This is a genomic window from Enterobacter sp. 200527-13, assembly GCF_027924865.1.
GTDB classification, from domain to species: domain Bacteria; phylum Pseudomonadota; class Gammaproteobacteria; order Enterobacterales; family Enterobacteriaceae; genus Enterobacter; species Enterobacter ludwigii.
This window is the reverse complement of sequence record NZ_BSCM01000001.1, coordinates 1,719,866-1,833,158: the sequence shown is the minus strand read 5'-3', so window position 1 is coordinate 1,833,158 and position 113,293 is coordinate 1,719,866. Positions and strand designations below refer to the sequence as shown.

The window sequence follows — 113,293 nt, the reverse complement described above, 5'->3', positions numbered from 1 at the left end:
ACTACGTGGTTAAGTCCAGCGTGGGTCATATCCGCGATTTGCCGACCAGTGGCTCAGCCAGCAAAAAGAGCGCAGACTCTACCTCCACCAAAGGGGCTAAAAAGCCTAAAAAGGATGAACGTAGCGCGCTTGTCAACCGCATGGGTGTTAACCCATGGCACAACTGGGATGCACAATACGAAGTGCTGCCCGGGAAAGAAAAAGTCGTTAATGAGCTGAAGCAGCTTGCTGAAAAAGCAGACCACATCTATCTCGCAACCGACCTTGACCGCGAAGGGGAAGCCATTGCGTGGCACCTGCGGGAAGTTATCGGTGGTGATGACAAACGCTACAGCCGTGTAGTGTTTAACGAAATTACGAAGAATGCGATTCGTCAGGCGTTTGAAAAGCCGGGCGAACTGAACATTGACCGTGTAAACGCGCAGCAGGCACGTCGCTTTATGGACCGTGTTGTGGGCTACATGGTGTCTCCACTGCTGTGGAAAAAGATTGCCCGTGGTCTGTCCGCAGGCCGTGTGCAATCCGTTGCCGTGCGTCTTGTCGTTGAACGTGAACGCGAAATTAAAGCGTTTGTGCCAGAAGAGTTCTGGGAAGTCGACGCGAATGTCACCACGCCGGGCGGGGATGCTCTGCCGCTGCAGGTGAGCCATCAGAACGACAAGCCTTTCCGTCCTGAAAACCGTGACCAGACCATGGCCGCGGTGGCGCTGCTGGAAAAAGCACGCTATCAGGTTCTGGAGCGTGAAGATAAACCGACCAGCAGTAAGCCTGGCGCACCGTTTATTACTTCTACGCTGCAACAGGCCGCAAGCACGCGTCTGGGTTATGGTGTGAAGAAAACCATGATGATGGCCCAGCGCTTGTATGAAGCGGGTTACATCACCTACATGCGTACTGACTCGACTAACCTGAGTCAGGATGCGGTTAACATGGTGCGCGGCTATATCGGTGATAATTTCGGTAAGAAATACCTGCCGGAAAGCGCTAACCAGTACGCCAGCAAAGAGAACTCACAGGAAGCGCACGAAGCCATTCGTCCTTCTGACGTCTCTGTGTTAGCGGAATCCCTGAAGGATATGGAAGCCGACGCCCAGAAGCTGTACCAGCTTATCTGGCGCCAGTTCGTCGCGTGTCAAATGACACCCGCGCAGTATGATTCCACTACGCTTACCGTTGGTGCGGGTGATTTCCGTCTGAAAGCGCGTGGCCGTATCCTGCGTTTCGACGGCTGGACGAAGGTCATGCCTGCACTGCGAAAAGGCGACGAAGACCGAACGCTGCCCGCGGTGAACAAAGGGGATGAACTCTCTCTGGTTGACCTCGTGCCAGCTCAGCACTTTACCAAGCCGCCTGCGCGCTTTAGCGAAGCATCGCTGGTAAAAGAGCTGGAGAAACGCGGTATTGGTCGTCCGTCAACCTATGCGTCAATCATTTCGACCATTCAGGATCGTGGCTATGTGCGTGTTGAAAACCGCCGTTTCTACGCTGAAAAAATGGGTGAGATCGTAACCGACCGTCTGGAAGCCAACTTCCGCGAGTTAATGAACTACGACTTTACCGCACAGATGGAAGACAGCCTTGACCAGGTTGCCAGCCATCAGGCGGAATGGAAGAAAGTGCTCGACAGCTTCTTCAGCGACTTTACCAACCAGCTTGAAAAAGCGGAGAAAGATCCTGAAGAGGGCGGCATGCTGCCTAACCAGATGGTACTGACCAGCATAGATTGCCCAACCTGTGGCCGTAAGATGGGGATCCGTACTGCGACAACAGGTGTCTTCCTCGGTTGCTCAGGCTATGCGTTATCGCCGAAAGAGCGCTGCAAAACCACCATCAACCTGGTACCTGAGAACGAAGTTCTTAACGTGCTGGAAGGTGATGATGCAGAAACCAATGCCCTGCGTGCCAAACGTCGTTGTAAGAAATGTGGCACGGCGATGGACAGCTACCTGATCGATCCGAAACGTAAATTGCACGTCTGCGGGAATAACCCAACGTGTGATGGTTATGAGATCGAAGAGGGTGAGTTCCGCATCAAAGGCTATGACGGCCCTATCGTTGAGTGCGAGAAGTGTGGCTCGGAAATGCACCTGAAAATGGGGCGTTTCGGGAAATACATGGCGTGCACCAACGACGAGTGTAAGAACACCCGTAAGATTCTGCGTAACGGTGAAGTCGCGCCGCCGAAGGAAGATCCGGTTCCGCTGCCAGAATTGCCGTGTGAGAAGTCTGACGCCTATTTCGTGCTGCGTGACGGTGCTGCCGGGGTCTTCCTCGCGGCCAACACCTTCCCGAAATCGCGTGAAACCCGCGCGCCGCTGGTGGAAGAGCTGCATCGCTTCCGCGACCGTCTGCCTGAGAAACTGCGTTATCTGGCCGATGCGCCACAGCAGGATCCTGAAGGGAATAAAACGGTGGTACGTTTTAGCCGTAAAACAAAACAGCAGTACGTTGCGGCTGAGAAAGAGGGTAAAGCGACCGGCTGGTCCGCCTTCTTTGTCGACGGAAAATGGGTTGAAGGCAAGAAATAATCTTCCCTTACCGTAACTTACCTGTAAAAGGGCCGGACTTCCGGCCCTTTTTTATTACCTTGTTATTATTTTTTGTTCCGTACTATACAGTCAGGCTATAAATGATATAGTGGTTATAGTTAACCCTTTTCTTATTATCAAATCGTCTTAAGCGATTGACCGCGTGCGCTAAATCGGATGGTCTGGCATGAAATTACAGCAGCTTCGTTATATCGTTGAGGTGGTGAATCACAACCTCAACGTCTCTTCTACCGCTGAGGGGTTATATACCTCGCAACCGGGCATCAGCAAACAGGTTCGTATGCTGGAGGACGAATTAGGTATCCAGATTTTCGCTCGCAGCGGTAAGCACCTCACGCAGGTGACACCCGCCGGGCAGGAAATCATTCGTATTGCCCGGGAAGTCCTCTCCAAAGTTGACGCTATTAAGTCCGTGGCGGGTGAACATACCTGGCCGGATAAAGGCTCGCTTTATATTGCCACAACGCATACTCAGGCGCGTTATGCGCTGCCAGGCGTTATTAAGGGCTTTATAGAACGTTATCCGCGCGTCTCTTTGCATATGCATCAGGGCTCGCCCACGCAAATCGCTGAAGCGGTTTCAAAGGGCAACGCGGACTTTGCCATCGCGACAGAAGCGCTTCACCTGTATGACGATCTGGTTATGCTACCGTGCTACCACTGGAACCGTTCTATCGTAGTGACCCCGGATCATCCGCTGGCGGGGAAAGGGTCGGTGACTATTGAAGAGCTGGCGCAATATCCTTTAGTGACATACACCTTCGGCTTCACCGGACGTTCTGAGCTTGATACGGCCTTTAACCGGGCGGGATTAACGCCGCGCATTGTCTTTACCGCCACGGATGCTGATGTCATTAAAACCTATGTGCGGCTTGGCCTGGGCGTTGGGGTGATTGCCAGCATGGCCGTCGACCCGGTTTCAGATCCGGATTTGGTTCGTCTTGATGCGCACGATATTTTCAGCCACAGCACGACCAAAATTGGTTTCCGTCGCAGCACCTTCCTGCGCAGCTATATGTATGATTTTATTCAACGCTTTGCCCCGCATTTAACGCGTGACGTGGTCGATACGGCGGTTGCATTACGCTCAAATGAAGATATTGAAGAGATGTTTAAAGACATCAAACTTCCGGCAAAATAATCACTCCCGGTATCTTTCCCTCACGGAAAGATACCGAATTAACTCCTCAAAGCTAAATCATAATTATCATCATCTACATTTTCCCTGCCATATAATGTCATTACCCTTTTAATCTGTATGGTTTTAATGTCGTGAATTGGCGACAAAAGTAGAAACTAATTTACGGCTACGCAAATATTTCTTTTCAATTATTTATTTCTGGTCAAAAGATTGAATATTTCCCACCAATTGATGCGTAAATTCACTGGCTTTTCGGCTAAAGTTTCTTTAGGATTTATCTCAACAGATGATTAATTGTACCAATTGTTTGGTCCTAAATGATAAGCGATATCGATTGTATGAGGTTAGCAATGCCTTCAGGAAGTGAAGAACCGCAAAGGGATCCTGCGCTCAAGCGTAAAGCCTGGCTGGCGGTCTTTCTCGTCTCCGCCCTGTTTTGGGTAGTGGTTGCTCTCCTTGCCTGGAAATATTGGGGTTGAATATGGCAGTGACGGTACGTACAGAAACGGTAAAACAGATGTGTCAGCATCGTGACAGTGGTCACAAAGGACGCAAAGCACCTGCGACCGTTGTCCCCGCGTCCTGGAAACTGACGCCACAGCAGCAAGCCTTTATTGATGTGTTCGCAGAAGACGAACCCAAAAAACAATAATTTAGTTAATTGCGTAATGATGCAAATAGTCTGAATACAGACTCTGCACCTTTGTACTCTTTAATAAATACACATCAGCAATATAGAACTGAGGGCAAACCTCGGAGCCTTTTTAAAAATAATGCCTGGTGTACCCTATGATGAATAACATGATGTCTCATAAATACTGGTCATGGCTCGGCGTTTTTTCTGTGTCGATCCTGTTCTGGTCTCAGCTCATCTGGCTGGCCTTCCTGTAAATCCAAAACCTCGCTGCGGCGGGGTTTTTTGTTTTCGCACTTCACTGGACCATTCCTAAATTTATCAATTCGGGTTGTTATCAAAACGTTACGACATCTTTGTGTTATCTTTAATTACAGCCCTGATGATTGTCAGGACATCTCTGTAATTAAGGAGGAGCTTATGTCGTTAACCCTACGCGAAGCCAGTAAGGACACATTACAGGCAGAAAACAAAACCTGGCATTACTATAGCCTGCCACTGGCTGCCAGAACGCTTGGGGACATTTCGCGTTTACCCAAGTCCTTGAAAGTTTTGCTGGAAAACCTCTTACGCTGGCAGGATGGCGATTCCGTCACCCTCGAGGATATCCAGGCGCTGGCGGGGTGGCTGAAGAGTGCCCATGCCGACAGAGAAATAGCCTATCGCCCGGCGAGGGTCCTGATGCAGGACTTTACCGGTGTTCCCGCCGTGGTTGATTTAGCCGCCATGCGCGAAGCCGTTAAGCGCCTCGGTGGCGATACGGCAAAAGTGAATCCGCTTTCTCCCGTTGACCTCGTGATTGACCACTCCGTGACCGTTGACCACTTCGGTGATGATGATGCTTTTGGCGAAAACGTACGTCTGGAGATGGAACGTAACCACGAGCGCTATGTTTTCCTGAAATGGGGGCAACAGGCGTTCAGCCGCTTTAGCGTGGTTCCGCCTGGAACCGGTATTTGCCATCAGGTTAACCTCGAATATCTGGGCAAAGCCGTCTGGAGTGAATTGCAGGATAAAGAGTGGGTGGCTTATCCGGATACGCTGGTCGGGACGGATTCACATACCACCATGATTAACGGCCTCGGTGTGCTGGGGTGGGGCGTCGGGGGTATTGAAGCGGAAGCGGCTATGCTTGGTCAGCCGGTGTCGATGCTCATTCCTGATGTGGTGGGCTTCAAACTCACCGGTAAGCTGTCGGAAGGCATTACCGCCACCGACCTGGTGTTGACCGTCACCCAGATGCTGCGTAAGCATGGCGTGGTGGGTAAATTTGTTGAATTCTACGGTGACGGGCTGGATTCGCTGCCGCTGGCCGATCGCGCCACTATCGCCAATATGGCGCCGGAATATGGCGCGACCTGTGGCTTCTTCCCCATTGATGACGTCACGTTGGAATATATGCGCCTGAGTGGTCGCAGTGAAGAGCAGGTCGCGCTGGTCGAGGCCTACACTAAAGCGCAGGGGATGTGGCGAAACACGGGTGATGAGCCGGTATTTACCAGCACGCTTGAGCTGGATATGGGAAGCGTCGAGGCGAGCCTTGCCGGGCCAAAACGCCCGCAGGATCGGGTCGCGTTACCGGACGTGCCAAAAGCTTTTGCCGCCAGCAATGAACTGGAAGTCAATGTCGCGAAAAAAGATCACCGTCCAATAGACTATGTCCTGAACGGACATCAGTATCAACTTCCGGATGGCGCGGTGGTTATTGCCGCTATCACCTCCTGCACCAACACCTCGAACCCAAGCGTTTTGATGGCCGCGGGACTGTTGGCCAAAAAAGCCGTTGAGCTTGGACTGAAACCGCAGCCGTGGGTTAAGGCTTCGCTGGCCCCGGGCTCTAAAGTGGTTTCAGATTACCTGGCGCAGGCAAAACTCACCCCGTACCTTGACGAGCTGGGCTTTAACCTCGTGGGTTACGGATGTACTACCTGTATCGGTAACTCCGGTCCGCTGCCTGAGCCGATTGAAACGGCGATCAAGCAGGGCGATCTTACCGTGGGTGCGGTTCTTTCCGGTAACCGCAACTTTGAAGGGCGTATTCATCCGCTGGTGAAAACCAACTGGCTGGCCTCGCCGCCGCTGGTTGTGGCTTACGCGCTGGCGGGAAACATGAATATCAATCTCACGACAGACCCGATTGGTCACGATCGCAAGAACGAGCCTGTTTACCTGAAAGATATCTGGCCGTCTTCACGCGACATCGCGCGAGCCGTTGAAAAGGTCTCAACCGAAATGTTCCGCAAAGAGTATGCGGAAGTGTTTGAAGGCACACCGGAATGGAAAACAATTAACGTCGTGGGCTCGGATACCTATGACTGGCAGGATGATTCGACCTATATTCGTCTGTCACCGTTCTTCGATGACATGCTGGCTGAACCTGCTCCGCTTAAGGATATCCACGGGGCGCGTATTCTGGCGATGCTGGGCGATTCCGTTACCACGGACCACATCTCGCCGGCGGGCAGTATCAAAGCCGACAGTCCGGCAGGCCGCTATCTGCAAAGCCGTGGGGTGGAACGCCGGGACTTCAACTCCTACGGATCGCGTCGTGGTAACCACGAAGTGATGATGCGCGGGACGTTTGCCAACATCCGCATCCGCAACGAAATGGTTCCAGGCGTGGAAGGGGGCATGACGCGTCATTTACCTGGCACGGAAGTGGTTTCGATTTATGATGCCGCCGTCAAATACCAACAGGAAGGCACGCCGCTGGCGGTGATTGCCGGTAAAGAGTACGGTTCCGGCTCCAGTCGAGACTGGGCAGCGAAAGGTCCGCGCCTGCTTGGGGTACGCGTGGTCATTGCCGAATCTTTCGAGCGTATTCACCGTTCGAATCTTATCGGGATGGGGATCCTGCCGCTAGAGTTCCCGCAGGGCGTCACCCGTAAAACGCTGGGGCTGACCGGGGAAGAGCAGATTGATATTAGTGGTCTGCAAAACCTGCAGCCGGGTAAAACGGTTCCGGTGACGTTAACGCGAGCAGACGGTAAAACGGAAGTGCTTGAATGCCGGTGTCGCATTGATACGGCAACCGAGCTGACTTACTACCAGAACGATGGCATATTACATTACGTAATTCGTAAAATGCTGGATTGACGCACTCAGCCCGGCTCGCGATGGCGATGCCGGGCATCTCGCGATCACTCGCTCAGGAGGTGACCCATTTTGGCGGCTTTGGTATCAAGATAGTGGGCATTTTTCGGGTTACGGCCGACAATCAGCGGAACACGTTCGACGATATTGATCCCCGCTTCGGTCAGGATTTCCACCTTTTTCGGGTTATTGGTTAGCAGACGGACCTCATCAACCCCAAGAAGCTTGAACATATCGGCGCACAGGGTAAAGTCGCGCTCATCGGCGGCAAACCCGAGCTGGTGGTTCGCTTCAACCGTATCGTATCCCTGATCCTGCAGCGCGTAGGCGCGGATTTTATTCAGCAGGCCAATATTACGACCTTCCTGACGGTGATAAAGCAGCACCCCACGACCTTCTTCAGCGATGTGAGAAAGAGCTGCTTCAAGCTGGAAACCGCAATCACAGCGCAGGCTGAACAAGGCATCGCCAGTCAGACACTCCGAATGTACGCGAGAGAGTACCGGCGTCTGTCCTGAAATGTCACCGAACACCAGCGCGACATGATCCTGTCCGGTTGCCAGTTCTTCAAATCCCACCATCAGGAAATCGCCCCATGGGGTTGGCAGTTTGGCTTCTGCCACACGTTTAAGCTGCATGTGATTCTCCAGAGTAGGCTGACACGTTTCGTGCCTTTCGCCTGTTTGGCTTTCTGTATCTGTTCATTTTGCCACAAGCTCAGCACGTTCGCCTAATGGGCGCCATGCTATATGGACGTTAAACGCACGATCCGACATATCCACCCAACAGATGAATTTCAGTTATGATTGTGGTGCTTAGCGAAAAAGGAGAAGACATGCTTTCAATCGCCAGACGTACGGCAGCAGGTGCGGCCATTCTACTTATTATGCCGCTGGCCGTATGGGTCTCGGGCTGGATGTGGCAGCCGGGTCAGAACGCCACATGGCTGAAAACATTATACTGGATAACGGAGACGGTCACCCAGCCGTGGGGAATTATCACGCATGTGATCCTTTGCGCCTGGTTTCTGTGGTGTTTGCGCTTTCGTCTGCGTGCGGCGCTGATGCTCTTTGCGATACTCGGTGGGGCGATCCTCATCGGGCAGGGCGTGAAGTCCTGGGTTAAAGATCATGTCCAGGAGCCGCGTCCTTTTGTCGTCTGGCTGGAAAAAGCGCATCAAGTTCCGGTGGATGAGTTCTACAATTTAAAACGTAAAGATCGTGGTGCGCTGGTCAAAGAACAGCTTGCGGAACAGCAGGATATCCCGAAGTTCTTACGTAAACACTGGCAAAAAGAGACCGGGTTTGCTTTTCCTTCCGGCCATACCATGTTTGCCGCCAGTTGGGCGTTACTGGGAGTAGGGCTGCTTTGGCCACGGCGACGTACTGTCACGATCGCGATTTTACTGGTCTGGGCCACAGGGGTGATGGGCAGTCGTTTGCTGCTGGGGATGCACTGGCCGCGGGATTTGGTGGTGGCTACGCTGATCTCATGGCTGCTTGTGACGCTGGCAACATGGCTTGCTGAACGCATCTGCGGTCCGTTAACGCCACCGCCTGTCGAGGAAGAAGAGATCGCCGAAAGGGACCAAAGCGACGCCTGACGGTTGATATTCCGCGTTTTGCCCATAAATCCATGACTGGCGCGTCACTTTTTCCGTTTCGCGCCCGCCACTAAAATGGTAGTTTATAAGGCTGATTGCGGTGAGTTGAACACACTTTATTCGCTTGAACCACATAACGGGAAGTAATGTGAAATATTTACTCATTTTCTTACTGGTATTGGCGATTTTTGTCATTTCAGTCACATTGGGTGCACAAAACGATCAACAGGTGACGTTTAACTATCTGCTGGCGCAGGGCGAGTATCGTGTATCGAGCCTTCTGGCGGTTTTATTCGCCGCGGGCTTTGCGATTGGCTGGCTGGTATGCGGTCTTTTCTGGTTGAAAGTTCGTGTTTCACTTGCGCGCGCTGAACGTAAAATTAAACGACTCGAACATCAAATTGCGCCTGCGTCCGACATTCCGGAAAGCTCTGGTGTGCCGGTCGTCAAGGAATAATCGACTATGCTGGAGTTGTTGTTTCTGCTTTTGCCTGTAGCCGCAGCCTATGGCTGGTATATGGGCCGCAGAAGTGCGCAACAAACAAAACAGGATGAGGCTAACCGACTCTCCCGCGACTACGTTGCTGGGGTGAACTTCCTCCTGAGCAATCAACAGGACAAAGCAGTAGACCTGTTCCTCGATATGCTCAAAGAGGATACGGGCACCGTTGAAGCGCATCTCACCCTGGGAAACCTGTTCCGCTCGCGTGGCGAGGTTGACCGCGCCATTCGTATTCACCAGACCCTTATGGAAAGCGCCTCGTTGACCTACGATCAACGCCTGCTGGCGGTACAACAGCTGGGCCGTGATTACATGGCGGCGGGGCTGTACGACCGTGCAGAAGACATGTTCTCGCAGCTGGTAGATGAAACGGATTTCCGCGTCAGCGCCTTGCAGCAGCTGCTGCAGATTTATCAGGCCACCAGTGACTGGCAGAAAGCCATTGATACGGCCGAGCGTCTGGTGAAGCTGGGCAAAGATAAGCAGCGAGTTGAGATAGCCCACTTCTACTGTGAACTGGCCCTTCAGCAAATGGGCAACGACGACATGGACAAAGCCATGGCGTTGCTTAAAAAGGGTGCCGCCGCTGACCGTAACAGCGCACGTATCTCCATTATGATGGGGCGGGTATTTATGGCAAATGGCGACTATGCCAAAGCTGTAGAGAGCCTGTTGCGGGTTATTGACCAGGATAAAGAGCTTGTCAGTGAAACGCTCGACATGCTGCAAACCTGCTATCAACAACTGGATAAGCAGGATGAATGGGTGACGTTCCTGCGTCGTTGCGTGGAAGAGAACACCGGCGCGACTGCCGAACTGATGCTCTCGGACGTGGTTGAGCAGTATGAGGGCAGTGATACCGCGCAGGTCTATATTACGCGTCAGCTGCAGCGTCATCCGACCATGCGGGTATTCCATAAGCTGATGGACTACCACCTCAACGATGCAGAGGAAGGGCGCGCCAAAGAGAGCCTGATGGTACTGCGCGACATGGTAGGCGAGCAGGTACGAAGCAAACCGCGCTATCGTTGCCAGAAGTGTGGGTTTACGGCGTATACACTGTACTGGCACTGTCCTTCATGCCGGGCATGGTCCACCATCAAGCCAATCCGTGGCCTTGATGGGCAGTAATTTTTAAAAACGCTCTATTTTAGTTACAACATACTGATGGGTTTTCAGAACCCATCGAGTCCGTGCGGTTTGCCGGCCAGCCAGGAGAGCAAATCGATCCTGTCAATTTGCAGCGCTGGCAGGTAGAATGCTCGCCGTTTATCTGTTCCGCGCCGCTGCGCGCCCATAGACGAAAAGGGCTGGTCATGACGTCTGTTACTTCCTCCGCTTCCCGCGTAATTACTGATTCTCCTGTTGTTGTTGCGCTTGATTACAATAAACGTGACGCGGCACTGGCCTTTGTCGAGGGTATAGACCCTCGCGACTGCCGTCTGAAAGTTGGCAAAGAGATGTTCACGCTGTTTGGACCGCAAATCGTACGCGACCTGCAACAGCGCGGTTTTGACGTTTTCCTCGACCTTAAATTCCACGATATCCCGAATACTACCGCGCACGCCGTGGCTGCTGCTGCAGAACTGGGGGTATGGATGGTCAATGTGCATGCATCGGGTGGGGCAAGAATGATGACCGCGGCCCGCGAAGCGCTCCTGCCGTTCGGCAGCGACGCACCGTTGCTGATTGCCGTAACCGTACTGACCAGTATGGATGAGAGTGATTTACGCGAACTCGGCGTGACGTTGTCACCTGCTGAGCATGCAGAGCGTCTCGCGCGCCTGACGCAAAATTGCGGGCTTGATGGTGTCGTCTGTTCCGCGCAGGAAGCCGTGCGTTTCAAATCAGAACTAGGTCAGGCTTTCAAACTCGTTACCCCAGGTATCCGCCCGGCCGGCAGCGAGGCCGGCGATCAGCGTCGCATTATGACGCCTGAACAGGCGCTGGCGGCAGGGGTAGACTATATGGTCATTGGGCGTCCTGTGACGCAGTCTGCTAACCCGTCAGAGACGCTCAAGGCGATCAACGCATCACTGAAAAAGGGGGCATAATGACTGATTCAAACAGTCGTCTGGTCTACTCAACAGAAAGTGGGCGTATAGACGAACCAAAAGCGAAAGCCGAGCGCCCGAAGGGGGACGGTATTGTTCGTATCCAGCGTCAAACCAGTGGACGCAAAGGTAAGGGCGTATGCCTTATCTCCGGCATTGATCTTGACGACGCGGAACTGGTTAAGCTGGCCGCCGATCTGAAAAAGAAATGTGGCTGCGGTGGTGCAGTGAAAGACGGCATTATCGAAATCCAGGGCGATAAACGTGATTTAATTAAATCCCTGCTCGAAGCCAAAGGCATGAAAGTGAAACTGGCGGGCGGCTAAAATAGATGAGCCACGGCATTTGCCGTGGCTCTTTTTTTTACGTGCGTAAGTCAGACCTGAAATGCGTTCTAATATCGCAGTACCGGTGGAGGCTTATTTAATAATTATTTGCCGACCTGGTGACCGATAATACCACCGACAGCAGCGCCACCTAATGTACCCAGCGTACTACCATCTGTTAATACCGCACCGCCCAGAGCACCAGCACCGGCACCAATTGCGGTGTTGCGGTCACGTTTAGACCAGTTAGAGCAAGCGCTCAGGGACATTGCTACAGTGATTGCCAGAACAGCGGCGGCTAATTTTTTGCTGGTTAAGGTCATAATACTTTCTCCTGAATTATCGATTCACGGAAAGAGCTACGCTTTAAGTATAGACGAATTGAATACTTAAAAACTGTTTTCCGTGAAAGCTGGTCGCGCAGGCGTTACGTAATCACGCAGGTGATAGTCACTTCCTGTTATATCGCTAACATTAATTTTACGACTTTAAGGCGGGTTAAACAGGTAAAAACTCTTAAAGGAGGGTTAGGAATCATCTCAGACAGTAGGGACATAGGCGCCCGACATTCGGGCGCTTAAAGGACTCAGGGCGACTTTTTAATAATATTGACGATAAGACCGTCATCTTCCAGTTTAATACGATGCTCATCGCTCAAACGTTCGTCGGTAATTACGCGGCTAAAGCGAGAGACTGGCCCCATGGTATAAGGGTGAACGGCGCCAAATTTTGAGCTATCAGTCAGCACAATGGCCTCACACTCTTTTTCCAGCACCGCATTCACCACATCAGAACGCATCATATCGCGGCCGGTGAAGCCCGTTTCTGGCTGCCAGCCATCAATACCAATAAAGGCCTTACTGAAATGGACCTGCTGAACATACTGGCGGGTCAGGGGGCCAACCATGCTTTCGCTTTTTTTCTGGTAAATGCCGCCCAGCAGGATCACCTCGCAGCGGGTCTCTTTGAGCAGGTGCGCGATATAGCTACTGACCGTGATGATAGTAACGTCTTTCTGTTCGGCAAGCGTGCGCGCCAGTAAGGCATTGCTACTGCCGTTTTCGATAAACACCGTCTCGCCATTGTTAACTAAAGACGCGGCAAACTCCGCCAGCTCACGCTTCAGGGCGTAGTTGTTCATCATGCGCGTCTCAACGTCCTCGCTATCGAGCGGGACCGCATATCCATGCGCACGACGCAGGTAGCTCTGTTTCTCCAGCAGGTTAAGATCCTGGCGGATGGTGACTTCTGAAACGCCGGTGGTTTTAGCGAGATCGACTACGCTGACGCGTCCCAGGTCAATGACCATCTGCAAAATGATTTGTTGTCGGGAATTCATAGCATCCAATTAATAAAGCGAAACAGGTTCGGAAACAGCAGGATCAAACTTCCCACGGCGCTTTTGGCTGTCCGTTCTCAGGTGCGTTTTCAGCACCCTTTTGAGCAAGAAGTTCAGACTTCAGGATCTCCAGATTACGGATCGCCGAGTGATAATCGCCTGCCACCAGGATATCCAGCACGGTATCAATACGTTGTGCTACAGCTTGTGCATCAATAGTAGACATAATCTCACCCCAGGTGCGAAAAGGTAATATTTTCAATGATGCAGAAAATGGGATCAAAAGAGAAGGGAAAAAATGCAATAACTAAATCACATTAATGAAAGTGATAAATTTATTCCCCCACATGCTGCGGGCTTAATGAGTGGATTAGTCTAAAACTGCGCGCAAGGCGCTTTTTCTGTGAGGAATTAGACTATGACAGTTATCAACCAGCCTACCTGCACCCTGTTTACCGATACTGAACGTTTCACACAGTTGTCAGCCTACTACGAGGAAGAGCGGCACACCATCTGGATGATGCTGCGGGCGCAACCTCGTCCTTGTTTTAATCATGCGTTAATTGAGGAGATCATGAACCTCTCCTGGCTGGTTCGCCAGTCCGGATATCTGGTCGATTTTTGGGTAACCGGGTCACTGGTTCCTGAAATGTATAATGCGGGAGGCGATTTACAGTTCTTCGTAGAGTGCATTCAAAATGGACGGCGTGAAGCGTTACGCGCGTATGCACGTGCCTGCGTCGACTGTGTGCACGCAGCGTCGCGGGGGTTTGATACGGGCGCGGTCTCTCTGGCAATGGTTGAAGGCAGCGCGCTAGGCGGTGGGTTTGAGGCTGCGCTGGCACACCATTTTGTTCTCTCTCAGCGCGATGCCCGTCTGGGCTTCCCGGAAATTGCCTTCAACCTGTTCCCGGGCATGGGGGCATATTCGCTGGTCGCACGTCGGGCAGGGATGAAACTGGCGGAAGAACTCATCTACAAGGGGGAGTCGCATACGGCAGAATGGTACGAACAACATGGATTGGTCGATGTGCTGTTTGAGCCCGGGCAGAGCTACGTCTCCGTCAGAACCTTCATCGACACGCTGCGACCGAAGCTGAACGGGGTAAGGGCGATGTTGCGCGCCCGAACCCGGGTACTGCAACTGCCGCGCAGTGAACTGATGGATATCACGGAAGACTGGGTTGATGCGGCGTTCTGCCTCGAGCCAAAAGATATCGCCTATATGGAGCGTCTGGTGATGCTGCAAAACCGCCATCATGGGGCATTACGCAAAGCCAGTTAACGTTGTTTTCGCGACTGATATCGCTTTAGCCATCGCTCGAATGCGGCAGCGGGCATCGGCTTAGCGAAGAGAAAGCCCTGCCGTTCGTTGACGCCGTTCTTGGTCAGAAAGGCGTCTTCTTTCGCGCTCTCGACCCCTTCAGCGATGACCTGCAGGTTTAAGGCCTGTGCCACCGCGACGATGGCCCGCACCAGAGACTGGGAGATCGATTGTTTATGTATATCCCTGACGAAGGATTGATCGAGTTTAATGGCGTCGATAGGGAACCGCGCCAGCTGCGACAGAGACGAGTAGCCGGTGCCGAAATCATCAAGATGAATTTGCGCGCCAAGTTTGCTGAACTGCTGGATCACAGAGAGCGCCAGCTCTTCGTTTTCGATAAGGCAGCTTTCCGTGAGTTCAACGTCGATGGGGCAGTATTCAAAATCCAGATCCTTCAGCGCCTGCTTTAAATCGCTGAAAATGGTCTGGTCGGCCAGCTGACGTGCGGAGACGTTGACCGCCACGCGCAGGTTAATCCCCTTATCGCGCCATTTAGCCACCTGGCGCACCACATCAAGCATCACCCAGCGGCCCAGCGGGACAATCAATCCCGACTCCTCGGCATAAGAGATAAACTCCAGCGGAGGGATCAAACCGCGCTCCGGCGACTGCCAGCGCACCAGCGCTTCCAGACTTCGGATTTCACCCCGCCAGGTAATTTTAGGCTGGTAGTGAATCAGAAGCTGATCGTTATCCAGCGCTTTACGCAGGTTGGTATCCAGCCAGAGATATTCAAATACGCGCTGGTTCATCTCAGGTGAGAAGACGCAGAACTTGCCCCGGCCATTCTCTTTCGCCGTGTACATGGCGGTATCGGCATTACGGATGACGCTTTCCCTGTCGTTACCGTGCTGGGGGGCGAGAGCGATACCGAGCGAGCAACCGGTGTAAATTTCTATCAGGCCAATTCTGAACGGCTGGCGCAGACGGGTTAAGATCCGCGACGCCATGGCTTCCAGAGAGCCCTGAGAGGTATCTGTGGCCATGACAATAAACTCATCACCGCCAAGTCGCGCCAGCACCTGACCGTCATCCAGACAGCTCAGAATGGCCAGAGCGACAGCCTGCAATAGCTGGTCACCAAACATATGGCCGTAGGCATCGTTGACCTTTTTAAAGTTGTCCAGGTCGAGATACACCACGCCTACCTGCGTTTCACCGCGGCTGGCGATGGCATCAGAAATCAGTTCGTGGATCGCATTACGGTTTGGTAAACCGGTAATGGTGTCGGTATTGGCCAGCACGCGCAGACGCTCCTGGGCGCGGCGCTCCTCGGTAATGTCGGTGCCGGAACAGATAAGGAAAATTTCATTTTTGCCGCTGCCGCTATGAACAAACTTGTTTCTGAACAAAAACAGCCGTTGCCCTTTACGCGTTTTGATCCAGCGTTCGACCTCGTAGGAGCTGCCGTTGCGAAAAAAACCGGTGATATTGCGCTTTGAAGCTGCCGCTTCGCTCCGGCTCATAAACAGCTTGAACACGTTCTGGCCAATAACTTCTTGTTCTTTCAGACCGGTATATTCTTCACTCAGCCGGTTAAAACGCTGAATATTGCCGTTATGATCGAGAATAACGATGACGGAGTTGGCTTCAGAGACAACCTGTTCAGCAAAAGAGAGGCCCTGAGCCAGGTCACGAGCCACGGAGGGCGTATCGTTCCACGCTGACGCGGTGCCGGCCCATTCATTACGGGTTATTTTGCGCCCCACAAGATGAACCGGGACATCTTCGCCGTACAACGAGAGCGTCATGGAGATGCTGGAGGTAATGACGGTTAACTGGCGGATAAGTTCGGCTTGTTCATCATCCAGCGCCACCACCTCAGTCACATCGGCATTTTCGCTGGCGGCAAGGTGCAGAGCATTGCTGTCAGCTGTCATTCGCCACCAGGGGCTATGCGTACCCATGTAACGAAACAGCAAATTCTGCTCCAGATCGCCCATCATGTTTTCTCCCGCAGCTGCTCATTAGCGCACAAATCATTCATTTGCCGTCGACTTTTCCGTTGTGAAACAGCGGCAACCCCAAAATGAACGTCGTGTTTTTTCCCGGTTTTCTTATAAAAAACGCGTCTGGCGAAAAAGGATATTTATTGTATAAAAATTCACGTAACCGAATATAACGGCACTCTTTTACTGTAGATAATTATGGCAATTTTGGGCGGGAAGGCGCTGAAAATAGTACGAAAAAATAATGATTTTGCGGCGGGGGTTCAAAAGAAAAATTGTCGGCGCTTCCCGAAGGGAAACGGCCGACAATTTAAGCGGTTATCAGGCGACCGGTCGCGCGATAACGCTGCGGGTTTCCATGCGAACTTCAGCGATGTTTACGTCAATCACGTCTGTGACTTTGTAAACTGTTTCACCTTTGATTTGCACGGTACCATTCTCCTGGCTGCAGACCAGTTCGTCACGGACGGCATGCAGGAACGGGGCAGGGATAAAGGCGACGGCACCGTTATCCACCAGGCGAACGCGCATACCGCCCCGGCTGATATCAATGATTTCTGCGGCGAAGCGAGTATCTGTACCCGCTTTATCCTGCAGGTAGCGTGCGTACAGCCAGTCTCCCACGTCACGTTCCGCCATACGGTTCAGGCGACGTCGTTCGGCCATCTGCAGGGTGGTGTCATTTTGCGGACGCGCAATGGACTCACCCTTAATGATCGCCTTCAGCAGACGGTGGTTGACCATGTCGCCATACTTACGAATAGGTGACGTCCAGGTCGCGTAGGCTTCCAGGCCGAGGCCAAAGTGTGGACCCGGCTCGGTGCTGATTTCAGCAAAGGACTGGAAACGACGGATACGGCTGTCGAGGAAACCGGATGGCTGTGCATCCAGCTCGCGGCGCAGCTTACAGAAGCCCTGTAGCGTCAGCACTTCTTCAGGGTCAACGTGCACATCGTGGTTCTTCAGCAGGGCCGCCAGCGCTTCGGTATTGGCCGGATCAAAACCAGTGTGGACGTTGTAAATACCAAAGCCCAGCTTGTCACGCAGGACGCGAGCGGCACAAATGTTGGCAGAAATCATCGCTTCTTCAACAATGCGGTTCGCAATGCGACGCGGTTCAGCCACGATATTCAGCACTTCGCCTTTCTCACCCAGCACAAAGCGATAGTCCGGACGATCTTTAAAGACCAGCGCATGGGTTTTACGCCACTCGCCGCGGTTCAGACAAATGCGGTGCAGCAGGCGGATCTGTGCGGCAATCGCGTCTGATTCCGGTTTCCAGGTGCCGGTATTCTCAAGCCAGTCGGAAACATTGTCGTAGGCCAGCTTGGCTTTCGATTCGATGGTTGCGGCAAAAAATTCAATATCGTCTTCGATCGCGCCATCGGCGGCGATGGTCATGCGGCAGGCAAGGACCGGACGCACTTCATTTGGACGCAGTGAGCAGAGGTCATCTGACAGTTCGCGCGGCAACATGGGGATGTTGAAGCCCGGCAGGTAGTTAGTGAACGATCGGACTTTTGCCATATCGTCCAGCTTGCTGCCTTCAACGATCCAGGCGGTGGGATCGGCAATGGCGACGGTCAAATGCAATTTGCCATCAGCGCTCTCTTCCGCATACAGCGCATCATCCATATCTTCTGTGCTGGCGCTGTCGATAGTGACAAACTCCAGGGCAGTGAGGTCGCGACGCGTCAGGCCTTCGTCCTGCATTTCAGTCGCTACGCCGTCTGGCGCTTCTTTCTCAAGATTATGGCGTGCAAGCGTCACCCACCATGGCACGAAATGGTCGTCGCCAAAGGTGATGAACTGGGTCAGTTCAGCATAAAAGCCACGATCGCCTTTCAGAGGATGACGGCGCATTTCTGCTACGGCCCAGTCACCTTCTTTGAAATCATGCTCAACACCACGGGCGGCGCGGCAAGGAATGGCATCTTTCAGCAGGGGATGATCCGGCACGATAGAAAGACGATCGTCTTTTCGCTGGACCTTGCCCACGAAGCGGGTCAGGAACGGTTCGATCAGTTCTTCCGGCTCGGCGGACTCACGTTCCTTTTCGGTATGAATGACGGCCGTAATGCGGTCGCCATGCATCACTTTCTTCATCTGCGGTGGCGGAATGAAGTAGCTTTTCTGCGCATCAACTTCAAGGAAGCCAAAGCCCTTTTCCGTGGCTTTTACGACCCCTTCTGCACGCGGCGTCTGGGAATGCAGTTGCTGTTTAAGCTGCGCTAGCAGCGGGTTGTCCTGAAACATAATGTTCTATTTTCGTAGCCATTGAGCGGCTGACAGTTTTACGCGATTCTCACTGTCACAGCAAGCGGTCTTTGGGTAATTAGTATGGTTATTCCCCTTTGCCAAACGCGACTTTCAGGCGTTCAAGCCAGCCATCCATCGCGCTCCGGGTGAGCAGTTTTATCGCCCGTACCGCAGGCAGTCCTTGTTCAGTGAGCGGGGTGAACTGTGCGGCACTGAAGCGGTCCGGAGAACGCGTCAACAAGTCGATTGCCGCCGAAAGCGCCGGCGAATCAAGAGAAATATCATCATGGCTGTTTACCAGGATCTCACCCGTCAGGTCGAGCAGGATGGGCTCATGGCTGAGTACCGGCGTCAGCGCTTCAAGGGCGGGTTCGGCCTGCCAGCGGGAAAGCGATTCAAGCTGATGCGCGCTGGCATAACGCAGTTCAACGACAGGTAAAAGCGCCACCCAGGACTCAGGAGCAGCTGGCAGCGTGTGCGGCTGAATATGATGGCCGGGCAGCCAGCGTACAGGATGCCCCAGCAGGGCCTGAAAGACGGCCACCACGCGTGCCTGAAAACCGATAAAGCCGATAATCTGATTAATAAGCACCATGTCGTAGGTTGTCAGGCCCACCTCATCAAGCTGCTGCTGTGCTTTATCATCGATGACATCAGGTGAGCTGGCGAGCTGACGGGCGTACTGGGTGATTTGTGCCAGGCGGCGGTTACTTTCGCGTGAGGAGTCAGGGCCGGGAAGCGGGGCGAGGAGGGCGGCATAGTGGTTACACAACCGTTGGACGCCACAGGCCTGCGCGACCGTTAATGCAGTACTCAATCTGTCGTAGGCGCTGAGCGTATGCAGCCGGTTAACGGAGATTGAGAGCGGAAACAACAGGTGGCATAAGGTTCTGGCAGGGGTGAGCCAGCCAGTACAGGCGGCGACAATCTCGTCAGGCAGGGCTAAATCGAGCAAAAAACGATCGTCGACGTTAGCGGCTTCGGGCACCAGAGGCAGAACATCCGTCTGCGCGTGGTTTGACTGGGTTTCGTGGTACCAGTGGCCTTTGCCGGAAAAACGGCGTTGTTCCATGGGCGTTCCTTGATCTCAAAATGGCGATCAATATCCTGGCGTAAGGCAGATGTGGGGAAAAATATTGTTAGGTGATAACAAATAGCTGAACGGAATAACGAAGGGGTCGGGCGGAGGAAGGAAAACTCTCTTCCCGTGAGGGAAGAGAGTCACAGCTTATTTAATTTCCAGCTCGTTCATTGCAGCGATGTTGAAGCCGCCGTCAACGTGAACCACTTCGCCGGAGATACCCGCGGAAAGGTCAGAGCACAGGAACGCTGCAGAGTTACCCACATCTTCAATGGTAACGGTACGACGAATCGGAGTAACCGCTTCGCAGTGCGCCAGCATTTTACGGAAATCTTTGATACCGGAAGCTGCCAGGGTACGGATTGGACCCGCAGAGATAGCGTTCACACGCACACCTTCTGGACCCATCGCGTTCGCCATGTAGCGGACGTTTGCTTCCAGAGACGCTTTAGCCAGACCCATAACGTTGTAGTTAGGGATAGCACGTTCTGCGCCCAGATAGGACAGGGTCAGCAGAGCTGCGCCGGGGTTCAGCATCGCACGGCAAGATTTAGCCATTGCCACGAAGCTGTAGGAGCTGATGTCGTGAGCGATTTTGAAGCCATCACGGGTTACCGCGTTCACGTAGTCGCCGTCCAGCTGATCGCCAGGAGCGAAGCCGATGGAGTGAACGAAACCGTCGAATTTCGGCCATGCTTTTGCCAGTTCAGCAAACATGCCATCGATGCTTTCGTCTTGTGCAACGTCGCATTCCAGAACAAGGCTGGAACCCAGCTGCGCGGCAAACTCTTCTACACGGCCTTTCAGCTTGTCGTTCTGGTAGGTGAACGCCAGCTCAGCGCCTTCGCGATGCATAGCCTGTGCGATGCCGTATGCGATGGACAGTTTGCTGGCAACGCCAGTTACCAGAATGCGCTTACCGGAAAGAAAACCCATAGATTTAATCCTTATATTCATTGCTTATTTTTTGCCTTGTAAATCATAGCATTACAGGCAACATTTCAAAGTCATTCGAAATTAGCTCGAAATTATATCCCACTCAGTGCCCCTTGTGTCACGCTATTTCTCGCTCAAAGCCCGTGACGTATGTCATGGAAGGGGGTGAGCGAACGCGTTATCACGCTGTTTCACAGGCATCCGTCCATTATATCACTGCGCGACCGGTTCGCCTCATCCAACCAGAGGCGGGCGTTTTTGCGCAAAATGATCCGTTCAGTGGATTTTACGTATTACAATCCAGTTAGAGTCAAAACATGAAAGAAATCATTAACAAACACGTTATAGACTGGGTTGAAGATAATATTTTATCTCTGGAGCATATCGATCGGCTGGTCGTAAAAACGGGTTACAGCAGAAGGACGCTCGAAATCTGGTTTAAACACCAATACCACCAGTCGCTGGGTGAGTATATGCTCAGGAGACGAATGAGCTATGCCGCGTCTTTATTAAGGATGACGTCTCTGCCGGTCACCGAAATCGCTCACATTTTTCAGTATCATAGTGGACAGGGTTTTGCCCGCGCGTTTAAGAAATTGACCGGGAAAACACCGTCTCAATATCGAAGCGATGAAATATGGGACTTCCAGCGTTACCATCCTTCACTGTTATTAGAAGGGCTCCGTAAACGTGACGTGAAGATTTGTCGGCTGGCGCGGACGTTTTCCTATAACGATACCCTGACGGAATATGATCATATTTTTAATCCTGCGATACAGGATGTGACCAAAAGACTGAGAAAACTTTTGCTTGATCATCGTGGGGAGGTAAAAGAAATCGCCATCAGGGGACGGCGTCCAGAAGGCCTGGATAAAAGCCGGGAAAACATGGCTGAAGTCATAATTGATTATCTGTCACCGGATAATACGTCGCACCAAAAACAGGAATATCATTTTTCCGGTAAATATGCCGTTATGCGGTATGACGGTAGCTGGAGCGCCTACGGTAAGCTCAGCAAAAAGAACTATTTGTGGGTAATGTCATATCATCAATTCAGGCTGCGTAATGAAACCCATTTAATGACGTTCCATTCCTGCTCCGAAGATAAGGTCGTATTTGATATTTATATACCCATAGTCTGAGTCTGGCACCGTCTCGTAATTAAAACGAATCAGTCAGTACGGGCTCTCGTCTGTGAGCCCTGACGCTATATATTCCTCGCAAAACAGATGTTTTACAAATGGAGTTGTGAACGATGAAAGAAGAATTGTATCGATTCGATGATGATATCGACTCAATTGCCTATTCCGTCGCATTTAGCGAATGGCTCGGTATCGATAATCTGCAGGATTGTGCCCTGACAAGAATTTCGGAGGAGGACAGGGGGAATATGAGCGAAAGTTAGAGGAGTTTCGCCATTTCTTTCAATATGCTTCAGGGGAGGAGTATTTTTCACATTTTCTTTTACAGAATAAAACGCATCACTAAGTTTAACATATACGGATATATGGAATGCATGCATGAGGATTGCACAGTTATTAGTTAAGACGTTAATTGTCGGAACGGTTTCTTTTCCTTACGCGACGGTGTCGGCCATGACACCAGCGGAACATAGTCAGTATGACGCTCTGATTATCGAGGCGAGAAAAGGCAATACGGAACCAGCCTTGTCCTGGTTTTCAGGCCACCATCGGCTTGATGAGTCTCAGGTCGCCGACTGGATGCAAATCGCCCTGTGGGCCGGTAAAGATAATGAGGTTATCAACGTCTATTCACAATACAAACATCATACGTTACCGGCGAGGGCCTATTCAGCGCTGGCGATAGCCTATCGCAACAAGCAGGTAAGAGTGATCTCACTGGTGAGTAAAGCGCAGTAGGGAATATCCCGGTTCGGTACGACATCGACCGGGATAATCCACTTCAACAGACTGAGGTCGGTTAACTGAAGCATCTGAAAAGAGGGTGGCAAGCCTGACCGGTTTGCCCCTCGATGTTAAGCAGAGAATGGTGTAAATCGCTCTGCCGTTTCACGTCTTTTATTTATGCGGTATTAATGAACATGAATAACATTACGTTGGCTGAGAAAATGATCGTGCTGTCCGGTGCACTGCTGTTTGCACTGATGATCGCGGTGAACTCCTTTTTTGTTAATGATAATCCAGGTTTCAGGGTACCCATGACAACCTATTTGATCGTCATGATTGCGCTGTTTTTTCTGGATACCATTATCTTTATTTTTATCCAGATGCAGTATGCGTCTGACCGATCTCATTTATCCCTGTTAATCCTGAGCATGGCGTTCCTGAGCGGTCTCATCTATTTCATAGAAACCATTATCGTCATTCAGCTTCCTGAAGACGCCGGGTTAACCCATACGCTAAAAACTAACGATACGGCGGTATTTTATTTTTTCCGCCAGTTAAGTTTTATTTTTTTGCTGGGGCTTGCTGTATGGGTGGAGAAACTCACGGCACGGCGACGATTCACATTACGGAATAAGGTCTGGCTGGCGCTAATATCGTTAATCCCACTGGTTATGTTCCCGGTGCTGGCCCATGCTTTGAGCAGCTACAATCCAACCTGGACATTAACGATAGCCGCGTATCGCCCCGATCAGTATCATCCTGTCTGGGATGTTCGCTACGTTAACGCTCTGATAGTGCTCTGGTCGGCCTTAGCCTGCTACATGACTTACGTGACACGCTTTTCATCTGGCGTCTGGAACAGCATCATAGTGGTGTGCCTTTCTGCGATCACCTATAACTTTTTCCTGCTCTTACTCGATACGTATAACCTGTCGCTCTGGTATATCAGCCGGGCGGTAGAAGTGTTCAGTAAACTATTTGTTATCTGTACCTTACTGTTACATGTCTTCAGCTTGCTGAGATTTTTTGGCGATCGGGTTAACCGCGATCCCCTTACGCAGATCTTCAACCGCAAGTATTTTTTTGAGGCACTTCAGCGGCTCTGCATGCTCAGAACAGAAAAGGGCACCAGCATTATGATGCTTGATATCGATAACTTTAAGACCATTAATGACACCTGGGGACATCCTGTGGGGGACCGCGTCATTCTGGCGGTCGTGGATATTATTAAAGACAGTATTCGTGATAACGACGTCTTTGCCAGACTGGGAGGTGAAGAGTTTGGCCTGCTGTTGCCCGACACGGACAGGAGTATGGCCGTAGCCGCCGCAGAACGTATTCGCAAGAATGTTGAGCAACGCACCGGGCAGGGTAATCTGTACGCGGTGCCCCTGACGGTAACGTTAAGTATTGGCGTGTGCTCAGCCATTCATGAAAACGTCAACAGTAGCGATATCATTCGTGATGTGGATGAAGCACTGTATGAGGCCAAGCACGGTGGTAAAAACAGAACCGTGTGCAGACAGGCCGCAGGGTCGGTCTGATCCGGCGTTGCGCGCCTCCGCGGTGTGATTTACGCGCAAGAAAAAACGGGGTTATAACACAGGGATGTAAATATCAAAGTTAACGCGCTCATCGCTGCAGGCGTTAAAACGCATTAAATGAATGCCATCGCGCAACGTCAGGCGGTTCGTCACCATTGCCTTAACAAACGCAATTTTGTTATAGGCGCTATAACATTCCCAGCTGCCTTCAAAGGACATTTTTGCATATTTTCCGGTAAGTAAAAGTGTGTCTTTCTTTGTTGTTTTAGTGCTGTCTAAACAATATGAAATTAAGACTTCTACCAGATAGGAACGGCTTTTACCCAGACGTTCTGGTCGGCGCGGCACTATGGCAAGCTGTTGGATCCGATCGCGATTCTCTAGCAGGAGTTTTTTGATTTTTTTAGTGACATCGTACACCGCAGTATCAAAAAGATGATCGTGCTCTATAATCTCATGGGTATACGGAAAAATCTCATTGAGCTCACAGAGTGTTATTTTGGGTGTTTTAAGATCGTCTAATAAAAATGAGGGCTGAAGGATATCAAAATCCCACTCTTTTGCATTTCTGTATTCAGAAGGGGTGAGTCCCGACATCTTTTTAAAGGCTCTTGAAAACCCCTGGCTGCTTTGGTAGTGAAATAAATAAGCAATGTCCGTAACGGGAAGCGACGTCATTCTGAGCATGATGGCTGCAAGGCTCAGCCTTCTCCTTAGGATGTACTCACCTAAAGAGAGGTGATATTTCTCTTTAAACCATGTTTCCATGGTTCTTCTGCTATACCCGGTATCTTTAACCAATTGATCAATATGTAAAATAGAAAAATTATTTTCCTCTACCCAGGTGAGAATATATTTACTAATACTTTCTTTCATTCGATATCTACAGCGTGTGGCGTCATGACGTAATTAATAAATTGCCGGTGGGGCTTATGCCAAATACTTGCTTTATTGCGGTGGGATTCTGGCAATGACCTTAATTTCAAAATCAAAGCCCGCAAGCCAGTTTACCCCCACGGCCGTCCAGTTCGGATAAGGGGGGCGGGGGAACGCTAATTTTTTGGCTTCCATGATGGTTGAAAACTGATTTTCTGGATCGGTATGAAACGTCGTCACGTCGATCACATCATCAAACGTACATCCCGCGGCAGAAAGCGTAGCCTGGAGATTATCAAAAGCCAGTTGTACCTGAGCGCCGAAATCCGTTTCAGGTGTGCCGTCGCTGCGGCTTCCAACCTGGCCTGAGACAAATAACAGATCGCCAGAGCGAATGGCAGCAGAATAGCCATGTTCTTCATAGAGGGCATGACGATTAGCGGGAAATACAGGTTCACGTGGGTGCATGGCATTTCCTTTTCGATTGGGGGTATTGTTGAGATCACGCGGTCGTATTAACATACGCGGCGTATGTCAAAATCTAAACCACATACGCCACGTATGTCAAACGGAAAAACACAACGTAACCAAGGACGTCTTATGGCTGCAAAAAGCCGTGCCGAAACGGCCCAGGAAAATCGCGAAAAAATGATACAGGCAGGGCGCAAAGCTTTTGCCGAGAAAGGCTATGCCGCAGCCTCCATGGATGAACTGACCGCAAGCGTGGGGTTAACACGTGGAGCGCTATACCATAATTTCACTGACAAGAAAGGCTTGCTGGCTGCGGTGGTCGCCCAGATAGACAGCGAAATGGCACGAAAGGCGAAGGAAATTGCCGCCAGCGCCGAGAATGACTGGGAGCGACTACTGGCCGAAGGCGTCGCTTACATCAAAATGGCGCTCGATCCGGAAGTGCAGCGTATTGTACTGCGTGATGGTCCGGCTGTTCTGGGTGACCCGGCCCACTGGCCCAGCCAGAATAGCTGCCTGGAATCTACCCGTCAGACCATAGAAAAAATGATTGAACGCAAGGTCCTGAAAGACATGGATGCAAACGTCGCTGCACAGCTGTTAAATGGCGCTGCGCTCAATGCTGCACTGTTGATAGCCGCCAGTGACGATCCACAGAAGACGTTGCCACATGCGATTGAGGTGTTTGTCCTGCTTGCCAGCGGGTTACGCCATCAGTGAAAGGAAAGGGTTAACGCGCGCGAGCTGCTATTTAACCCTTAAAGGAACGGGTGTGCCGGGGGTATTTTTTGTCGGATAAGGGGCGCTAGAACGCCGCGAGGATTTCGCGCGTGGTGAGCGTTGTTAATCTGCCCCTTGCACCAACGCGCTAGCGATCTTTTCTCCACGCATCCGCGGTTAATGCTTCACCGAAATGGCCGGCAATCAATCGCTTAGTCAGTTCATGAAGCGGAGAGGCCATAACATCTGCGGTACTGCCACGTTCAACAACCTCACCCTGATGCATGACCATCACCTGGTCGCTGATATGTTTCATCATCCCCAGATGTTGGGTCACGTAGATATACGAGATACCCTGTTTTTCCTGTAATTCGAGCATCAGGTTAATTAACTGCGATCGCATCGACATATCCAGCGAGGCGAGCGCTTCGTCGGCGATGATCACTTTCGGGCGCAATATCAGCGCACGCGCGAGCCCAAGACGCTGTTTCTGGCCGGGGGCGAGCATGTGCGGGTAATAGCTCTCGTGATCGGGCAGCAGCCCAACCATCCGCAGGGTTTCAAAAACGCGTTTGCGTCGCGCTTCTGGCTCGAGATCGGTATTCAGACGCAGCGGAAAATCGAGGATTTGCGAAATACGCTGACGCGGGTTGAGCGATGTCGACGGATCCTGGAAGATCATACGGATACGCTGGCTGCGGAAAGAGTAATCGCCGAATTCCAGCGGATGGTCATCTATCAGCACTTCGCCGCCGGAAGGTTCAACCATGCCTGCCAGCATCTTCGCCAGCGTGGATTTACCGGAACCGTTCTCACCGATGATTGCCAGCGTCTGTTTTTCGCGCAGGGTAAAGCTGAGCGGCTTCACGGCTTCAACGGTCTGACGATGGAACAGTCCGGTACGGTAGCGAAAGGTCTTACTCAGGTTACGGACTTCCAGTAAGGTTTCGACCATTTCACTCTCTCTCCATGTTCAGCGGGAAATGACAGGCATATAGATGATTTTTAGCCCCTGTCAGACGTGGCGTCTCAATACATTTACGCTGCGCATACGGGCACCGCGGCCCCAGACGACAGCCAATCGGCAAGGACTCCAGCAGCGGGATAGCCCCGGGCAGGGTGTTCAGGCGACTCTTGTGCGGCATGGCGCTGCCAAAATCTGGAATGGCGCGGATCAGCGCCTGCGTATACGGATGATGCGGCGCGGTGATGAGGTCTTCACTCGGGGCGGTTTCGACCGTCTGCCCGCAGTACATCACATCAATCTTATCAGCCCATTTGCTGAGCATTTGCAGGTCGTGACTGATCAACAAAATGGTGGTGTTGTTGTTCTGGTTCAGACGCGTCAGCAGGCGGAAAATCTGCGCCTGCGTGGTCGGTTCCATCGCGTTGGTCGGTTCATCCGCAATCAGCAGACGCGGCTGATTGGCCAGCGCGATGGCAATCATCACTTTCTGACACTCACCGTCGGTCAGTTCGTACGGAAAACTGCGCATGGCATCTTTATGATCTTTGATCCCGACGCGGTGCAACAGCTCAATAGCACGACGCTTACGCCAGCCAAACCGTTGCCACCAGCGGCCTTTATAGGTCCACCCGGGAATGTTCTGCATCAGCTGTTTGCCCACGCGCTCGGACGGGTCAAGACAGGATTGCGGCTCCTGGAAAATCATTGATACGTTATGGCCGACCAGCTTGCGACGCTCGCGAGGAGAAAGGCGTTGCAGGTCGATATCATCAAAACGCATACGGTCAGCGGTGACGCGCCAGTTATCCTTCGCCACGCCACAGATGGCTTTGGCGATCAGGCTTTTCCCTGAACCGGATTCACCCACCAGCCCGCGAATTTCACCCTCAGCAAGGGTGATACTGATGCGATCGACGGCTTTCACCCAGCCTTCACCGGTTTTGAACTCGATGGTCAGGTTGCGAATATCAAGAAGCGGCATTATTGCACCCCCGCATTAATTGCACGGCGTATACCATCGCCCAGCAGGTTAACAAGCAGCACACTCACCATAATGGCTGCGCCCGGTAACATGACCGTCCACGGCGCAACGTAGATAAGCTCAAGCGCGTCACCGAGCATCGCGCCCCATTCAGGCGACGGCAGCTGCGCACCGAGATCGAGAAAGCCAAGCGCCGCGATGTCCAGAATCGCCATCGACAGGGCGCGGGTGATCTCCGTGACCAGCCCGGCAGCGATGTTCGGCAGTACGGCAAACCAGAGGATATTTAAGGTTGTCGCACCGTCCAGGCGAGCAGCGACGACATACTCTTTTTCCAGCTCGTCATGCACCATGCTGTATACCGAACGCACGATGCGGGGCAGGATCGCCAGCCAGACCGCGAACATGGCATGCGACAGGTGTGGCCCGACAAACGCCACCACAATGATGGCCAGCAGCAGGGACGGAATAGAGAGCAGGGTGTCGAGAATGTGGTTCAGTGCCGCCGAGCGCAGGCCATGCGTCGACCCGGCAAAGATGCCGAGCGCCAGACCGCAGATGGTGGCAGCAAACGTCACCACAAATGCACCGCCGACCGTCGGCGCCGCGCCGCTCAACAGGCGGCTCAATACGTCACGCCCGAGGTCGTCCGTACCGAGGAAGAAAGAGACCTCACCGTAGCGCGACCAGGATGGGGGCAGCAACTGATAGCCAAGGAACTGCTGATCAATACCATAGGGCGCAAACCAGGAGCCAAAAACGCAGAGCAACACCAGCCCGGCGAAGCCATAAAGGCCAATCATTGCCGTGGTGTCACCATAGAATTTACGCCACACGGTACGCAGCGCACCGGGCGTGCGCTTTTCACTGTATACGTTATCGTAGGGCATACCATTCCTTATGCTTCAACGGGTTGGCCATAGCACCCAAAATATCGGAAATCACGTTAACAATAATCACCAGAGAGCCAATCACCATGACGCCCGCCGAAATGGCGGCGTAGTCCTGCTGGCGGATAGCATTGATCAACCATCGTCCCAGCCCCGGCCAGCTGAAGACCATTTCGGTAATCATCGCCAGGGTGAGCATGGTGGAAAACTGGAGCCCCAGTCGCGGGATCACAGGCGGCAGGGCATTATGCAGCACATTACGGCGCAAGATAGTCAGGCGCGATAAGCCGCGCGTGGCGGCCGCTTTGACATAGTTCTGATCGAACACCTCGATGGTACTCAGGCGCATCAGGCGGATCACTTCGGTTGTCGGTGCCACCGCCAGCGTCAGTACCGGCAAGACCATATGGCGTACGGCGCTGACGATCATCTCATGTCGCCAGGCTGAATCAGACAGCCAGGCGTCAACGATAGCAAACCCGGTCACCGTTTTTACCGTATACAACAGGTCAAAACGGCCAGAAACCGGCAGCCAGCCCAGGTTGAGGGAGAAGAAAAGCGTCAGCAGCAGCGCCAGCCAGAAGATCGGGATCGAGAAGCCGAGCAGGGCGAGGGCGCTGATAAATTTATCCTGCCATTTGTTGCGATAAATCCCTGCCAGCATCCCTACCGGAATACCAACCATTAAGGCAAAACCGAACGCCAGAATGCACAGCTCCATTGTCGCCGGGAAAACCTCTTTCAGCTGCTCAGAGATGAGCTGCCCGTTGATGCTTGAAACACCGAAATCCCAGTGCAGCAGACCGTTAAACCAGAAGAGCCACGCATCCCACAGCGACGACCCCTGAAGCGGGGCGTGCGGGGTGAAATAGCTCAGACTGAAACCAACAAAGGTCAGGAAAAAGAGCGTCACCAACAGCAGCAGAAGGCGGCGCAAGGTAAAAATGATCATGGTTTTTTCACCTCTTGTTCTTTTTCGCGAGACACGCCGGCGAAGGAGGCGTTGCCGAACGGACTCAACACCAGGCCTTTAATATCATAGCGATAGGCCTGCAGGCGCAGGGACGAGGCCAGCGGCAGCACGGGCAGCTCTTCGGCAAGGATCTTCTGCGCTTCATCATAGGCGTCTATGCGTGACGCCAGCTGTTGGGACGCCAGCGCTTTTTGCAGCACGCCGTCAAATTCCCGGTTGCACCAGTGGGCGTAGTTGGTCTGGGAGTTAATCGCCGCACAGCTCAGCAACGGACGGAAGAAGCTGTCCGGGTCATTACTGTCGGTCGCCCAGCCTGTCAGGGTTAAATCATGGTTCATGTCCATCAGGCGCGCCTCCTGGAAACGACCCTCAACCGGCACGATGATCACTTTCACCCCCACCTGCGCCATATCTGCCTGCAACAGCTCGGCGGTCTTCAGCGGGCTTGGGTTCCAGGCCTGAGAACTGGTCGGTACCCAGAGTTGCAGCGTCAGGTTTTCTGCCCCCAGCGTTTTCAGCTGTTCACGCGCTTTTGCCGGGTTGTATTCCGTAATTTTAGCTTCACTGTCATAGGCCCACGAGGCTCGCGGCAAAATAGAGGCGGCGGTTTCTGCCGTACCGTAATAGATCGACTGCATCAGACGCTGGTTGTTAATGGCCAGCGCCAGCGCGTGGCGTACGGCAGGGTTGTTCAGTGGCGGCTTATCGGTATTAAACGCCAGATAGGCGATGTTCATGCCGGGGCGTAACGTCAGGCGCAAACGCGGATCGTCGCGCAAAATGGTGAGCTGGCTGGCAGCAGGCCACGCCAGCACGTCGCACTCCCCGGTCAGCAGTTTTGATAAACGCCCCGTCCCGCCAGAGCCAAGATCGACCACTACCTGTGGCATCAGCGGCGTGCCGCGCCAGAAATGCGCATGGCGCTGCAGGCGGATATATTGTCCGGAGCGATATTCGGCCAGCTGGAACGGACCGGTACCGACTGGCTGACGATCGATTAACTCCTGACGATCGATTTTGCTCAGGTTCGCGGCATATTCAGCAGACATAACGGACGCATAGTGGGTGGCCAGGTGCCAGAGGAAAGAGGCATCCGGGCGCTTCAGCGAAAACTCCACCGTGCGGTTATCCAGCTTGCGAACGCTTTTAACGGTATCGGCAAACTGCAGGCTGTCGAAGTAGGGGAAGTTACTGCCGTTAACGTTATGCCACGGGTGATTACGGTTAAAGATACGCTGGAACGTAAAGACCACGTCATCCGCGTTCAGTTTGCGCGTTGGGGTAAACCAAGGCGTGTGCTGAAATGCGACATCATCGCGCAGGTGGAAACGGTAGGTCGCACCGTTATCCAGGACTTCCCAGCTTTCAGCAAGCTCTGGCACCAGACGGTAGGTGTAGGGATCCACATCAAGCAGACGGTCATAGAGTTGCGCGGCAAGGGTATCCACAATCAGGCCGCTGCCCGCTTTTTGCGGGTTAAATGTATCAACCTGACCGCTTACGCAATAGACGAAGCCGCTGTCGCGAATATCAGGTTGCGTAGCGGGGTCGGGCGCAGCAAACGCCAGGCTGCTGAACAGACCAAGTGCAAAGAAGGACGATAAAACCAGACGCATAATTTTTAAGGTTTTTAGGTTCGATCTGCAAAGTGTATCGCACTTACGCCTGCTTCGTAAAAATGTCTGCGGGTAAGTGCTGATATTGTCAGCGCATTTGATGCTTTTTGAGCAATGCCCTTAATTGATGGTAGGTCAGACCCAGGAGTTCAGCCGCCCGTTTCTGGTTATATTTCGCCACCTTCAGGCTCTGCTCAAGCAGCTGTTGTTCCTGTTCATGCTGGAACTGCCGCAAATCCAGGGGAAGTGCAGGGGAAGCCCCGGACACGGGCGGGGCGGAAGCTGGCTGCGGGCTACGCTGAAAAGGATCAAGAATAATGTTATCCAGCTCGGTCTCACTGCTGCCGTGGCGATAGACAGAACGCTCCACGACGTTTTTTAACTCACGGATATTTCCCGGCCAGTGGTAAGCGAGGAGTGTCTCCTTTGCATACTCGCTGAACCCCGGAAAAAGCGGCAGGCCGAGCTCGCGACACATCTGAATCGCAAACTGCTCTGCCAGCAGCATGATGTCGCTTCTTCGCTCGCGCAGCGGCGGGAGCTGAACGACGTCAAAGGCCAGCCGGTCGAGCAGGTCGGCACGGAATTTATCCTCTGCCACCATTTGCGGGAGGTTGGCATTGGTCGCGCACACCAGACGCACGTTGACCTGCAACGGCTGGCTACCGCCGACACGCTCCAGCTCGCCATATTCAATCACGCGCAGCAGCTTTTCCTGTACCAGCATGGGCGCGGTGGCCAGTTCATCAAGAAACAGCGTGCCGCCGTCGGCGCGTTCAAAACGACCCGGATGGCGTTTTTGGGCACCGGTAAAAGCACCGGCTTCATGACCGAAAAGCTCCGTGTCGAGCAGATTTTCATTCAACGCCGCGCAGTTAAGAGAAATGAAGGGGCCATCCCAGCGTCCGGATAAATAATGTAGACGGTTAGCAATCAGTTCCTTACCCGTGCCGCGCTCACCGATAATAAGCACCGGCTTGTTGAGCGGCGCGAGACGGGAGACCTGTTCGAGGACTTCCAGAAAACTGTTGGCTTCGCCGAGTAAATTGTCTTTGTATCCAGCCATGATGAAATTAACCACTCCTTAGTGATATTCACCAGGTGAGCATAGTGTGCCGATGCTTGGAAATCAACCACATCAAGTAAAATCAACAAGATAAAAACTTGGCACGGTATTTGTATTAGTTATGTAGCAGGGCATCGCCCGATAACAGAACTATGAGGATCACATTATGGGTATTTTTTCTCGTTTCGCCGACATCGTGAACGCCAATATCAACTCACTGCTTGAGAAAGCGGAAGATCCGCAGAAGCTGGTGCGCCTGATGATTCAGGAAATGGAAGATACGCTGGTTGAAGTGCGTTCTACCTCCGCCCGTGCGCTGGCTGAGAAAAAACAGTTAACGCGCCGCATTGAGCAGGCGACCGCTCAGCTTAACGAATGGCAGGAAAAAGCAGAACTTGCGCTGCGTAAAGATAAAGAAGACCTGGCCCGTGCCGCGCTGATTGAAAAACAGAAGCTGGCAGACATGGTCGCGACGCTCGAGCATGAAGTCACACTGGTCGATGATACGCTTTCGCGTATGAAGAAAGAGATTGGTGAGCTTGAGAATAAACTGAACGAAACGCGTGCGCGTCAGCAGGCGCTGGCATTGCGCCACCAGGCGGCAAGCTCATCCCGCGATGTACGTCGCCAGCTGGATAGCGGTAAGCTGGATGAAGCAATGGCACGTTTTGAGTCGTTTGAACGCCGTATCGACCATATGGAAGCGGAAGCGGAAAGTCACAGCATTGGTAAACAGAAGTCACTGGATCAGCAGTTCGCTGACCTGAAAGCGGACGATGAAATCAGCGAGCAACTTGCTGCGCTGAAAGCCAAAATGAAGCAAGACAACCAATAATAATTTGTGCGGCACCTGAGTGTGCCGCCACGCATCGTAAGACAAGGAGTACACATGAGCGCGCTTTTTCTGGCTATTCCCCTGACCATTTTCGTGCTGTTTGTTCTGCCGATTTGGTTATGGCTGCACTACAGCAACCGTTCTTCACGTGGTGAACTTTCCCAGAGTGAACAACAGCGTCTCGTACAGCTGACCGAACAGGCGAATAAAATGCGCGAACGCATTCAGGCGCTGGAAGATATCCTCGATGCAGAACATCCAAACTGGAGGGACCGTTAATGGCCGGACTGAATCTGAACAAAAAATTGTGGCGCATTCCGCAGCAGGGAATGGTACGCGGCGTCTGTGCGGGACTGGCCCATTATCTTGATGTCCCGGTCAAACTGGTTCGCGTGGTAACGGTGCTGTCGATCTTCTTCGGTCTGGCGTTTATCACCCTGGTGGCGTACATCGTGCTGTCGTTTGTACTCGACCCGATGCCGGAAGGTGAACTGGCCGCAGAAGGCGCACCGACCAGCAACGATCTTCTCAACGCGGTTGACGATCAACTCGCCGCTGGGGAGAAGCGGTTACGTGAGATGGAGCGCTATGTCACGTCTGACACCTTCACGCTGAGAAGCCGTTTTCGTCAGCTTTAAGAGAGAATATACATGAAGCAAAACTGGCAACAGGCCGGTCAGAAGGTAAAACCCGGCCTGAAAATCGCAGGTAAACTGGTCCTGCTGACGGCATTACGTTTCGGCCCGGCAGGTGTGGCGGGTTGGGCGATAAAATCTGTTGCCCGCAAGCCGGTAAGAATGTTGCTGGCTGTGGCGCTCGAACCTCTGCTGCAAAAAGTGGCAAAACGGCTTTCACGCCGCTACTTTCCCCAATAATTCCTGCGTACGTTAGCCTTTCTCGTTTTCGGGGCAGGCTAGCGATACTTCTTCGCTTTCCCTTTCTTTCTTTGCGGCAGCTCACAATACTGCGTTGAGCTGCTTTGCAATTGCGTTTTTCTGCGTCCCGGTCCGTTGACAGATATTTTTCATGGGAGTAGATTGCGTTCCGTGGGACCGCTACCATGGAAAATAAAATGCAGGCTAAAATTAAAGAAATCATTAATCTTGTTTACGGGGAATCATTTTCCGATACCCATTTTTCGGTGTTGCTGGAAAAGATTGATAACGCGATTTCTGTTATTACAGATAAGCGTAAGGTGGGGTGGGATGAAAAAGATGTTGTCCTGATTACGTATGCCGATCAGTTTTCGGCAGAAGGGGAGAAAGCCCTGCCGGTTTTCACACGGTTTTATAATAAGTGGCTCTCTCACTCCTTTTCACATGTTCATCTTTTACCTTTTTACCCGTGGTCTTCTGACGACGGTTTTTCTGTTATTGATTACCACGAAGTTGCACCAGAAACAGGAACGTGGCAGGACATCGCCGAATTAAAACAATCAGCCAGTTTGATGTTTGATTTCGTCTGCAATCACATGTCGGCGCAAAGTCAATGGTTCGCGAATTACCTTAAGCAAATGCCGGGGTATAACGATTTCTTCATTTCTGTTGACCCTGAAACGGATCTGTCGGCCGTCACGCGACCGCGTGCTTTGCCCCTCCTCACGCCGTTTACGCTTCACGATGGCAGCGTACGCCACCTGTGGACCACCTTCAGCAGCGACCAGGTCGATCTCAATTTTGCCTCTCCTCAGGTTCTGATTGCGATGGTAGACGTGCTGCTGCACTACCTGACTGAAGGGGCGCGCTACATTCGTCTGGATGCTGTTGGGTTTATGTGGAAGATACCCGGAACGAGCTGTATCCATCTGGAACAAACCCACCAGCTTATCCAGCTTTTCCGTGCCATTACCGAGGCTGTCGCGCCGGGGACGGTGATTATCACAGAGACCAATGTCCCGCATAAAGACAACGTTGCCTACTTTGGTGACGGCAACAATGAAGCGCAGATGGTGTATCAGTTCTCCTTGCCGCCGCTTGTGCTGCATGCGGTACACCGTCAGGATGTCCGGGCGCTGTGTCAGTGGGCGTCTTCGTTGACGCTTCCTTCCACGAAAACCACCTGGTTTAACTTTTTGGCCTCGCATGACGGGATTGGCCTCAATCCGTTACGCGGAATTTTACCCGAGTCTGAGATCCTCTCGCTGGTAGAGAAACTTCAGGCCGAGGGGGCGTTGGTCAACTGGAAAAACAATCCGGATGGAACGCGAAGCCCGTATGAAATCAATGTCACTTATCTTGATGCGTTAAGCACAAGGGACTGCGATGACAATCACCGTATTGCCCGGTTTATTCTGGCTCATGCTGTACTCCTGAGTTTCCCCGGTGTGCCTGCCGTCTATATCCAAAGTATTCTTGGCTCGCGTAATGATTATGAGGGCGTGGAGCGCCTGGGATATAACCGTGCGATTAACCGCAAAAAATACCTCGCCGGTGCAATCGACAGTGAACTTGAGAACGAAAATAGCCTGCGGCAGAAAGTCTATTATAGATTGCGTGAATTAATCGCCCTGAGGCGTGCAGAAAAAGCATTCCACCCTGACAGTCAGGCTTGTTTTAGTACGGCAGGCGAGCATGTATTAAAAATAATGCGTATTGCGCAAAGTGGCGAAAAAGTTACCGCGTTATTTAATTTTAGCGATCGCGTTCAAACGCTTGAGTCGAATATTCCATCCGGCAGCGAATTGATCGCCGGGAAAGATATTACTGGTACGACTCTGACCCTTAATCCATGGCAGGTGTTGTGGATTAAAGAAAACTAAAAAAGGACCTTAAACATGAATATGCCCAAAATTGTGCTGATATCAGCACTGGTTTCGTGCGCCTTGTTGTCAGGCTGTAAGGATGACAAACCCTCTGCTGTCACCATTGAGTTTATGCACTCCTCAGTTGAACAGGAGCGTCAGGCGGTAATTACAAAACTGATTGAAAAATTCGAGAAAGAGAACCCGACGATTACGGTGAAACAGGTACCGGTAGAAGAGGATGCCTACAACACCAAAGTGATTACGTTGGCCCGCACCGGTGCGCTGCCTGAGGTCATTGAGGTCAGCCATGACTACGCAAAAGTCATGGATAAAGAGCAGCTGCTGGACCGGGATGCGATCAACGCCGCCATCAAAGCGGTGGGCGAAAACACCTTTTATGACGGAATTTTACGTGTCGTTCGCACGGAAGACGGCTCAGCCTGGACGGGGGTGCCAATCAGCGCCTGGCTGTCTGGCGTCTGGTATCACAAAGATGTGCTTGCTGCGGCGGGTATTGAGGAGCCGCATAACTGGGAACAGCTGCTGAAAGCCAGCCAACGCCTCAGCGATCCGGCTAAAAAACGCTATGGCATTGCGCTACCCACGGCAGAAAGCGTGATGACCGAGCAGGCGTTTTCTCAGTTTGCGCTTTCCGGTGGCGCGAACGTTTTTGACGCCAACGGGAAAATCAACATCGATACCCCGGAAATGGTGAACGCGCTGGCGTTCTATAAAGCACTGGCCGCGACCACCATGCCGGGCTCGAACGATGTCATGGAGATTAAAGATGCCTTTATGAATGGTTCGGCGCCGATGGCGGTGTATTCCACCTATATCCTGCCGGCGGTCTATAAAGACGGCAACCCAGCCAACCTGGGCTTTGTCGTTCCGACTGAAACGTCTTCAGCGGTCTACGGCATGGTCACATCGCTGACGATCACCTCCGGTCAAACAGAAGATGAAACCCAGGCTGCACAGAAGTTTGTCACCTGGATGGAGCAGGCACAGAACGCGTCTGACTGGGTGATGATGTCCCCGGGTGCCGCGCTGCCGGTGAACAAACTGGTCGTCGGCACGGACTCCTGGAAAGACAACGAGGTCATTAAAGCGTTTGGTCAACTTCCCTATGAGCTTATCGCCCAGTTCCCGAATGTGCAGGTATTTGGCGCCGTGGGCGACAAAAACTTTACCCGCATGGGTGATGTAACGGGGTCCGGCATCATCAGTTCCATGGTGCATAACGTCACAGTAGGTCAACAGGATCTCACTGCAACGTTAAGCAACAGCCAAAAGCGACTGACTGACCTGATTTCACAACGATAGGAGCGCTCTGCGGAAGGAAATTATGAAGACGTTGTTTTCTGGTCGTTCAGATATGCCTTTCGCCATGCTGCTGTTGGCCCCCAGCCTGATTTTGCTGGGGGGCCTGGTGGCCTGGCCGATGATTTCCAATATTGAAATCAGCTTTTTACGTTTGCCGCTTAACCCGCGCATTAGCGCCGTGTTTGTCGGGCTGGATAACTATGTTCGTATCCTCAGCGATGGCGCATTCTGGCACTCCCTGTGGATGACGTTCTGGTACACCGCCCTGGTGGTGATGGGCAGCACGGCGCTGGGGCTGGCCGTTGCCGTCTTTTTTAACCGGGAATTTCGCCTGCGGAAAACGGCGCGTTCACTGGTGATTTTGTCCTACGTCACACCATCCATCTCGCTGGTGTTTGCATGGAAATACATGTTCAACAACGGCTACGGCATTGTGAACTATCTGGGTGTCGATCTGTTGCACCTGTATGACCAGGCGCCGCTGTGGTTCGACAACCCGGGCAGCAGTTTTGTGCTGGTGGTGCTGTTCGCCATCTGGCGTTACTTCCCCTACGCGTTTATCTCGTTCCTCGCGATATTGCAGACCATTGATAAATCGCTGTACGAAGCCGCGGAAATGGATGGGGCAAATGCCTGGCAGCGTTTTCGTATCGTCACGCTGCCCGCCATTATGCCGGTGCTGGCCACGGTGATTACACTGCGAACCATCTGGATGTTCTATATGTTCGCTGATGTTTATCTCCTGACCACCAAGGTCGATATTTTAGGCGTCTATCTCTACAAGACCGCATTTGCCTTCAATGACCTCGGGAAAGCCGCTGCCATCTCCGTGGTGCTGTTCGTGATCATCTTCGCCGTCATTCTGCTGACCAGAAAAAGGGTAAACCTCAATGGCAACAAATAAACGCGTACTGGGTCGTCTCGGTTTTTATCTGGGGCTGGCGGTGTTTCTGATCATCACGCTGTTCCCGTTCTTTGTGATGTTAATGACCTCGCTTAAGAGCGCGAAAGAGGCGATATCGCTCCATCCGACCATCCTGCCGCAGGCGTGGACGCTGCAGCATTACATCGACATCTTTAATCCGCTGATCTTCCCGTTTGTGGACTACTTCAGAAACAGCATGGTGGTCTCGCTGACCTCGTCGGTGATTGCCGTTTTTCTCGGCACGCTGGGGGCTTACGCGTTATCCAAACTGCGTTTTAAAGGACGCACGACAATCAATGCGAGTTTTTACACCGTCTATATGTTCTCGGGGATTTTGCTGGTGGTGCCGCTGTTCAAAATCATCACCGCGCTGGGGATCTATGACACGGAGCTGGCGCTGATTATCACCATGGTGACCCAGACGCTGCCGACAGCCGTCTTTATGCTGCGCAGCTATTTCGACACCATTCCGGATGAAATAGAAGAAGCCGCGATGATGGACGGGCTTAACCGCCTGCAAATTATCTTCCTCATTACCGTTCCGCTGGCGATTTCCGGCCTCGTGTCGGTGTTCGTCTACTGCTTCATGGTGGCATGGAACGACTACCTGTTTGCATCCATTTTCCTGTCCAGCGCCAGCAATTTCACCTTGCCGGTTGGGCTGAACACGCTCTTTAGCACGCCAGATTATATCTGGGGTCGGATGATGGCGGCATCGCTGGTGACAGCGCTTCCGGTGGTCATCATGTACGCACTGTCTGAACGTTTTATCAAAAGTGGTTTGACCGCCGGTGGCGTTAAGGGCTGAGGCGGCCAGTTTTAACTAGGAGTCAGTCATGAAAAAGTTAGTTGCGACAGCGCCTCGTGTAGCGGCGCTGGTGGAATATGAAGATCGTCCTGTTGCCGTCCATGAAGTGAAAATTCGTGCGCGCTTCGGCGCGCCAAAACACGGCACCGAAGTGGTAGATTTCCGTGCGGCAAGTCCCTTCATTGATGAGGAGTTTAACGCGGAGTGGCAGATGTTTACCCCGCGTGAAGAGGGCGCGGCGCGGGGCATTGAGTTTGGTAAGTTCCAGCTGGGCAACATGATCGTTGGCGACATTATCGAATGCGGCGATGACGTGACGGAGTACCAGACGGGCGACCGTGTCTGCTGCTATGGGCCGCTGCAGGAGACGGTCATCGTGAATGCCGTTAATTACTACAAGCTGCGCAAAATGCCGCAAGGGTCTTCCTGGAAAAATGCCGTCTGTTACGACCCTGCGCAGTTCGCCATGAGCGGCGTGCGTGATGCTAACGTGCGGGTAGGGGATTTTGTCGTTGTAGTCGGACTGGGTGCCATTGGGCAGATTGCGATTCAGCTGGCGAAAAAAGCCGGTGCATCCATCGTCATCGGTGTCGATCCTATCGCGCATCGCTGCGAAATTGCCCGCCGTCACGGGGCTGATTACTGCCTCAATCCGTTTGGCACCGATGTCGGTCTGGAGATTAAAAAACTGACCGGAAAGCAGGGCGCTGACGTGATTATCGAAACCAGCGGTTTTGCCGATGCATTGCAGTCTGCGCTGCGCGGGCTCGCCTACGGTGGAACGATCGCCTACGTGGCTTTCGCGAAACCGTTCGCAGAAGGGTTCAATCTGGGGCGTGAAGCCCACTTCAATAACGCGAAAATCGTTTTCTCGCGCGCCTGCAGCGAACCCAACCCGGATTACCCGCGCTGGAGCCGCAAGCGTATTGAAGAGACCTGCTGGGAACTGCTGATGAACGGTTATCTGAACTGCGAAGATCTGATTGACCCGGTTGTCACCTTTACCACCAGCGCTGAGAGCTACATGAAGTATGTCGATCAGCATCCGGAACTGAGCATCAAGATGGGCGTCACTTTTTAAGCTAAGGAGAGCATCAATGAAAATCGCAACGCAAAACCAGGCCTTTTTCCCGACTTCTATTCTGGAGAAATTCCAGTACATCAAAGCGATGGGTTTTGATGGCTTTGAAATTGACGGCAAACTGCTGGTGGACAATCTCGATGAAGTGAAAGCCGCAATCACCGCCACGGGCCTGCCGGTGACCACCGCCTGCGGGGGATATGACGGCTGGATTGGTGACTTCATTGAAGAACGTCGTCTGAACGGATTAAAACAGATCGAACGCATCCTGGAAGCGCTGGCTGAAGTGGGTGGAAAGGGAATTATTGTGCCTGCCGCCTGGGGAATGTTTACCTTCCGTTTGCCGCCGATGACCTCTCCACGCAGCCTGGCGGGTGACCGCGAAGCGGTGAGTGCTTCGCTGCGTTATCTGGATGAGGTGGCGGCGCGTACCGGGACCACCGTTTACCTTGAGCCGCTCAACCGCTACCAGGATCACATGATCAACACGCTCGCGGATGCGCGTCGCTATATCGAAGAGAACGCGCTCAGGCATGTGCAGATCATCGGCGACTTTTACCACATGAATATCGAAGAAGATTCGCTAACAGAGGCGCTGCATCGCAACCGGGATCTGCTGGGTCATGTGCATATCGCCGATAACCATCGCTATCAGCCTGGCAGCGGGACGCTGGATTTTGCCACGTTGTTCGGGCAGCTTCGTGCGGACAACTATCAGGGCTACGTGGTGTATGAGTGCCGTGTCCGCGCCGACGATCCGGCCCAGGCTTACCAGGATTCACTCACGTATCTGCGTGAATGCTAAGGATGACGAGCGTGATGAGTGCTTCAACACCTTCGCTTCTGCGCGTCGCCATTATTGGCGCCGGGCAAGTCGCGGACAAAGTGCATGCCTCGTATTACGCCACACGCAGTGATGTTCAAATGGTCGCTGTCATGGACAGCGGCCTTGAACAGGCACAGGCGTTTGCGGAACGTCATGCAATTCCTTCGGTCTGGCAGAATGCATCTGAAATGCTGCAGGCGGTAAAACCTGATGTGGTCAGCGTCTGCTCCCCAAACCGGTTCCATTTTGAACATGTCATGGCGGCACTGGAGGCCGGATGTCATGTGATGTGCGAAAAACCGCCTGCCATGACGCCGCAACAGGCTGACCAGATGCGCATGGCGGCCCGTAAAGCGGGAAAAGTACTGGCGTATGATTTTCACCATCGGTTTGCGCTCGACACGCAGCTGCTTCGTGACGCTGTCACAAATGGGGCGTTAGGTGAGATCTACTTTACGTCGGCGCAGGCGCTGCGTCGTTGCGGCGTGCCGGGCTGGGGCGTCTTTACGAACAAATCGCTACAGGGTGGCGGACCGCTGATCGATATCGGTATTCATATGCTGGATGCCGCGATGTATGTGCTGGGTTTTCCGGCGGTAAAAAGGGTGACCGCCCACAGCTTCCAGAAGCTGGGGAACCGTAAAAACAGTGGACAGTTTGGCGAGTGGGATCCCGCCCGGTTTACCGTTGAAGATGCTCTGTTTGGCACAATTGAATTCTGCAATGGCGGCGTTCTGCGCCTGGATACGTCGTTTGCGCTGAATATCCGTGAGCAGTCGATCATGAATGTTTCATTCTGTGGCGAAAAGGCGGGGGCCACGCTCTTCCCGGCTCACATTTACCAGGATGAGGCGGGCGTTTTACAGACCCTCATGCAGCGTGATGAGGCAGACGACCAGCGTCACCTGCGCAGCATGGAGGCGTTTGTACGCCATGTGCTGGGAGAGCCGGTTATGATCGCAGATGCGGAACAGGGGCTGGTTATCCAGCAACTTGTTGCCGCGCTTTATGAATCGGCGGATACAGGGGAAAGCGTGACGTTATGCTGAATGTGTCTGTTTTAACCGAACCGGGCTTCTCTCCCCACAGTCTGAATAAATACGCCTCCATCATGGCTTGCGGCAATGGCTACATGGGCATTCGCGCGGCACACGAAGAGGATTACACCCAGCAAACCAGGGGCATGTATCTCGCCGGGCTTTATCATCGCGCAGGTCGCAATGAGACCACGGAGTTAATCAACCTGCCGGATATTACCGGTATTGAGGTTGAACTGGATGGTGTGAATTTTACCCTGCTTTCCGGGGCGCTTCTTGAGTGGCAGCGCGAGCTGGCGTTTGCCAATGGTGAACTGCGTCGCAGCGTGCTCTGGCGCTCGCCCGACGGGAAACGCTATCGCCTGGAGAGCCGTCGTTTCGTTTCTCTCGCTCAGCTGCCGTTAGTGGCAATGCAACTCGCAATCACTCCCCTTGATGGGCCCTCGCAGGTGGTGTTGAAAACCGGAATTGATGCGACGCAAACCAACAGCGGCAGGCAGCATCTGGATGAGATTTCAGTCCGGGTATTCGACCAGAACTGTATGCAGGGCGTGTATGAAACGCAGGACCGGGTCTCTGACGTCGTTATATCCGCGTTCTGCCGGCTTTCAGCGGGTAGCGAAAGCTGCTTTACCGCTAAAAATCGTCGCATCAGTGCGCATTACGACCTGAACGTTTCGCAGGGTGACACTGTCACGCTTGAAAAGATCGTCTGGGTCGCCCACCGCAGTGACAAAGCCCTTTCGCAGTCGTCGTTTGCGCGTAACGCACTGGCCGAGCTCAAGGTGTGCGCAGCGCGAGGCTACGCATCGTTGCTGGAGAGCTCTGCCTGCGCCTGGGAAGACGTCTGGCGAGATGCGCGGGTGGCGGTAATGTCTGCGGAATCGCAGGATCAGCTCGCGCTGGATTATACCGTCTGGCATTTGACCGCCATGACGCCTGCCGACAATGAGCGCTGCAGTATCGCCGCGAAAGGATTGACCGGCGAAGGGTATAAAGGCCACGTCTTCTGGGATACCGAAATTTTCCTGCTGCCTTTCCATCTCTTTACGCGTCCGCAGGTCGCCCGCAGTCTGCTGCGTTATCGCTGGCTCAACCTGGCTGGGGCTCGTGAAAAAGCGCGTCGCAACGGCTGGCCTGGCGCACTTTTCCCCTGGGAGAGTGCCGCGAGCGGTCAGGAGGAAACGCCGGAATATGCGGCAATCAACATCCGCACGGGCACGCGCCAGAAAGTGGCCTCTGCGCTGGCAGAACATCACATTGTGGCGGACATTGCCTGGGCTGTCGTGGCCTACTGGCAGGCGACACATGATGACGCTTTTATGCGTAACGAAGGGCTGACGCTACTGATAGAGACGGCAACGTTCTGGATGGGGCGGGCGACGGAAGTCAATGATCGCCTGGAAATCCACGATGTGATCGGGCCGGATGAGTACACGGAGCACGTCAATAACAATGCCTACACCAACTATCTGGCCTGGCACAATGTCGCCTGTGCGCGCCAGTTTATGGCGATGTTCAATCGTGAAGATGATGGCTTCATGGAGAATGCCAGCCGGTTTATGTCCCGTTTGTGGTTACCGCAAGCCAACGCAGAAGGGGTCCTTCCTCAGGATGATACCTTCATGGCGAAACCGGCTATCGATCTGAGCCGCTATAAGGCGAAAGCGGGTAAACAGACCATTCTGCTCGATTACTCCCGCGCGGAAGTGAACGAGATGCAGATCCTTAAACAGGCCGACGTGGTGATGCTCAACTACCTGCTGCCGGAACGGTTTACCCCACAGCAGTGTGCTGCCAACCTGGCGTACTACGAGCCGCGTACCATACACGACTCTTCGCTGAGCAAAGCGATTCATGGAATTGTTGCTGCCCGGTGTGGCGATACGGAAAGGGCCTACGCCTTCTGGCGCGAGGGTGTCGCCATCGATCTGGGCGACGATCCGCACAGCTGCGATGACGGGATTCATGCTGCCGCCACCGGGGCTATCTGGTCCGGCGTTATTCAGGGATTTGCCGGCATGCAGATCGTCCAGGGGGAATTGCATCTTGCCCCGAAGCTGCCTGCCCACTGGCGAAAACTGGCTTTCCCGCTGCGATGGAGAAACGCGCGCATGCACTTCACGTTTGAAAATGATGTTTTAACGATTGAAACCACTGCACCGGTGACCTTAACGCTGTGGGGTAAAACCCTGTGCATAACGGATCGGCAGGTCTGTTCTTTCAGGGATTTTTTTACATCTACTTATGGGACCGCTACCACGGGAGCAAATCATGATGCCTGAGGCCGTTGTCTTTGATCTTGATGGTGTGATCACCGATACCGCGCATCTGCATTTTCTGGCCTGGCGTGCCGTGGCGCAGGAAATTGGCATCTCGTTCGACGTGGCGTTCAACGACGAGCTGAAAGGGATAAGCCGTATGGAATCGCTGCAGCGGATTCTGCGCCATGGCGGAAAAGAGGAGGAGTTTAACGACCAGCAGCGGCAGGCGCTCGCGGATAAAAAGAACGCGCGCTACGTCGGGTCTCTGGCGTCGTTGACGCAGGATTCTCTGCTTCCGGGCATCCGCGAGGTGCTGGCGGAAATTCGTGCGGCGAACGTCAAAATCGGGCTGGCCTCAGTGTCCCTTAACGCCCCCGGTATTTTGCAGGCGCTGGGCATTGAGAGGGCTTTTGATTTCTGCGCCGATGCCTCGCGCATTGCCCGCTCAAAACCGGACCCGGAGATCTTTCTTGCGGCCTGCACCGGGCTGAATGTGCGCCCCGAGCAGGCTATCGGAATCGAAGATGCTGCAGCCGGCGTTGAGGCAATCAACGCGGCGGGAATGCTCTCGGTCGGGATTGGACCTGGCCTGAACCATGCGGGCTTACAACTTCATTCAACGCAGGAACTGACCTGGAAATGCCTGACAGATTTCTGGGCATCCCGAACGGTAATGATAAGGAATTAAAAATGGCTCAACTGTCTCTGAAACATATTCAGAAAATCTACGATAACCAGGTCCATGTGGTTAAGGATTTTAACCTCGAAATTGAGGACAAGGAGTTTATCGTCTTTGTGGGTCCCTCGGGGTGCGGTAAATCGACAACGCTTCGCATGATTGCCGGGCTGGAGGAGATCTCTGCCGGTGAACTGGTAATTGACGGTGTCTGCATGAACGATGTGCCCGCCAAGTCCCGCGACATTGCGATGGTTTTCCAGAACTATGCGCTTTATCCGCATATGACGGTTTACGACAACATGGCGTTTGGCCTGAAGATGCAGAAAATTCCCCCCGCGGTCATTGAAGAGCGTGTGAACTGGGCGGCACAAATCCTGGGGTTGCGTGATTACCTCACGCGTAAACCTGGCGCATTATCGGGTGGGCAACGTCAGCGCGTGGCGTTAGGACGGGCGATTGTGCGCGAAGCCGGCGTCTTTCTGATGGATGAACCGCTTTCTAACCTGGACGCCAAGCTGCGTGTGCAAATGCGCGCTGAAATCAGCAAGCTGCACCAGAAGCTCAACACCACAATGATTTACGTGACCCACGATCAGACGGAAGCGATGACGATGGCGACCCGCATTGTGATCCTCAAGGATGGCGTTATTCAGCAGGTGGGGGCACCTAAGCAGGTCTACAACGAACCGGCGAATATGTTTGTGGCGGGCTTCATCGGATCACCGGCAATGAATTTTATTCGGGGCGCGATAGACGATCGCTATTTCGTGACGGAAACGCTGCGTCTGGAGATACCTGAAGACACGCTGGCGGCGGTGAATGCCGCCGGATATCAGCGTAAAGCCGTGGTCTTTGGGATCCGGCCGGAAGATATTCTGACGCTGCAAAACCGTGGGGATGATATTGCGGCAAAAGTCAGCGTGGCCGAACTGACCGGGGCTGAGTTCATGCTCTATGCCACCGTGGGCGGGCATGAGCTGGTCGTTCGTGCAGGAGCGGTAAATGATTATGCGGCGGGGGATAATATCGGCATCCAGTTCGATATGAATAAATGTCATTTCTTCGACGCTGATACTGAAGTGGCTATTAGATAAGAAAGGCGTTCGCCGGAAATGCAAATTTCCGGTTTTTTTTGAGTTAATTATAAAGGGAACATTTAAATGAGTACTCTACTAAGAAGTGCTGCGCTCGTTCTGTGCGCAGGGGTTAGCTGCGCGCACGCAACGGAATCAGCAAAACACTGGGAATTTAATATCGGTGCCATGTATGAAATTGAAAACGTCGAAGGTCAGGGCGACGATAAAGATGGATTATATGAACCCTCTGTGTGGTTTAATGCCACATGGGATGCCTGGACCCTTTCGCTGGCAATGTATCAGGAAGGACCGGTTGATTACAGCAGCATGACCCGTGGGACCTATTTTGACCGTCCGGAATTTGAATTACGCTATCGCTTTATTGGCACCGATGATTTTACACTCGGGTTGACCGGCGGTTTCCGTAATTACGGTTATCACTTTAAAGATGAACACGGTGCCAAAGACGGTAGCGCAAATATGCAGCGCTACAAAATTCAGCCCGACTGGGATATTAAATTGTCCGACGACTGGCGTTTTGGTGGCTGGTTTGCCATGTATCAGTTTGCAAATAACCTGGAAAAAACCGGTTATGCCGACAGCCGTGTAGAAACGGAAACGGGTTTTACCTGGACCATTAATGAAACCTTCTCTGCAAAAGTGAACTATTATCTTGAGCGCGGTTTCAATATGGACAGTTCACGTAATAACGGCGAATTTTCAACGCAGGAAATTCGTGCGTATCTGCCTGTTTCATTAGGCCAGACGACGCTCACGCCATATACCCGTCTGGGGCTGGATCGCTGGTCGAACTGGGACTGGCAGGACGATCCCGATCGTGAAGGACACGATTTCAACCGACTGGGTTTACTGTACGCGTATGACTTCAACAATGGATTATCCATGACGCTGGAATACGCCTACGAATGGGAAAACCATGACGAAGGCGACAGCGACCGTTTCCACTACGCGGGTGTTGGCGTTAATTACGCGTTCTGACAGACCGGATGCCAGGGGCTTTCAGCCCCTGGTTTTAACGAAGAGAGGGCGCTAACGTAAAATGGGTATCGACAAGCACTTTTTGTGGCGCAGGCTGACCGGCGATACGCCTGAAAAGAAGATTGCAGCTCTCTTCACCCAGCTTGCGGGTTGGGATATCAAAACCCCCGGGTGCTGGCGTTAAAATGAGGGAGAGCATCGGGTCACTGTATCCTGCAATCACCACCTGCTCGGGGATCCTCAGATCCAGAGTATCCGCCGCGCGATAAAGGCTGAGTAACTTCATGCTGTCGGTGGCAAATACCGCATCAGGTGGCGTGGCCGAGGAAAGCAATTCTGTGGCCGCGGCAAGCGCGCTTTCATGGGTATATCCGCCGTCGATGATCCACGCCGGGTTAATGGCGATGCCGTGCTTTTCCAGGCTAGATTTATAACCGGCAAGACGATCAATCGAAACATGATAATTGAGCGGCGCATGCAGACAGGCAATGTTACGTCGGCCATTTTTAATAAAGGTTTCTGTTAGCGTGGCGCTGTCGTGAAAATTATCCGTGTCGACCGAGTAAATATTCTGAAAATCACCTTCGACTTTCCCGATGACGACCACCGGTACGCCATAAGCATCCAGCGTTGTGAAAAAGGATTCATTTGCCGGTGAGCTCAGCATGATGATCCCTTTAATCATTTTTTGTTTTATTTTACTTTCGCATTTCAACAGATCGTCTTCACTGCTTTTCGAGGTTTGCAAAATAACGTCAAAACCTTCCTCTTCAGCTTTGGCTGTAATGGCATGCAGAACATCAGAGAAAAAAGGGTTGCCGGCGGTGGTTTTCGTCGAGCGTGTCGAAATAACCATAATGGCGTCGAAGCCAGAAGAGGTCAGGGCGCGGGCGAGTTTATTGGGTTGATAATTTAATTCGTCAATCGCCTTCAACACTTTTTCACGCGCTTCAGGAGAAATATTCGTTTGTTTATTCAGAACGCGGGAGACGGTTGATTTCGAAACGCCGGCAACCCGTGCGATATCATAGATGGTGGGTGACATACACCTTACTCACTCCTGACTAACAGCAATGTCGTTCATCTTACTGGAGAGAAAACGGCAATAGCAATAAATAAGAATTGATAATCAACGATCTGCCCCCATTTATTGTATTCTGAAGCAATGTATTTGAGGCTTCCGGGCAATGAAGGACGGCGATGAAGCGACTTAAGAACGAACTCAATTCACTGGTGAACCGTGGCGTTGACCGTCATCTGCGTCTGGCGGTGACGGGGCTGAGCCGCAGCGGCAAGACGGCGTTTATCACCGCGATGGTGAACCAGCTGCTTAACCTGCACAGTGGGGCGCGGCTGCCGCTGCTGAGCGCCGTGCGGGAAGAGCGCCTGCTGGGGGTTAAACGTGTGCCTCAGCGCGATTTTGGCATTCCCCGCTTTACCTATGATGAAGGGCTGGCTCAGCTTTATGGTGAACCGCCCGCCTGGCCGACGCCGACGCGCGGGGTGAGTGAAATTCGCCTCGCGCTGCGTTTTCGCTCTAATGAATCCCTGATGCGCCACTTCAAGGATACCTCCACCCTGTATCTGGAAATTGTGGATTACCCCGGTGAGTGGTTGCTCGATTTACCTATGCTGGCACAAGACTATCTCAGCTGGTCACGGCAGATGACGGGGCTGTTGCAGGGCAACCGCGCCGAGTGGTCGACGAAATGGCGAAAACTGTGCGAAGGCCTGGATCCGCTGGCGCCTGCCGATGAAAACCGGCTGGCGGCGATTGCCGAGGCCTGGACGGAGTATCTGCATCAGTGTAAGCAGGAAGGGCTGCATTTCATCCAGCCGGGCCGTTTTGTTCTGCCGGGAGATTTGGCGGGCGCACCTGCGCTGCAGTTTTTCCCGTGGCCGGACGTGGATGGCATCGGGGAGTCAAAACTGGCCCAGGCGGACAAACACACTAACGCCGGAATGCTGCGCGAGCGTTACAATTACTACTGTGAAAAAGTGGTGAAAGGTTTTTATAAAAACCACTTTTTACGTTTTGATCGCCAGATTGTGCTGGTGGATTGCCTGCAACCGCTGAATAGCGGGCCGCAGGCCTTCAACGATATGCGCCTGGCGCTGACACAGTTAATGCAAAGTTTTCACTACGGGCAGCGCACGCTGTTTCGCCGTCTCTTCTCACCCGTTATCGACAAGCTGCTGTTTGCGGCCACAAAAGCCGATCACGTGACGGTCGATCAGCATGCCAATATGGTGTCGCTGCTGCAGCAACTGGTGCAGGACGCCTGGCAGAATGCCGCGTTCGAAGGGATCAGCATGGATTGCCTCGGACTGGCTTCCGTACAGGCGACACAGAGTGGGTTGATTGACCTTAATGGCGAGAAAATACCGGCATTGCGCGGGAATCGTCTCAGCGACGGCGAACCGCTTACTGTCTATCCGGGCGAAGTGCCCGCACGCCTGCCGGGGCCGGCCTTCTGGCAGAACCAGGGCTTCCAGTTTGAAGCCTTCCGCCCGCAGGCCATGACGGTCGATCAGCCGTTACCGCATATCCGTCTGGATGCGGCGCTGGAGTTTTTGATTGGAGATAAATTGCGATGACGGAACCGTTAAAACCGCGCATTGATTTTACCGGAACGCTTGAGCAAGAGCACCCGGAGGCGTTTAAAACTGCGCAGACGTTTAATGGCCCGCAGGCAGATAATTTTGCCCCGGCGCTGACCGAAGAGCTGCTTGTTGAAGAGGGGCCGGCTGAAGCGGTCGTGGAAGCCGCGCTACGCCCAAAACGCAGCCTGTGGCGAAAGATGGTGACTGCCGGGCTGGCATTGTTTGGCGTCAGCGTGGTTGGGCAAGGCGTCCAGTGGGCGGTCAACGCCTGGCAAACCCAGGACTGGGTCGCGTTGGGCGGCTGCGCTGCCGGTGCTCTGATTGTGGGGGCGGGTGTCGGATCTGTTGCGACCGAGTGGCGTCGCCTGTGGCGCCTGCGACAGCGCGCCCATGAGCGTGATGAAGCGCGGGATCTTCTCCACAGTCACGGAACCGGCAAAGGCCGCGCGTTTTGTGAAAAGCTGGCCAGTCAGGCGGGTATTGACCAGTCACACCCGGCGCTTCAGCGCTGGTATGCCGCTATCCATGAAACCCAGAACGATCGTGAAGTGGTGACGCTGTATTCCCACATGGTGCAGCCGGTGCTGGATGCCCAGGCGCGGCGCGAAATCAGCCGCTCTGCTGCGGAATCAACCCTGATGATTGCCGTCAGCCCGCTGGCGCTGGTGGATATGGCGTTTATCGCCTGGCGTAACCTGCGTCTGATTAACCGGATTGCTGCTTTATACGGTATTGAGCTGGGGTACTACAGCCGCCTTCGCTTGTTCCGTCTGGTATTGCTCAACATCGCCTTTGCCGGAGCAAGCGAGCTGGTGCGGGAAGTGGGGATGGACTGGATGTCGCAGGATCTGGCGGCGCGTCTCTCTGCCCGTGCCGCGCAGGGTATTGGTGCCGGTTTGTTGACCGCCCGTCTGGGCATCAAAGCGATGGAAGTGTGCCGTCCACTGCCATGGATTGATGGCGATAAGCCGCGATTGGGGGATTTCCGACGTGAGTTAATCGGTCAGCTCAAAGAGACGCTCAATAAAAAACCGGTTCAGTAGCCGGTTTGGTCATTAATCGTGCTGGCTGTCAATATTTGTTGACAGCCATCTTCCCGATCACCGTGTTCTGACATATCATTTTAATGTCATTGGCTTAAAACGGTGAATTTCCCATGCGTCTTGAAGTCTTTTGTGAAGACCGTCTCGGTCTGACCCGCGAATTACTCGATCTTCTTGTTTTACGTAGCATTGATTTACGTGGCATTGAGATCGATCCTGTCGGGCGAATTTACCTCAATTTTGCCGAAATTGAATTTAATACGTTCAGTAGCCTGATGGCAGAAATACGCCGTATCGCTGGCGTTACGGATGTACGCACCATCCCCTGGATGCCGTCGGAGCGTGAGCATCTGGCATTGAGCGCATTGCTTGAAGCCATGCCAGAGCCTTTCCTCTCCCTGGATTTAAAAAGTAAGGTTGAGCGTGTTAACCATGCCAGCTGCCAGCTGTTCGCGCAGAGTCAGGAAAAACTCAGCAACCACAACGCAGCACAGTTGATTCCCGGCTTTAACTTCCAGCGCTGGCTGGACAGCAACCCGCAGAACACCCACAGCGAGCATGTGGTTATCCACGGACAGAATTTCTTAATGGAGATAACGCCGGTCTATCTGAAAGGCGAGGCCGACACGCGCGTTCTGACCGGTGCCGTGATCATGCTGCGTTCCACCGTGCGCATGGGCCGTCAGCTGCAAAATATCTCCAGCCAGGATGTGGGGGCATTCAGCCAGATTATTGCCGTCAGCCCGAAAATGCGGCATGTGGTGGACCAGGCGCGCAAACTCGCGAGTCTGACCGCGCCACTGCTGATTACCGGCGATACCGGTACCGGGAAGGACCTGCTGGCGCATGCTGTGCATCTGGCCAGCCCGCGAGCGGCAAAACCGTATCTGGCCCTGAACTGCGCCTCGATTCCGGAAGATGCCGTCGAAAGCGAATTATTTGGTCACGCGCCGGAAGGTAAAAAAGGGTTCTTCGAGCAGGCTAACGGCGGTTCCGTGCTGCTGGACGAGATTGGTGAAATGTCGCCACGCATGCAGGCCAAGCTGCTGCGCTTCCTCAATGATGGCACGTTCCGCCGCGTAGGCGAGGATCACGAAGTTCATGTGGATGTGCGTGTGATTTGTGCGACGCAGAAAAACTTGGTCGAACTGGTGCAAAAAGGGGTATTCCGCGAGGATCTCTACTACCGCCTGAATGTCCTGACCCTGAATATCCCACCGCTGCGCGATTGCCCGCAGGATATCATGCCGCTGACCGAACTCTTTGTGGCGCGCTTTGCCGACGAGCAGGGGGTACCGCGTCCGAAGCTTTCAGCCGATCTCGGCACGGTGCTCATGCGCTACGGCTGGCCGGGCAACATTCGCCAGCTCAAGAACGCCGTTTACCGCGCACTGACGCAGCTGGAAGGTTATGAACTGCGTCCGCAGGATATTCTGTTACCGGATTACGATGCCGGGACGGTGTCAGTAGGTGAAGAGGCGATGGAAGGTTCGCTGGATGACATTACCAGCCGTTTTGAGCGCTCTGTGCTGACGCAACTATACCGTAGCTATCCAAGCACCCGTAAGCTGGCAAAACGCCTTGGCGTTTCACACACGGCGATTGCCAATAAGTTGCGAGAGTATGGTTTGAATCAGAAGAAGGGTGACGAATAACGGTAAAAGCCTCTGTAAAGAGGCTTTTTTTTACTCATTCTTTTGCGATAGGGGTGCTATTAATGTCGACCTTTGTCTCTCCCTGAATCGATGCAATTCGGTTCTCCACGTCTTTCACCTGTTGCGGGTTATGGAGCAGGGTATAGGTCAGATCAAACTGTGTGCTGGCTCCCGGTTGCAATTGCTTAACGCGTTTTTGTTCGCGCTCAATGGTGACCGGGTAGGCGTAGCTGGTACCCGGCTCAATACCGGTGACATAACCTTGCTTCAGGGTGTCGGTATTTTTCCATAAGGTCAGCACCGGCAACTGGCGGGTATCAAACTGAATGGACGCCCCTTTATCACCGGCTTTATTCACCACGGCCGCGAGGGTTTCGTGGTTGTTATCCGCAAGCGGTTTGAGGTTAAACACCATCTCATCAAAGCCTTTCGTTGGCCCAGCATAGGTCTGCCAGTCGTTGACACCGGCTTTCGCGTAGTCATTGAATGGACTGACGCTCGCGACCGGGGCAAGGAAGCGTGCACCTTCTTCGAGGATCGGGGTACCAAAGTTGCTGTGGTAGATGATTTGATAATCATGCGGGTAATCGGCATGGTTTGTCAGAACATCATGCAAACTGAACTGGTTGGTTCCTGGGACGTAACGCAGTTCGGTCATGGTCTGCAAATCTGCTTTTTTGAACGTGCTCTCTTTGATCAAACCGCGAATTCGAATTTCATGGGGGGCGGCGTCAGCCACCTCCACTTCAACCTGCGAGGCAGGCGTATTGCCCGCCTTGCCGTGAAGCGTGTAGATTTGGCCGTCAGCCGTGACCGGGTGGCCCGTCCACTCATAGCCACAGCGCACCATCATCTCGTTGAAACCTTCCAGCCAGCCAAGCCCGTTGCGACTTTCCAGATTAATATATGCCGGGTTCACGACCTCTTTTACCGGGGAATCCCAGCCCATTCTGGTGCCGAAGCCTTCCACATGGAGCAGGTTCATGCCGCGAGAGGGGCTTAAGGTAATGGTCAGGCCACTTTTACTGCTGATAACAAGGATTTTGCTGCCTTCCTGTTTGCCACCGTGCAACACTTTTTGTTCAATGCTGAACGCCTGATCTTTTACCTTCAGCTCATCGCTCGTTATTTTCCAGTTTCCTTTCTCCACGCCGCTTTCAGCGCTTGTCAGCACCCAGGTTTTCGCCGCAGCATGACCCGAAATCAAAGCCGCAAGGAGCGTAATAGCCAGTTTAATTTTCATATCCTTCCCTTTTTGCTGAAACGATTATTTGCTTTCGTCAGCAAATCTAATGTTTTGACCTGAAGGGAAATGTGATGTGCTTCACTGGGGAAGAAAATATGAATATTTAAGGTCTAATATGAGAATAAGATCGCAATTAAGTTAACTTCAATACAATTAATTGCACAGTAAATGTGAACGGTGAAGGGTTTAGCTTTAACGATTCAGCTTAAAGGGAATAAAAAACCCCGCCAGTGCGAGGTTTGTCATGTGTCGTCTTCCAGAGCCTGCAAAGAGAAATAAACCCTGTTATTTCATTAGATTGCTAAGCTATATAGAATGCTAAGCATTCATTATGCTTTCAACACGTCCAGCGCGGCAGTGTAATCCGGCTCGGTGGTGATTTCGTTAACCAGTTCGCTGAAGACGACGTTGTCATTTTCATCGATAACCAGTACAGCGCGCGCTGCCAGGCCTTTCAGTGGGCCTTCCGCGATGCTCACGCCGTAGTTTTCCAGGAAATCCGGGCTGCGCAGGGTGGAGAGGGTAATGACGTTGCTCAGACCTTCAGCACCGCAGAAACGGGACTGGGCGAACGGCAGGTCGGCAGAAATACACAGCACAACGGTGTTGTCCATGTCCGTCGCCAGCTGGTTAAATTTGCGCACGGATGCAGCACAGACGCCGGTGTCGATGCTTGGGAAAATGTTCAGGACTTTGCGTTTGCCAGCAAACTGAGACAGTGTGACGTCAGACAGATCTTTAGCCACCAGAGTAAAAGCCTGTGCTTTGCTGCCAGCCTGTGGAATGGAACCTGCAACAGCAACCGGGTTGCCCTGGAAATGAACGAGTTGTGACATAGATATCTTCCTGTTTACATATAGTTAACGTCGGGGCTAGTGTATGCCATCAGCGGATAACACGGCAAACCAATTTTTTCGCCTTTCCGGGCCGCAAGGAGTCAGTGATGAGAAGCGTTAAGGTCTATGAAGAAGCCTGGCCATTGCATACCCCGTTTGTGATCTCCCGCGGCAGTCGAAGCGAAGCCAGTGTGGTCGTGGTGGAGATAGAAGAGGACGGCATTAAGGGCGTCGGCGAATGCACGCCGTACCCGCGCTATGGCGAAAGTCTGGCGTCGGTAATGACACTTATCATGACACTCGTTCCCGATCTGGAAAAAGGGCTCACCCGCGAGGCGTTACAGCAGCGTATACCCGCCGGCGCGGCACGTAATGCGATTGACTGCGCACTCTGGAGCCTGGAGGCTGCCAAACAGCAAACTTCGCTGACGACGCTGCTAGGCGTCACGTTGCCGACATCGGTTGTCACGGCGCAAACGGTGGTGATTGGCGAGCCTGAACACATGGCCGCCAGCGCAAAAGCACTCTTTGATGCGGGGGCGACGCTGTTAAAGGTGAAGCTTGACGATCGTCTGATCAGCGAGCGTATGGTCGCTATCCGCTCGGCAGTCCCGACAGCCACGTTAATTGTGGATGCGAATGAGTCATGGCATCCCGAAGGCCTTGCCGCACGATGTCAGCTGCTGGCCGACCTGGGCGTAGCCATGCTGGAACAGCCTCTGCCGGCACAGGATGATGCGGCGCTGAAGAATTTTATCCACCCGCTGCCCATCTGCGCGGATGAAAGCTGCCATACGCGCGATAGCCTGGTTGAACTGCAGGGCCGTTACGAGATGGTCAATATCAAACTCGACAAGACCGGTGGGCTGACAGAGGCGCTGGCGCTGGCAGAACAGGCGCAAGCTCAGGGGTTTTCAATCATGCTGGGATGTATGCTGTGTACATCCCGGGCGATCAACGCGGCGCTGCCGCTGGTAAATCATGTCAGTTTTGCCGATCTTGATGGCCCGACATGGCTGGCGGTTGACGTTTCACCGGCACTCACGTTTACCAGCGGCGTCCTTCATTTTTGAGGCTGCCAGCGCAGAAGCTCCACCATGGCCTTTAAATATTTTTCGCTGGCTTCGTCTGACGATATCGGCGGGAATTCCGCGGTGATGCAAGGTAATCCCAGGTCGGCACACCAGCTGCCGAATGAGCCAGGGGTTTCATAGCCCACGCTGGAGACAAGCGGCAGGGCGAAAGCATTCGCCAGCCATTCGCCCAGCTCGGTGTGCCGCGGATCTTCGATGCAGGCCAGCGGATCGTGAAAGGTGACAACCCAGGCCGGGTGGATCTTATGGATTAACTGGCACAGCGCCTGTGTTTCCGGCTCCGAGCCCGGCGTGTCGCCGGTCAGCAAGACAACGTCACGCTCTTCGGCGGAGCTGTTCCAGCGATAAACCGTTTCACCGGCGCGCCAGTTTGCTGCAGGGAAATTACGGTTTAAATCGATGCCCCGCGCATTGGCGCGTAACCCAAGCTGACACCCATCCGGGTTGACGGCCAGAATCACGTGATGACGTCGTAAGCTGGGCGTCAACGTGCGCAGCGCGCACGAGAGCGTGACGACAGAAGAGTTCTCGTCGCCGTGCGTGCCGGCAATGATTAAGCCGCTGTTGCGATCGGCATCGGGGGCCGGAAACCAAATCAGCGATGCGCCTAAAAATGAACGGCCATACTGCTCTGCACCTGGCGGGAAGGCGCCGCGTTCCGCTCTGGGTCGGGTGATTGCCATAGGAAATCCTGATAAAGAAGTCTCTACTGGCAGTGTTGTGCAAAACTCGCGGTTAATCAAATAGTTTCCGTATGGCGGGAAAATTGCCGGATATCAACTTTCCGGAGGAAGGTATTTGCAATTCTCATTGTCGAAACAAATAATTACGCATCTGCTTATTACCTGAATTCATAAAAGGGGATCTTATGAAGCATCCTGTTTCGCGTCTCTGTACTGCACTGTTGCTGTGCGGACTCTCTTCACTCTCGTACGCCGCTGATGTGCCACAGGGCACGGTACTGGCGCAAAAACAGGAGCTGGCCAGACACATTAAAGATGAGCCGGCTTCCCTTGATCCGGCAAAAGCCGTGGGATTACCCGAGATACAGGTCATTCGCGACCTTTTTGAAGGACTGGTTAATCAGAATGAGAAAGGTGAACTGACCCCGGGCGTGGCGACGCGCTGGCAGAGTAATGATAACCGTATCTGGACCTTCTCCTTACGTGATAACGCGAAATGGTCTGACGGTTCTCCAGTTACCGCTCAGGATTTTGTCTACAGCTGGCAGCGTCTGGTTGATCCGAAAACCACGTCTCCGTTTGCCTGGTTTGCTGCGCTGGCGGGTATCCATAACGCACAGGCGATAATTGATGGTAAAGCCGCGCCAGATACGCTGGGCGTGACGGCCGTAGATGCAAAAACCTTACGTGTGCAGCTGGATAAACCGCTGCCGTGGTTTAGCAATCTGACGGCAAACTTTGCCTTCTATCCGGTGCAAAAGGCCAATGTGGAGAGCGGCAAAGAGTGGACGCGTCCGGGGGCTCTGGTCGGAAATGGCGCCTACGTTCTGAAAGATCGCGTGGTGAATGAAAAACTGGTTGTGGTGCCAAATACACACTACTGGGATAACGCCAAAACCGTCCTGCAAAAAGTGACGTTCGTACCGATTAACCAGGAATCCTCGGCCACTAAACGCTATCTGGCGGATGATATTGATATCACCGAATCGTTCCCGAAAAACATGTATCAGAAGCTGCTCAAGGACATTCCGGGACAGGTGTATACACCGCCTCAGTTGGGCACCTATTACTATGCGTTTAATACGCAAAAAGGACCCACGGCCGATGCCCGTGTACGTCTCGCCCTGAGCATGACCATCGATCGCCGCATTATGGCGGACAAAGTGTTAGGAACCGGTGAGAAGCCCGCCTGGCATTTCACGCCAGACGTGACGGCAGGGTTTACGCCAGAAACCTCGCCGTTTGAGCAAATGTCACAGCAGGAACTTAATGCCCAGGCGAAAACGCTGCTTCAGGCCGCGGGCTATGGCCCTCAGCGCCCGCTGAAGCTGAACCTGTTGTACAACACGTCAGAAAACCATCAGAAAATCGCGATTGCGGTGGCCTCGATGTGGAAGAAAAACCTCGGCGTTGACGTCAAACTGCAGAACCAGGAGTGGAAAACCTACATCGACAGCCGTAATACCGGTAATTTCGATGTGATCCGCGCGTCATGGGTCGGGGATTACAATGAGCCATCGACCTTCCTGTCGTTATTGACCTCAACCCACAGCGGCAATATCTCGCGTTTCAACGATCCGGCGTACGATAAAATTATCCATCAGGCGACGCTCGAAAACACGGCGAAAGCCCGTAACGCAGACTACAACATGGCGGAGAAAATCCTCACGGAAAAAGCGCCAATCGCACCTATTTACCAGTACACCAACGGCCGCCTGATCAAACCATGGGTGAAAGGTTACCCCATTAATAACCCGGAAGACGTGGCTTATAGCCGGACGATGTATATTGAGAAACACTGACAAGCCGGGAACCGCCGGTCTTCGTTGTGAACGTTAAATTAAGAGCTGGCGCATTTGCGCCAGTTTTTCTTTATTGAACGAGGGATGTTTGTTCCGTGAGTCAAAGGGGAGGTAAATGATGACGGATGAAAAGAAAGAGAAAGCGTCTTTCCCGGCAGGGTTAGGGATTATGGATAAAATCTGGGAATGGCAATGGATTATCCGCTTCATCTATATTGTCCTTTTCGCCGATCTGGCGCTGCTGGTATACAGCGGGCAAGGAATATTGGCCTGGCCTGTTCAGACACTTAACTGGACCGAACATCTGGGTTTTTTCTGCGTGGCGCTCGCCGCCTTAGGTTTGATTGCCACTACCCTGATGCCTTTTATAGCCAATATCGTCAGGCTATTACTCAATGAGCTCATCTACAGCAGTATCTTCCCGGATTTCTTGCGCGCGCAGAGTGATTATCAGAAGAGGTCGGGTGAAGTTCCTTCAGGCGAAGTACTTGATTTAGCGTTGAAGGAAAACAACCAGTTCCTGCTGAATTATTATGAAAAACATAATGCAAACTGGCGCACGAAATTTCATGAACGATTTAAAGTCGGGGATTTACTCTTTGGGATCCTGTTTTTCATGATGCTTGATGACCATCCGCAGTGGTTTAGCGACGCGCAGCATTCGCTGGTCATCGATCTGTTCAGCCACGGCGGTGAAAGCGGAACCGTTCTGTTTTATACCGTACTTATACTCATCTTTAGTACGCTGATGAGTCTCTGGTTCGGTAAATGGGACTGGGGGAACATCTACTATCCGCCACTGTATCGTGAAAAAGAGGAAGCCCGCAGAAAAGCGCGTGAGCGGGAAGCGCAGTGGGAGCGGCAGGATCGCTAAATCGCCGGGGGACACATTATTCCCAGCGGATTGCTCCCGCCAGGCGTTGCTGGCGGGAGCAGGGCAACGTTATTCTAGCAGTGCACTGAATTTCGCCAGCCATTGCGGATGCGCAGGCCAGGCGGGGGCAGTGACCAGATTACCGTCTACGTGCGCCTGATCGATACCAATATTGGCATAGTGCCCGCCGCCGAGGCGGACTTCAGGCGCACAGGCGGGATAGGCGCTACAGGTTCGTCCTTTTAATATGCCGGCAGCAGCGAGCAGTTGCGGTCCGTGGCAAACCGCAGCAATCGGTTTGCGCGCGGCGTCGAAGGCCTGCACCAGTTTCAGTACGTCATCATTTAGCCGGAGATATTCAGGGGCTCGTCCACCCGGGATTAGCAGCGCGTCATAATCCTGCTCTTTTACGGCGGAAAAATCGGCATTGAGGATAAAACGGTGGCCCGGCTTTTCACTGTAGGTCTGGGCACCGTCGAAATCATGGATCGCCGTCATGATGTAGTCGCCACGGGATTTGTCCGGGCAGACGGCGTCCACCTGATGGCCAATCATCTGTAAAGCCTGAAAGGGCACCATTGTTTCATAATCTTCGGCGTAATCGCCGACCAACATCAGGATTTTCTTGCTCATCATTTCTCACCTTTAGGTTTAACGATGTTTAAGATATAGCCTGGCACAGCTGAATTGCCGGAAATAAAAAAAGCCCGTCAGAGAACGGGCGAAATAAGCAAATGATTTAATGATTCGTTATCAACTTGTTGGAGGATAACGTTGCGTATTTTACGCACCTCTTACCGGTGCTGATACCTGACAAATTCGGTAGGTGAAACAAGGAATTAAACATGCGTCATAGCGCATCGAAGGTGGGGTAGATACTGTTCTCAAGGTATTCCACCAGAAACCAGATCTCACCGCTGAAAATAAACCAGAAGCCGAATATAATAACGAATAAAATAATTATGGTGAGTATTATTTCTGTTTTTCCCATTGCACATCTACCCACCTGTGGTCCATTTATTCGAGAGGGGCATTGTAACGGGGCTTACGGAGATACACCAGTTTCATGCCGCCAGGACTTTATTGCGCCCATCACTTTTGGCGCGATAAAGCGCATCGTCCACACGTTTAAACAGCTCATCCATACTCTCGCCCGGATTATGTCGCGCCACGCCAATGCTGACGGTGAAGCGAGGTAAACCCGGGATCGTGATGCGGGCGACCGCATCGCGCACAGTTTCGGCGATTTGCAGGGCGGTGTCGAGCGGGGTGCGCGGCAGCAGGATGACGAACTCCTCACCGCCCCAGCGGAAGACCAGGTCCTCTTTGCGGCTACAGGCTTCCAGCGTGCGCGAGAGCGAGATCAGTACCTCATCACCTTTCAGGTGGCCGAAGAGGTCGTTGATATTTTTGAAGTGATCGGTATCCACCAGCAGCAGGCTAAATTGCTGCTGCGCGGGAAGATGATGGGTATTGGCCTGGTCGGTGATGATATAGAACTGACGCCGGTTGAGCAGGCCCGTCATGGAATCACGCAGTGCCGCGTGTTCCAGCTCCTGCTCCAGCCTTTTTTGCTCGGTGATATCGTGGATAATGCACAACATCAATTTGTCACCGTAAATTTCAATCGGCCCGGCATAGGTCTGAACATGGCGGGTGGAGCCATCGGCCAGACGGTGGATAAAGTTGAGGGGCTTATGGCCGCCCGGCAACGCGGCAATCTCCGTCATCACGGGGATCACATCCCGCCCCAGCGTATTGATTTCCCAGGTATGTTTTCTGCACATTTCATCATGCGCATAACCGTAAAAAGTCAGCGCCGCCAGATTGGCATCCACAATCTGGCCATCCCGGGACGGATCGATAAGCAGCATTGGCGCGCTGTTGGTCAGGAAAAAGCGCGCGTAAAATCCCTGTTTTTTGCGCTGGTAGGTCGCGGAGCGGCTGGCCTTAAGCCCGGAGAGAACCTGCTGCGTCAGCCCTTCAAAAACAATAACATTCCCCTGGGGCACGAAATGGGCAAGCGAGAGACGGCAGCTCAGCGCGGTTTCATGTCCATCGCGGGAGATGGTCCAGATTTCGACGACCTCCTGCTCACTCTTCAGTTCAGGCACATACATCGACAGCACGTGATGCGCATTGGCGGAATAGGTACCTTTGCGTAGGTCATCCAGGGTTTTATCGCCCATGATCTGAGCGGCGGCCACATTTGCAAAAATGATCTGTTCTGAAGCAGGTGAAATGAGCCACACGGGGGTTTTAATTAAATTCAGCGCATCAAAACAATTTTGCGACATAGCGTATTCCTGTACATCGGCACCATGTGCCTGAGGATCATGACAGAATTAACGGGAGTGGACTCCTTTGAAACATACTCTACTTAACCCGGTCAGGCATGATTTTTTTGTGAAATATATGCGGGTTCCGCGTGAATTTTACCAATGGGTATAATTTGTTTGTCTGAGTTTTTTTGCAGCAGCAGCCAGGGAACCTGTTCGGCAGGTAAAGGACGGGAGAAAAGGAACCCCTGCAGGTAATCACAGCCGAGGTCCGTCAGCACCACCTGTTGTTCTTCCGTCTCGATCCCTTCCGCAACCACATTCATTTCCATGGTCCTGGCGATATTAATAATGGTTTCCACCAGCTTGCGGCTTTTTTCATTTACCAGCATCGAGTGCACAAAGCTCTTGTCGATTTTTAGCTCTTTAGCGGGCAGAACGCTCAACATCAACAGGTTGGAATAGCCGGTGCCAAAATCATCAATCGAGACGGTAATCCCGGCTTGATTGAACGCATTGAGTAATTCAATACTGCGGTCGAGATTTTTCAGTGCGGTACTTTCTGTCACCTCAAGGATAAGCCGGGAGGGCGACAGATTATATTTATGCAACATCGACGAAATGATGTGGAAGATATCCGGCTGTTCGAACTGGACGGGGGAGAGGTTAAAGGACAATGTCCACTGGCTGAAACCTTGTTCTGTCCAGAAATGAAGCTGACGGCATGCCGCTTCAATCGCCCAGTTCCCCACCGGGATGATCAGCCCCGTTTGTTCCAGCGACGGTAAAAACAGATTAGGCAGCAACACCCCTTGCTCAGGGTGCCGCCAGCGCAGAAGGGCTTCAAAACCGTGAATAGTGGAGTCTTTTGCATGCCAGGTCGGCTGATACCACAGTTCAAACTGATCGCGTTCCAGCGCCTGAGTTAACTCCTGCAGGAAGCCGGGGTTAGCCGGAATAGCCGTAGACATCTCGTTCCGGTAGACGGCCCAGCCGTTTCGTCCATCCTCTTTGACGCGATTCAGGGCCGCATCGGCTTTCAGCTTCAGCTCATGCAGCGTCTCGCCATCCTGCGGGTAGAGGCTGACCCCCGCGCTGATTGTTGTGCTCAGCGTGTGCCCACAAAGTGAAAACGGGCGGCGCATATCCTCCAGCAATGTCGTGAGCAGCGCGTTGAGTTTATCGTCGTCACACTCGGGAACCAGCAGGATAAAGGCGTCGCCGCCAAGCCTGGCGAGGGTCATCTCGCGGGTAAGGCGGGCGGTAATGCGCTGCGCGAGAGAGATTAACAACTCATCCCCGGTGTTGTGGCCCCAGGTATCGTTGATGCGTTTGAAATGATCGACGTTGAGGAAAATCACGGCGAATGGCTTCTTGCTGAGCAATGCGCTGCGCAGGCAATCCTGCATCCGAATGTCCATCTGGTGGCGATTAGCGAGACCGGTAAGCGCATCAAACCGCGCCTGCAGTTCAAGCTGACGATTAAGCTGGCGTAGGTTGTCGGTCAGTCGGTTCGTCCGCCGGTGCGAGTCGATGAGCGAAATCATTAACATACCGCCGAGCAGGCACAGTGTGGTGACAGAAACCCAGACCGATAACCCCAACTCGCTGATACCGCCGGGCAGGGTATGCGTCATTTCCTGAAAATGGGCGGCACGCATGCCGGTGTAGTGCATCGCGCAGATGGCGACACCCAGCACGCAGGCCGCGAGAATACGATTGATAAACACCCCTTTGCGCATATCCCGCAGGCGAAATGCCAGCCACAGCGCCGCGCCGGAGGCCATAACGGCAATCAACACGGACACGGCAACAATGCGTCGATCCCAGAGAATATGGCTGTCCAGCATCAGTGCGGCCATACCGATAAAGTGCATACAGACCACGCCAGCGCTCAGGAGCACCGTGGCAACGATCAATCGAAAAGGGGAAAGGGTTTTACCCGTTACAGCAATATTGATGGCGACCGTGGATGCAACCACCGCCACGCCCAGTGAGGCGAGGGTTAACCAGAGGTTATAGCTCATTATCATCGGCATTTGCATCGACAGCATGCCGATGAAGTGCATTGACCAGATCCCGATCCCAAGCGTGACGCCTCCGGCGATACGCCAGAACATCGCCGTTTTACGGCTGGAAAGCGGGATTTTTCCGGCGCTGTCCAGGGCCACAAATGAGGCGATAAAGGCCACCAGATACGAGAGGGCTATTAACACAGGGTCCCACGATATATTGAGCATTATGCAATCCCACGCCAAAGAGGGTTACCGATTTCGCCTGCCGGGCACGTCTTTAACTGGCAACGTACATGCGCATTGAAATAATATGAGTTATGTATCGTGCAAAACGACCGGTCATATTAAAACGTTAAGGCTGGCGGTGAATATAAAATATATTCTTTCCGGCACCTATTAAGCATTGCTAAACAAAGGCGAATAATTGCAGCAAAGCTCCTTAAATATGAGCGCGGCCATATTGTCTCATCGCAGGCGATGGTATCGCTTAAAGTGGCAGGAAACCAGTATCACAGGATGCTGCATATAACATTTTCACTAATACCCTGTTTTTATCTGACTTAAGTTAAATATCAGGTGGCTAACGGCGAAAGGTGAAACCAGCGTTGTTCATCAGGACAAACAACAACACGAATGCTATAAATCTTAATGCCGACCTAAATATAAAATCGTGGATATAATCATGCTAAGAAATATTAGTGTCAGAACCTTCATTGCCGGGTTCCTTTTATGTCTTTTCCTGGTTGATGCAGGTGTCGTTGTTCTATTTTCCAGCAAATCCTCTCTCTTTATTTCACTCAATATCATTAATTTCGTTGCGCTATTTTTGCTCTGGGGCTACATGACAAAGTATCTTGTGACGCCGATCAATACGGTGAAAAAAAGTATTGAAGAAGTGACTGCAGGCAATCTTGGCGTGACTATCCCTGAATTTGGCAATAACTGTGCAGGGCGTTTAATCCCCGGGATTAACAGCCTCTCCAGCAACATCGCGACCCTGGTACGCGAGATCAGGGCCTCGTCGCAAACCGCCATGACCTTGTCCGATCAACTCTCCGCGCGTAGCGCGCAGCTTTCGGTGAAAACAGAGCAGCAGTCTGCATCGCTGGTGCAAACGGCTGCCAGCATGGAGCAGATGGCAGCAAGTACCCGAAATAATGCCGATAACACCCGACTGGCCAGCGAGCAGGCAAACAGGGCGACACTGCAGGCGCGCAAAGGTGGCGAGTTGATGGGGCAGGTGGCCACCAATATGCAATCCATTACCGAATGTGCACAGCAAATGACGGAGATTATCTCGATGATCGACGGCATTGCTTTCCAGACGAATATCCTGGCGCTAAACGCGGCCGTTGAGGCGGCCAGAGCCGGTGACCACGGCAAAGGGTTTTCGGTGGTGGCAGAAGAGGTGCGAAACCTGGCCCACCGCAGCGCGGATGCCGCCAAAAACATCAAAACGCTGATTGAAGTGACCAGCAATAACGTTACTCAGGGCGTGACCGTTGTGTCCGAAGCTGAAAAGAATATGCAAGAAATTGTGACCGGCTCCGGCAATGTCAGCCAGTTGATGGATGACATTTTCACCTCGACGTCAGAGCAGGAGAAAGGCATTTCCCAGATTACGCTGGCCTTATCTGAGCTGGAACGGGTCACGCAAAGTAACGTTACGATGGCAGAAGAACTCAACGGATCCTCTGATGTACTGCGCAATCAGGTAAGTGAACTGCAGGCGCGGACGCGTAACTTCCGGCTCGAAAAGGGGTATCAGGCTGAATCCACGCCTTCTCATGCTGGGCCGCTGTCATTCCACTCGCGTCCCGATCACTCCCTCTGATGCACGAAAAGAGCCTGGTCAACCGGGCTCTTTTATCCCGACTTCTCGCCGCTGAATTACCCTCCCGTGTGGTCTGAAAAGCCTTCTGGCGGAATACGGTTATTTCCTGAGCGAATTCAGCGCGATGCGAAACATAGTTGTTGCTTAACCCCTGATGAAAGCTAGACTGACAACGAAAGAGCTGAAAAGGGGGAGGCACGGTGGAGAGTATAAAAGGATCAGAACTAAACGTTCCTGATGCAGTTTTTGCCTGGGTGCTGGATGGTCGTGGCGGTGCCCGACCGCTGGAAGACAACGATGTCATTGATAATGAGCATCCCTGCTGGCTACACCTTAACTATACCCATCCGGACAGTGCCGACTGGCTGGCCTCGACGCCACTCCTGCCGAACAACGTGCGTGATGCGCTGGCGGGTGAAAGCCTGCGGCCACGCGTGAGCAGAATGGGGGACGGCACGCTCATCACTTTGCGTTGCATTAACGGCAGCACCGATGAACGTCCTGACCAGCTGGTCGCGATGCGTGTTTATATGGACGATGGTCTGATTGTCTCCACCCGTCAGCGTAAAGTTCTGGCGCTGGATGACATTGTGAACGATCTAAAAGAGGGCACCGGGCCGACCGATTGCGGAAGCTGGCTGGTGGACGTCTGCGACGCGCTGACTGACCATGCGAGTGAGTTTATCGAAGAGCTGCACGATAAAATCATCGACCTCGAAGATAACCTGCTCGATCAGCAGATCCCGCCGCGCGGTTTTCTGGCGCTCCTGCGTAAGCAGTTAATTGTCATGCGCCGTTATATGACGCCACAGCGGGACGTATACGCGCGTCTGTCCAGCGAAAGGCTCAACTGGATGAATGACGATCAGCGACGCCGAATGCAGGATATTGCCGACAGGCTGGGCCGAGGACTTGATGAAATCGATTCCTGTATTGCCCGCACGGGCGTCATGGCGGATGAAATCGCGCAGGTGATGCAGGAGTCGCTGGCAAGAAGAACCTATACGATGTCGCTGATGGCAATGGTCTTTCTGCCGAGCACATTCCTGACGGGATTGTTTGGCGTGAACCTGGGCGGAATTCCCGGCGGCGCGGCCCATTATGGCTTTACCGCATTTTGCGTCATGTTAGTTGTTTTGATCGGTGGTGTTGCATGGTGGTTGCATCGTAGTAAATGGCTGTAAATTTACGCTTTTTTCAGCTTTTACGGAGATCAAAACGCTCTTTTAATTGAGCGAAGTCAATAAACAATGACCCCGTAAGGTGCAATATTACTCCCGCAGGTGAATGCAACGTCAAGCGATGGGCGTTGCGCTCCATATTGTCTTACTTCCTTTTTTGAATTACTGCATAGCACAATTGATTCGTACGACGCCGACTTAACTAGTCGGCTTTTTTTTGCCTCCTGTTCCCCAGCGTCTACCCTAAAAGGGACGTCAGTAAAACCTGGAGGGAATGATGAGCATCTTACTCGCTCTGCAACTGCAGTATTCACGTCAGTCCGATCCGATCCCCACCGATCCGACACCGATGCCCGATCCTGTTCCGCGTCCACAACCCATGCCTGACCCGCCGCCCGATGAAGAACCGATTAAATTGTCGCATCGAACCCCGAGATCTGCGAGGATACGCGCCATCTGACCGCAAAGATGACCACGAGAGACTATTGTGACCGCTTTTTCAACCCTGAATGTACTGCCCGCCGCCCAACTCGATAACCTCAACGAGTTGGGATACCTCACCATGACGCCTGTTCAGGCGGCCGCATTGCCCGCCATTCTTGAGGGGCGTGATGTACGCGTTCAGGCTAAAACAGGGAGCGGAAAAACGGCGGCTTTCGGTCTGGGTCTGCTACAGCATATTGATGCTGCGCTGTTTCAGACGCAGTCTCTGGTGCTGTGCCCAACCCGCGAACTGGCGGACCAGGTCGCGGGCGAGCTGCGTCGTCTGGCGCGATTCCTGCCTAATACCAAGATTTTAACCCTCTGTGGCGGACAACCGTTTGGCGCACAGCGTGATTCGCTTCAGCATCCACCACACATCATTGTGGCGACGCCTGGCCGACTGCTCGATCACCTGCAAAAAGGTACGGTCTCGCTGGATGCATTACACACGCTGGTCATGGATGAGGCAGACCGGATGCTGGATATGGGCTTCAGCGATGCTATCGATGAAGTGATCCGTTTCGCGCCTGCAGACCGTCAGACGCTGTTATTTTCGGCGACCTGGCCTGAAGCGATCGCCGCAATCAGTGGCCGCGTGCAGAAAAATCCGCTCACCATCGAAATTGACAGTGTTGATGCGCTGCCTGCTATCGAGCAGCAGTTTTATGAAACGTCCCAGCATGGAAAAATCGCGCTCCTGCAGAAGGTGCTCAGTCAGCATCAGCCCGCTTCCTGCGTGGTGTTCTGTAACACCAAAAAAGATTGTCAGGCGGTCTGTGACGCCCTGAACGCCGCAGGGCAGAGCGCGTTATCGTTGCATGGCGATCTGGAACAGCGCGATCGCGATCAGACGCTGGTCCGTTTCGCCAACGGCAGCGCCCGCGTGCTGGTTGCCACCGATGTGGCGGCGCGCGGTCTGGATATTAAATCGCTTGAGCTGGTCGTGAACTACGAGCTTGCATGGGATCCTGAAGTACACGTTCACCGTATCGGCCGTACTGCGCGTGCCGGAAACAGCGGTCTGGCCATCAGCTTCTGCGCACCGGAAGAGGCGCAGCGCGCCAATATTCTGTCTGAAATGCTGCAGATTAAGCTTAACTGGGTGAATGCACCGGGCAACGTCAGTCTCGTTCCGCTGGAGGCAGAAATGGCAACGCTGTGTATTGATGGCGGTAAAAAAGCCAAGATGCGTCCGGGTGATGTGCTCGGTGCGCTGACCGGAGACGTGGGGCTGGATGGGGCGGATATCGGCAAGATTGCGGTACATCCTGCACATGTTTATGTTGCTGTTCGCGAGTCGGTTGCCCATAAGGCCTGGAAACAGCTGCAGAACGGGAAAATCAAGGGTAAAACCTGTCGCGTTCGTCTGCTGAAATAAAGTTTAAACGCGTCTCAGACGGTGGTCTGAGACGCGTTTGCGTTATTTCACTATTTCACTATTTTACTTCCACGACATTCAGGCGCAGTTCTTCAAACTGATTGTCATCTTCTTCTGGCTGCCAGCCAGCAGGTTTCACGGGGATCTCTTCCCGGTCAAACGCCAGATCGCCGCCATTCACCACTTCCGACTCATGGTTGATACCTTTGAAATCGAAAAGCTCAACGTCCGCGAGGTGAGAAGGCACTACGTTCTGCATCGCGCTGAACATGGTTTCGATACGACCCGGATAGCGTTTATCCCAGTCACGCAGCATGTCACCAATCACCTGACGCTGCAGGTTCGGCTGAGAGCCGCACAGGTTACATGGAATGATCGGGAACCCTTTGGCCTGAGAGAACCGCTCGATATCTTTCTCGCGGCAGTAGGCAAGCGGGCGGATCACAATGTGTTTGCCGTCATCGCTCATCAGTTTTGGCGGCATGCCTTTCATCTTGCCGCCGTAGAACATATTCAGGAACAGCGTCTGCAAGATATCGTCGCGGTGATGGCCGAGTGCGATTTTGGTTGCACCCAGTTCTGTCGCGGTACGGTAAAGGATGCCGCGGCGAAGACGAGAGCAGAGTGAGCAGGTGGTTTTGCCTTCCGGGATCTTCTCTTTCACAATCCCGTAGGTATTTTCTTCTACGATTTTGTACTCAACGCCCAGTTTTTCCAGGTATTCCGGCAGAATGTGCTCCGGGAAACCAGGCTGCTTTTGATCGAGGTTAACCGCCACCAGGGAAAACTTCACCGGCGCGCTTTGCTGAAGATTACGCAGGATCTCCAGCATGGTGTAACTGTCTTTACCACCTGACAGGCAGACCATAATGCGGTCGCCTTCTTCAATCATATTGAAGTCTGCAATGGCTTCACCAACGTTACGGCGCAGACGCTTTTGCAGTTTGTTCAGGTTGTATTGCTCTTTCTTTGTATTTGATTGATTTTCTTGCATTTATTACTACCTTCGGAGCCAATAGGGGCATAATAGGGGCAAAAATTTTTCAGCGTGCCAGCTTATCGTTAAGCATCAACACCTGTTCGCCATTCATTTCTTCAATCCACGCACCGTAGACTTCATAGACCATTTGCGCGTTTTCATGCCCCATCTGGCTGGCTATGAAAGACGGGTTAGCGCCGGCAGATAACAGCCAGCAGGCAAAAGTATGCCGCGTATGGTACGGATTCCGGCGGCGAATACCAGCACGTTTTACAGCTGCGTTGAATCTCGCACCTATGCTCGATAAAGAGTAGTAGGCTTTCTGTTCTCCCTTGCGCATCCTGGGTATGAAAACGAATCGCAGACTTTGATGTTCCACTGCGCCATACTCGCGATGATTAAAGACAATTTCGGTTTTTGGCTGCAGCGCCGTCAGCTTGAGTTGTGCTTTCAAGGCTTCAAGTGCCGGCTCTAAAAGGGTAATAACCCGGTTTCCTGCTTCGGTTTTTGGTGGGCCGAACATGCCCAAGGCATTAAGATTGCGCTGTATATGAGCCGTACCTTTTTCCCAGTCGATATCTTCCCAGGCAAGAGCTGCGAGCTCTCCATGACGGACACCGGTATAAACTGCGAACGTCCACATATTGAGGCCTTGGCCACGCTCGGACTCCGCAAGCAAACTAAACTCCTGCTTCGTTAAAGGATCCGGTTTTACTTTCCCTTTGTGTAGTTTCTTGATCCCCTCAAAGGGCTTGCCACTTATAAAGCCTGATTTGTGTGCAAACCGAAGCAGGGAGCACAGTAGCGATATATAGTTGTTCACGGTACGCACAGTGCGTCCCTGTTTGTTGCTTCTGGGATTTGCCAGGTAAAGTGTCTCACCGTTCAACAGCTCCTTCCTGTATTTCAGAATGTCGCTGTGGCGTATAGCTGAAACAGGCGTATCTCCGTTGATGATGTGCATTAACGTACCGAGTTGTGAGCGCGTCTTACGCATCGTGTTCGCGCTAATTTCGGTTTCTTTAATGCTTGTCCACAGTTCACACAGCTCTGAAAAGGTTTGAACTGAAACAGTAGTTACGGTTTTTTTTGCTCTGGATGATGAAGGAAAGCGCTGATTGTAATCAAACTCTCCAAGGTTGATCTCGCTAACGATCAGAGCCCGAAGATTACCGGCTTTTTTGATGTTCGCCGGGGTGTTAATCCAACCTTTTAGAATTTCGCGGCAACGCTTTCCCCGGTACATAAACCAGATACAAACCTTATTGTTTCTGATTTCGACACCCGTAGGCAAAGCTGCCATCTTACGCATCCCTTATTAACTGATTAATTCTCGGATAGTTATACCAGGTTGTGCCACGCAAGGTTTTTTCTCCAGAAGGCGATATCCGTTTAAAATGGACACCTTCCACCCAGCAGCCCTGGCGATACTTCTCAATCTGTCGTTGGGTCAGGCCTGTTTTTTCTGTGAGCCTTGCGCCAACAACCCATTCTTCGTTAAAAATTACCTGCGACATGGTTCACCTCAGGTAACCGGCATGAGTATAGATATGCCGGTATTTAGTCGTTGATATTTCAGTTTCAGTTTGCCTGGCCGGGCAGGGAACGCAGTCGGCGCATGCCGGTCATTGCTGTGGCCACGTAGCTTGCCTTGCAGTTGACCACTTCAACCCAGACCTTCACGCCTTCCACTCTCACCGTGTAGGTCTCTTTCATCTTGCTGCGCCCATAGTCACCATATCTTTGCTGGTGGGCGGCGAGTGCGATTTCACATGCCTGGCGAGCCAAAGGGGATTGCTTACTGCCTCGATTAATCAGTCGCATTTCTTCTCCTTGAGGGAGAGTTTCCCCTCCCGATCTCGTTAGTCCACGTATTCCGGTTTCATATCCGCCAGGGTGATGCTGAACTGATGGTGTAGTTCCTCTCCTAAATGGCGTTTCACAGATGCCAACACGCGTTCAGCTTCGCCAAAGCGTTCTGCCGCACCGGGTTCATCTGGAGATGGTAGGGAGTTGATTGCCGCTTCCACCTTGTTACGAGCATCAACCAGGTAATAACGCTTCACAGCTTTGTTCTTCAGTTCAGTGAACAGGGCAGAACCCAGGGTTGCTTTCACGGTTTCAATATCTGCGCGCAGAGCTTTTGCGCTATCCACATCCTGAGCCGCCTCGATGCGGTCACGAAAATCATCAGCAAGTGCATCGATGTTTTGAGCTGATTCCTGAGCCGTTTGAGTGGTAGTGACGTTGTCACCTGAAATGTCTGCAAGGCTCACGTGCTGTGCCGGTGCGGGGTTTACCTCTCGTTCTTCACGGCGATCATCGAGCTCATCCGGGGTGTAAACACCCAGAATCACATCCGGGCAGAACAGTCTCGCCCAGCGTTTGACGGCCAGGTACGCCAGCTGCTGGCGAGGGTCATCAGCCCAAAGGGTAGAGTTTCGGGTTCGGGCCTGAGCCAGCAGCAAATCGAGTTCTCTCGGCTGATCTTCACCTTTAAGCGTTGCGCGGATAATGATGCCGATCCCGGCTTCGTCAGCCAGGGTCCAGCCCGGGACGCGGTACTCGCCTTTGTCGCCTTTACGGATGTGGAATTTTCCAACGACCTTTTCCCATGGCCCGTACCATTCATATTCAAAGCGGCTGGCCAGCACGCCGCTGCGTGAAATTACGGCATTAACCAGTTGCGCTTCATACCCGAGCACACCGTTAATCAGGTGCGTTTTCTGCGCCACGGCAAAGGGATTCATCTGCCACTGTGCCGCTTGCATCGCTACAGCCATGCAGTCGGCCTGATTGCCCTGCAAGTGTTTAGGAACGGTGGCAGTTCCCTGCGCCATGATCTGCGCGAACGTGCTGATGGCGTTCAGATACTGGGAATCGAACAAAGCCACGTTGGAGTTAATAACGGTGTTCTGGTCAGCAACGGTAACGTTAGTGTTATGCATAAATCCCCCTTAAGCCTGAGCGCGCAGCGCTTCGAGGCGGCGCAGGTCGAAGTCGTTCAGCTCATCGGTGTAATCGGAAGTGATCGGCGCTGGCCATTCGCCTGTGTCGAAACCCGTGGCGATGGCGCGCATCGTTTTGCGGTACTCCAACATGCCCAGTTCCAGCAGTTCGGTGGATGCCTCAATGATGGCGATCCAGTGGTAGTTCTCGTCTTTGTTGACGAAAATCCAGAAGAACTGGTCCAGCGCTGCGGTCTCGCAATACATAGCCGCGCTGAGGTGGTATTCGCGGTCAATGATTTCCCGGTGCAGCCTGGCGCGAAGGCTTTCTTGCTTCACATTCCACATGCTGATGGTTTTCAGGTCAGCACCGATGCGCACGCCATCCAACTCAATTTCTAGATCTGGACGTACACGCACTTCTAATCCGGTTTCGTCGTCGAAACCGAAGTAGCTCACTTCTACGGCGCGGCTTGGATGTGTCAGCAGCATGCCCGCGGTCGGGTGCGCCAGTAGTGCGGACTGAATTGCCCGCGCTGTGGCCAGCTGCTGGCGGGTAACCAGAATCTTTTCGCCAGGATTGTCGCGCCAGGCATCCAGCAATTCGTCGGCGAATATGGCATCGGGCTTAACCGACTTAACTGCCTGGATGATGTCTGCTTTGCTGCCGGACACTTTCAGCGGCGTCGGTTTCTGCGCTTCCTGCGCAACCAAATCAGGATTGATGATCGCTAGTTGCTCGAGTAGCGCATCACGGCTGCCGCTTGTTTTAACCGGCACGGGCAGGGTGGCGTTGTACTCTTTTATGCATGCCTTCATTGCCGTTGCTGTCTGCTTCTGTCCTTCTTCAATACGCTGGTACGCAACAGGGAGAGCCATATAGCTTTGACCCGTTTCTTCCAGGCTCGCGCCAAGCGGCACTGGAGCGGGAAGGGATTCGTTATGTTGTTCAAGCAACGCTTTAATCTCGTCAGCGCTTAGCAGCGTCGGCAGGCTGGCGTTGTACGCGTCGATGAACTCGCGCAGAGTTGCGGTGGTGGTGAAAGCACCCTCTGGGATCTCAGGTTCTACGCTGAACTCTTCTTCGAGGTTTTCCGGCTGCAGTGCAAGGGCGTGCACCAGATTTCCCATATCCAGCACTTTGGATGCTGTGCGCGGGATGGTTTTAGCCACATGGCGTGCATTGAAGTACATCAGGCTGACGCGGGCATCTTTCACCTGGGTGGAGCTGATGCCGTTGGCGGCGTGGTAAACCTCGTTCGGCAGACCTTCATAGCGGCCAGGCTCGAAGTAGGCCGGGTATTCGATTACTGGCTCTGACCGTTGCTCTTCCGGCGCTACGGAATCTGTCTGCGAATTAGCTGCATCAGTGTTTTTGCCCGGTGGTACCGAATCAACATCTTCGTCTTTCTCTGGCTTAGCCGTTTCCATCTGCACATCGCTGGTGGTCTCCGCTGTGTTTTCCGTTTTTTCGACTTCATTTGAGTTGGTATTGATGACCGATTCGGTATTTCCATCCATCAGGCCATCGATGGAGAACACGCCGCTTCCAAGGCTTGCGACCTTTGGCTGGCTTGGAGTACTTGGTTCTTCCACTGTGGAATGACGAACCGCGCGGGAGTCTTCGTTCCATTCTGGATAGCCTTTAGAGCGCTCACCGCTTTCATAGATGCCGTTCGCCGTGAACCACTCACGCACCTGGCTACGCAGTTCGGTTGTACTTTCTTCTCCAGACCATGAAATAGCGCGGGTAACTCCAAAAATACTGTTGGCGTCGTAGTCGAGGATATCGGTGGTTTTACCAAGAACCTTGAGCGCCTTGGCGTGCCACTCATCTTTTTTGTCAGCGAGTTCTTTGGCGGCCAGGAGTTGCGTACGGTTGATTTGTCCCGGTACTGCATCTGGGTACAGCTGAGCAATCGCGATCTCAATGCTCAAGTTCGCCATGTTCTGGGCAACAGCGCGTTTATAGGATTCTGTAGTTTCTGGCTTTGCTGGTTCTAAAGGTGCAGGAGAACCTACTTCAGAAATGCGATTACCCTCAGCCCATTCGCGCACCAGGGTGCCGCGGTCAATGTAATCAGTCGAAGCCCAGATTCTGGTGAATCGGAGAACCAAAGCGAGTTCGTGACGCTTATCCTGGCTGAACACCTTGCGAATGGCGTCGGTATAGCGCCACAGGTCTTTGGTGTCGTAACCCTTAACCTCTTCGCAGTTTTCTGCCGCCAGCAACAGGTTCTGGACATAGCTGTTGTCAGTGTCCATCTCCAGCACGCTGATAGCTTCGTATTCTTCGCGGGTTAGGTGGTGGCGCAGTTCGTCGGCGGTGAACTGGGCGAGTAGCTGCTTGCGGAAGGGCATACGAACGACTGGATAACGTGTGGTTTCGTCATCATTCTCGTCAATCTGGATACCGTTATCAGGTTCTACATCCTGACCGGTTGTAACGCCGGTGTTGCTGGTGCTTTCTGATTTGAGAAGAGTAAGCTTTCCGCTTCTCCACTCTTCAACTAACTGATTGCGGTCGGCAGCATCTGCTTTAGTCCAGTCGGCCATGAATGCAGCAATTACTTCAGCTTCGTGCGCTTCATCTGGCGGGAAGACTTGCTTAATCGCCTGGACCAGTTTCCACTCAGCGTTCAGGCTGAGTTCGGCAACTTCAGGGATGTCGTTCTTCGCCAGCAGCAGGTTCTGGAAATAGGTATTGCCTTCATCCAGTGACATTTCGCTGGCAGCCAGCTGCTGCTCTTTAGTGATATGTGACTGGTATTTGTCGCTGGTCAGATGGACCGCAAAACGTACCGCTGGTGTGCGGTTTTCAAGCGGGACACTCTCGACGGTAGTTTCGACTTTTACGGTCTTTTCCGGTGCGGCGGTGTCGTCCATTGCTCCAGTAGACTCAGCACCAGCCTTTGGCAACCAGGTGCGTCCATCGTCCTGCAGTTCGTAGCGTTTGCACCAGGTGTAATCCACAGTGCTTTCTTCAGGCAGATCGTTGTAAACAGGGAAATCGGTGCGAACCGGTTTGGTGTAATCCTTACCGCGTCCGGTTTCAATACCAGCATCTTCCAGCTCAACATCGAGCTGGAGGTTTGCACGGGCTTCTGATTTCGCAGTGAACCAAATCACTGCGTCTTCTTTACCAGATTTCTGCGTAGCCTTAACTACATAGAAAAATTCCATGTGAGATCCTCTTTTTTGGATGTAAGATCCCCGGGCCAGAGATAGCGCCCATTGGGTGAACTTTGGTTTTTTAAGTAGTTTTTCGGTGTAACTTTGGTCGGGAGCACCGGACGTACGGGCCGCCTTGCGCGGCTTTTACGTTAGCTTTCGTGGGCCATCTGGTCGTACGAAGCACAACGTTCAGAGCAGTATTCTTTTTCTTTGCGCGCCAGCTGTGCGCCGTTGCGATAGAGAAGGGTACTTTTGACTACTTCCTCCGGTTTAACCGGCTTGTCGCAGTAACCGCATTTCGTTGAGTTACACATCTGGATTCCCCTTTTGCGCCAGCAGGTAACAGAGCCGACGAAGAATCACTTCGAAGAAATTCAGTTTTACGGCCTGCTGCCGTCCTGGTTTGCGTGCGTAATCAATCATATTGATCTCCTTGTTATGCCTGTCTTTTTACCACTTCAGGCTCGGTGGTATACTGGAGTTCTCACACAACCAGTAAGGGTAATCATTATGTCAGGTAACCTATTTAATTCAGGGCGAACGGTTGATTCCGTCGCATACGATCTCGCGCTAGCTCTCGCCTCAAAGGACCCGTCAATCAACACACCGGATGCTTTACTGGAAAAAGTCGAATCTCTATTGCCAGAATGCGTGGCTATAGTGAGTCTCAGAAAACCTAAATACGCACACGGGATTGATATCGGCACTACGTATTAATCATTACCAAGAGCTGCCCGTGCAGAATCGAGGGCGGCTCTGGCCATTTTCATATATAGGTAATGATCGTCTTCGCGAAGACTACCCATAGTGTCTTGCACTGCGTTCAGTGCAGCATCAGCAGCCTTCAATACCAGGTTGTTACTTGTCAGAATCGGTTTGACCTTAATCGCGTTTGACTCTTTATCGCTCACCTAACCTCTCCTCTTGGTTGCCTTATCGCCGGCCAGCGGAACGTTTACACCTGATGCGCGTTAATCTCTCCACCTCATCCGACTTTTCGTATGCCGTCGGCGCCTACTTCGTGGGCGTCCTGCCTTGGTGGTTCGTAGTGCGTCATGATGGAATGAATTAAATCACTGGTTTATATTAGTGTCAATCTATGATTTGTTATGATTGTGAAGGAGAGGTTTATATCGTTGGTTTTTGTGAGTTAACAGACGAAACATAAGAACAGGTTCGTTTTAGATTCTCATTAGGAGAGTGAGAGGATGGGGAGTGGGGATGGAGTTGGCAGAAGTTGGATATAAAAAACCCGGCACTGTGGCCGGGTCATTTCGCTAAAATTTAATCTACTGTTATAGCTAAGTTAACAGCTTGTAAACGGTGAGCGCAACCGCAATGAAGGTCGCGATAGTCCAAACAATTTGCTTGTTGGTTGCTTCAGCAATCAGTTTGCCGACTTCATCTTTGCTGGGTTTCTTATCTAGCTTTTTGTCATATTCAGAGAATTTATCCAACATGACAGCATTAACTTTTTTTTCATCGCCTGCTACAGCGATCAACTTATCAAGCTTAGCATCCATTGCTTTCATAGTTGCCGAGAGATGCTCTATGCTTGTCTCAAGTTTGGCAATTCTTTCGCTCATTTCCACTCCAAATGAGGTTGCATCCTCATGCTTCGATGAAATTGTAGCTTGTCCCACTGCTTTAATACTAGTGTTAATTATCTCAAAGTCACTAGCTATTCGTGACATTAGATAAGTTATGTACTTACCAGCATCGATTTCTGATGGAATATCAACTTGTATTGCGACAGTGGGCGAGGACGATGCAACAAACAATTTATTAGATGGTTTGACAGGGGAAATCAAGTCAAGTTCCATCACTATTTTAGACCTTTTCGAGATTGTTAAGTTGCAACTCTATGTTAGCAATTAATGCTTTTGCTTGCTCAGCAGTCATGGTTACGGCTGCTACTCTGGAAAAAACCAGGCTCGCCCTTTGTTCATGTAGATCTTGCTTACCAGCAACAGGTGACGAATCATCCTGATTATCTATGATAAAATGAGATCTCATGAACATCAGATCAACATATCCTTCAGTACCTACTTTATAGCTAGCGGCCGCAGCAGTAGTTGCAAACGTTGGAATTTCTAATGACTTTAAATCTTCATTTACAATTTTCATGCGTTTGAATCATCCCTATTTACTGTGTGATTAATCAATTAGTTTTATTTCAATGCGTTATGAGCGTTGACAAAAATTAGTCTTAAATTTTAGATGTTATGCCAGCAAAAGCAAAAAAAATCATGGTAAGTCATTGAAAATTCAAGTTAATAAGTAGGTTTACCTAATGGTTGTGAAAAACAAACTAAATTCCAACACGCTCAATTTATAACAAGGAAGTTAAAAAAGGTTATGTGTAAGAATCACATAAAAGCGCAAACACCTAATTTTTAATCCGGCCCTTTATGTATTTGTCATAAAGAGTATCCAACTCTTTTAAACGCAGCGCAAAGACCCGAAGCATGTTTTGCTGTTCATCCTGAGGTAGTTGACGATAAAGCTCCAAAAGACGCTGCTCGTCCGGCTTAAGACCATCTTTCTCACCCACGTCCTCACCAAGAAGCCAGGCGACAGAAATGCCAACTGCATCAGCGATGGCTAGGGCTGATTTTTTACTTATAACCCCTTTTTTGAACCAACCGTTTACGGCCTGAGGGGTGACTCCAGCTATACGAGCCATGTCTGCTTTGGTAACGCCGCGTGCAGCGATCTCAGTCAGGCGCTCTACCAGAACTAAGTTAGGTTCTTCTTTTCTCATAGAATCATTCTAAATATTTGGTTTATACACGCAATAAACTCAAGGTTTGCGTGATATGTAAATCTATGGTTTACTTCCGCTGTCATTAAGCAGGAGAAATATATGTCCCCACTAGATAAAGCAATTAAAGCCGCTGGCTCAGCCAGAAAGCTCAGCACCGTGCTGGGCGTGACAAGTATGTCCGTAAGTCATTGGAGGAATCGTGATCGCGGGATCGTCCCCCCAAACTACATCTTTCCCATTTTTAAAATGACAGGCATAACCCCACACGAACTACGCCCTGATCTCTATCCAAATCCCACTGACGGTTTACCTAAACAGGAGCCTTAACTATGCAGACTGTTTCATTTCAACAGAGTAGCAGAGCTTCCTCTAATCCACTGATATTCCAGTGTCATCAAAGCGAACCTGCAACGCAGGATATAGATCATCGTGATATCTGCTCAGCGGTCCGAGCCTGGGCAGCGGCAGAAGGGCGCATAGCTGTCGCTCTTCAGATCCAAGAAGCGGCAGAAGAACTTCAGCTTGATAGCGTTGATTTCTCAGGCCAGGCCGATGTGTGGAACGTAAAGCTGTTCCGCTGGCTGGATAACAAAGAAGACTCCGCATCGTACCGAAAGAACGTCGAACAGCTGGTGCCCGCGATCATGTCTGTATTACCGATTCGGTACCGCGACCGTGTCGTAAAGAATGACTCGTTTGCTTATCGAATGGCCAGGTTGGAAAAAGAAGTCAGTGAGGCGAAGCAAGCTCTGATGCTCGATGCACCGAAGAAGGAAAAGCTGAAGGAGTTAGGCGAGGGGATCTTTGAGATGTTCCGTGTCGATCCGGACCTTACGGCGCCGCTGTTGGCGATGGTCACAACCATGCTGGGGGCAATGTGAAGACTTCAGAAAAGGCGAAAGCCGGTCTGCGCGAACAGAACCGACTTTCAGGTGCAAAAACGGAGTGTGATTGCGGAGCTAAGTATGTCAAACACAGCTGAAATTATCAATTTCCCCCACAGAACCGAACAACTGGGAGGTCGTATGGCCGACCTGTCGAACGGGTATACCAAGGTCGCTAACGAGATCCAACAGCTCAAGCCTCGTCTGAGAATGTCAGGCCGGGAGTGGCAGTGTTTTGAGGCGGTGATCTGGCTTACCTACGGCTGGAACAAGAAACAAGACCGCGTTACGAACACGGTGATCGCTGAGCTTACAGGGCTAAGTGATTCCCACGTTTCGGATGCGCTCAAATCGCTCGCAGAACGCAAAATTATCTTCAGTCAGAAGCAGGGCGTGATGAAAACGGTCGGTATAAATACTGACCTTTCCGCCTGGATTTTAGACAAACCGAAAACGGGAAAAGTCTTCCCGAAATCGGGAAAAGTGTTACTGAAAACGGGAAAAACCTTCCCGGAAACGGTAGACACCCAAGACTATAACAAGAACAATATTAAAATATCCTCGTCTCGGAATTCTGACGAATCCCGAAACCAGAAAACTCAAAAGTTTCTCTCACGCCATCCAGAAGCAGCCGCCGGGATATACACCCCTGCAGGTAAATCATGGGGATCCGCTGACGACCTCAAGGCCGCACGCTGGATTTACGACAGGCTTCTCACCGTCAACGCATCGCTATCCGAACCCAACTGGGCTGAATGGGCAAACACCATCAGGCTGATGCGTGTCCAGGACAAGCGTACTCACTACGAAATCTGTGACCTCTTCCAGTGGGCCAACCGGGATGAGTTCTGGAAAGACAACATCCTGAGCCCCTCGAGTCTACGCAAACAGTGGGATCAGCTGACTACCAAGCGGCTGCGTGCAGCCGGAACGGCATACCGGGGCGGCATCGACCTGCATAACACCGACTGGATTGACGGGGTGCTGGAATGAAAAATCTTGCCGAGAGTATTCTCGATTTTGACCGGGAACAGGCCCGCCGAGTGGCGCAAAACTTGCCTGAGCAGTACACCGAGCGCGAACAAACGCAGCAGGTGGCGCAGATTATCAACGGGCTGTTCGTACAGCTGGCGGCCGCGTTCCCGGCAAGCCTGGTTAATCGCAGCCAGGAAGACGTGAACGAGATCCGCCGTCAGTGGGTGCTGGCCTTCAAAGAAAACGGGATCACTACCCTGGAACAGGTTGAAGCGGGTATGCGAATAGTGCGTCGCCAGGAGCGCCCATTCCTGCCTTCGCCAGGTCAGTTCATCAAGTGGTGCAGGGAAGGGCGCAGCGTGCTGGGGATCACTACCGCTGACGTGATGGCTGAATACTGGAAGTGGCGCAAGCTGGTGTTCCGGTACCCGAGCAGTGAGCAGTATCCGTGGCCGAAGCCAGTTTATTACCATATATGCCTCGAACTGCGGCGCCGGGGAACTGATGGGCAGTTGAGCCATAAAGAGCTCGAGCGTGAGGCTGGCGAGATTCTGGGTATGTGGGAAAAGCGGGTGCTAGCTGGGAAGCCGATTCCGCCTGTTCGCAGAGCGCTGGCCGCACCAGTAGATTCGAAAGGCCCTACTCCGGCAGAACTGTTAAAAGCAAAGTACGAACGAATTAAGGCAGCTGGGGGAATAATGAAGATGGTTTAGACCGCAAAGACAAACTAATGGTGTTGGTAGCAAAATAACTTACATAAAAGAGGATACTCGTCGTAGCGGGTCACCTCTTGTATCCTGGTACTAAGCCACTAGAAGTAACTCTTCCATTAGATAGAAAAGAATATATTTATCCTAATAATATGTAGTAATATTTTACTGATATAATAACTAAGTCGTCAATGTCAACGGATTCAGATAGCTATGAACGAGGAGACTATTCTAGTAATATTTATTCGCAAGTTTCATGATTAAAAAATAGTTAAACGTAATTTTCAATAAGATCAATGGAAACTAATCACATTCGAGAAATTGTCTTCTGGATTCTTGCTCCTCCAGATATTCAAAAGATAAAAGGCGAATTTCATGATGATTGTAAAACCATTGGCTTGCGGTACGTCGAACAGTATGGCCAACATCAAAACAGGCCCCGGACGCTGCCCGAATGATAGCATACTTCCCATTTTTGAAATGAATCAAATGGATACAGAAAAACTGATTTTTCTGACCAGCTAGACGGCTAGCTATTATATCGCCTTCAATAACAACATCTTTTTTAATTTTCATAATCTAGACCTTCATTTGATTGTATAACTAAACGTATTGACTTCTCCTTCTCCGCTCGGCTTAGCTTTTAAGATGATTATCCGCCAATGCACCAACACTCAGACGGGCGAAACAACAATTTACATGCAGGACATTCTAGGACTGAATCCTTGCGCAATTTACCCGCTTTCTGAGCAGCCCTGTGGTCACATAGCGGGCAAGCGACAAGTACAGGCCTTTCTTTGAAATGTCTGAGTCCTGTTGTATAAGACATAAATAATACCCTCAAAAGTGTAATATTCATTATACCCCTTAATGCAATTATGTTTTGGCTAAGTTATGTGTAATTATTACACAACGTATGCTTAAGAGAATTAATATGAGTGTTGGATTTATGATAAAATGCCCTTCCAGGAGATATTTGTAATGAAATCAGAAGACACACTTGACTGGTACCCTGCGCAGCTACCTCTTGTAAAAATTATCCTAGGTGAAGCTGTGCTCGCAGTTGGCAAACAGGGAAGGCCAATCAACACTCGAACCTTACTTGAGTATCTTCAAGTTATCCAGGTTAAGCAAAAAAAACGGGATGATAAAGTTGCCATGCAGACCGCGATTGAAGTTCTTAGGGACAATCAACGCATTAACGGCAGGCGTTAATGCGTTTTTTAGAGATTGTCAGTTTTGAAGGATCTCAACCTTATGTCTTTGCCCGTCATTTTTTAAAAATATTCTGTCATCTAGTAGTACGATACCGTCAAGTGTAACCTGATACTCCCCATCGCCACGTGTAATATTAATCTCGTAATGACTTTCGTCATGTTGATATGTCAGAGAAAAAGACTCCCACTCTGCTGGCAACAGGGGATGGACTGTCAAGACATTACCGGAGCGTTTTATACCCATTAATTCTTCTGTAATAAGACGGTAGGCCCAACCCGCGGATCCGGTATACCAACTCCAACCTGCACGTCCAGTATGTGGCGCGACACTGTAGACATCTGCACTCATGACATAAGGTTCTGCTTTGTAAATCCCTACTTCTTGGTCAGTTGACGAGTGGTTTATTGGGTTGATTAATGACCAGAGATACCACGCACGATCTGCATTCCCCATGCGGGCAAATGCCATTACGGCCCAGATAGCACCATGAGTATATTGTCCGCCATTTTCACGTACACCTGGCACATAACCCTGTATGTAGCCGGGATTTGGTCCATGACCATCGAATGGAGGCGAAAGTAGCTTTATCAGCCTGGCTTCGGCATCTACCAGGTGCTTGTCCAGAGCATGCATAGCTTTGCCGGCGCGTTCATCGTCAGTCGCGCCGGATAAAACGGACCAGCTTTGAGCTATAGCATCAATTCGACATTCCTGAGAACCTGTGGATCCCAAAGGTGTTCCATCATCAAAATAACCTCGCCGGAACCATTCGCCGTCCCAAGCTGCAGCGTGCAGATTTTTTTGCAAGCGCACCGCCTCAGTGCGGCATAGTGACGCTATATGCTCATCTTGTCGCCGATCAGCGAGCGTCGCAAAACGCTGTAAAATGTCGAACATGAAGAACCCGAGCCAGACGCTCTCACCTTTTCCTTCGATGCCGACCCGGTTCATCCCATCGTTCCAGTCGCCAGCGCCCATTAGCGGCAGACCATGCTGTCCAAATCGTAGCCCATGTTTAATGGCTTTAACGCAGTGTGACCAAAGCGTCTCTTCGGTGTGGCTGATTAGCGGCGTATCGTAAACGGATTCTTCTCCAGGCTGAAGCTGACGTCCTTCTAGATAAGGAATCATCTGCTCTAGTATCCCGATATCCCCAGAAGCGTCGACGTAGTGACAGACGGCGAGCGGGAGCCAGAGAAAATCATCTGAACATCGCGTGCGTACGCCGTTACCGTGAGGTGGATGCCACCAGTGCTGCACATCGCCTTCAAAAAACTGCCTTGACGCGCACAGTAGTATTTGTTCGCGCAGGCGTTCCGGTGCAGCGTGGGTCAGTGCCAATGTATCCTGGAGTTGATCGCGAAAACCAAATGCGCCACCCGATTGATAATAACCGCTGCGCGCCATGAGGCGACAGGCCATTGTCTGATATAGCAGCCAACCGTTAACTAACTTATCAACTGTATGGTCTGGTGTATTGACCACTATCTTATCCAGCATGCGGTGCCAGTGACGATGTACATTGTTCAACTCCTGTCGAACGATATTTTCATCAAAATAATGATCGAGTATTGTCTGAACCCGGGCGGAGTTTTCCTCGCTGCCAAGTACAAAAATGAAGGTCTTCTGATCACCGTCAATTAAGGTGGTAACAGACTGAACTGCACCGCATGGATCCAAACCAGCGCCGGTATTTCCCGACAAACTGCGTAGCTTCATTGCAGCCGGTTTTTGCAAAGAGCCATTGCGGCCAATAAACTCTCGGCGATCACCTGTCAACGAACAATGAGGATCGTTGACAGCGAAAAATGCAATGCGTCCTTCGCCGTTAGCTCCGTAAAAATTATTTGCTGTAACTCCACTTCCACTCGGCACGACCACCGTATGAGTAAAGATATGTGGAGCAGAACGCGAGCGTGATTCCCCAAGTGTCCACTCTACGTATCCTGTGACCGATAAATTGCGCGTGCGGCCCGAATTGTTACTAAGTGTCAAGATTGCCAACTTAACAGGATCGTGTTCGGCAACCATTATTGTCAACTCGCTATCTATACCACTATCGCGATGCGCGAAGACGCTGTAGCCAAAACCATGTCGGGTTAAGTAATCCCCGCGGCCACGCACTGGTAATGTCGTGGGTGACCATACCGTTCCGTTCTCTTCATCACGTATATAGAAAGCCTCACCGCTACGGTCGCTTACAGGATCGTTTTCCCATGGGGTTAAACGATATTCATGAGCGTTCTCGTACCAACTGTAAGCCTGTCCGGCTTCTGAAATGACGCTACCAAAACAGGAGTTAGCGAGCACATTTGACCAAGGGGCTGGCGTTGGAACATTTTCCTTCAGGATAATCTGATACTCCCGTCCATCCTCAGAAAACCCTCCATACCCGTTGAAGTTGAACAGATGTTCTGTCTGCGGCGTCCAGTCTTCGTGTCGATTGCTTCCCACAGTGACAAAAGGTACAAATGGCCTGTGCGTTTTAATTGACGAGTGGAGCCGCTGATTGAGCTGCTCGTTTAGTCCGCCCGCGCGATCGTCAAGATACATACATGCAACGCTCATCAATAGTTGTTTATCTTCGGAAGACAAATGCTCTCCGTTACGGACAAAAATGCCGCCAGGTTTATCCAGCAGGCTGGCTTCTGAACCGGCATAGATTAAATCCATAATCAGCGTTTGTAGGGCCTGCTGATAGCCACCGGCGCTGTTATTGAGGATAACAAGATCCACTTCAAGCCCTTTTAACCGCCAGTAACGATGAGCCTGAATCAGTGTGGTGATAGAGGTCATACTCTCATCGCTGGTCACGCTATGCAGTACAATCGGTAGATCACCTGAAATTCCCCAGCCCCACAGTCCGGACTGACCGCGGCGGTTACGGCTTATGACCTGAACGTCGGCGCGTAGTTCGTGACAGGGATAGAGCACAGCGCTAGCGAGTCGGTTAAACAGCGTTGCGTCATCTTCGCTGGCATTTATCTGCCTTAGCACTACTAGACTGTGCGACCAGGCAAGCTCAAAAACACGCTCCGCGATTGGGTAATCACGGTATTTTTCCAGTAATGCCTGGCTTTGTTGACGGCTCTCACTGATGCCATAAACGATATCAATCGTTATCGGAATACCAGGCATGAGTCTCACAACTTGTCGTATCGCCAAGACAGGATCCAGCACGGCACCAGAAGTATTACTGAGCGGCCCGTTAGCATAGATAGCTGCGGCATCAGCCGGACTTCTGCCCCTTCCAATAAACTTAGCTCGGTCTGTTTCAAACGAGGCTTCATTATAATCATTGCTATGTACCACCATCATGTGAAACAGAAATGGGCTCGGTTCATCTGGAGAACGCGGTCGTCGATGGCAAAGAATAGCGTCCCGGCTGGGATCAATCTCAGTTTCGATGAACAAATTACTGAATGCTGGATGCGCTAGATCACTGGTTTCTGAAGCAATCACCACTTCCGCATACGTTGTTAGTTCAAGCGATCGCGGTAGACGGCCATGGTGTACTAGGGTGACACGGCGCAGCTCTATATCATCCTCCGGGGAAACCACAACCTGTGTCCTGACGCTGAGGTTTCCTAGGGTACGCCTGAATTCTGCGCCTGCGTCGGTGAAGATTATCTCATCGGTGCTGTTCGCATTTCCGCCCATGGGCTGCCAAGTATTGCTCCATACCTCATTCGTATGCGGATCACGGATATAACAGAACGATCCCCAGTTATCACGGGTTGTATCGCAGCGCCAGCGTGTTACTGAAATCGAATTCCAGCGGCTGTATCCTCCACCACCTGGTGTCAACATCAAGTGGTAATGCCCATTTGAGAGCAACTGTATTTCCGGAGTAGGGCTGTCTACATGACTAAAAACTCTCGGTTCATATCGTACCGGTTTAACCCTTCCTTCATGGGATTCAAAATGACGGCGAGGGCTGTAAAGATCGACTTCATCCGGGACGCGTTCCTGCAAAAGAAGATTCGCCGACATAAAAGTGGGGCTTGCCATAAATCGCTCGATCATGGGGGCATCAAGCAGGATATGCGCTAGCGCCTGGAATCCCATCCCTTGATGGTGCGCCATCCAGGACTGTACAACCGCGTACAGTTGCCCGGTAGCAAGCCGTGATGGCGTATAGTCCAGCGCTTCATAAAATCCGTATTCGCCATGTGCACCGCTCTGCTCCAGTCTAAGCAAGTTTTCGCAGGCCTTCTGGGGGGAAACGAGCAGAGCCAGTAGTGTTGCATAAGGCGCGACAACCACATCGTCCGCAAGTCCTCGGCGAAGACCGAGTCCAGGTACACCAAATGCCTGATACTGATAATTACGCTGGACATCAAATGCATGATAGCCGGACTCAGAAACGCCCCATGGTACGCCACGTTCCTTGCCCCAGTTAATCTGGCGCGTCACCGCTGATTTACCCATTTCATCAAGCAAACTGCCGCGCCAGTTTGGCATCACAAGATTCGGCATCAGGTATTCAAACATCGAACCGCTCCATGACATCAACGCGGTTTCATTGTCGATATTGGTGAACAACCTTCCCAACGCATACCAGCTTTTCATCGGAAGCTGATTTGTCGCGATAGCGAGAAAACTTGTCAGCCTAATTTCAGAGGGCAGAAGGTCATAGTGGCTTTTATCGGCGGTATTTGTGTCGCAGTTATATCCGACGCTGAGTAGGTTGGTAGCTTCGCTGTAGAGAAAGGCAAAATCCATTCGCGCATGGTCATTTAACCTCTTTTCAAGTTCGCTGATAATATCCAGCCGCAAACGGGCGTGAATGATAACTGATGCAGGAGGAGTTCCTTCCCCGGTGTCGGTACTCTGCGCCAACCAGCTTAGTGTTGGCAGTGTCTCGCTTTTGTATGTAGGAGGTAACCACGCGAGCAGATATGACCATTCGTGGCATATTTCAATCAACTGATGCTCCAGATGCTCGGCCCAGCGCACCACAATATCGCCTTCATGCTGACTTGCAGCGGTGAGATGTTTGCACTGAGTACGCATCTTTTTAAGTTCGCTGTAAATAGCTCCCAGAGGAAGTTCCGCTGAGCTGAAACACTGCTTTTGAAGCTCTTTAAGCGTATCCGGTGCCCCTGGCCCCCAGTGTTTTTCAAGAAGTAATAATGTATCGTTTAACCCTGCAAATATTCTTTCGCCATTCAAAATGGGCTGGTTTTGCATGGCTAATAACCCTTCTCGCAGAGTCAATAAATGTCCGGCCATATTACCGCTATCCACGCTTGATACGTAACGTGGACTGAGCGGTGCAAGCGTTCGAGTGTCATACCAGTTATATAAATGACCACGAAAATGTTCCATATTATCAAGAGAGTCGAGCGTGAGCGTTATACGCTGTAAGACGCTACCGCCCGGCAAATAGCCAAAATCCCAAGCAGTAAGGTTAGCCAGTAGTGATAATCCAATGTTGGTTGGGGATGTACGGTGCGCGATCGTCGGTTGCGGTATTTCCTGATAATTATCAGGGGGGAGCCAATTTTCTTTCGCTGTGGCGAAGGTCTCAAAAAAAGACCATATTTCTCGGCTTGTCTGTCTCAACAGAAGTTTCTGTTTCTGATCTGGCAGAAAGGGCTTACGCGCGGGTTGGCGGCTCAGCCAAGCCATAATAATGGGAGCTATGCACCACCCGACGCTAATGGGCAATGCGATGAACATCATCAGCGGATCAAACACCAATTCTAGTGATGTGAGACTCAGACCGCAGGCAACATTCAGCCACATTGCCCGATAAAAACCTAAAACAGAGATACTGGAATGGTAGTTATCTGGGATATAGCTTACCCATTGGTTGAGGTTACGCTGGCTTACACCAAGTCGCCAAAGCGTAACTCCAATAGCGTATAATGAGTAACCGGCCTCGTGGGGTAGTATCATAATCGTGAGACCGATACGTAAAATGCGCTTCAAGGCTCCAGCTGAGACCAGTTGCAGATGTTGTTTAAGGGGACGGCGGTGCGGTTTATGAACGAGATCCCATGCTATGCTAAGCGCTGCAGGAAGAAACCATATTAGCGTAAGCACGCTAACCCAGTATAAAGGGTTGGGGAGCCAGAGCAGCGCGCTAAATACAAGCAGCATGATCGACGGCGCTACCAGGCTGCGTCGGAGATTATCCAATAATTTCCAGCGAGAAAGAATGGACAATGGATTTTTTTCTCTGCTTCCGTCAGCTTTTCTGACCCGAACCCTTAACCAATTGAGAAGTTGCCAATCTCCGCGGATCCAGCGCGTACGACGTGCGACGTCTGAGAGATAATTAGTTGGATATTGTTCGTAAAGTAAAACGTCGCTCAGCAGTCCAGAGCGGGCGTAACATCCTTCCAGCAGGTCGTGACTGAGTACGAGATTTTCCGGACAGACGTTGGCAGTGGACTGGACAAAAATATCTACATCATAGATACCTTTGCCTACGAACGATCCCTCGCCGAAAAGATCCTGATATATATCCGAAGACATCATCGAATAGGGATTATTACCCGGGACGCTGCTGCGCATGGCGGCGTAGCGCCCCTGACCGTAAAGAGGCATTTCCTCTGCCAAGCCTGGCTGTAAAATTCCATACCCTTTAACGACTCGTTGGAACGTTGGATCATATTCTGGTTTGTTTAACGGATGCGCCATGGTGGCCACCAGTTTATGAGCGGTATCGCGAGGCAGGAGCGTATCACTGTCAAGAGTGATGACGTAATTAATCCTTCCGGGCAAAGCTTGCGAGGAAAGGTCTGCAACGCTCGAAAACTGAGTTCCCGGTTGGCGTAACCAGCTGTTAAGAAGAGCTAGTTTGCCCCGCTTGCGTTCATATCCCATCCAGACTCTCTGCGAATCGTTCCACTCCGGCTGGCGGTGCAGTAGATAAAATCGAGTTCGGCCGCCAGGGTTTCGCCGATTAAGTCTCTGCGTCTCAGCAATCGCTTGTCTTAAAAGGACAGTGTTTTCCTCGGTATCCTCAGTTGATGAATCCGCAAAATCGGTAAGAAGTGCAAAGCAGAGATTTTCATCCTGATTGCCAAGGCTGCAGACTTCGAGGCGAGAGAGAAGTTTGCTGAGGTTTTCATAGCTTGTCAGCATGCAAGGGATTGCAACCATTGTGGCATATTCAACTGGTATCCCACTTGAAAAGTCCATCCGTGGCAAAGGCCTGGGAGTACGGAAGCGTGTCGTTGCTTCGCTAAGCATATCGCTGGCGAGTTGACTAATGGCAACAATAAGGGGGAGGGCTAGGGGGATGAGTAGCCAGAATATACCCTGTACTGCAGTTTCATACAATATGGTAGCCGTAGCGGCCGTGGTCAAAAGACTCAGGCTACCAAGCCATGACAGAAGGGGCGATTTGTTCATACTCTGCCGCAGCCGTTTCAATAGAGACCTTTCAACTGACAACAGTTTTTCGAGTTGTGGCCTTCCACCTCCAAGCAGAAAATAACCGATATGTCGGTGCTCAGGATCTAGACTCGGTTCGCAAGACATTGCCATCACGCGGTTTGCAACTTCCGGTTCACTCAATTTCGCATCTCTGGCAAGTGTTTCAATCACATGGCGATAATGATCTCTGGTGTCGAAGTGCATGTGAGGATATATACCAGTTGGGTCAAGGCGTAGCGTTTGCTCGACTACGCTGATGTTCTCTGCAAAATCAGACCAGTTCGTTTCACTCAGCAGACGTAAACTCGAGATACTGTTACTGACGGAGAGCTGGCTGGCGGCAAGCTGCTGGTTGAAGCGATGAATCAGAACCTCAGTTGTAACCCCCTGCTCTGCAAGACGTTGTTCAATCCAATTCAGAGGGAGTACAAGAGCATTGCCATGTCCCTGCAGACGTCGAACCATTTCAGCGACAAAGGCACTGCTCAGCGGAGGGTGAGTACGCGCCATATCGGCAACAATCATAATTAGGTCGGCGGGAGCATTCTCTGCACAATCAAAAATCCGCGTTATCCACATATCTGCAAGATTTCGTTCCTGCTGGGCCTGGGTCACTTCGTTGCTCACACGACGCAGGTTTTCAATCAGCGCTAGACGCAGCATTCCTGGCAAAGCCCATATCTCCCCCAATGTCAGAGGTGTCACCTCTTGATAGGCGGAAATATAACTGGTAAGACTGCTGGTGTCCCAGCGTCCGTCGCCATGCGCTATGGCCTCTGAGGCTAAGTCATAAATTCTGGGACAACTATGTGGGTAAGCTAGTACCGGAAGACCCTTACCAAAACTTTTCGGTAAGTGTTGGCGTACCATGCGAATCTGCTCTTCAATCAGGTAATAGTTGTCCAGCAGCCACTCACCTGCGGGCATGATACTTGTTTTTTTTCCTGCATTGAGTAGATAGCAACATCGCGTAATTATCGTTTCATTGTCAGTTAGTCGTTTAAGAAGGTAGTACGGTAGTATTTCCGGAGACAATTTGTGCGTACGAGCCAGTTTTTTTCCAAAGCGTTCCAACTGAGGGGTAGAAAACAGTTCCGAACGTAAATAGTTTTCTCCTCCCGAATCGTTGACTGGGGCTGATATGTGTGCGCTGCCTTCGGGCAGAAAACGAGATCGCTTAAACCACGCAATAGGTTTCATTTTCATAGGGTTGCTCTTATGCTACGTTAACGCGTAGGAGCAGATGCGAAATCAGTTCAGAAACGTTCTCTCAGGATGGGCGTAAGGCATCGGGGATTTGACAACTGCTGATATTATATTAAGTGTAGAACATCGGCTGTGAAGCTAGCGCGGAGAGATAAAAAGTGCTTTACACCCCGGACAAAGCATGGGGCTTTTTAGACGCAGTTTAGAGGAAGGCTGAGCGGATTTTAAGCCGCAAATAGGGCAGGTGACAGTGGTGGTGAATACGCTTCCAAAAAGTTTCATTGCGTAATCGATAACGGACATGATTATTAGCCTCTCAATGAATGTATTTCACTCTATCACATTTGGCTAAAATTAAACCAATTTAAAAGTCACCCAATTTTTAACATAAGTGATGTTTTTTCTTTTCTAACACATCGCTTTCATGTCCGCTTTAGAAGCGAATGAATTCCAACCTTTTAAAATCCTTTTGTTATTTTGCAACGCAAGATGATTTTTATCTAGGTAGCCGCCTGGATTGAACACTTGATTTTTTTCTACATGAAAAATCAGTTGATTCACATTCGATGTTCTGAGAGCGTTGCAAAATCCGTAACATAAGTTTATAAATGTACTGTATATCTATACAGTTACTCATTGCGGAGGGAAAAATGAAAATCGAGTTAACCATTGATCGCATGAAGAAACTTCCTGATGGAGCTATACCTGCGCTTGAATCAGAACTGCTCAAAAGACTCAGCAAACAGTTCGATAATTGTCAGCTAACGATCAAGCGCGCCAGTAATGATGGTTTGACTGTTTTCGGAGGCGACAAGAAAGAGGTTGAGCATATCGTGCAGGAGACCTGGGAAAGCGCGGACGAGTGGTTTTTAATCGCGTGAATTTCACTGGAGCAGTTTTGAAGAGTATCGCTGTTTGCGTTCCCCTGGCTGTTCCCGATTACTGTTTACTGCGTCAATAAGTCGCTCTGGGGGAAATAGTGTGTAGTGCAGATGCTTTTAATGCAGATGATCATTGGTACGACGTGGTCAGAAGGGCCGATAAAGCAGTTATCTATAGCTTCCCGGCGGAAGGGAGATATTTGGTTTATCGAGTAAATGGAATAGTTTCATTACGACCGTTACTCGAAGAGGAAGAAATCTTCACTCTCAACGGGTTTATGCAATTTGCAAAACGGCTGGGGTACCGAGTTACACCACCGTCTGATATTATTCTTTCATAGGCCTGAACACCCTATACCTGATGCGCCACGGAGAGAACCATGGCGCTAGAATTACAACTTATCAAACACCATTCAGGAATACTGATCCCGGCTACGCCCGAGACCAGCAATATCTTGCATTCCAAAACCAGGCTCGGCGATGTTCTTGTTGCCGATTTCAGGCGGGTGCGTAACCCGGCATTCCATCGACGCTTTTTCGCGCTTCTTAATCTTGGTTTTGAATACTGGGAACCAACCGGCGGGGCTATCTCTAGCAACGAGCGGAAGCTGATCACCGGCTACGCCAAGTTCCTCGCTACTTATGGTGGGAATGAGGGGGCGCTGATGGATGCTGCTGAGCAGTATCTGGAGCAAGTCGCATACCGCCGCGTCACGAATGGCATTAGCCTGTGCAAATCTTTCGATGCTTACCGCTCATGGGTGATCGTTGAGGCAGGGCACTTTGATGCCATTCAACTACCTGACGGCACACTCAAAAAGCATCCTCGCAGCATCTCGTTTGCCAACATGGGCGAACTCGAGTTTCAGCAGCTTTATAAAGCAGCGCTCGATGTCCTCTGGCGCTGGGTCCTGTCCCGTTCATTCCGCAGTCGCGACGAGGCCGAAAACGTCGCAGCTCAGCTTCTTGGCTTTGTGGGGTGAGGGAATGAAATTTACCTGGTTCCATCACACCGATTGCAGTACCGAACAGGCCGACGAACTGGTTAAGCGTTACAAAGCGCGCAGCGTGCGAGTCGAGCGTAGCCTTAACCCGGATTACGTGACCTGGACTGTGAGTGCATTCCTTCCGACCTCAAATACGCCAGCGCGCCCGGATAGCCGCTGGCGAAACCGGATGTGGGGGTGAACGTGAAGACATATCAAATCACTTTACCCTGGCCGCCGAGTAACAACCGGTATTACCGGCACAACCGCGGGCGAACTCACATTAGCGCTGATGGCGTCGCGTACCGTTATGCGGTCGCAAGTGTCATTCGATGCGCCCGGCTGAATATCCGAACGGCTGCACTACTCAAAATCCGAATTGAATGTCACATGCCCGACCGCCGGCGCCGCGATCTGGATAACCTGCAGAAGGCTGCATTCGATGCTTTAACCAAGGCAGGATTCTGGCTGGATGACTGCCAGGTTGTGGATTATCGCGTTGTGAAAATGCCTGTCGTTAAGGGCGGAAAATTGGAACTCACTATTACCGAGCTGGAGACCGCATGAATCTAGAAAATACACTCAAATATCACTTTGCTAAATCGACAATGATTAGCGACTCTCCTCGAGCTACTGCATCAGACTCATTAACCGGGACGGATATCATGGCCGCTATGGGCATGACCCAGGAACGGGCAGCCTTGGGTTATAGCGCCTTTCTCGGGAAGATGGGCATCAGCAACAATGACCGGGAGAGGGCGATCGAACTGCTGGCTCAGTACGCGCTGACCAGGTGCGATCGGGTTGCGGCATTACGGAAGCTCGATGCAGAGATTAAACCACTGGTAATGCATCAGTTGGCCAGCTTCGCGTTCGAGGACTATTCCCGTAGCGCCGCCAGCGTGAAGCAATGCGATGGCTGCAAAGGGGCAGGGTTTATTGACGCTGAGGTTTTCAGCATGAAGTCTCACACGCCGACAAAAGAGAAGAAGTTCGTGAAGATGTCTTTGCACGTGGGTGTCGAGAATATTCGACCTTCTGAGTATGAGGTGCGTAGGCAGGTCATGGAGGTAGCGCGCGTTCTATGCCCTCAGTGTAAGGGTAAGAAGGTTGTAAGTTGCGCCTGTAAAGATTGCCATGGACGCGGGAAAGCCGTTAATCAGGCTCTTACAGAACGGCAGGGCGTTCCGGTTCTGGCCGATTGTAAGCGCTGCAGGGGGCGCGGATATGAGCGAATTCCATCAACTGAGGCTTACGCCGCGGTGTGTCAGATAACGGATGCAATCAGCCTCGATACCTGGAAGAAGTCTGTTAAGCCATTCTACGATCAGTTAATTACTAAGTTTGACATCGAAGAGACATGGGCTGATGCGCAGCTGAAGAAGATAACAAAATAGGGCATGAATTTATCGTGAGCTATTTACTTTTCCCGAATCTGTGGTAATTTTGCTCTAACGATGGGTTATTGCATTCGTTTAAAACCCTGCGGTTAACCCCGTGGGGCTTTTTATTTCTTTGCGACCAAATCGCTTCGAGTCTAAAAAAATGCGGAGAACGACATCACTCCTCTCCGCAATAATAAATCCCTCTCCTGCCCGCTTGTCTTTCTTTTATCCACAAAAGCTAACGTCATGACTTTTTGCAAATAATAACACTTTCAAACTATGTGAATAGTTAATTATTTTTTTGTGTAAATGACTCTTCTTAAGGATTGTTTAATCTAATGCCTTCCTAAGGAGAAAGAAGCGCCGGAGAGTATTAATCATCATCAGGCTGCCGTTTGGCAGCCTTTTTTATTTCTAGTAACAGCACCCGCACTTAGCGAGGTGAGAGACCATGAAAATGAATGATTCAGGGAACATCTTCACGCAGTTCTTTGCGTGGGTAGCAGCTCTGGCGTCAGCCATTGGATTTACCACTCAGGATCTGGTGTTCATGTTCTTTGGCGCTGCTGGTCTGCTTATCTCGCTAGCCTCGTACATTAACGGGCGGGTAGATGCAAACCGCAGGCGTAGAGAGGATGAGAAGCGAACAAAAATGGTCAATGACTACCTGAAAGGCGTTGGTGATAAACCCCTTCACGAGCGTCCTGCTGCTGCAAGCGTGGTCGTTGAGGCATTACAAAAGGAAGGTGAGTGATGGGATCCAGAGCAAAACTGAGTGCAGCGGTTCTGGGGCTGGTACTGGCTGGTGCCCCTGCATCCGTAATTCTCGATCAGTTTCTGAATGAGAAAGAGGGTAACAGTCTCACGGCCTACAAAGATGGCGGTGGTATCTGGACTATTTGCCGCGGCGCAACGATGGTTGATGGTAAACCGGTTGTGCAGGGCATGAAATTGACACAGGCCAAATGCAATCAGGTGAATGCTATCGAACGCAATAAGGCTTTGGCATGGGTTGACCGCAATATTTCGGTACCGCTTACCGAACCGCAGAAAGCTGGGATCGCATCTTTCTGTCCGTACAACATCGGGCCGGGTAAGTGCTTCCCGTCCACGTTCTATAAGCGCATCAATGCCGGTGACCGCCATGGGGCATGCGAGGCAATTCGCTGGTGGATTAGAGACGGTGGCCGCGACTGCCGCCTGACTAAAGGCCAGAAGAACGGCTGCTACGGTCAGGTAGAACGGCGAGACCAGGAAAGCGCGCTGGCGTGCTGGGGGATAGACCAGTGAAATTTAATCTTTTACCAATCGCGGTTGTGGTTATTGCTGGTCTGTCAGTCGCTCTCGTTAAGAGCTGCTCAGACACCAGTAGCCTTCAGAGCGATAACGACGTTCTGCGGAGTGACAACTCTTTGCAGGGGCAGGTGATCGCTACCCAAGCCTTCAACTTCAATCGATTCAATCAGGTTTCGGAGCATGCCAATAGGCTTAACTCCCTTATCGACACCAGAACCGAAGAAACCGTAATCGAATACCGGGAGATTCTCCGCCGTGAAAAAACCTGTGATCTTCCTGTTCCTGCTGACATTGCTGGTGGGCTGCTCGAATACGCGTACCGTTTACGTTCCAGCGCAATGCACGCCGATACCCACGGATCTGACGCAGCCGATGATGGTACCGCTGCCTCCAGCTTAATAACATACTGCCAGGCAGTGCTCTGGATTAAGCCTCTGCTGGCCGTGATTGAGAAGGGGAACAATAATCTGGCTGGTATAAGACAGATAGAGCTGGAAAGGAAAAACTAGGGATGGCTCGTCCTTGAGCACACGGGTATTTCTGAACGACGGCTTTACCTGACATAGCAAAGCACCTTTAAATTCTAGAAAAGACTCAATATTTAACAAGCGAACCGCATCAATCCCAAAAAAAAGCCCCCACAAGGAGGGCTAGGGGAGTCTCAGTTTCACATGCTCTTCTTATGGATGTTTCCCTGGAGTTGGCATTCTCCTCATCAGACTCATGAATAGCCTGGCCGCAACCAAGAGACCAACAAGCGCAAGCGGTTGTAATAGGAATAGCCTCAGGCTGTTGGTGAAAATTATTTTCTCGAATAGTAGATGACTATTGGTATATCCCCATAAAAAATAACCAAATATTTGACGCGGTTAATTGAGTTTTCGAACTGATGATTTACTGCGTTGAGCTATACTCTTGGTTGGGTAAAAGAATGGGAGCGTGTTATGAATATTCATCTACGTAGTACCAAAGCAGGTAAAGTCATGACTCAGGAGGAATGGCTACACTCGTTAAATGAATGGGAAGATGAAGGAGGCGCTCCTGGTCATGCTGATGAATTCATAGAAGTTTATAAGAATGATGAAGAAAATGAGGAAACTGTTCCACTTTCTGGTGGTAAAGCTCGGCATATGAAGTCTTAAGAAAAAACATAACTATGGTGGTTCTTTCTTAGGACCAATTGAATGCTGTTTAGTTTAGGAGATGCAAAATTTTAGGGTGCGGCCAATATTTTTCCTCCCTGAGTGGATGCTCTATTTGTAATTTATTTGTAAGTATATCATTTAATATGCCCGGTATTTAATGACATGGGGTCGGGATATTTTTAGTAACATCAAATGTGTGATTTATTTTCTATATTGCTACTATAATAAACATACAGCAATTTGCTGTCATTATCACTGGAGTTACCCATGAAAGCTAAACATATGAACATCTCTAATGAGCGGTCCCAGGACAGGAATAATGGGAAAGAAAAAGGGAAAGATCGAAACAATGATGAACAGGATAAAAAATCGGCCAAAAGAGATCAGAAATAAAAAGTACATGAATTATTAAGGAGTATATATGTCCGGACGTCCTGATTTTGATGATCCTGCCCCTGATTTAGAACCTTCCCCTCAAGAGGAACCGCTTGACCTTCCTGGAGAGGGACAACCATCAAGTCCACTTGAACCCGATGATAAAAGAGATTTACAGAATTAGCATACAATAATTAAACCGCCTAAGGGCGGTTTAATATGATGATTATTTATTGGTCATCTCAGCGCCTAGTTGAATGAATGAATAAATACGTATTTAAGAAGGGTTTTGACGTTTGGGCTGAATGCTTATTATTATCTACGCCCCAATAAAAAACCTAATGCAAAAGCTACACTGGTTAATATGGCAATGCATGTTCGAGGGTTTGATTTTATTTTTGATTTTATATCGTCAGAGTGGCCGCGTATGGCATCGTTGGTTTGTGCTGCGTATTTTTTTGCGGTTTCTATTACAGGATGTTCTGATGGATTAATTGCTCCCCCAAAACTGCCTTCCATATCACCAAGTTTCTCTTGGTTTTTATCTGCGGATTTAGTGAACATATATACTCCTGGGATTGTGTGGTGTATTAATCATAGCAGAAAATAAATATTTTACTGTAAAGGTGTGCAAGTAACACCTTTATAGACTTTACCATGTCTTAAATAGTGTTTTTTAGTTCCTTTTGTTATATGATATTTTAGTGGGTATATACATATAGGGGAGTGGTGCATATTTGCCATAATGTCATGAATCATCTATACATAAGTATCTGATTCGCTCATTAACGATTTGTGTTTGATTGAGTGTTAATGAGTTATTTATAGGAGGTAAAATGAATTCTGATAACATCAAGAATGAAATCGAAAAAGAGATTTCGTCTTTCATCTCAAAAAAAATGGTTGAGTTGAGAAAAAAAACAGGGAAGGAAGTCTCTGATGTTGAGTTTATTCCTATAGAAACTATGTCTGGCCTCCAGGGTTATAGTATCAAAATCAAGCTTATTTAAGGTTTGCAGTAAGTACTCGGCACCACAACAATCCTAAGTCACTGGCATTGGCTGGTGGCTTTTTTATTGGAGTAAACAATGGCAAAACCGGACTGGGGCGAGCTTCAGCAACGGTTCCTGTCCGACCATGCCGCAACCGGCGTATCACCAAAGGAATGGTGTAAAGCGCAGGGACTGAATTACGCTACTGCCCGCCGATACATCAAGAAACCCTTTGCGCAAATTGCGCAAAAATCTGCGCAGCAAAAATTGCGTGCTGCGCAGAAGGATAAAAGCGCCGATGAGCTGGTGGATGATGATGGGTTAACGACACAGCAAAGACGCTTTGTCGCAGAATACCTGAAGGATGGCAATGCCACACAGGCAGCTATCCGGGCTGGCTACAGCAAAAAATCAGCTGAACAAATCGGCTATCAACTCCTTCAGAAAACTTCAGTTGCGCAAGCCATTGCGCAGCAGCAGAAGGCATCTATTGCGCGCACGCTTGGCAGTGCCGATGAAGTCCTCGCGCAGATGTGGCAGCTCGCCACTTTCGATGCAAACCAGCTTTCACAGTATCGTCGCGGCGCGTGTCGTTACTGCTGGGGCTTCGGGCATCACTACCAGTGGCGTGATGCTGTCGAGTTTGAAGAGAAAAGACTCGAGGCTGTTGAGCGTGACAGACGTGAACCTGAAGATTCCGGTGGTTACGGTTACGACCACAACAGAGAGCCTCACCCTGAATGCCCACGTTGCAATGGCGATGGTATTGGTCAGCCTTACTTCCCAGACACACGCAAACTCCCGGCTGCTACTCGGCTACGCTTCTGTTCGTTATTCAGAACGGGCAAACCATCATCCGGGAAACGCTCATTGGTGACGGGACAATCGGCAACCTTAAACTCGGCAACTACATCCAGTCGACAACCTGGGATGGAACCGGAAACGTTGGCTGGCACATCAACAAATCCGGTTATGCCGTGTTCAATAATGTTACCGTGCGTGGAACGGTTTACGCCACGAACGGGGAGTTTACCGGGAAAGTGACGGCAACCAGTGGCTCATTCAGGGGGACAGTGGAGGCTGAGAATTTTGTCGGTGATGTGGTTAACGCAGGTGTCGGTCTGGATAAATCCAAATCCGGCTCAGGAGGTGTAACGACCAATCTGACTTATACGGATACAACCGGAACCAGCAAGCCCAAGACAGTAATTGTATCAGCGGTTGTGTTGATATATGGCGTATCTGGCGACGATGCCACTGCGCGGATATCAGTGACCATCGACGGAACCACAAAGGATTATCAGTGGGTAACCTGTTCAACCCGAAATACAACCAACGCTGTAGCGGTCCCGGTGATTTTTGCGAAAAGCGGAATTACGAAACAGGTAGTGACTGCATCAATAAGCGTAAATGATATGTCGGGAGGAACTAACGCATCGAAGAAAGAGATTCTTTCACCGGTTCTGCAGATAGCGCGTGGTTCAGGTTCATTTTCCGCGTCGTAAAAATAAAGCCCCTGATGGGGCTTTATTTATTTCACTTGAATGGTGCTTTAATTTTTTGGGTCGGGAGTTCTCTGTCTTTGTAAGAGACGCCACCAGTACATGGCTTAACGTGTGAGACATTATCGTAAGACGTGACAGTGGACGTATTCGCGTTAACACAGGCGTCAACCTGGCGTTTCTGTGCTGTTCCACCATCACCATATCCAGGATTGGATGTGTGTCCCGCTTCAGAAGCTACAGACAGTGATGACATTGACAATAACGTCACGCCAATAAGCATCGATAAATAGTTCTTTTTCATTTTTGCATTCCATTAATTAGTGGAATGCCCATATTCACAAATAAACATTAATTATTCAGATCGTTTGTGTGAATCAATATTTAGTTATTGATCGTTTATAGCGATCAATTAATTAAGAGGTACCTATGCTTTATAACACTGGCACTATCGCTATTAACGGAAATACCGCAACCGGCACTGGCACAAACTGGACGGCACCGGCCAGCCAGGTTCGCGCTGGCCAGACGATTATCGTCATGTCTAACCCGGTCCAGATGTTCCAGATATCATCCGTGAACAGCGCCACGTCAATGAAGGTTACGCCTGCTGCTTCCCCGGCGCTGAGCGGCCAGAAGTACGGCATTCTGGTATCTGACAATATTTCGATCGATGGCCTGGCACAGGCGATGTCACAGCTCATCAAAGAATATGACGAGAATATCGGTGCATGGGAGACGTTCGCCACAACCTCAGCCAATCAGAGCATCACCGTAACCATCAACGGCTCGCCAGTAACCATTCCTGGCATTGGTAAACTGGCGCAGAAAGGGAGTAACGGTGCGCTGGCTGTTGCTGACGGCGGTACCGGTGCAACGAAGGCAGAAGACGCTCGCACAAACCTCGGTTTGGGAAGTAGCGCGACAAAGGACGTCGGAACGGCTGCCGGGAACGTCATGCAGGTGGGCGCATTCGGGTTGCCAACTGGTGATGCCAGGGCCTTTAAAACAGATATGGCAGTTGCTCCTGACGGGACAAACTTCAATAGCTTAACTGAGCCCGGTACTTATCGTTTGTTGTTAGATATGGCGAAATCAACTTCAGGGCCTATCACCACCTGGTATGGGTATGTTCAAAATTATGTTCGTATTCCTGATGCAGCCTTTACGCAGTTCTGCTTGCCGTATGCCAACAAAACTGATGCGGGAAGGTTTTTTTTCAGGGGTTACAACACTGATACATGGAGCCCATGGAAGGAGATAATGACATCTGCAGTTTCTGACAGACTTATGAAAAATATTGGTGAGGACCTCGATCCAGAAGAGGCACTGGGCAACATTTCACGGATGGAGTTCAAACACTTCACCTTCAAAGATGATGAAACGCAAACCCCACGTCGCGGAGTGATATCACAGCAAATTGAGACAATCGATCCAGAATATGTCAAAGAAATTGGCGGCATATTACACCTTGACCAGACGCCCCTGTTGCTCGATGCGCTGGCCGCGATAAAAGCCCTGGCAATCCGCGTCAGGGCTTTAGAAGATAAGACAGAAAATTAAACGTTTTGGCGGTCCTGTAGCGCAGCAAGTTCGCTCTCAACACCTTTCAGCCGGTTGGTTAATTCCTTGATTGCCTCAACGTAGAGGGCGCTCATTGCGCTGTAGTCTACGGTTTTGAGGTCATTAATCTCTTTTCCTTCTGGAGTTGTGCCGGTGCCGTCAGAACTCACAGCAACCGGCAGAACCTGCTCCAGTTCCTGGGCGATGATGCCTGCGCTACGTACCGACTCTGATTCTGTGAGCTGAATGCCGAATGTATAACCCGTCAGGGAACAAATCTTCTCAAGTGCTTTACTGACGGGCTCTTTATCGAATTTCACTCGCTCATCAGAAGTCTGGTTCATCGTGACGCAGGTAAACTTACCATCAGCTCCAAAAATGAAGCTGTAGCCATTCGCGCCACCATTATCGTTGTTATCGGGCCTGAGTCGGATATAGCCATCCTTGCCAGCATAGATTACCCCGCGTGATGCATTCCCACCGGTACCGTAAAACCACACATGGACGTTACTCGCATCGTTGGGAGCCCATATGTTAGCCGTTGTTACGGCTTTGACCGTGCCCTCGGCACTGATGCTATTTTGACAGTAGATGGGGTTACGAAATTCAAAACTATCCCCGATAAATACGTATCTCCCGCCGTAAAATGTGAAGTCCCCTTTACCATTAGAGCCGCTTGAATTGCCTCCACACAAAATGCGCGCGTCATAGTCGTTAGTACCCAGAAAGTGGAAATCCACAAAGCTTGCAGAAGAGGGTTTTTTGGCTCCGATCTCGAGGCTTCCGAAGTTGGCTGTGGTGCTGTCTCCCAAACCGACGTTTTATAGATTGCCCTCTGGTGGCCTGGCCGATAACTTCACCTGATTTTTTTTAGAAATAACTGGGTGGAAAATATGCAAATTGGCTATGTAAGGGTGTCAACAAATGACCAAAATACGGATCTTCAGCGGCAAGCACTCGAACGCGCAGGATGTGAACAGATTTTCGAAGAAAAAATGAGCGGTACTGTGGCAAACCGACCAGCGCTTAAAAAGCTTCTGAGAACCCTGAACGAGGGCGATACGCTTGTGGTCTGGAAGCTGGATCGTCTTGGTCGTAGCATGCGTAATTTGGTGCTGCTGGTGGATGAACTCCGTCAGCGTGGCATTCACTTCAAGAGCCTCACGGACAGCATTGATACATCAAGCCCGATGGGCCGCTTCATCTTTCATATCATGTCAGCTCTGGCTGAAATGGAGAGGGAGTTGATAGTGGAGCGCACCCGGGCTGGGTTGGCCGCAGCCCGTGAGAAAGGGCGAATCGGTGGGAGGCGGCCAAAATTGACACCTGAGCAATGGGCTCAGGCTGGCAGGTTAATCGCAAACGGAGTGGATCGGAAGCAGGTGGCGATCATTTACGATGTGGCCGTTTGTACTCTATATAAAAAATTCCCAGTAAATAAAGACGTTACACGAACTTCAACACATTAAAATTCATCCGGGTTATTCGATGTGCTTATGCCAATTTTGATCAGGCTCAATACTATCAAGCCAAGAGCCACAACTACGGTACTTGCGATTATAAACGTTGCCATGTTGAACATTTTTTAAGAACTTTTTATTTAGACAATACGGAACTGCAAACGTTCAGAACAAAAAAATCTTAGTATGAGAGCAGGATGTTTGATGTTTCGGACAGCCATATGTAAAAATGAGCTACGATTGCTGGGCACTGTTCGGTAATTCGAATATTGAATGTTACAACCATGAAGATTCTGTTTGTACATAAGATTCATGTAACAAGAGGATCTACTGAAAGGAATGATGAGAGATGTGTGGGGGCTTACCGTAGTTGAATTTATTGCTATCAAGCGGAATCTTGAGAATATTTCTGATACATGGTCAGATCTCTGGGCAATGTTGTATCTGAGTCAGGCTAAGCCCGGACAGCTTCTTGGGGCAAAGTTCGATGATATGAGCCATGATATTATTGTTCTTTCAGCCACAAAAGGACTGAGGGAAAGATGCATTGCTCTTAAGCCAGGAGTGAAAAGAATTTTCCACTCCCGCAGGGAGAAGTATCCTGAAGATGTGTTTTTGTTTCAGAGCCATTCACATCGTACCAAGACAACTCCAAGCCCGGTAACGTTAGTTGCATTTAATGCGGCACTGAAAAGGGCATCTATTGGAGTGACCGCAAAAACAGTGAGTAGTAAAAGTGCTTATTATTTAACGCCACTAAGATGATGTGCCGTTCAATATCGGGAAAGTACGATGGGTAGTGGTGCATGTCTGCGTAGTTGAAGGTATGCACGAGGCGAACACGGGTTTTGCTAATCATTCACCAGCCACATATTTGCGTCTTCAAACATTTCCTCCAGCATGCGGTTCAGTTTTTCCTGAACACTTTATACTGGCGTCGCTATTTAACGCGTTAGCCTGCATCGGCTTTACTCTCACCTCGGCATCAGGGAAAATCTGATGCACTCGCTTCGTCAATTCGGCCAGGATAATCTCTCAGGCACCCGCCAAACCCTCAACGTTTCGGTTGTCACAAACCAGTTCTACAAACAAACCGATCCAATCAGATCGGTGGGGATTATGCTGGGGAACATGTAGCTTAAAGTGGCACGTCGCGAAACTGGAAGGAGCTACGCAAAAGAAGGGTGTTTGGGGGCAAATTTGGGGGCAGAAATGCTGAAAAGGGGCAAAAAAAGGGCACGAAAAATGTAGTTCTGGGTAGCTTCAGGGGGAAGTTATTATGCTATAACCACTTGAATAAATTGATAAAATAAATGATATCAATAAGTTGGCAAAATCAGCGTAGCTTATTCAGGTTGTATTGCTCTTTCTTATTAATATCTTGATTTTGTTGCATTTAATCTGTACTCAAATTTCAAATGGGGCACCAGTGGGGCAAACGGTTTAGAGGGGCAGCTTCTGTCAGCATTGCCCTCTCTTTGCTGTTCATCTCTTCACTCTATGAAGCTTAGATTCCAAACACCCTCTGCGCATTTTAGTGCCCCATCTGACTGGCAATAAAAGACGGGTCAGCGCCTGCGGTTAACCACCAGCATGCGAAAGTGTGCCGTGTATGGTACGGATTGTTGCGCCGAATGCCAGCACGTTTTACAGGATTTTGAATTGTGGACGGCAGCAACCTTGCTTTGTGATATCGCGTATAATGCGGCTTCGACATACTCTGAACATTCCAGTGGCTTGTGCTATGACCCTCAATCGCTTTTGTTATTTGCTTCTGTTGATCGCCGCAATCGGAAGTCTATTCACCTCGCATCCGTTTATCCTGTGGCTCCTGCTTATCAACGTACTGACGTTAGCGATGTATGGCGCCGACAAAATGGCGGCGCGAAGGGCCATGCGCAGAGTGCCGGAAGCCACACTGCTGGTATTTGGCCTTATCGGCGGATGGCCCGGGGCGATTATAGGTCAGCAACTGTTTCGCCATAAAACGCAAAAGCAGCCCTTCAAAACCTACTTCATTGTCAGTGTCATCGTCAGTATTTCAGCGATGGTGGCGGTGTACCAACTCTTTCCTGTTTTAACGTACTGAGCGTATACAAACGGAATGCAATAACGCGCTGACCACGGTAGATAACTAAAAACGACTGCCAATAGTAGTAGGAATATTCTTAAGGTGTTGCTGTTTTTTGCACGATCTGAATAATGTGTGCAACGACACGGATGACAACATCTCATGAAAATTCAAACTATTACACTGGCAATGCTGGTGGTCGTTTCTGCGCCTTCGAGGTCAGCTTTTCAGGAACGGGAATATAATACCTGGTATATAAAAAATGCTGTTCTTTACGATATGACCCAGACTTCAGACGGTTTCCCGGTCATGTTGAGCATCTCTCAGCCTGAGCGGAAATCAGCAAATTTGCTGGTCTCCTATATCACCGAAGGGCGCTGTGACGGGACCCGCCAAGAACTTAGCGTGAATGGCAAAGTGCTTCCGGCCACGTATTATTGTGTTCAGGTCGGGCAGAACCGGATAGAGCATTTTTCGGTGAAAGATGCGCAGAGCGTTAACGGCATGGTTAACCATCTGAAATCGGATTTTACCTTACTTCTTCAAAACGACATCAAGGTCTGGGCCGCGAACATTAATGCGCCCAAATACGGCCTCGCGCCGCGATTCTGACACGTACACCTCGACCTCATCGCCTGTTAGCGGAGGGGTTACGCCCTGTATCACAGAATAAATAGCATCCGTGACAACGCCACGTTTTACCACAATCCTGCTACGCTTTTTGTGTTGTACAAGGGAGCACAAACATGAAGAACAAAGATGAACAAACGGGATTAGTGGGACTGGCAATTGGTGCCGCCGTTATCGGTCTTGTTTCAGCACAGCAACCCATCCATCGCGACAGTATTGTGAGTGAACTGGTCAGACTCGGCAGATAGAAAGGCGATGGCGTTGAAGATGAGGTTTTCGTTAAGGCTGCCGAGCTCGTGAGAAAGGGGGTGTAACCGATGGCTGATATTCGTCATGCACAGTGCCATTGTGGCGCGGTGGCGTTTACCGTTGAACTTTCAGACGGATTAAATACCGCCCGGCGCTGCAGCTGCTCTTCTTGCCGGATGCGGGGCGCCGTGGTGGTCTCGGCACCGCTGTCGGGCCTTACCGTAACGAAAGGGGCGGATAAGCTCACGGAATATCGTTTTAACACAGGAACAGCCCGCCATTTCTTCTGCTCGGTCTGCGGGATTTATACCTTCCATCAGCGGCGTTCAAATCCCAACGAATACGGCGTGAATGTGGCCTGTTTTGAAAATGTGACCCCCTTTGATTTTGCCGAAGTGGCGGTGATGGACGGCGTTAATCATCCCGCGGATGGCGACAGCGGGGTTTTCGGCTACCTCTCTTTTCGTCAAAAAGAAGCATAACTGCCGCCTGGCCAGATTTTAACAATGCGGCCTATAGTGGGGAGTGGGTATCCGAAACAGGAGAGAAATATGCTGTATGTTGAGAAAGACGATCCGCGTGAGGCGCCTGAGTCAGGTGATAAAAAGCCTCAGCCGGTCAAAAAATAGTCCGTTTATACGTTTCCCGCCACCGGCCCTGCTGGTGGCGTATTGTTTGGGGAAAACCTTAATTGCCATCCAGATGGTTCAACAGCGCGCCGAGATGCCCAACGACACCACCAAAATCAAAAATTAACGCCATCCATATAATCGCCAGAAGGGTAAGTACGGCAACTGATACACGACCAAACAATGCAGTTATCCTTAATGAAGCAAAGTCTATAAGGTGAGTGTACACGGGTTTCTTTAAACTTACCCTTAACGACACCGTCATAAATTTTCCTTTTGAGATGATTCACACATTCACTGAGCCGACAGGCGCGAAGAGAGGGAAATACGATGGGAGAGAAGAGGAGGGCTGGCTTCAGGCGTCGCAACGAAAATAACGAGCCCGCATCACGATGCGGGCTCTTGGGATCAGAACTGGTAAACCAGACCTAATGCAACGACATCATCCGTGCTAATGCCGTTATTTTTGTAGAAACTGTCATCTTCATCCAACAGGTTGATTTTATAATCAACGTAGGTGGACATGTTTTTGTTAAAGTAGTAGGTTGCGCCTACGTCAGCATATTTAACCAGATCCTGATCGCCCTGACCGTTGGCCAGGTCTTTACCTTTAGACTGCAGATAAGAAATTGCCGGGCGCAGGCCGAAGTCGAACTGATATTGCGCGGTCACTTCCACGTTTTGCGTTTTATTGGCCACGGCATCCGTATTATCGCCATAAGGGGTCATATTGCGGGTTTCAGAATACATTGCCGCCAGATAAATATTGTTGGCGTCATATTTCAGGCCTGCAGTCCAGGCATCCGCTTTATCGCCACCGGCAGTGGTATTCATCACCTGTTCGTTGGTACGGTCAGAAGAGGTATAGGCAGCACCCGCGCTGATACCCATGCCAAAGTCATAGGTGGTGGAGATACCGAAGCCGTCACCGTTCTCATGGCGCGTGTCGCGACCATTGTTGGTGCCTTCCTGGTTGTTGCTGGCATCTTCGTTCTTACCCTGATACTGCAGGGCAAAATTCAGACCCTGTACCAGACCATAGAAGTCAGTGTTACGGTAGGTTGCGACCCCGTTGGCACGGCCAGTCATAAAGTTGTCTGCATTGGTGTAAGAGTCACCACCGAATTCAGGCAACATATCGGTCCAGCCTTCCACGTCGTACAGAACGCCGTAGTTACGACCGTAATCGAAGGAGCCATAGTCACCGACTTTAATACCGGCGAAGGCCAGACGCGTCCATGACTGGTTATCAGACCCTTCAGTGTTATTGGCCTGGATGTTGTATTCCCACTGAGCGTAACCGGTCATCATGTTGTTGATCTGGGTTTCACCCTTGAAGCCCAGACGCATGTAAGTTTGATCGCCATCTTTAGAGGCATCGTCGGAGAAGTAATGCAGACCATCTACTTTTCCGTACAGATCTAATTTGTTGCCATCTTTATTATAAATTTCTGCAGCATGCGCAGCGCCAGCCATTAACAGCGCTGGAATCATCAGGGCCAGTACTTTTCTTTGCATTTTGGAATTCCTTTGCAGTTGTTTTTATTTAATTACGTATTGAACTTTCCGCACGAGAAAGCTGTCTCATGCTAAATCACTCCTGACCAAGAATAATAAAATATAATTGTTACGAGTTAAGTTAATTCTTAACCGGATTATGCGACGGAAATAGTCATTGGTTTTATGAATGATTTAAAGCTAATCATATTAAATAAAAATTATTAATTGCCCATTAAATCGGGTAATCTCAGCGGCGTTATATGCCTTTAAGATTTTTCATCCATAATTTATGTGAATGTCATTTAGTGAATTAACGTCATATTCATTAATTATCTGGACTCGCCCGGTGTGAATACATCGGGCTTTTTTTATGGCAAAAAAATGCCCGGACAAGCCGGGCAGCAGGAGCGTCAGTCGCGGGTGGGTTTTTCCGCTTTTCCGGCCATTTGCGCCAGGAAATCATACCGTTTTTGCAGATCGGCGGCGGCATCTTTCCACAACTGCTCGGCCACCTCTGGTTGTTGCGCGTTGAGGCGACGGAAGCGCTGTTCCTGCATTAACGTTTCGGCCAGCGCATCGGAAGGCGGGCGTGAATCCAGCGCCAGAGGCAATTTACCTTCATCGGCGCGGCGCGGGTCGAACCGGTAGAGCGGCCAGAAGCCGGTTGCGGTCAGCTGGCGCATCTGATCGTGGCTGAGTGCCAGGTCGTAGCCATGCTCTTCACACGGGCTGTAGGCAATGATCAGCGACGGACCCGGGTAGGCTTCCGCTTCCTGAATGGCTTTCACCGTCTGGTTCAGCTGCGCGCCCAGCGAGATTTGCGCGACATACACATGGCCGTACATCATCATGCTGACGCCGAGATCTTTACGCGCCTTGCGCTTGCCGTGTTCACCAAACTTAGTTACTGCGCCAAGCGGGGTAGCTTTTGACGCCTGGCCACCGGTGTTGGAATAGCACTGCGTATCCAGAACCAGAATGTTGACGTTTTCGGTGAGGCTTAACACGTGATCCAGCCCGCCAAAGCCGATGTCATACGCCCAGCCGTCACCGCCAATCAGCCAGATTGATTTTTCCACCAGCGCGTCAGCGTCGGTCAACAGCTGCCCGGCACCTTCCACGTCCTGCAGAGCGTTGCGCAGTTCCGCAACCTGCTCACGACGACGTTCTGGCGTTGCATCGGCGTGCAATGCGTCATTCAGCTCCGCCGGGATGTGGCCAGCAAACTGTTCCAGTAACCGCATCACGCGTGCGCGGTGCTGGTCAACGGTCAGACGGAAGCCCAGACCAAACTCGGCGTTATCCTCAAACAACGAGTTCGCCCATGCCGGACCGCGGCCATGGGCGTCGGTGGTGTACGGCGTGGAAGGCAGATTACCGCCATAGATTGATGAACAGCCCGTGGCGTTAGCGATCAACATTCTGTCGCCGTACAGTTGCGTGAGCAGCTTGATATACGGCGTTTCACCGCAGCCGGAGCAGGCGCCTGAATACTCGAACAGCGGAGTAATGAGCTGCGAGGTACGAATATCAATACGCTCCAGCGTGCTGCGGTCGATCTCCGGCAGGTTCAGGAAGAAGTCATAATTTACCTTCTCTTCTTCGACATGCTCGAGGCGCGACATCATATTGATGGCTTTGATGTCCGGATCCTGACGATCTTTCGCCGGACAGACCTCAACGCACAGATTACATCCGGTACAATCTTCCGGAGCGACCTGCAGAACATACTTCTGTCCGCGCATATCACGGGATTTCACATCAAGTGAATGCAGGCTGGTCGGGGCGTCTTCCATCGCTTCCGGGGAGACCACTTTGGCACGAATGGCCGAGTGCGGGCAGGCTGCCACGCAGTGGTTGCACTGGGTACACAGCTCCTCTTTCCAGATGGGGATTTCTTCGGCGATGTTGCGTTTTTCCCAGCGCGTGGTGCCCATCGGCCAGGTGCCATCGGGTGGCAGTGCGGAGACGGGAAGGGCATCACCCAGCCCGGCCAGCATGGCTGCCGTCACGGTTTTCACGAAATCCGGTGCCGCGTCAGAAACCACCGGTGGACGGTTCGGGCTGGACGCATCAACCGCTTGCAGCGGTACTTCAAATAAAGACTCGCGCGCCAGCGCCAGCGCCTGCCAGTTACGCTCGACCAGCTCCTGACCTTTACTGCTGTAGCTTTTGGCAATCGCCCCCTGCAGTTCCATTAGCGCGCTGTCTCCCGGCAGGATCTGCGTCAGGTGGAAGAAGGCCATTTGCATCACGGTGTTAATTCGCGCGGCAAGACCACACTCGCGGGCAATTTTTGCAGCGTTAATGACGTAGAAGCGGGCTTTTTTCTGGTTCAGCACCGCCTGCACTTCCTGCGGTAGCCGCGACCAGACTTCATCCACGCTGTACGGCGTATTGAGCAGGAAAATACCGCCCGGTTTCAGGCGCTCTGCCATCTGGTACTTATCGATGAACTGCAGCTGGTGACAGCCCACAAAATCAGCCTGCGAGATAAGGTACGCCGAGCGGATAGGGTGCTCGCTGACACGCAGGTGGGAAACGGTCAGCCCGCCTGCTTTTTTGGAGTCGTAGACAAAATACCCCTGGGCATACCACGACGTGGAGTTCCCGATAATCTTAATGTTGTTCTTGGTCGCGGAGACGCTACCGTCGCTGCCCAGTCCATAAAACAGCGCCTCGAGTTTTGCGGTGGAAGGCAGTGTGTTTTCCGGCAGGGGCAGAGAGAGGTTGGTCACGTCATCATAAATACCGACGGTAAAGCGCGGTTTTGGTTTAGCCTCGCTCAGCTCATTAAACACCGCCAGCACACAGTCCGGGCCAAATTCTTTGGAGGACAACCCATAGCGACCCCCGATCACGCGGGGCAGTGTTTCGCGCTCACCGCAATTAAACGCTTCGGCCAGCGCGGACATGACGTCCAGATACAGAGGTTCTGCGTGGGCGCCAGGCTCTTTAGTGCGATCGAGCACCGCCACGGTGCGCGCGCTTTCCGGCAGGGCGGAGAGCAAATGTCGCGCGGAAAACGGCCGGTAGAGCCGCACTTTGAGCACGCCGATTTTTTCACCACGGGTCAGCAGTTCATCCACCACCTCTTCACAGGTGCCAATGGCTGACCCCATGAGCACAATGACCCGTTCCGCCTGCGGATGACCGTAGTATTCAAACGGTTTGTATTGACGTCCGGTGGCCGCGGCAAAATCATCCATCGCCTGCTCAACGTGAGCATAAACGGCGTTGTACCACGGGTTTGTTGCTTCCCGGGACTGGAAATAGGTATCCGGGTTGGCCGATGTCCCGCGGATCACCGGGTGTTCCGGGTTCAGCGCACGGGCGCGATGCGCGTCGATTTCCGCCTGCGGCAGAAGATTGAGGAGGGTGTCGTCAGCCAGCGGAACGATTTTATTGATTTCGTGAGAGGTACGAAAACCATCAAAGAAATGAATAAAGGGCACGTGACTCTTCAGCGTCGCCATGTGCGAAATTAACGCGAAGTCCTGTGCTTCCTGAACGCTGCTGGCGCACAGCATGGCGCAACCGGTCTGGCGGACGGCCATCACGTCTGAGTGATCGCCAAAGATGGAGAGGGCGTGTGTTGCAACGGTTCGTGCGGCAACGTGAAGCACAAACGGGGTAAGTTGTCCTGCCAGTTTATAGAGCGTCGGGATCATCAACAATAATCCCTGCGACGACGTGAATGACGTCGACAAAGCACCGGTCTGCAGCGCCCCGTGGACGGTCGCGATAGCGCCAGCCTCAGACTGCATTTCCACGACTCTTGGGACGTCGCCCCAGACGTTTTTCAGTCCGTTGCCCGCCCAGGCATCGGCCTGTTCGGCCATCGTAGAACTTGGCGTAATTGGGTAGATGGCGATAACTTCACTGGTGCGAAACGCGACGGACGCGACTGCACCATTACCGTCAATAGTTTGCATAGGACAACACCCTTACATTGCGCAAAAAAAGGAGCCCGAAAAAAACACAACGGGCTTTGAATATTATTCCCTTAGTTTAGCAAAGGTCGGATTTTACGATTTTCGCTTTTGTGTCCTCGGTATTCTCGCCATCAATGAGTAGATCAATCTTTTGGCGAAAAAATTGCGAGAAATTGTTTCAGGAGCGCATAAATACGCACTTTCGCTCTCGACGACACGGCATGTGATGCCTATTATGCATAGGTTTCGCATTATTAATGGGGGAGAGAGAGCATGCGTTCAGCATTTTGGGTCGGGTGTGCCGCGTTATTATTATCGGCATGCAGCAGTGAACCTGTTCAGCAGGCAACGGCGGCACACGTAACGCCGGGAATGAAAGCGGCGATGTCCAGCTCCGGACAAGCCAACTGCGCGATGATTGGCGGCTCGCTGTCTGTTGCCCGCCAGCTTGACGGCTCAGCTATCGGGATGTGCGCATTGCCAAACGGCAAACGCTGCAGTGAACAGTCGCTTGCCGTAGGATCCTGCGGAAACTACTGATTACTCCGCACGCTTAAACATTAGCGTTTTATCGGCTGTCGCCAGCGTTAACTGGTCTTCAGTCAGGTCGACCTGCGCCCCTTTGCGCAGCATGTCGCCAATGGCCTGATCCAGTTCGTTTAACTGTGGTTCGGTACAGAGCTTGCGCGTCATGGCGAGCGTTTTGACCTTGAGCTCACCTTCGGACAATTTCCCCTGTCCGTTAAACGTGTTACACATCACGCCGGAAACGCTAATGTTATTAACCAGACTGATATCAGACAGGGCTTTGAAGCTGATCTCTGGTTGCGTTGTCGTGGCCTTAACGGCTTTCCCGTCCACATTCTCCAGCACAAAACGGTGGCTCTTAAGTTGGTCCGGCTGAACGGAGGCTTTACCAGGATTAACGCACCCGGTGAGGACAAGACTGATAACACTTAACGCAATGAGCTTTTTCATTTTTCTTCTCAGACGATAGATACTGTGAATCTTTTTTCAGTGTAACGATACTCTGCCGTGCGTTAATGGGGTTTATCTGAAAGTGCGGGCGGGTACCGGGCAACGTTGTCGTTGCCCGCAATACGATCAGTGCGATTTAAACCCTGCGGCCGTCATTAACATGCGAAAGAGCATACTGACCGCCGCCAGTGCCAGTACGCTGCCGCCCCAGATAATGGCCAGCCACATGACTCTTTTCCAGAAAGGTTGTTGCATCAGTGATAACCCTCTCCATGCTGTACTTTTCCGCGAAACACGTAGTAACTCCAGAAGGTGTAGACCAGAATCACGGGAATGATCAACAACGCGCCCACCAGCATAAAGCCCTGACTTTGTGTCGGAGCCGCCGCCTGCCAGAGCGTGATTGACGGGGGAATAATGTGCGGCCAGATGCTGATCCCAAGTCCGCTAAAGCCGAGAAAAATCAGCCCTAACGTCAGGATAAACGGCAGATGATGGCTCTCTGGGTTCTTCAGGCAACGCCACTGACACAGGCTCAGGATCACCACCAGCGCCGGCACGGGCAGCAGGAAGAAGAGATTCGGCAGGGTAAACCAGCGCGCGGCGATGGCCGGCTGCGCCAGTGGCGTCCAGAGGCTGATTACTGCAATGAATACCAGAAACAGGGTCAGGAGCGTTCTGGATACCCGTCGCATTCGCTGTTGCAGCGCGTTTTCGCTTTTCATCACCAGCCATGTCGAGCCTAACAGCGCGTAGGCCACCACCAGACCTGCGCCGCAGAACAGGTTAAAAACGGTCAGCCAGTCGAACGGTCCGCCACTGTAGGCACGCCCGGTGACGCTAAAGCCGTTAATCACCGCGCCCACCGTCATGCCCTGGGTAAAGGTCGCCAGGATCGAGCCGCCAATAAACGCTTTATCCCAGAAAGGGCGGTGTGCCGGCGTGGCTTTAAAACGAAACTCAAATGCCACGCCCCGGAAAATAAGTCCGATCAGCATTAACGTCAGCGGAATAGTGAGGGCATCAATAATGACCGCATAGGCCAGCGGAAATGCGCCAAACAGCGCTGCACCGCCGAGCACCAGCCAGGTTTC

Annotated in this window: 117 protein-coding genes and 4 pseudogenes (2 of these 121 cut by a window edge); 70 read left to right on the top strand and 51 right to left on the bottom strand. The window is 51.5% G+C overall.

Features of this window, described 5'->3' with window-relative positions; genetic code table 11:
- The 6 genes from topA to acnA form a co-directional block, all read left to right on the top strand.
- Positions 1-2,528, top strand: partial view of a type I DNA topoisomerase gene (topA, locus tag QMG44_RS08800; protein ID WP_020882439.1) — the 3' portion only. Its footprint begins 70 nt before the window's first position; 2,528 of the gene's 2,598 nt are visible here — the last part of the coding sequence; the start codon falls outside the window, past its left edge; it ends in the stop codon at positions 2,526-2,528.
- Between the two features lie 187 nt (positions 2,529-2,715).
- Complete coding sequence (cysB, locus tag QMG44_RS08795; RefSeq protein ID WP_006175683.1) at positions 2,716-3,690, top strand: HTH-type transcriptional regulator CysB; 975 nt, start codon at positions 2,716-2,718, stop codon at positions 3,688-3,690.
- Positions 3,691-4,028: 338 nt separating this feature from the next.
- Positions 4,029-4,169 carry a YmiA family putative membrane protein gene (locus QMG44_RS08790; RefSeq protein ID WP_214579162.1) on the top strand — a complete coding sequence of 47 codons (141 nt, stop codon included), beginning with the start codon at positions 4,029-4,031 and terminating at the stop codon, positions 4,167-4,169.
- 2 nt (positions 4,170-4,171) lie between these two features.
- A complete protein-coding gene (locus QMG44_RS08785) occupies positions 4,172-4,342 on the top strand; it encodes a hypothetical protein (protein WP_032669764.1) in 171 nt (56 codons plus the stop codon).
- 140 nt (positions 4,343-4,482) lie between these two features.
- A complete protein-coding gene (gene ymiC, locus QMG44_RS08780) occupies positions 4,483-4,581 on the top strand; it encodes a small membrane protein YmiC (protein ID WP_032669830.1) in 99 nt (32 codons plus the stop codon).
- 163 nt (positions 4,582-4,744) lie between these two features.
- Positions 4,745-7,420, top strand: a complete 2,676-nt coding sequence (acnA, locus tag QMG44_RS08775; protein WP_086532444.1) for an aconitate hydratase AcnA — start codon at positions 4,745-4,747, stop codon at positions 7,418-7,420.
- 44 nt (positions 7,421-7,464) lie between these two features.
- Here the strand turns inward: acnA and ribA are convergent, their stop codons facing one another.
- The gene (ribA, locus tag QMG44_RS08770; protein WP_003856813.1) at positions 7,465-8,055 is read right to left on the bottom strand and encodes a GTP cyclohydrolase II; all 591 of its coding nucleotides are present in this window, start codon (positions 8,053-8,055) and stop codon (positions 7,465-7,467) included.
- A 197-nt stretch (positions 8,056-8,252) separates the two neighbouring features.
- On the opposite strand from ribA, the gene pgpB reads away from it, so the two are divergent.
- The 5 genes from pgpB (at position 8,253) to yciH (ending at position 11,902) form a co-directional block, all read left to right on the top strand.
- Positions 8,253-9,020, top strand: a complete 768-nt coding sequence (pgpB, locus tag QMG44_RS08765; protein WP_040019035.1) for a phosphatidylglycerophosphatase B — start codon at positions 8,253-8,255, stop codon at positions 9,018-9,020.
- Positions 9,021-9,168: 148 nt separating this feature from the next.
- Positions 9,169-9,477: a LapA family protein gene (locus QMG44_RS08760; RefSeq protein ID WP_013096374.1), complete on the top strand. Its 309-nt coding sequence runs from the start codon at positions 9,169-9,171 to the stop codon at positions 9,475-9,477.
- Positions 9,478-9,483: 6 nt separating this feature from the next.
- Entirely contained in the window at positions 9,484-10,653 is a 1,170-nt protein-coding gene (gene lapB / locus QMG44_RS08755) for a lipopolysaccharide assembly protein LapB (protein ID WP_086532445.1), read from the top strand.
- 185 nt (positions 10,654-10,838) lie between these two features.
- Positions 10,839-11,576 carry an orotidine-5'-phosphate decarboxylase gene (gene pyrF / locus QMG44_RS08750; RefSeq protein ID WP_086532926.1) on the top strand — a complete coding sequence of 246 codons (738 nt, stop codon included), beginning with the start codon at positions 10,839-10,841 and terminating at the stop codon, positions 11,574-11,576.
- Positions 11,576-11,902: a stress response translation initiation inhibitor YciH gene (gene yciH / locus QMG44_RS08745; RefSeq protein WP_014170365.1), complete on the top strand. Its 327-nt coding sequence runs from the start codon at positions 11,576-11,578 to the stop codon at positions 11,900-11,902. The genes pyrF and yciH overlap by 1 nt, the downstream gene beginning before the upstream one ends.
- A gap of 104 nt (positions 11,903-12,006) precedes the next feature.
- Here the strand turns inward: yciH and osmB are convergent, their stop codons facing one another.
- From osmB to QMG44_RS08730, 3 genes are all read right to left on the bottom strand, one after another.
- Entirely contained in the window at positions 12,007-12,225 is a 219-nt protein-coding gene (gene osmB, locus QMG44_RS08740) for an osmotically-inducible lipoprotein OsmB (protein ID WP_008501216.1), read from the bottom strand.
- Between the two features lie 263 nt (positions 12,226-12,488).
- Positions 12,489-13,241, bottom strand: coding sequence for a DNA-binding transcriptional regulator YciT (locus QMG44_RS08735; RefSeq protein ID WP_086532446.1), 753 nt, complete (start codon positions 13,239-13,241; stop codon positions 12,489-12,491).
- Positions 13,242-13,284: 43 nt separating this feature from the next.
- Entirely contained in the window at positions 13,285-13,467 is a 183-nt protein-coding gene (locus QMG44_RS08730; RefSeq protein WP_025204000.1) for a hypothetical protein, read from the bottom strand.
- Between the two features lie 192 nt (positions 13,468-13,659).
- On the opposite strand from QMG44_RS08730, the gene QMG44_RS08725 reads away from it, so the two are divergent.
- Positions 13,660-14,526, top strand: coding sequence for a crotonase/enoyl-CoA hydratase family protein (locus QMG44_RS08725; protein ID WP_014170362.1), 867 nt, complete (start codon positions 13,660-13,662; stop codon positions 14,524-14,526).
- On the opposite strand, the gene pdeR is transcribed toward QMG44_RS08725, so the two are convergent.
- The 4 genes from pdeR to fabI form a co-directional block, all read right to left on the bottom strand.
- Positions 14,523-16,514: a cyclic di-GMP phosphodiesterase gene (gene pdeR, locus QMG44_RS08720; protein ID WP_086532447.1), complete on the bottom strand. Its 1,992-nt coding sequence runs from the start codon at positions 16,512-16,514 to the stop codon at positions 14,523-14,525. The two genes, QMG44_RS08725 and pdeR, sit on opposite strands and share 4 nt — an antisense overlap.
- A 324-nt stretch (positions 16,515-16,838) precedes the next feature.
- Positions 16,839-18,773, bottom strand: coding sequence for an exoribonuclease II (locus QMG44_RS08715; RefSeq protein ID WP_020882446.1), 1,935 nt, complete (start codon positions 18,771-18,773; stop codon positions 16,839-16,841).
- 88 nt (positions 18,774-18,861) lie between these two features.
- Complete coding sequence (locus QMG44_RS08710) at positions 18,862-19,848, bottom strand: CMD domain-containing protein (protein WP_014170359.1); 987 nt, start codon at positions 19,846-19,848, stop codon at positions 18,862-18,864.
- 156 nt (positions 19,849-20,004) lie between these two features.
- Positions 20,005-20,793, bottom strand: coding sequence for an enoyl-ACP reductase FabI (fabI, locus tag QMG44_RS08705; RefSeq protein WP_020882447.1), 789 nt, complete (start codon positions 20,791-20,793; stop codon positions 20,005-20,007).
- Between the two features lie 317 nt (positions 20,794-21,110).
- Between fabI and QMG44_RS08700 the strand changes: the two genes are divergently transcribed.
- The 3 genes from QMG44_RS08700 (at position 21,111) to QMG44_RS08690 (ending at position 24,205) form a co-directional block, all read left to right on the top strand.
- The gene (locus QMG44_RS08700) at positions 21,111-21,935 is read left to right on the top strand and encodes a helix-turn-helix transcriptional regulator (RefSeq protein WP_086532448.1); all 825 of its coding nucleotides are present in this window, start codon (positions 21,111-21,113) and stop codon (positions 21,933-21,935) included.
- Between the two features lie 453 nt (positions 21,936-22,388).
- Positions 22,389-22,673 (top strand): hypothetical protein, encoded by a 285-nt coding sequence (locus QMG44_RS08695; RefSeq protein ID WP_032678287.1) that lies wholly within the window; start codon positions 22,389-22,391, stop codon positions 22,671-22,673.
- A gap of 182 nt (positions 22,674-22,855) precedes the next feature.
- Positions 22,856-24,205 carry a GGDEF domain-containing protein gene (locus QMG44_RS08690; protein WP_086532927.1) on the top strand — a complete coding sequence of 450 codons (1,350 nt, stop codon included), beginning with the start codon at positions 22,856-22,858 and terminating at the stop codon, positions 24,203-24,205.
- Positions 24,206-24,256: 51 nt separating this feature from the next.
- Here the strand turns inward: QMG44_RS08690 and QMG44_RS08685 are convergent, their stop codons facing one another.
- On the bottom strand, positions 24,257-25,081 hold the full coding sequence (locus tag QMG44_RS08685) for a helix-turn-helix domain-containing protein (protein ID WP_086532449.1): 825 nt from the start codon (positions 25,079-25,081) through the stop codon (positions 24,257-24,259).
- A gap of 72 nt (positions 25,082-25,153) precedes the next feature.
- On the bottom strand, positions 25,154-25,549 hold the full coding sequence (locus QMG44_RS08680; protein ID WP_020882451.1) for a RidA family protein: 396 nt from the start codon (positions 25,547-25,549) through the stop codon (positions 25,154-25,156).
- Between the two features lie 132 nt (positions 25,550-25,681).
- Here QMG44_RS08680 and QMG44_RS08675 point away from each other — a divergent pair, with 132 nt between their 5' ends.
- Entirely contained in the window at positions 25,682-26,272 is a 591-nt protein-coding gene (locus tag QMG44_RS08675) for a TetR/AcrR family transcriptional regulator (protein ID WP_032678285.1), read from the top strand.
- A gap of 148 nt (positions 26,273-26,420) precedes the next feature.
- Here the strand turns inward: QMG44_RS08675 and sapF are convergent, their stop codons facing one another.
- From sapF to pspF, 6 genes are all read right to left on the bottom strand, one after another.
- Complete coding sequence (gene sapF, locus QMG44_RS08670; RefSeq protein WP_014170351.1) at positions 26,421-27,227, bottom strand: putrescine export ABC transporter ATP-binding protein SapF; 807 nt, start codon at positions 27,225-27,227, stop codon at positions 26,421-26,423.
- A 1-nt stretch (position 27,228) separates the two neighbouring features.
- Entirely contained in the window at positions 27,229-28,221 is a 993-nt protein-coding gene (gene sapD / locus QMG44_RS08665) for a putrescine export ABC transporter ATP-binding protein SapD (protein ID WP_014170350.1), read from the bottom strand.
- Entirely contained in the window at positions 28,221-29,111 is an 891-nt protein-coding gene (sapC, locus tag QMG44_RS08660; RefSeq protein WP_014170349.1) for a putrescine export ABC transporter permease SapC, read from the bottom strand. Before sapC ends, sapD begins: the two co-directional genes overlap by 1 nt.
- The gene (sapB, locus tag QMG44_RS08655; RefSeq protein WP_014170348.1) at positions 29,098-30,063 is read right to left on the bottom strand and encodes a putrescine export ABC transporter permease SapB; all 966 of its coding nucleotides are present in this window, start codon (positions 30,061-30,063) and stop codon (positions 29,098-29,100) included. The genes sapC and sapB overlap by 14 nt, the downstream gene beginning before the upstream one ends.
- Positions 30,060-31,700, bottom strand: a complete 1,641-nt coding sequence (gene sapA, locus QMG44_RS08650) for an ABC transporter substrate-binding protein SapA (protein ID WP_086532450.1) — start codon at positions 31,698-31,700, stop codon at positions 30,060-30,062. Before sapA ends, sapB begins: the two co-directional genes overlap by 4 nt.
- Positions 31,701-31,788: 88 nt before the next feature.
- Positions 31,789-32,766: a phage shock protein operon transcriptional activator gene (gene pspF / locus QMG44_RS08645; protein WP_044866560.1), complete on the bottom strand. Its 978-nt coding sequence runs from the start codon at positions 32,764-32,766 to the stop codon at positions 31,789-31,791.
- A gap of 166 nt (positions 32,767-32,932) precedes the next feature.
- Between pspF and pspA the strand changes: the two genes are divergently transcribed.
- From pspA to QMG44_RS08570, 15 genes are all read left to right on the top strand, one after another.
- Positions 32,933-33,601, top strand: coding sequence for a phage shock protein PspA (gene pspA, locus QMG44_RS08640; protein WP_014170345.1), 669 nt, complete (start codon positions 32,933-32,935; stop codon positions 33,599-33,601).
- 54 nt (positions 33,602-33,655) lie between these two features.
- Positions 33,656-33,880 (top strand): envelope stress response membrane protein PspB, encoded by a 225-nt coding sequence (gene pspB, locus QMG44_RS08635; RefSeq protein WP_025204011.1) that lies wholly within the window; start codon positions 33,656-33,658, stop codon positions 33,878-33,880.
- On the top strand, positions 33,880-34,239 hold the full coding sequence (gene pspC / locus QMG44_RS08630; protein WP_014170343.1) for an envelope stress response membrane protein PspC: 360 nt from the start codon (positions 33,880-33,882) through the stop codon (positions 34,237-34,239). The genes pspB and pspC overlap by 1 nt, the downstream gene beginning before the upstream one ends.
- Positions 34,240-34,251: 12 nt before the next feature.
- Entirely contained in the window at positions 34,252-34,476 is a 225-nt protein-coding gene (gene pspD / locus QMG44_RS08625; RefSeq protein ID WP_014170342.1) for a phage shock protein PspD, read from the top strand.
- A gap of 185 nt (positions 34,477-34,661) precedes the next feature.
- Entirely contained in the window at positions 34,662-36,359 is a 1,698-nt protein-coding gene (locus QMG44_RS08620; RefSeq protein ID WP_086532451.1) for a sugar phosphorylase, read from the top strand.
- A 15-nt stretch (positions 36,360-36,374) separates the two neighbouring features.
- Positions 36,375-37,667 carry an ABC transporter substrate-binding protein gene (locus QMG44_RS08615; RefSeq protein WP_032678282.1) on the top strand — a complete coding sequence of 431 codons (1,293 nt, stop codon included), beginning with the start codon at positions 36,375-36,377 and terminating at the stop codon, positions 37,665-37,667.
- Positions 37,668-37,689: 22 nt separating this feature from the next.
- Positions 37,690-38,571, top strand: coding sequence for a carbohydrate ABC transporter permease (locus QMG44_RS08610; RefSeq protein WP_047356412.1), 882 nt, complete (start codon positions 37,690-37,692; stop codon positions 38,569-38,571).
- On the top strand, positions 38,558-39,400 hold the full coding sequence (locus QMG44_RS08605) for a carbohydrate ABC transporter permease (RefSeq protein ID WP_086532452.1): 843 nt from the start codon (positions 38,558-38,560) through the stop codon (positions 39,398-39,400). Before QMG44_RS08610 ends, QMG44_RS08605 begins: the two co-directional genes overlap by 14 nt.
- Before the next feature lie 28 nt (positions 39,401-39,428).
- Positions 39,429-40,481: a zinc-binding alcohol dehydrogenase gene (locus QMG44_RS08600; protein ID WP_086532453.1), complete on the top strand. Its 1,053-nt coding sequence runs from the start codon at positions 39,429-39,431 to the stop codon at positions 40,479-40,481.
- Between the two features lie 16 nt (positions 40,482-40,497).
- The gene (locus QMG44_RS08595) at positions 40,498-41,286 is read left to right on the top strand and encodes a sugar phosphate isomerase/epimerase (protein WP_032680900.1); all 789 of its coding nucleotides are present in this window, start codon (positions 40,498-40,500) and stop codon (positions 41,284-41,286) included.
- Between the two features lie 11 nt (positions 41,287-41,297).
- Complete coding sequence (locus tag QMG44_RS08590) at positions 41,298-42,356, top strand: Gfo/Idh/MocA family protein (RefSeq protein ID WP_086532928.1); 1,059 nt, start codon at positions 41,298-41,300, stop codon at positions 42,354-42,356.
- Positions 42,350-44,629: a glycoside hydrolase family 65 protein gene (locus QMG44_RS08585; protein WP_086532454.1), complete on the top strand. Its 2,280-nt coding sequence runs from the start codon at positions 42,350-42,352 to the stop codon at positions 44,627-44,629. Before QMG44_RS08590 ends, QMG44_RS08585 begins: the two co-directional genes overlap by 7 nt.
- The gene (gene pgmB, locus QMG44_RS08580; protein ID WP_086532455.1) at positions 44,619-45,296 is read left to right on the top strand and encodes a beta-phosphoglucomutase; all 678 of its coding nucleotides are present in this window, start codon (positions 44,619-44,621) and stop codon (positions 45,294-45,296) included. Before QMG44_RS08585 ends, pgmB begins: the two co-directional genes overlap by 11 nt.
- Before the next feature lie 2 nt (positions 45,297-45,298).
- Positions 45,299-46,381, top strand: coding sequence for an ABC transporter ATP-binding protein (locus tag QMG44_RS08575; RefSeq protein ID WP_063924896.1), 1,083 nt, complete (start codon positions 45,299-45,301; stop codon positions 46,379-46,381).
- Between the two features lie 66 nt (positions 46,382-46,447).
- A complete protein-coding gene (locus QMG44_RS08570; protein ID WP_086532456.1) occupies positions 46,448-47,362 on the top strand; it encodes an OmpG family monomeric porin in 915 nt (304 codons plus the stop codon).
- Positions 47,363-47,396: 34 nt separating this feature from the next.
- Here QMG44_RS08570 and QMG44_RS08565 read toward each other — a convergent pair whose 3' ends face one another.
- Positions 47,397-48,407 (bottom strand): LacI family DNA-binding transcriptional regulator, encoded by a 1,011-nt coding sequence (locus QMG44_RS08565; protein ID WP_086532457.1) that lies wholly within the window; start codon positions 48,405-48,407, stop codon positions 47,397-47,399.
- 155 nt (positions 48,408-48,562) lie between these two features.
- On the opposite strand from QMG44_RS08565, the gene QMG44_RS08560 reads away from it, so the two are divergent.
- From QMG44_RS08560 to tyrR, 3 genes are all read left to right on the top strand, one after another.
- Positions 48,563-49,960, top strand: a complete 1,398-nt coding sequence (locus QMG44_RS08560; protein ID WP_032678272.1) for a YcjX family protein — start codon at positions 48,563-48,565, stop codon at positions 49,958-49,960.
- Positions 49,957-51,009, top strand: a complete 1,053-nt coding sequence (locus QMG44_RS08555) for a YcjF family protein (RefSeq protein WP_020882470.1) — start codon at positions 49,957-49,959, stop codon at positions 51,007-51,009. Before QMG44_RS08560 ends, QMG44_RS08555 begins: the two co-directional genes overlap by 4 nt.
- A gap of 113 nt (positions 51,010-51,122) precedes the next feature.
- Positions 51,123-52,664 (top strand): transcriptional regulator TyrR, encoded by a 1,542-nt coding sequence (gene tyrR / locus QMG44_RS08550; RefSeq protein WP_014170325.1) that lies wholly within the window; start codon positions 51,123-51,125, stop codon positions 52,662-52,664.
- A gap of 34 nt (positions 52,665-52,698) precedes the next feature.
- Here tyrR and QMG44_RS08545 read toward each other — a convergent pair whose 3' ends face one another.
- Together QMG44_RS08545 and tpx are read right to left on the bottom strand one after the other, a co-directional pair.
- On the bottom strand, positions 52,699-53,907 hold the full coding sequence (locus tag QMG44_RS08545; protein ID WP_086532459.1) for an aldose 1-epimerase family protein: 1,209 nt from the start codon (positions 53,905-53,907) through the stop codon (positions 52,699-52,701).
- Between the two features lie 332 nt (positions 53,908-54,239).
- On the bottom strand, positions 54,240-54,746 hold the full coding sequence (gene tpx, locus QMG44_RS08540) for a thiol peroxidase (protein WP_032678270.1): 507 nt from the start codon (positions 54,744-54,746) through the stop codon (positions 54,240-54,242).
- 107 nt (positions 54,747-54,853) lie between these two features.
- Here tpx and ycjG point away from each other — a divergent pair, with 107 nt between their 5' ends.
- Positions 54,854-55,819, top strand: coding sequence for an L-Ala-D/L-Glu epimerase (gene ycjG, locus QMG44_RS08535; protein WP_086532460.1), 966 nt, complete (start codon positions 54,854-54,856; stop codon positions 55,817-55,819).
- Here the strand turns inward: ycjG and mpaA are convergent.
- Positions 55,810-56,523 (bottom strand): murein tripeptide amidase MpaA, encoded by a 714-nt coding sequence (gene mpaA, locus QMG44_RS08530; RefSeq protein ID WP_020882474.1) that lies wholly within the window; start codon positions 56,521-56,523, stop codon positions 55,810-55,812. The two genes, ycjG and mpaA, sit on opposite strands and share 10 nt — an antisense overlap.
- Positions 56,524-56,708: 185 nt before the next feature.
- Here mpaA and QMG44_RS08525 point away from each other — a divergent pair, with 185 nt between their 5' ends.
- Together QMG44_RS08525 and QMG44_RS08520 are read left to right on the top strand one after the other, a co-directional pair.
- Complete coding sequence (locus QMG44_RS08525; protein ID WP_086532461.1) at positions 56,709-58,325, top strand: ABC transporter substrate-binding protein; 1,617 nt, start codon at positions 56,709-56,711, stop codon at positions 58,323-58,325.
- 115 nt (positions 58,326-58,440) lie between these two features.
- Complete coding sequence (locus tag QMG44_RS08520) at positions 58,441-59,199, top strand: hypothetical protein (protein ID WP_086532462.1); 759 nt, start codon at positions 58,441-58,443, stop codon at positions 59,197-59,199.
- Between the two features lie 69 nt (positions 59,200-59,268).
- Here the strand turns inward: QMG44_RS08520 and QMG44_RS08515 are convergent, their stop codons facing one another.
- The 4 genes from QMG44_RS08515 to QMG44_RS08500 form a co-directional block, all read right to left on the bottom strand.
- On the bottom strand, positions 59,269-59,832 hold the full coding sequence (locus QMG44_RS08515; RefSeq protein ID WP_025204027.1) for a DJ-1/PfpI family protein: 564 nt from the start codon (positions 59,830-59,832) through the stop codon (positions 59,269-59,271).
- Between the two features lie 217 nt (positions 59,833-60,049).
- On the bottom strand, positions 60,050-60,190 hold the full coding sequence (locus tag QMG44_RS08510) for an Ecr family regulatory small membrane protein (RefSeq protein ID WP_020882478.1): 141 nt from the start codon (positions 60,188-60,190) through the stop codon (positions 60,050-60,052).
- A 73-nt stretch (positions 60,191-60,263) separates the two neighbouring features.
- Complete coding sequence (locus QMG44_RS08505; protein WP_086532463.1) at positions 60,264-61,496, bottom strand: sensor domain-containing diguanylate cyclase; 1,233 nt, start codon at positions 61,494-61,496, stop codon at positions 60,264-60,266.
- A gap of 92 nt (positions 61,497-61,588) precedes the next feature.
- Positions 61,589-63,718, bottom strand: a complete 2,130-nt coding sequence (locus QMG44_RS08500) for a bifunctional diguanylate cyclase/phosphodiesterase (protein WP_183516306.1) — start codon at positions 63,716-63,718, stop codon at positions 61,589-61,591.
- Positions 63,719-64,175: 457 nt separating this feature from the next.
- Here QMG44_RS08500 and QMG44_RS08495 point away from each other — a divergent pair, with 457 nt between their 5' ends.
- From QMG44_RS08495 to dbpA, 3 genes are all read left to right on the top strand, one after another.
- Complete coding sequence (locus QMG44_RS08495) at positions 64,176-65,327, top strand: methyl-accepting chemotaxis protein (RefSeq protein WP_071843312.1); 1,152 nt, start codon at positions 64,176-64,178, stop codon at positions 65,325-65,327.
- A 200-nt stretch (positions 65,328-65,527) separates the two neighbouring features.
- A complete protein-coding gene (gene zntB, locus QMG44_RS08490) occupies positions 65,528-66,511 on the top strand; it encodes a zinc transporter ZntB (protein WP_047356423.1) in 984 nt (327 codons plus the stop codon).
- 484 nt (positions 66,512-66,995) lie between these two features.
- The gene (dbpA, locus tag QMG44_RS08485) at positions 66,996-68,369 is read left to right on the top strand and encodes an ATP-dependent RNA helicase DbpA (protein ID WP_281853072.1); all 1,374 of its coding nucleotides are present in this window, start codon (positions 66,996-66,998) and stop codon (positions 68,367-68,369) included.
- Positions 68,370-68,427: 58 nt separating this feature from the next.
- Here the strand turns inward: dbpA and ttcA are convergent, their stop codons facing one another.
- The 11 genes from ttcA to QMG44_RS08430 form a co-directional block, all read right to left on the bottom strand.
- The gene (gene ttcA / locus QMG44_RS08480) at positions 68,428-69,363 is read right to left on the bottom strand and encodes a tRNA 2-thiocytidine(32) synthetase TtcA (RefSeq protein ID WP_020882482.1); all 936 of its coding nucleotides are present in this window, start codon (positions 69,361-69,363) and stop codon (positions 68,428-68,430) included.
- Between the two features lie 49 nt (positions 69,364-69,412).
- Positions 69,413-70,651, bottom strand: coding sequence for a site-specific integrase (locus tag QMG44_RS08475; RefSeq protein WP_232937589.1), 1,239 nt, complete (start codon positions 70,649-70,651; stop codon positions 69,413-69,415).
- A 1-nt stretch (position 70,652) separates the two neighbouring features.
- Positions 70,653-70,865 (bottom strand): excisionase family protein, encoded by a 213-nt coding sequence (xisR, locus tag QMG44_RS08470; protein WP_022651304.1) that lies wholly within the window; start codon positions 70,863-70,865, stop codon positions 70,653-70,655.
- A 64-nt stretch (positions 70,866-70,929) separates the two neighbouring features.
- Positions 70,930-71,172 carry a DUF4060 family protein gene (locus tag QMG44_RS08465; protein WP_020882485.1) on the bottom strand — a complete coding sequence of 81 codons (243 nt, stop codon included), beginning with the start codon at positions 71,170-71,172 and terminating at the stop codon, positions 70,930-70,932.
- A 38-nt stretch (positions 71,173-71,210) separates the two neighbouring features.
- Positions 71,211-72,296, bottom strand: a complete 1,086-nt coding sequence (locus QMG44_RS08460) for a RecT family recombinase (RefSeq protein WP_232937591.1) — start codon at positions 72,294-72,296, stop codon at positions 71,211-71,213.
- 9 nt (positions 72,297-72,305) lie between these two features.
- The gene (locus QMG44_RS08455) at positions 72,306-75,479 is read right to left on the bottom strand and encodes a RecE family exodeoxyribonuclease (protein WP_232937594.1); all 3,174 of its coding nucleotides are present in this window, start codon (positions 75,477-75,479) and stop codon (positions 72,306-72,308) included.
- A gap of 140 nt (positions 75,480-75,619) precedes the next feature.
- Positions 75,620-75,784, bottom strand: a complete 165-nt coding sequence (locus QMG44_RS08450; protein ID WP_181010267.1) for a YdaE family protein — start codon at positions 75,782-75,784, stop codon at positions 75,620-75,622.
- Between the two features lie 399 nt (positions 75,785-76,183).
- On the bottom strand, positions 76,184-76,381 hold the full coding sequence (locus tag QMG44_RS08445) for a hypothetical protein (protein WP_106504022.1): 198 nt from the start codon (positions 76,379-76,381) through the stop codon (positions 76,184-76,186).
- Positions 76,382-76,771: 390 nt separating this feature from the next.
- A complete protein-coding gene (locus QMG44_RS08440; protein WP_232937596.1) occupies positions 76,772-77,296 on the bottom strand; it encodes a hypothetical protein in 525 nt (174 codons plus the stop codon).
- Positions 77,297-77,300: 4 nt separating this feature from the next.
- Positions 77,301-77,597, bottom strand: a complete 297-nt coding sequence (locus QMG44_RS08435; RefSeq protein WP_232937598.1) for a hypothetical protein — start codon at positions 77,595-77,597, stop codon at positions 77,301-77,303.
- A gap of 262 nt (positions 77,598-77,859) precedes the next feature.
- Positions 77,860-78,234: a helix-turn-helix domain-containing protein gene (locus QMG44_RS08430; protein ID WP_232937600.1), complete on the bottom strand. Its 375-nt coding sequence runs from the start codon at positions 78,232-78,234 to the stop codon at positions 77,860-77,862.
- Positions 78,235-78,336: 102 nt separating this feature from the next.
- Here QMG44_RS08430 and QMG44_RS08425 point away from each other — a divergent pair, with 102 nt between their 5' ends.
- The 4 genes from QMG44_RS08425 to QMG44_RS08410 all read left to right on the top strand — a co-directional run bounded on the left by QMG44_RS08425 (position 78,337) and on the right by QMG44_RS08410 (position 80,809).
- Positions 78,337-78,564, top strand: a complete 228-nt coding sequence (locus tag QMG44_RS08425; protein WP_232937603.1) for a YdaS family helix-turn-helix protein — start codon at positions 78,337-78,339, stop codon at positions 78,562-78,564.
- A 2-nt stretch (positions 78,565-78,566) separates the two neighbouring features.
- The gene (locus QMG44_RS08420; RefSeq protein ID WP_232937605.1) at positions 78,567-79,118 is read left to right on the top strand and encodes a toxin YdaT family protein; all 552 of its coding nucleotides are present in this window, start codon (positions 78,567-78,569) and stop codon (positions 79,116-79,118) included.
- Positions 79,119-79,202: 84 nt separating this feature from the next.
- Positions 79,203-80,114, top strand: coding sequence for a replication protein (locus QMG44_RS08415; protein ID WP_232937607.1), 912 nt, complete (start codon positions 79,203-79,205; stop codon positions 80,112-80,114).
- Positions 80,111-80,809, top strand: coding sequence for a replication protein P (locus QMG44_RS08410; protein ID WP_180249655.1), 699 nt, complete (start codon positions 80,111-80,113; stop codon positions 80,807-80,809). Before QMG44_RS08415 ends, QMG44_RS08410 begins: the two co-directional genes overlap by 4 nt.
- Positions 80,810-81,109: 300 nt before the next feature.
- Here QMG44_RS08410 and QMG44_RS08405 read toward each other — a convergent pair whose 3' ends face one another.
- Positions 81,110-81,382, bottom strand: coding sequence for a hypothetical protein (locus tag QMG44_RS08405; RefSeq protein WP_020882495.1), 273 nt, complete (start codon positions 81,380-81,382; stop codon positions 81,110-81,112).
- 76 nt (positions 81,383-81,458) lie between these two features.
- Positions 81,459-81,635, bottom strand: coding sequence for a YnfU family zinc-binding protein (locus QMG44_RS08400; RefSeq protein WP_216841372.1), 177 nt, complete (start codon positions 81,633-81,635; stop codon positions 81,459-81,461).
- A gap of 152 nt (positions 81,636-81,787) precedes the next feature.
- Here QMG44_RS08400 and QMG44_RS08395 point away from each other — a divergent pair, with 152 nt between their 5' ends.
- Positions 81,788-82,021 (top strand): hypothetical protein, encoded by a 234-nt coding sequence (locus tag QMG44_RS08395; RefSeq protein ID WP_020882496.1) that lies wholly within the window; start codon positions 81,788-81,790, stop codon positions 82,019-82,021.
- Between the two features lie 18 nt (positions 82,022-82,039).
- On the opposite strand, the gene QMG44_RS08390 is transcribed toward QMG44_RS08395, so the two are convergent.
- Together QMG44_RS08390 and QMG44_RS08385 are read right to left on the bottom strand one after the other, a co-directional pair.
- Entirely contained in the window at positions 82,040-90,622 is an 8,583-nt protein-coding gene (locus QMG44_RS08390; protein WP_232937609.1) for a GH36-type glycosyl hydrolase domain-containing protein, read from the bottom strand.
- Positions 90,623-90,760: 138 nt separating this feature from the next.
- Positions 90,761-90,925: a YnfU family zinc-binding protein gene (locus QMG44_RS08385; protein WP_228175399.1), complete on the bottom strand. Its 165-nt coding sequence runs from the start codon at positions 90,923-90,925 to the stop codon at positions 90,761-90,763.
- A gap of 347 nt (positions 90,926-91,272) precedes the next feature.
- Between QMG44_RS08385 and QMG44_RS08380 the strand changes: the two genes are divergently transcribed.
- The 12 genes from QMG44_RS08380 to QMG44_RS08325 all read left to right on the top strand — a co-directional run bounded on the left by QMG44_RS08380 (position 91,273) and on the right by QMG44_RS08325 (position 96,874).
- Positions 91,273-91,503, top strand: coding sequence for a DinI family protein (locus QMG44_RS08380; protein ID WP_228175401.1), 231 nt, complete (start codon positions 91,273-91,275; stop codon positions 91,501-91,503).
- 98 nt (positions 91,504-91,601) lie between these two features.
- Entirely contained in the window at positions 91,602-91,844 is a 243-nt protein-coding gene (locus tag QMG44_RS24290) for a hypothetical protein (protein WP_228175402.1), read from the top strand.
- Positions 91,845-91,883: 39 nt separating this feature from the next.
- Positions 91,884-92,486, top strand: coding sequence for a DUF1367 family protein (locus QMG44_RS08370; RefSeq protein ID WP_232937611.1), 603 nt, complete (start codon positions 91,884-91,886; stop codon positions 92,484-92,486).
- 4 nt (positions 92,487-92,490) lie between these two features.
- The gene (locus tag QMG44_RS08365) at positions 92,491-92,691 is read left to right on the top strand and encodes a hypothetical protein (RefSeq protein ID WP_032669790.1); all 201 of its coding nucleotides are present in this window, start codon (positions 92,491-92,493) and stop codon (positions 92,689-92,691) included.
- A gap of 2 nt (positions 92,692-92,693) precedes the next feature.
- Positions 92,694-93,056, top strand: coding sequence for a crossover junction endodeoxyribonuclease RusA (gene rusA, locus QMG44_RS08360; protein WP_086532935.1), 363 nt, complete (start codon positions 92,694-92,696; stop codon positions 93,054-93,056).
- On the top strand, positions 93,053-93,886 hold the full coding sequence (locus tag QMG44_RS08355; protein WP_232937613.1) for an antitermination protein: 834 nt from the start codon (positions 93,053-93,055) through the stop codon (positions 93,884-93,886). The genes rusA and QMG44_RS08355 overlap by 4 nt, the downstream gene beginning before the upstream one ends.
- Positions 93,887-94,325: 439 nt before the next feature.
- A complete protein-coding gene (locus tag QMG44_RS08350; protein ID WP_014832171.1) occupies positions 94,326-94,628 on the top strand; it encodes a hypothetical protein in 303 nt (100 codons plus the stop codon).
- Positions 94,628-95,164 carry a lysozyme gene (locus QMG44_RS08345; RefSeq protein WP_047744400.1) on the top strand — a complete coding sequence of 179 codons (537 nt, stop codon included), beginning with the start codon at positions 94,628-94,630 and terminating at the stop codon, positions 95,162-95,164. Before QMG44_RS08350 ends, QMG44_RS08345 begins: the two co-directional genes overlap by 1 nt.
- Positions 95,161-95,679, top strand: coding sequence for a hypothetical protein (locus QMG44_RS08340; protein ID WP_232937615.1), 519 nt, complete (start codon positions 95,161-95,163; stop codon positions 95,677-95,679). Before QMG44_RS08345 ends, QMG44_RS08340 begins: the two co-directional genes overlap by 4 nt.
- A 435-nt stretch (positions 95,680-96,114) precedes the next feature.
- Positions 96,115-96,312: a hypothetical protein gene (locus QMG44_RS08335; protein ID WP_149376468.1), complete on the top strand. Its 198-nt coding sequence runs from the start codon at positions 96,115-96,117 to the stop codon at positions 96,310-96,312.
- 270 nt (positions 96,313-96,582) lie between these two features.
- The gene (locus QMG44_RS08330) at positions 96,583-96,708 is read left to right on the top strand and encodes a hypothetical protein (protein ID WP_256572724.1); all 126 of its coding nucleotides are present in this window, start codon (positions 96,583-96,585) and stop codon (positions 96,706-96,708) included.
- 28 nt (positions 96,709-96,736) lie between these two features.
- On the top strand, positions 96,737-96,874 hold the full coding sequence (locus tag QMG44_RS08325) for a hypothetical protein (RefSeq protein ID WP_164724261.1): 138 nt from the start codon (positions 96,737-96,739) through the stop codon (positions 96,872-96,874).
- Positions 96,875-97,005: 131 nt separating this feature from the next.
- On the opposite strand, the gene QMG44_RS08320 is transcribed toward QMG44_RS08325, so the two are convergent.
- Positions 97,006-97,254, bottom strand: a complete 249-nt coding sequence (locus tag QMG44_RS08320) for a CsbD family protein (protein ID WP_232937617.1) — start codon at positions 97,252-97,254, stop codon at positions 97,006-97,008.
- Between the two features lie 272 nt (positions 97,255-97,526).
- On the opposite strand from QMG44_RS08320, the gene QMG44_RS08315 reads away from it, so the two are divergent.
- From QMG44_RS08315 to QMG44_RS08305, 3 genes are all read left to right on the top strand, one after another.
- Entirely contained in the window at positions 97,527-97,700 is a 174-nt protein-coding gene (locus tag QMG44_RS08315; RefSeq protein ID WP_044859277.1) for a GnsA/GnsB family addiction module toxin, read from the top strand.
- A gap of 78 nt (positions 97,701-97,778) precedes the next feature.
- On the top strand, positions 97,779-98,726 hold the full coding sequence (locus QMG44_RS08310) for a terminase small subunit (protein WP_281853071.1): 948 nt from the start codon (positions 97,779-97,781) through the stop codon (positions 98,724-98,726).
- A 29-nt stretch (positions 98,727-98,755) separates the two neighbouring features.
- Complete coding sequence (locus QMG44_RS08305; protein WP_404997235.1) at positions 98,756-99,187, top strand: hypothetical protein; 432 nt, start codon at positions 98,756-98,758, stop codon at positions 99,185-99,187.
- 31 nt (positions 99,188-99,218) lie between these two features.
- On the opposite strand, the gene QMG44_RS08300 is transcribed toward QMG44_RS08305, so the two are convergent.
- Entirely contained in the window at positions 99,219-99,488 is a 270-nt protein-coding gene (locus QMG44_RS08300; RefSeq protein ID WP_232937636.1) for a hypothetical protein, read from the bottom strand.
- A gap of 125 nt (positions 99,489-99,613) precedes the next feature.
- Here QMG44_RS08300 and QMG44_RS24260 point away from each other — a divergent pair.
- A pseudogene (locus QMG44_RS24260) lies at positions 99,614-100,108 on the top strand (tail fiber protein); the annotation flags it as partial.
- A 33-nt stretch (positions 100,109-100,141) separates the two neighbouring features.
- The gene (locus QMG44_RS24285) at positions 100,142-100,747 is read left to right on the top strand and encodes a pyocin knob domain-containing S74 family peptidase (RefSeq protein ID WP_404997238.1); all 606 of its coding nucleotides are present in this window, start codon (positions 100,142-100,144) and stop codon (positions 100,745-100,747) included.
- On the opposite strand, the gene QMG44_RS08285 is transcribed toward QMG44_RS24285, so the two are convergent.
- Positions 100,744-101,559 carry a tail fiber domain-containing protein gene (locus QMG44_RS08285; protein ID WP_232937641.1) on the bottom strand — a complete coding sequence of 272 codons (816 nt, stop codon included), beginning with the start codon at positions 101,557-101,559 and terminating at the stop codon, positions 100,744-100,746. The two genes, QMG44_RS24285 and QMG44_RS08285, sit on opposite strands and share 4 nt — an antisense overlap.
- A gap of 81 nt (positions 101,560-101,640) precedes the next feature.
- On the opposite strand from QMG44_RS08285, the gene QMG44_RS08280 reads away from it, so the two are divergent.
- A complete protein-coding gene (locus tag QMG44_RS08280) occupies positions 101,641-102,216 on the top strand; it encodes a recombinase family protein (protein ID WP_044858903.1) in 576 nt (191 codons plus the stop codon).
- On the opposite strand, the gene QMG44_RS24280 is transcribed toward QMG44_RS08280, so the two are convergent.
- Positions 102,213-102,320, bottom strand: a complete 108-nt coding sequence (locus QMG44_RS24280; protein WP_350223618.1) for a YnaM/YnfT family protein — start codon at positions 102,318-102,320, stop codon at positions 102,213-102,215. The genes QMG44_RS08280 and QMG44_RS24280 overlap by 4 nt on opposite strands.
- A gap of 226 nt (positions 102,321-102,546) precedes the next feature.
- On the opposite strand from QMG44_RS24280, the gene QMG44_RS08275 reads away from it, so the two are divergent.
- Positions 102,547-102,972 carry a hypothetical protein gene (locus QMG44_RS08275; protein WP_232937643.1) on the top strand — a complete coding sequence of 142 codons (426 nt, stop codon included), beginning with the start codon at positions 102,547-102,549 and terminating at the stop codon, positions 102,970-102,972.
- Positions 102,973-103,058: 86 nt separating this feature from the next.
- Here QMG44_RS08275 and QMG44_RS08270 read toward each other — a convergent pair.
- Both QMG44_RS08270 and QMG44_RS08265 read right to left on the bottom strand, forming a co-directional pair.
- A pseudogene (locus QMG44_RS08270) lies at positions 103,059-103,239 on the bottom strand (DinI-like family protein).
- Between the two features lie 505 nt (positions 103,240-103,744).
- Positions 103,745-103,861: pseudogene (locus QMG44_RS08265) on the bottom strand (site-specific integrase); the annotation flags it as partial.
- A gap of 90 nt (positions 103,862-103,951) precedes the next feature.
- Between QMG44_RS08265 and QMG44_RS08260 the strand changes: the two are divergent.
- The 5 genes and pseudogenes from QMG44_RS08260 to QMG44_RS08240 all read left to right on the top strand — a co-directional run bounded on the left by QMG44_RS08260 (position 103,952) and on the right by QMG44_RS08240 (position 105,786).
- Complete coding sequence (locus QMG44_RS08260; RefSeq protein WP_020884005.1) at positions 103,952-104,296, top strand: DUF1294 domain-containing protein; 345 nt, start codon at positions 103,952-103,954, stop codon at positions 104,294-104,296.
- Positions 104,297-104,440: 144 nt separating this feature from the next.
- The gene (locus QMG44_RS08255) at positions 104,441-104,890 is read left to right on the top strand and encodes a hypothetical protein (RefSeq protein ID WP_025204100.1); all 450 of its coding nucleotides are present in this window, start codon (positions 104,441-104,443) and stop codon (positions 104,888-104,890) included.
- Positions 104,891-105,024: 134 nt separating this feature from the next.
- Positions 105,025-105,222, top strand: a pseudogene (locus QMG44_RS08250) (hypothetical protein).
- Between the two features lie 3 nt (positions 105,223-105,225).
- The gene (locus QMG44_RS08245; RefSeq protein ID WP_086532464.1) at positions 105,226-105,639 is read left to right on the top strand and encodes a GFA family protein; all 414 of its coding nucleotides are present in this window, start codon (positions 105,226-105,228) and stop codon (positions 105,637-105,639) included.
- Between the two features lie 69 nt (positions 105,640-105,708).
- Entirely contained in the window at positions 105,709-105,786 is a 78-nt protein-coding gene (locus tag QMG44_RS08240; protein ID WP_223263916.1) for a hypothetical protein, read from the top strand.
- Positions 105,787-105,844: 58 nt separating this feature from the next.
- On the opposite strand, the gene QMG44_RS08235 is transcribed toward QMG44_RS08240, so the two are convergent.
- The 3 genes from QMG44_RS08235 to nifJ all read right to left on the bottom strand — a co-directional run bounded on the left by QMG44_RS08235 (position 105,845) and on the right by nifJ (position 111,221).
- Complete coding sequence (locus QMG44_RS08235) at positions 105,845-106,051, bottom strand: hypothetical protein (RefSeq protein WP_086532465.1); 207 nt, start codon at positions 106,049-106,051, stop codon at positions 105,845-105,847.
- A gap of 143 nt (positions 106,052-106,194) precedes the next feature.
- On the bottom strand, positions 106,195-107,304 hold the full coding sequence (gene ompC / locus QMG44_RS08230; RefSeq protein ID WP_032678256.1) for a porin OmpC: 1,110 nt from the start codon (positions 107,302-107,304) through the stop codon (positions 106,195-106,197).
- A 392-nt stretch (positions 107,305-107,696) separates the two neighbouring features.
- Positions 107,697-111,221, bottom strand: coding sequence for a pyruvate:ferredoxin (flavodoxin) oxidoreductase (gene nifJ, locus QMG44_RS08225; protein ID WP_086532466.1), 3,525 nt, complete (start codon positions 111,219-111,221; stop codon positions 107,697-107,699).
- Between the two features lie 273 nt (positions 111,222-111,494).
- Between nifJ and QMG44_RS08220 the strand changes: the two genes are divergently transcribed.
- A complete protein-coding gene (locus QMG44_RS08220) occupies positions 111,495-111,761 on the top strand; it encodes a DUF333 domain-containing protein (RefSeq protein WP_014170276.1) in 267 nt (88 codons plus the stop codon).
- Here QMG44_RS08220 and hslJ read toward each other — a convergent pair whose 3' ends face one another.
- The 3 genes from hslJ to cydB all read right to left on the bottom strand — a co-directional run.
- Positions 111,762-112,199, bottom strand: a complete 438-nt coding sequence (hslJ, locus tag QMG44_RS08215) for a heat shock protein HslJ (protein ID WP_014170275.1) — start codon at positions 112,197-112,199, stop codon at positions 111,762-111,764.
- A 126-nt stretch (positions 112,200-112,325) separates the two neighbouring features.
- On the bottom strand, positions 112,326-112,454 hold the full coding sequence (locus QMG44_RS08210) for a DUF2474 domain-containing protein (RefSeq protein ID WP_014170274.1): 129 nt from the start codon (positions 112,452-112,454) through the stop codon (positions 112,326-112,328).
- Positions 112,454-113,293, bottom strand: the 3' portion of a protein-coding gene (gene cydB / locus QMG44_RS08205) for a cytochrome d ubiquinol oxidase subunit II (protein WP_086532467.1). Its footprint extends 171 nt past the window's final position; only the last 840 of its 1,011 coding nucleotides appear in the window; the start codon falls outside the window, past its right edge — the gene reads right to left on this strand; it ends in the stop codon at positions 112,454-112,456. The genes QMG44_RS08210 and cydB overlap by 1 nt, the downstream gene beginning before the upstream one ends.

Bases quoted from the DNA above. Each gene is read 5' to 3' on its own strand.
- QMG44_RS08715 (WP_020882446.1), bottom strand. From the start codon at position 18,773: ATGTTTCAGGACAACCCGCTGCTAGCGCAGCTTAAACAGCAACTGCAT.
- QMG44_RS08255 (WP_025204100.1), top strand. From the start codon at position 104,441: ATGAAAATTCAAACTATTACACTGGCAATGCTGGTGGTCGTTTCTGCG.
- QMG44_RS08520 (WP_086532462.1), top strand. From the start codon at position 58,441: ATGATGACGGATGAAAAGAAAGAGAAAGCGTCTTTCCCGGCAGGGTTA.
- pspC (WP_014170343.1), top strand. From the start codon at position 33,880: ATGGCCGGACTGAATCTGAACAAAAAATTGTGGCGCATTCCGCAGCAG.
- QMG44_RS08510 (WP_020882478.1), bottom strand. From the start codon at position 60,190: ATGGGAAAAACAGAAATAATACTCACCATAATTATTTTATTCGTTATT.
- sapC (WP_014170349.1), bottom strand. From the start codon at position 29,111: ATGCCCTACGATAACGTATACAGTGAAAAGCGCACGCCCGGTGCGCTG.
- QMG44_RS08300 (WP_232937636.1), bottom strand. From the start codon at position 99,488: ATGAAAAAGAACTATTTATCGATGCTTATTGGCGTGACGTTATTGTCA.
- sapF (WP_014170351.1), bottom strand. From the start codon at position 27,227: ATGGTCGAAACCTTACTGGAAGTCCGTAACCTGAGTAAGACCTTTCGC.
- QMG44_RS08405 (WP_020882495.1), bottom strand. From the start codon at position 81,382: ATGAAAATTAAAAAAGATGTTGTTATTGAAGGCGATATAATAGCTAGC.
- osmB (WP_008501216.1), bottom strand. From the start codon at position 12,225: ATGACCTTAACCAGCAAAAAATTAGCCGCCGCTGTTCTGGCAATCACT.
- QMG44_RS08680 (WP_020882451.1), bottom strand. From the start codon at position 25,549: ATGCACCCACGTGAACCTGTATTTCCCGCTAATCGTCATGCCCTCTAT.
- QMG44_RS08585 (WP_086532454.1), top strand. From the start codon at position 42,350: ATGCTGAATGTGTCTGTTTTAACCGAACCGGGCTTCTCTCCCCACAGT.
- pgpB (WP_040019035.1), top strand. From the start codon at position 8,253: ATGCTTTCAATCGCCAGACGTACGGCAGCAGGTGCGGCCATTCTACTT.
- QMG44_RS08495 (WP_071843312.1), top strand. From the start codon at position 64,176: ATGCTAAGAAATATTAGTGTCAGAACCTTCATTGCCGGGTTCCTTTTA.
- QMG44_RS08410 (WP_180249655.1), top strand. From the start codon at position 80,111: ATGAAAAATCTTGCCGAGAGTATTCTCGATTTTGACCGGGAACAGGCC.
- QMG44_RS08400 (WP_216841372.1), bottom strand. From the start codon at position 81,635: ATGTCTTATACAACAGGACTCAGACATTTCAAAGAAAGGCCTGTACTT.
- QMG44_RS08595 (WP_032680900.1), top strand. From the start codon at position 40,498: ATGAAAATCGCAACGCAAAACCAGGCCTTTTTCCCGACTTCTATTCTG.
- QMG44_RS08260 (WP_020884005.1), top strand. From the start codon at position 103,952: ATGACCCTCAATCGCTTTTGTTATTTGCTTCTGTTGATCGCCGCAATC.
- QMG44_RS08325 (WP_164724261.1), top strand. From the start codon at position 96,737: ATGTCCGGACGTCCTGATTTTGATGATCCTGCCCCTGATTTAGAACCT.
- QMG44_RS08280 (WP_044858903.1), top strand. From the start codon at position 101,641: ATGCAAATTGGCTATGTAAGGGTGTCAACAAATGACCAAAATACGGAT.
- sapD (WP_014170350.1), bottom strand. From the start codon at position 28,221: ATGCCGCTTCTTGATATTCGCAACCTGACCATCGAGTTCAAAACCGGT.
- QMG44_RS08785 (WP_032669764.1), top strand. From the start codon at position 4,172: ATGGCAGTGACGGTACGTACAGAAACGGTAAAACAGATGTGTCAGCAT.
- QMG44_RS08695 (WP_032678287.1), top strand. From the start codon at position 22,389: ATGACACCAGCGGAACATAGTCAGTATGACGCTCTGATTATCGAGGCG.
- QMG44_RS08560 (WP_032678272.1), top strand. From the start codon at position 48,563: ATGAAGCGACTTAAGAACGAACTCAATTCACTGGTGAACCGTGGCGTT.
- QMG44_RS08565 (WP_086532457.1), bottom strand. From the start codon at position 48,407: ATGTCACCCACCATCTATGATATCGCACGGGTTGCCGGCGTTTCGAAA.
- hslJ (WP_014170275.1), bottom strand. From the start codon at position 112,199: ATGAAAAAGCTCATTGCGTTAAGTGTTATCAGTCTTGTCCTCACCGGG.
- QMG44_RS08690 (WP_086532927.1), top strand. From the start codon at position 22,856: ATGAATAACATTACGTTGGCTGAGAAAATGATCGTGCTGTCCGGTGCA.
- QMG44_RS08465 (WP_020882485.1), bottom strand. From the start codon at position 71,172: ATGCGACTGATTAATCGAGGCAGTAAGCAATCCCCTTTGGCTCGCCAG.
- QMG44_RS08515 (WP_025204027.1), bottom strand. From the start codon at position 59,832: ATGAGCAAGAAAATCCTGATGTTGGTCGGCGATTACGCCGAAGATTAT.
- QMG44_RS08235 (WP_086532465.1), bottom strand. From the start codon at position 106,051: ATGACGGTGTCGTTAAGGGTAAGTTTAAAGAAACCCGTGTACACTCAC.
- QMG44_RS08240 (WP_223263916.1), top strand. From the start codon at position 105,709: ATGCTGTATGTTGAGAAAGACGATCCGCGTGAGGCGCCTGAGTCAGGT.
- QMG44_RS08575 (WP_063924896.1), top strand. From the start codon at position 45,299: ATGGCTCAACTGTCTCTGAAACATATTCAGAAAATCTACGATAACCAG.
- QMG44_RS08370 (WP_232937611.1), top strand. From the start codon at position 91,884: ATGGCGCTAGAATTACAACTTATCAAACACCATTCAGGAATACTGATC.
- QMG44_RS08310 (WP_281853071.1), top strand. From the start codon at position 97,779: ATGGCAAAACCGGACTGGGGCGAGCTTCAGCAACGGTTCCTGTCCGAC.
- QMG44_RS08395 (WP_020882496.1), top strand. From the start codon at position 81,788: ATGAAATCAGAAGACACACTTGACTGGTACCCTGCGCAGCTACCTCTT.
- QMG44_RS08475 (WP_232937589.1), bottom strand. From the start codon at position 70,651: ATGGCAGCTTTGCCTACGGGTGTCGAAATCAGAAACAATAAGGTTTGT.
- pgmB (WP_086532455.1), top strand. From the start codon at position 44,619: ATGATGCCTGAGGCCGTTGTCTTTGATCTTGATGGTGTGATCACCGAT.
- fabI (WP_020882447.1), bottom strand. From the start codon at position 20,793: ATGGGTTTTCTTTCCGGTAAGCGCATTCTGGTAACTGGCGTTGCCAGC.
- QMG44_RS08685 (WP_086532449.1), bottom strand. From the start codon at position 25,081: ATGAAAGAAAGTATTAGTAAATATATTCTCACCTGGGTAGAGGAAAAT.
- QMG44_RS08275 (WP_232937643.1), top strand. From the start codon at position 102,547: ATGATGAGAGATGTGTGGGGGCTTACCGTAGTTGAATTTATTGCTATC.
- pspA (WP_014170345.1), top strand. From the start codon at position 32,933: ATGGGTATTTTTTCTCGTTTCGCCGACATCGTGAACGCCAATATCAAC.
- QMG44_RS08735 (WP_086532446.1), bottom strand. From the start codon at position 13,241: ATGAATTCCCGACAACAAATCATTTTGCAGATGGTCATTGACCTGGGA.
- acnA (WP_086532444.1), top strand. From the start codon at position 4,745: ATGTCGTTAACCCTACGCGAAGCCAGTAAGGACACATTACAGGCAGAA.
- QMG44_RS08355 (WP_232937613.1), top strand. From the start codon at position 93,053: ATGAATCTAGAAAATACACTCAAATATCACTTTGCTAAATCGACAATG.
- QMG44_RS08790 (WP_214579162.1), top strand. From the start codon at position 4,029: ATGAGGTTAGCAATGCCTTCAGGAAGTGAAGAACCGCAAAGGGATCCT.
- QMG44_RS08600 (WP_086532453.1), top strand. From the start codon at position 39,429: ATGAAAAAGTTAGTTGCGACAGCGCCTCGTGTAGCGGCGCTGGTGGAA.
- QMG44_RS24280 (WP_350223618.1), bottom strand. From the start codon at position 102,320: ATGGCAACGTTTATAATCGCAAGTACCGTAGTTGTGGCTCTTGGCTTG.
- QMG44_RS08525 (WP_086532461.1), top strand. From the start codon at position 56,709: ATGAAGCATCCTGTTTCGCGTCTCTGTACTGCACTGTTGCTGTGCGGA.
- QMG44_RS08725 (WP_014170362.1), top strand. From the start codon at position 13,660: ATGACAGTTATCAACCAGCCTACCTGCACCCTGTTTACCGATACTGAA.
- xisR (WP_022651304.1), bottom strand. From the start codon at position 70,865: ATGTCGCAGGTAATTTTTAACGAAGAATGGGTTGTTGGCGCAAGGCTC.
- QMG44_RS08220 (WP_014170276.1), top strand. From the start codon at position 111,495: ATGCGTTCAGCATTTTGGGTCGGGTGTGCCGCGTTATTATTATCGGCA.
- QMG44_RS08615 (WP_032678282.1), top strand. From the start codon at position 36,375: ATGAATATGCCCAAAATTGTGCTGATATCAGCACTGGTTTCGTGCGCC.
- QMG44_RS24285 (WP_404997238.1), top strand. From the start codon at position 100,142: ATGCAGGTGGGCGCATTCGGGTTGCCAACTGGTGATGCCAGGGCCTTT.
- tpx (WP_032678270.1), bottom strand. From the start codon at position 54,746: ATGTCACAACTCGTTCATTTCCAGGGCAACCCGGTTGCTGTTGCAGGT.
- QMG44_RS08605 (WP_086532452.1), top strand. From the start codon at position 38,558: ATGGCAACAAATAAACGCGTACTGGGTCGTCTCGGTTTTTATCTGGGG.
- sapB (WP_014170348.1), bottom strand. From the start codon at position 30,063: ATGATCATTTTTACCTTGCGCCGCCTTCTGCTGCTGTTGGTGACGCTC.
- QMG44_RS08570 (WP_086532456.1), top strand. From the start codon at position 46,448: ATGAGTACTCTACTAAGAAGTGCTGCGCTCGTTCTGTGCGCAGGGGTT.
- ompC (WP_032678256.1), bottom strand. From the start codon at position 107,304: ATGCAAAGAAAAGTACTGGCCCTGATGATTCCAGCGCTGTTAATGGCT.
- QMG44_RS08385 (WP_228175399.1), bottom strand. From the start codon at position 90,925: ATGTCCGTTATCGATTACGCAATGAAACTTTTTGGAAGCGTATTCACC.
- QMG44_RS08555 (WP_020882470.1), top strand. From the start codon at position 49,957: ATGACGGAACCGTTAAAACCGCGCATTGATTTTACCGGAACGCTTGAG.
- yciH (WP_014170365.1), top strand. From the start codon at position 11,576: ATGACTGATTCAAACAGTCGTCTGGTCTACTCAACAGAAAGTGGGCGT.
- QMG44_RS08610 (WP_047356412.1), top strand. From the start codon at position 37,690: ATGAAGACGTTGTTTTCTGGTCGTTCAGATATGCCTTTCGCCATGCTG.
- nifJ (WP_086532466.1), bottom strand. From the start codon at position 111,221: ATGCAAACTATTGACGGTAATGGTGCAGTCGCGTCCGTCGCGTTTCGC.
- QMG44_RS08210 (WP_014170274.1), bottom strand. From the start codon at position 112,454: ATGCAACAACCTTTCTGGAAAAGAGTCATGTGGCTGGCCATTATCTGG.
- QMG44_RS08455 (WP_232937594.1), bottom strand. From the start codon at position 75,479: ATGGAATTTTTCTATGTAGTTAAGGCTACGCAGAAATCTGGTAAAGAA.
- QMG44_RS08620 (WP_086532451.1), top strand. From the start codon at position 34,662: ATGGAAAATAAAATGCAGGCTAAAATTAAAGAAATCATTAATCTTGTT.
- QMG44_RS08245 (WP_086532464.1), top strand. From the start codon at position 105,226: ATGGCTGATATTCGTCATGCACAGTGCCATTGTGGCGCGGTGGCGTTT.
- QMG44_RS08390 (WP_232937609.1), bottom strand. From the start codon at position 90,622: ATGAAAATGAAACCTATTGCGTGGTTTAAGCGATCTCGTTTTCTGCCC.
- QMG44_RS08320 (WP_232937617.1), bottom strand. From the start codon at position 97,254: ATGTTCACTAAATCCGCAGATAAAAACCAAGAGAAACTTGGTGATATG.
- mpaA (WP_020882474.1), bottom strand. From the start codon at position 56,523: ATGGCAATCACCCGACCCAGAGCGGAACGCGGCGCCTTCCCGCCAGGT.
- QMG44_RS08380 (WP_228175401.1), top strand. From the start codon at position 91,273: ATGAAAATCGAGTTAACCATTGATCGCATGAAGAAACTTCCTGATGGA.
- QMG44_RS08450 (WP_181010267.1), bottom strand. From the start codon at position 75,784: ATGTGTAACTCAACGAAATGCGGTTACTGCGACAAGCCGGTTAAACCG.
- QMG44_RS08505 (WP_086532463.1), bottom strand. From the start codon at position 61,496: ATGTCGCAAAATTGTTTTGATGCGCTGAATTTAATTAAAACCCCCGTG.
- tyrR (WP_014170325.1), top strand. From the start codon at position 51,123: ATGCGTCTTGAAGTCTTTTGTGAAGACCGTCTCGGTCTGACCCGCGAA.
- QMG44_RS08545 (WP_086532459.1), bottom strand. From the start codon at position 53,907: ATGAAAATTAAACTGGCTATTACGCTCCTTGCGGCTTTGATTTCGGGT.
- QMG44_RS08675 (WP_032678285.1), top strand. From the start codon at position 25,682: ATGGCTGCAAAAAGCCGTGCCGAAACGGCCCAGGAAAATCGCGAAAAA.
- QMG44_RS08345 (WP_047744400.1), top strand. From the start codon at position 94,628: ATGGGATCCAGAGCAAAACTGAGTGCAGCGGTTCTGGGGCTGGTACTG.
- ymiC (WP_032669830.1), top strand. From the start codon at position 4,483: ATGAATAACATGATGTCTCATAAATACTGGTCATGGCTCGGCGTTTTT.
- ribA (WP_003856813.1), bottom strand. From the start codon at position 8,055: ATGCAGCTTAAACGTGTGGCAGAAGCCAAACTGCCAACCCCATGGGGC.
- QMG44_RS08460 (WP_232937591.1), bottom strand. From the start codon at position 72,296: ATGCATAACACTAACGTTACCGTTGCTGACCAGAACACCGTTATTAAC.
- sapA (WP_086532450.1), bottom strand. From the start codon at position 31,700: ATGCGTCTGGTTTTATCGTCCTTCTTTGCACTTGGTCTGTTCAGCAGC.
- lapB (WP_086532445.1), top strand. From the start codon at position 9,484: ATGCTGGAGTTGTTGTTTCTGCTTTTGCCTGTAGCCGCAGCCTATGGC.
- QMG44_RS08435 (WP_232937598.1), bottom strand. From the start codon at position 77,597: ATGAAAATTGTAAATGAAGATTTAAAGTCATTAGAAATTCCAACGTTT.
- QMG44_RS08420 (WP_232937605.1), top strand. From the start codon at position 78,567: ATGCAGACTGTTTCATTTCAACAGAGTAGCAGAGCTTCCTCTAATCCA.
- QMG44_RS08730 (WP_025204000.1), bottom strand. From the start codon at position 13,467: ATGTCTACTATTGATGCACAAGCTGTAGCACAACGTATTGATACCGTG.
- QMG44_RS08335 (WP_149376468.1), top strand. From the start codon at position 96,115: ATGAATATTCATCTACGTAGTACCAAAGCAGGTAAAGTCATGACTCAG.
- pspB (WP_025204011.1), top strand. From the start codon at position 33,656: ATGAGCGCGCTTTTTCTGGCTATTCCCCTGACCATTTTCGTGCTGTTT.
- QMG44_RS08415 (WP_232937607.1), top strand. From the start codon at position 79,203: ATGTCAAACACAGCTGAAATTATCAATTTCCCCCACAGAACCGAACAA.
- pdeR (WP_086532447.1), bottom strand. From the start codon at position 16,514: ATGATGGGCGATCTGGAGCAGAATTTGCTGTTTCGTTACATGGGTACG.
- cysB (WP_006175683.1), top strand. From the start codon at position 2,716: ATGAAATTACAGCAGCTTCGTTATATCGTTGAGGTGGTGAATCACAAC.
- ttcA (WP_020882482.1), bottom strand. From the start codon at position 69,363: ATGCAAGAAAATCAATCAAATACAAAGAAAGAGCAATACAACCTGAAC.
- pspF (WP_044866560.1), bottom strand. From the start codon at position 32,766: ATGGCTGGATACAAAGACAATTTACTCGGCGAAGCCAACAGTTTTCTG.
- QMG44_RS08330 (WP_256572724.1), top strand. From the start codon at position 96,583: ATGAAAGCTAAACATATGAACATCTCTAATGAGCGGTCCCAGGACAGG.
- QMG44_RS08500 (WP_183516306.1), bottom strand. From the start codon at position 63,718: ATGCTCAATATATCGTGGGACCCTGTGTTAATAGCCCTCTCGTATCTG.
- pspD (WP_014170342.1), top strand. From the start codon at position 34,252: ATGAAGCAAAACTGGCAACAGGCCGGTCAGAAGGTAAAACCCGGCCTG.
- QMG44_RS08425 (WP_232937603.1), top strand. From the start codon at position 78,337: ATGTCCCCACTAGATAAAGCAATTAAAGCCGCTGGCTCAGCCAGAAAG.
- QMG44_RS08365 (WP_032669790.1), top strand. From the start codon at position 92,491: ATGAAATTTACCTGGTTCCATCACACCGATTGCAGTACCGAACAGGCC.
- QMG44_RS08700 (WP_086532448.1), top strand. From the start codon at position 21,111: ATGAAAGAAATCATTAACAAACACGTTATAGACTGGGTTGAAGATAAT.
- QMG44_RS08710 (WP_014170359.1), bottom strand. From the start codon at position 19,848: ATGGAACAACGCCGTTTTTCCGGCAAAGGCCACTGGTACCACGAAACC.
- ycjG (WP_086532460.1), top strand. From the start codon at position 54,854: ATGAGAAGCGTTAAGGTCTATGAAGAAGCCTGGCCATTGCATACCCCG.
- QMG44_RS08315 (WP_044859277.1), top strand. From the start codon at position 97,527: ATGAATTCTGATAACATCAAGAATGAAATCGAAAAAGAGATTTCGTCT.
- QMG44_RS08350 (WP_014832171.1), top strand. From the start codon at position 94,326: ATGAAAATGAATGATTCAGGGAACATCTTCACGCAGTTCTTTGCGTGG.
- QMG44_RS08430 (WP_232937600.1), bottom strand. From the start codon at position 78,234: ATGAGAAAAGAAGAACCTAACTTAGTTCTGGTAGAGCGCCTGACTGAG.
- pyrF (WP_086532926.1), top strand. From the start codon at position 10,839: ATGACGTCTGTTACTTCCTCCGCTTCCCGCGTAATTACTGATTCTCCT.